This window comes from Streptomyces sp. NPDC015532 (assembly GCF_043078065.1).
In the GTDB taxonomy this organism is placed as follows: domain Bacteria; phylum Actinomycetota; class Actinomycetes; order Streptomycetales; family Streptomycetaceae; genus Streptomyces.
In genome coordinates this window covers 610639-721446 of record NZ_JBIBSY010000002.1, presented here as the reverse complement: position 1 = coordinate 721446, position 110808 = coordinate 610639, and the positions used below count along the sequence as shown (strand labels likewise).

The window sequence follows — 110808 nt, the reverse complement described above, 5'->3', positions numbered from 1 at the left end:
GTCGAACACGCCCCCACCGGAGAGAACGATCGTCCCCGTGGGCTTCAGTGCGCGACGGAACCCGGCCAGCGTGTGGTTCCCCACCAGGTCGAAGACGACGTCGTACCGCCGTCCCTTGCGGGTGAAGTCCTCCTGGGCGTAGTCGATGAGGTGATCCGCGCCCAGTGACCGGACCAGTTCGCCGTTCCTCGCACTGCACACGCCCGTCACTTCCGCGCCGAACGCCTTGGCGATCTGCACCGCGAAGGTGCCCACACCGCCGGACGCGCCATTGATCAGTACCTCCTGCCCTGGCCGCACCTGCGCCAGGTCCCGCAGGCCCATCAGCGCGGTGTTCCCCGCCAGCGGCAACGCGGCCGCCTGCTCGAACGACAGGGCGGCCGGTTTCGGCTCCACCACGTTGTCCGATGCGCACACGAACTCGGCGAACGCGCTCTCGGTCTCGCCGAACACCTCGTCGCCGGGACGGAACCGGGTCACGGCTCTGCCCACCGCTTTCACCCGGCCCGCGAAGTCCGTACCCCTGATCCTCGTCTTCGGACCGCTCACCCCGAGCGCCAGGCGCGCCAGGTACGGGTCACCCCGCATGAGGTGCCAGTCGCGGGCGTTGACCGAGGCCGCGTGGACGCGAACCAGTACCTCCCCGTCGGCGACGGCCGGCGTGTCGACGTCTCTGAGCTCCAAGACGTCGGGTGAGCCGTACCGGTCCTGGGCGATCGCCTTCATCGGGCCTCCGTGGCGCACGAGTTCGGTGCGGGATGGAACGGCTGACCGGATGTTCAGCGCCACTCACGATGGTAGGCAAGCGACCGCGGCGCCGGTACCGGGGCGAATCCCTAGGTGACGCGCGGAGGCCGGCGGCGCGTCACGTCGGTGCCGCGCCGCCGCGCACGGCGGGCCGGCCGGGCCCCACCCCTGAACGAGCGTCCGGCAGACGCTGCGGGCCCGGCGCGTCCCGGCCCTGAGCCGGGCCGGACGAGCCGGACCGCTGTCGCGAGCCGCGGTTTCCCGGGTGTACGGGTCAGCCGCCCTGGCCGGCGCTTCCGATCGGGCCGACCTGCACCGGGGCGCCGGAGCCGTCCGTGGAGGGCAGGGTGGGGCCGCCCGGCCGGACGAGGGTGACCGTCTTCGTCTCGTTCGGCGGGGTCACCAGCAGGCCGGTGACGCGGACGCCGGAGCCGCCCGACTCGTTGAGCGGGCAGGTGATGCCGAAGGCTGTCGACTGCCCGCTCTTGAGGACGGTCCGCCCGCCCGGGCACGGCCCCGGTGCCGCCCGGAGGTCGTGCCGGGGGAGCGCGACCACGGCACGTACGGACGTCCGGTCCGGGACCTCGGAGGGAAACCGGTGATCCCCGCCGAGGTTCCGAACGCTCCTACTCCTGCTCCGACAGGACCGGGGGCAGCGGTTCCCGGGCTGTGTGCCAGGCAGGGGGAAGAGCGGCGACTCCCGTGCGAGCGGCGATCACCCCGCCCGCGATGGCGCAGGTGGTGTCGATGTCACCGCGCCCGGCGACCGTGAACCACAGGCCCTCGTGCAGGTCGTCGAGGTGTCCGGCCGCGCACCACAGGGCGTAGGGCACGGTGTCGGGCCCGGACATCCTGTAGCCGGAGCCCAGGACCTCCGCGGCGTGCCGAACCGAGGTGCGTTCCGGCATCCGGGCCGCGATCCGCACCCCCGACCGGACGTCGCTGTCGGGGAGTCGTGCGGCGACTGCCTGGAGGAAGTCCGGTCGTGCCGGAGCGATTCCGCCCCGGCTGCGCGTTGCCAGCGCCGCGGCGAGAGCGACCGCCACCGCCGCGGTCACCGCCTCCGGATGGTGGTGCGAGACCGCGCCCTGGCGGGCGGCCTCCTCGGCGGCCGTGTCGAGGTCGGCGGCGTGCCAGGCGCCGAGCGGGGCGGCGCGCATGGCCGCGCCGTTGCCCCAGGAACCCAGGCCGCCGAACTGTCCGGCGACCACCTCCTGCCAGGGTTCGCCCGCCCCTATCCTGCGGAGCACGTCGTGCATCGAGGCTCCGTAACCGCGGTGCGTGTCCTCGGTGTAGGCGGCCGCGAAGCGCAGAGCGAGGCGGTGCTGGTCGATGGTGCCGCCGCCCTCGGCGAGTTCGCGGACGAGGACGAGGGCCTGGGCCGTGTCGTCACTCCACCGCCACAGCGGCTCCGGGGGCAGCGTCCGGGCTTCGAGGGCCGCGGGACCGTTCCGCCGCAGGATGCCGAACCAACGGTCACCGAAGGCGTCACCGAAGGCAAGGCCGTTCAGCGAGTCCATCGCGGCGGCAGGCACGTTGATCATCGGAGCAGTATCACAGCGCCCCGGCACTCCGGCACGCCGTTTTCGGCCCGCACGCGCTTCTGGTTCGGGCATGGTGCCGGGCGAGCACGGCTACCACCGTGGCAGGGACCGCCGCCTGACCGGGGACCCGGAGCCCGCTGAACATCCGCCGGGCCGGGGTCGTTCCTCTTTCTCCTCAGTCAACTGCGAACCCTCCGGTGGCGGGGGCCGTGCAGACGGTCACATAGGTCTCCTCGCCCGCCGCCAGACCCGCTTCGCAAGTACGCCAACACCTCCGACGGGCGCGGTCACTCCGCTCTGTGGACCTTCACCTCGAACGGCGCCGGCTTCAACAACCCCGTCAAGGTCTGGCACTCGGGCACCGGTTCCTGGACCTGGGACCGGACCAAAACCACCTGATCCCCGACGCGAACACCTGACACAACACGCCCGGAACACTGAGCCCCGGGTGGCGGAACACACCGCCACCCGGGGCTCTCCGCGACACCGCTCCCTCGGGAGCGGTGCGGAGGGACCAGGTGGAGGCTGACGCCGTGGCGGACCTGCGGACGTGTCCGGCTGCGCGTCGGCGCGGCGTGTGGCGATCGGCGCAGCGACACCACCCGGGCGGGCGACGGTGCCGTACGAGCGGTTGCGCAGTTCCTACGGTCGACTCCGAAGTCAACGGACCAACGCGAAGGAACGATCTGTGAACCGCACAGTTGCCAGGGCCGCCGCGCTGCTCGCCTCCGCCCTCGTCGCCCTGCCCTGCACCGCCGCAGCCGCGGCCGACAAGGGCGACGGCCCCCTGATCGTGATCACCAACGTGTACCAGCGCGCGGACGGCGACATCTTCAACGTCGGCCACGACAACGTCGTCGGCTCCGGGAACGGGAACGGGGTCCAGACGCCGGGGGTCGGTGCCCCGGGAGCGAACGCGGCCGCGGTGCGCATCATGACCGGAGTCCGCCTGCCGTTCGCCGGGGTGCAGCTCGCCTCGCAGGAGGGCAGCGGCGAATACCCCCGCTCCATCTACCCGAACTACAGCGTCATCGTTCCGATCGACGGCCCCTCCACCGCCGTGTACCGGTCGGAGGGCGGCGCCGGGCAGGTCCGTGTCACGGCGACCGTCGACGCGGACGGCAGGGCCAGGCCGAACTGCGCCGCCGAGGGCAACCTGGACTGCCGTGTCGACTACGACACGCAGGGCCAGTACCTCGTCATCGACGGCCGCTGACACGGGAGGCCGGCGGCGGGGCCGTGTTCTTTACAACACGGTGTACTCCGTGGGCGGCTACCTCCCGCTGCTCGCCTCCGGTGTGTCCGCCGACGCCCTGACCGGCACGTTCGCGGACGAGATGTGGCGCCGCGTGTACGGGCCGGCCGGTATGGCGGGTGCCCGGATCGCGGACGACCCCCGGGGACTGGTCACCGACTTCATGCGCGGCTACGCACCCGACCTCACCGGCGCCGGCCGGCCGCTCGCCTACGGGCCGGTCGGCAGCTACGCCCCGGCCGGCGGCACTCTCGCCTCACTCGACGACATGGCCGCCTACGTCCGCACGCACCTGCGACGGGGTGTCTCCGTGGACGGCCGCCGTGTGGTGTCGGCCAAGAACCTCACCGTGTGCTGGAAGCCGCACATCCCGGTCCCGCTCTCGCCGGAGTTCGACCCGGACGTCACCGCGTCCGGATACGGGATGGGGTGGATCCACAACCGGTTCCGTGACGGTACCTCGCTGATCTGGCACAACGGCGGAATCGACGGCTTCACCTCGTACATCGGGTTCCTGCCCGAACCTCACCCGCGACCTGAACCTCCACCTCGGCCCCCGGACCATGCCGCTCGGCGTCCTGCCCGACGGCAGCCATGTGGTGACCGGCGGACTGCTCGTCGAGAACAAGGTCCTCCTCACGAGGGACGTCGACGACACTCCCCGCATCGAAGTGGTCGGCTTCGAGACGGTCCGCCGTACCGTCGGGGTGGAGAGTCCCCGCACATGACAGAACCGCCCGTGAGGGCATCCCGTCAGTGGTGACCGGTGTCGATGACGCAGAAACGGTTGCCGTCGGGATCGGCGAGCACCACGAAGTCGGCGTCGTCCGGATAGAGATCCCAGTCGACGCGCCGCGCGCCCAGGGACACCAGGCGCTCGACCTCCGCGGCCTGGTCGGCGGCGTCCCCGGCGTACAGATCCAGGTGGATGCGCGGACGCTCCTGCACCGGCGTCTCGCTGAGGCCCAGTGACAGCTGGACTCCGGCGGCCCCGTCGGCCGGTACGAGTACGACCCAGTCGTCCTCCAACGCGTCGCGGGGGACGTAGTCCAGAGCCTCCGTCCAGAACGCGGCCGCGCACGGCACATCCGAGACACCCACGACGACGGAACCGACTTTCAGCATGCGCCGATTCTGCCGGACAAAGGGCGTCGGACGTCCTCGTCCCCGGGATGCCGTCCGGCGCCCGGGTCGGCCGTCCGCGCAGGGGCGCCTTGGGGACCTCCGAGTGGAATCAGCCGTGTGATCATGCCCGTATGACAGCCGGCCGCATCATCTTCCTCAATGGAACGTCCAGTTCAGGAAAGTCGAGCGTCGCCCGCGAGTTGCTCGACGTGCTCGACGACGGTGTCTTCTTCCACCTGGCGGTGGACAGCTTCAACGCGATGCGTACCAAGCGAGCCCTCGAAACGGAGGAACTCGAAAGCGCGCTGCGGCGGACCAGGATGGGCTTCCACCGCTCGATCGCGGCGATGGCCGAGGTCGGCAACGACATCATCGTGGACCATGTGCTCAGCGAGCCATGGCGGTTGCTCGACTGCCTGTCGGTTCTCCGTGCCGAGGACGTGCTGTTCGTAGGCGTCCACTGTCCGTTGGACGAACTCGTACGCCGGGAACAGGCGCGCGGAGACCGCCCGTCGGGCCTGGCCGCGCACCAGTACGACCTCGTCCACCGTCACGGCGACTACGACCTGGAGTGCGACACCAGCACGTCGAGCGCGCGCGAATGCGCTGAGAAGATCAGGGACTTCCTTCCGCTTCGCCCCCGCCCGACCGCCTTCGCCCGCCTCCGCGATCGCTGCACCCCGTGACCTGAGCGAGGCGCGAACGTGACCTCGACTCGGCAGTGTGGTGATCATGCACACGTTACGGCGGGACGGTCGCCCCTTCGGGGAGCCGAGCGGGGAAGCGGGCCTTTTGATCCGCGGGCGCGGAGTCGTCGTGGTCCTCCTGCTCGTGCTGGGCGTCATGAGCGCCGGCCTCTCAGGGTGTTCCTCAGATGGGGGAGCCGACGTGACACTGGTGGCTCCCCCGGTCTTCTACGTCTCCCGGGATCGGCAACGAGGCGAATCCGACCTGCGGGTCCAGGAACGAACCGGCGGAGCGGCGGTCAAACTGAGGATCACCTTCGACGCCGGCGATCTGAAGGACGTCGTCACCGTCAAGCGGGCGCTGGACGCGTGCGTCGTCCACCTGCCCGTCTACCACTGCGACACGCAGGTGGGTCCGACAGACGCAGAGGGCATCCAGGCCTTCCACCTGAGCCCCGCGAAAGGCGCGAAAGCGGGCGACTCCGGGGTGCTGCGCTACCGCGTGACCGCACCCGGCCGGCCGCCTGTCACCGGTCACTCCCTGATCGTCGTCGGCAGACCGGAGCTCCGGGTCGCCCTGCACCCCGATCCGGGCCCCGTGGAACCCGGTGAGAGCCTCGCGGTCCGTCTGACCGTCCGCAATGCCGGTGACGTGCCCGCCCGCGGAGTGGCGCTGCGCATGGAAGGGCAGGACGGCGTCACGCTCACCGACCGGCACCGCAACTGCCGCTATCGAGGCGACACTTCGGCGTGGTGCCGGCTCCTCGCCGACGACGTGACGATTGCGCCCGGTCGGTCGTACGACGTGGACGCCCCCGAACACCTGCGAACCGAGCGGGACGCCACCTATCCGACCGTGAACTTCACCGTTGCCGCCATCGGTACCGACTACGTGCCCCCGGCCGAGGTCGCATCGGGGTACCGGCCGGGCAGCGGGTCTCCGCTGCGTTTCGCCCCCGCGTCCGGGACCGACCCCGCCGCGACAGGTACGGCCGACGACGGCCGCGAGGTGCTCCAGGTGAGCGTGCGCAACCGGAGCGACCTCGCGGCGACCGCCGACACGGCCCGTGGCCCCGTCGGCAGCCTGGCCACGGTACGGATCGGTGTGCGGAACGACGGCCCCGGTGCGCTGCCGGCCACGGCGAAGGTCGTCTTCACGGTCCCGGAGGGCACCACCGTCATGGCGTCGCCGTACAGCTTCGAGCGCGACGAGGAGGTGATCGACCAGGACTGCCGGGCCGTCGCCGCCCATGACGCACCGCTGGCCGAGGCATCCGAGAAGCAGCCGAGTGCCCGACGGTATGTGTGCACCGCTCGCGTCGGGGCGGTGGGGGCCACGACGACCTTCCCCTTCACCCTCCGCATCGACAAGGACGGCGCCGGCCGCGGCGGCCACGTCACGGTCTCGGACGGCGACCCGGGTCGACCCAGCCGTGACACCGAGCCGGCCGATGACACCGCGGACGCCGCCGTGTCGGTATGGCCGGGCCCGGCCTGGGCCACTCCCGGCTTCTACATCGGCACCGCTGTCGTCGTCCCGCTGCTCGCCCTCGCCATGGCCTTGTACGTGCGGCGCCGGAGGTCTTCCCGGTGAGCCCTGAGGGGGGTACGACCGCCGCTCGTCCCGCGCCGCGGTCCGAGCGACGCCCCGACAGACAACGCGCCGTCCCTGCATAGAGTTCGGGCATGCCTTCTTCCCTGCACCTGCAAGAGATCACCCCCGACAACCTTGAGGCCGCCATCGGCCTGAGGGTCCGCCCCGACCAGGAACACGCGGTGGCACCCGTCGTGAAGTCGCTCGCCGAGGCGTACGTTCACCCCGGCATCGCCTGGCCCCGGCTCATCCGCGACGGCGACGAGGCCGTCGGGTTCCTCATGGCCTTCTTCGACATCGACTGGACCGGCGACGGTACCGACCTCCGCTCCGGACTCTGGCGCCTCAACATCGCGGCCGGACGGCAGGGCCGGGGCTACGGACGCTTCGCCGTACAGTCCGTGGCCGCCGAGATCCGGCGCCGGGGAGGCACGCGTCTGACCACCACCTGGCACCCCGGCCCGGACGGCCCCGGAGAGTTCTACCGGACGCTCGGATTCCGGCCCACGGGGGAGACCAGCGGCGACCAGACGGTGGGCACGTTGGAGCTGGACCCGGAATAGCCGGCGGGTGTCCCGGGTTCTGACGATCATGACGACGAACGCACCCCGGCCCGACGTAGTGCGCTACACCGCTTTCTCCAGCACCCCCGACGGCGGAAATCCCGCCGGCGTCGTTCTGGACGCCACCGCCCTCGACGACAGCGACATGCTGGCCATCGCCGCCGAACTCGGGTACTCGGAGTCCGCGTTCCTGACCCCGTCCCCGGAGAGACTCGGAGGCCAGGAGGGACGTACGTACGCCGTCCGCTACTTCAGCCCCAAGGCGGAGGTACCGTTCTGCGGGCATGCCACCGTCGCGGCGGCCCTGGCGCTGGCGGAGCGCATCGGTCCCGGGGAGCTGGTGTTCTCGACGCGCGCCGGCGTCGTGCCGGTGGAGGTGGCCCAGGAGGGCGGGACGATCCGGGCCACGCTCACCAGCGTGGAGCCGCGCATCGAGGAGATCGCCGGCGCCGACCTCACGGAGGCGCTCGCCGCGCTCGACTGGCCGGCCGCCGACCTCGACCCGGCCTTCCCGCCCCGCATCGCGTTCGCCGGTGCCCGCCACCTCGTCCTCGCGGCGGCGACACGCGCTCGCCTCGCGGACCTCGCGTACGACTTCGCGCGCCTCGAAACCCTCATGCACCGCCTGGACCTGACCACGATCCAGCTGGTCTGGCGAGAGGCAGCCACCGTCTTCCACGTCCGCGATCCCTTCCCCGTCGGCGGTGTCGTCGAGGACCCCGCGACCGGTGCCGCGGCCGCCGCGTTCGGTGCGTACGCCCGTGAGTTCGGCCTGGTCCCCGAGGACGCCGTCCTCACCCTGCACCAGGGCGAGGACCTGGGCCGCCCGGGCCGGCTCACCGTGACGCTGCGACCGGGCGACCCCCGCGTCCGCGTCAGCGGCACAGGAACCCGCATCCACTAGCGGCTCCGAGCCGTCCGGCAGTCGTCCGGCTGCACACACGGCTGCGACCGTCAGCCGGACACGTCCCGGCCGGCGGTTGCGGGAGCCCCGGTGTCAGTGCCCGCCGTTACCGTTCGGTCGTACGCGATCTTCGGGGAAGGGCGGCTCGATGGGCGCCAGTGGGTGGGACTACGTCGCTGGGTACGACGGGGACGTCGAGGTGGCTCTGGAGGCCTTGCGGGCCAGGGTGTTTCAGGAGGAGTACGGCGACGGATCGAGCTACCGAAGCATCGAGGACCTGTACGAGGACGAGGAGTTCATGGGGACGGAGGGCACCCATACGATCCTCGACATCGACAGGGTCGTCGCCCCAGATGCCCCGCCGGTTCCGTCCCGTCCCTCTGACTACGGCACCCTCCGCCCACTGGCGGCGAGCCGGGTGGCTCACCACTTCGCTACCGGACGTCCCACGGTCGAGCAGTACGAGAAACTCGTCGCCGCTGCTGCTGAGGCGACGAGCCACGAGCCACGAGGAGCATGCGCGGAGTCTGCTGGGTGAGCGCCGGATGGGGTGGACCGGCTATTACGTCGTCCTCTACTCCGATGAAAGACCCACTCAGCTGGGCATCTTCGGCTCCTCGGGCGACTAGGACTCACCCGGTCGATCACCTGTCCCCATCGTGTTCGGATCGTCCTGTGCTACGCACCACGGTCGCCCGGAGCGTGGAGGTGCGGCCGGGACGGACCCGGCCGCCTGAGGTGGCAGCCGGGTCCATGGCGGCGCGGGGCCGTTCCCGGAACCGCGCGCGGCCTGCGTGACGTGGAGGCGGGGTGCTGGGGCTCGGGGGCCTCAGTGGGCGAGGGCGGCTTCGCTTGATGCCTGGGCGCGCGGGTCGGAGGGGAGGGCGCGAAGGATGTCCTCGACGCTCTGCTTGGCGTCGCCGAAGAGCATGCCGCTGTTCTCGCGGAAGAACAGCGGGTTCTGCACCCCCGCGTAGCCGGAAGCCATGGAGCGCTTGAAGACGACGACCTGCTCCGCCTCCCATACCCGCAGGACCGGCATGCCCGCGATCGGGCTCGTGGGGTCCTCCTCCGCGGCCGGGTTGACGGTGTCGTTGGCGCCGATGACCAGGACGACGGACGTGTCGGCGAGGTCGTCGTTGATCTCGTCCATCTCCAGGACGATGTCGTACGGCACCTTGGCCTCGGCGAGCAGCACGTTCATGTGTCCGGGCAGACGGCCGGCCACGGGGTGGACGCCGAAGCGGACCTCCACGCCGCGCTCGCGCAGCTGACGCGTGAGCTCGGCGACCGGGTGCTGCGCCTGGGCCACGGCCATGCCGTAGCCGGGGGTGATGACGACCGACCGGGCCTGGGTCAGAAGCTCGGCCACCTCACGGGCGTGGATCTCACGGTGCTCGCCCTGTTCCTCGTCCCCGCCGGCGGGAGCCTCGATGCCGAAGCCGCCCGCGATGACCGAGATGAAGGACCGGTTCATCGCCTTGCACATGATGTACGACAGGTAGGCACCCGAGGATCCGACGAGCGCGCCCGTGACGATCAGCAGGTTGTTGTCGAGCAGGAACCCCGCCGCCGCCGCGGCCCAGCCGGAGTAGCTGTTGAGCATCGAGACGACGACGGGCATGTCGCCGCCGCCGATCGAGGCCACCAGATGCCAGCCGAGCGCGAGCGCGAGCACGGTCACGGCGATCATCAGACCGAGGCCGGGGCTGATCGTGAACCAGACCGTCAGCGCCACGAACGCCACCAGCGCCGCGACGTTGAGCGCGTTCTTGCCCGGCAGGACCAGCGGACGGGACTTGGCGCGCCCCGACAGCTTGAGGAAGGCGACGATCGAGCCGGTGAAGGTGACCGCGCCGATGAAGATGCCGATGAACACCTCGGCGTGGTGGATCCCCAGCAGATCGGCCGTGACGTGCCTCTGCGCGGCGCCGTGCGCCTCGACCTCCAGGTAGCTGTTCCACCCGACCAGCACCGCGGCGAGGCCGACGAAGCTGTGCAGCACGGCGATGAGTTCGGGCATCTCGGTCATCTCGACCCGCCGCGCCCGCCAGATGCCGATCGCGGCGCCGAGCACCATCGCGACGACGATCAGCGTGACCGCGCCCGCGGTGATGCTCTGTGCCGCGAGCACGACGGTGGCGACCAGGGCGAGGGCCATGCCGGCGATGCCGTACACGACGCCGGCACGGGAGGTGCGGTGCTGGGACAGTCCCGCCAGGCTGAGGATGAACAGCAGGGCGGCGACCAGGTCCGCAGCGTGGGACGCTGTAGTGGTAGTCATGGCGGCTCAGCCCTTCGAGAACATGGACAGCATGCGGCGGGTGACGGCGAAGCCGCCGAAGATGTTGACACTCGTCAGCAGGATCGCCACGAACGAGAGCGTCGTGACGACCGCGCTCTCGTGCCCGATCTGGAGCAGCGCTCCGATCACCACGATCCCGGAGATCGCGTTGGTGACGGACATCAGCGGCGTGTGCAACGCGTGGTGCACCTTGCCGATCACGTAGTAGCCGATCACCACCGCCAGGGTGAAGACCGTGAAGTTCGCGGCCAGTTGAGCGGGGGCGAAGGCGACGAGGGCGAACATCGCCAGCATGCCCGCGCCGAGCAGGGCGAAGCGGACCGCCGGGGTGAGCCGCGGCTCCTTCGGCTGTGCGGCAGCCGCCACGGGGGCGGGCTGAGGAGCGGCCGGGGCCGAGACGGCCACGGGCGGCGGCGGCCAGGTGATCTCACCCTCGCGCACCACGGTCACCGCCCGCTGGACCACGTCGTCGAAGTCGATGACCAGCCGGCCGTCCTTGCCGGGCGTCAGCAGCTTGATCAGGTTCACCAGGTTGGTGCCGAACAACTGCGAGGCCTGGGTGGGCAGCCGGGACGCCAGATCGGTGTAGCCGATGATCGTCACGTCGTTGTCGGTGACCACGGTGCGGCCGGCGACGGTTCCCGCCACGTTGCCGCCCTGGGAGGCGGCCATGTCGACGATGACGCTGCCGGGCTTCATCGCCGCCACGTCCTCCGCCGTGAGCAGGCGCGGGGCGGGGCGGCCCGGGATCAGCGCGGTCGTGACGACGATGTCCACGTCCTTCGCCTGCCCGTGGTACAGCTCGGCGGCGGCCCGGTCGTAGTCGGCGGAGGTCGCCTTGGCGTAGCCGTCGGTGCTCGCCTCCTGCGCCACGTTCACCGCGAGGTACTCGCCGCCCAACGACTTCACCTGGTCGGCCACTTCGGGCCGTGGATCGGTCGCCCGGACGATCGCGCCGAGACTGGAGGCGGCACCGATGGCGGCCAGACCGGCCACACCGGCCCCGGCGATCAGCACCTTCGCCGGCGGGACCTTGCCCGCGGCCGTCACCTGGCCGGTGAAGAAGCGCCCGAACACGTGCGCCGCCTCGATCACGGCCCGGTAGCCGGCGATGTTGGCCATGGAACTGAGCACGTCCATGGACTGCGCCCGCGAGATCCGCGGTACCGCGTCCAGGGCCAGCACGGTGATGGGCCGGTTCGCGAGTTCCGCGAGCAGGTCCGCCCGCTGGGCCGGACTGATCAGGCCGATCAGGGTCGAGCCGTCGGGCACGCGCGTGATCTCGCCCGTCGACGGGGCGTTGACCTTGAGCACGATGTCCGTCTGCCAGGCGTCGCCGATCCGTGCGCCCGCGTCACCGTAGGCGTCGTCCGTGAAACCCGACGCCGTGCCGGCGTCCGACTCGACGACGACCTCGTAGCCCAGTCCCACCAACTGGCGCACTGTGGCGGGCGTCGCCGCGACACGGGTCTCCCCGGACGTGGACTCGGCCACTACTCCGATGCGCTGAGGCGGGTGATGGGCCGATTCTTCTGCGGGCATGGTGATGTCTCCCTCAGGGGGCGCAGATGTGCAGGCACGAATGGGTGATCAGGGGGAGTCCACGCCCCTTGGACGCAGGAACTTACATGGTGGAGCAGGCTGTTCGGCACAGCGCGCAGCCGTGACTTGTTTCACGCGAGGTCTGTTGCCGACAACACGGGTTGGACACCGTGGTACAGCGTTCCGGACATGTTCCCCACCGTTTCGATGGCTCAGGAGTGGGCATGGCCCGCCCCCTGAGCCCGCTCCCGCTCCCGTTTTCGGCCGCCCCGGTGCGGGCGGCGGAACTCCCGGCACGCGGGCCGGACACGGCCGGACTCCGCCGCATACGGTGTCCGGCAATTGCCGGACACATCAGGACTCCTGGTTCCGCTCCGCAGTCGCGTGTGCGTGAGAGGGGAGGGGCGCCGCGGGCAGGCGTAGTTCGAACAGCGCGCCTCCGGACGGCGCCTCGCCCGCGGTGAGCGTGCCCCCGTGGCGGTGCGCCACGTCGCGGGCGATGGCCAGGCCCAGCCCGGCACCGCCGTCGTCGCGGGCGCGGGCGTCGTCCAGTCGTACGAACCGCTCGAAGATTCGCTCACGTTCGGCGGCCGGCACACCGTTGCCGTCGTCCGCCACGGTGAGCACGATCCGGTCGCCCCGCCTCTCCATCCGCACGACGACCTCGTCGTGCGCGTGCCGCTGGGCGTTGTCCAGAAGGTTGCCGATCACGCGGGCCAACTGACCACGCGAGCCCCTCACGTGAAGTTCCTCGTCGGCATGGACGGACACCGGCGTGCGGTCGGCCGGACGGCGTCCCGCCTCCTCGCGGACCAGTTCACCGAGTCCGACCCGTCCCTGCCCCGGCCGCTCCCCGGCGTCGAGCCGGGCGAGGAGCAGCAGATCGGCCGCGAGGTGCTGCAACCGCTCGGTGTCCTTGACCGCGCCGGGCACATCCAGCAACTGCGGGTGCGCGGAGCCGACTTCGAGCTGGGTGCGCAGCGAGGCGATGGGGCTGCGCAGTTCGTGGGAGGCGTCGGCGACGAAGCGCCGCTGCCGGTCGACGGCGGCCTCCAGCGCGGTCAGCGTCTCGTTGGTGGTGCGGGCCAGCCGGGCCACCTCGTCGTGCGAGGGGGGTTCGGGTACGCGTCGGGACAGGTCCTCGGAGGCGGTGATCGCCGCCATCTCCCGCCGGATGCCCTCCACGGGAGCGAGGGCCCGCCGTGTCACCAGCCAGGTCACGCCGCCGACGACGAGCAGGATCAGCGGGAGTCCCGCCAGCATCGCCACCGCGGCGGTGCGGACGGCGCTCTCGCGGGCCGACAACGAGGCGCCCGCGTGGACCAGCACCGTGCGGCCGCCGAGATCCGTGGCCTTGATGGTGGCGAACCGGTACGGGGCACCGCGCCCGTCGACCACCGCGTGCCCGGAACTCTCCTGGACGGTGTCCCCGATGGCGCCGATGGCCGGGTCGTTCGCCTGGGGCGTCGGGTCCCCGACGGCACCGTGGTCGTCCGAGCCGTGGCCGCCCGACCCACTGTCGTCGGATCCGCTGTCGTCGGAGCCGTGGCCGCCCGATCCGCTGTCGTCCGCGCCGTCGCCGCCGCGGTCCCTGTCCCGGCCGCGGCCGCCGCCATGGTCGTCGGCCGCTTCGGTGCCGAGCTGCGTGGCGGGGGCCGGGGTGGGCGTCGGGGTCGCGGACGGGGACGAAGTCGGGGAGGCAGTGGCGGGGGAGGTGGCGGCCCGCGTCACGCGAACGGCCGTGACGCCGGTGCCGCTGATGCTCTCCAGCCCGTCGCCGACGGCCAGCAGGTGCCCGTTCTCGTCCGTCACCTGCACGGGGATTCCTTCCCGCGCGCCCTCGGGCAGCCGCAGCCGGGCGTCACCTCCGCGCCAGGTGGCGACCCCGAGGGCGATCCTGCGGGCCGTGTCGTTCGCCTCGCTCTGCGCCTGCTCGGTGAGGTTCATGCGCAGGGACATCACCACCGCGATCCCGGCGGCCACCAGCGCGACCGCCACCACGGCCGTGGCCCACAGGACCATCGTCGCCTTCACGGAACCGAACAGCCGCCGCTTCACGAGGCCGCCATCCGGTAGCCGGCGCCGCGCACGGTCTGGATCGCGTCGGTGCCGAGTTTGCGTCGCAGCGTGCTGACGTACACCTCGACGATGTTCGGGTCTCCGTCGTAGGCGAAGTCCCAGACGTGCTCCAGGATCTCGGGCTTGCCGACCACCTGCCCGGCCCGTGTCGCGAGCTGTTCCAGCACGGCGAACTCCTTCGCGGTGAGCGTCACTTCCGTCTCGTCCCGGCACACGCGGCGGGTGGCGGTGTCGACGACGAGCCCCCCGACGCGCAGGACGGGCGAGGCGCCGGCCGTGCCGCTGCGGCGCAGCAGCGCCTTCACCCGCGCCACCAGCACGACGTACGAGAACGGTTTCGTGAGGTAGTCGTCGGCGCCGGTGTCCAGGCCCTCGGCCTCGTCGTACTCGCCGTCCTTGGCCGTGAGCATCAGGATCGGCATGTTGTGGCCCGCCGCGCGCAGGGCCGCGCAGACGCGATAGCCGTTGAGGCCCGGCAGCATGATGTCGAGCAGCACCAGGTCGTGAACGCCTTCCGAGGCCAGGTGGAGTCCTTCGATCCCGTCATGGACGACGTCCACGGCGAAGCCCTCGGCCCGCAGGCCCCTGGCCAGCGAGACCGCGAGCCGCTTCTCGTCCTCCACGATCAACAGGCGCATGTGCCCAGCCTCCCAAAAGGAACCTGAAGGGATCTTCAGGTGGCTTCAGGTGCCCTTCAGCTTTCCCCAGGCACATTGGCGACATCCAACAGGCGTGACACAGATACGACACAGACACAGGCCGGGCAGTTCTCCGGCCGGGGAGGTTCGACATGAAGCGCACCGCTTCCATCGCCACCGTCTTCGTGGCCGCCGTGCTCATCGGCGGCGGTGGGTACTCGGCGCTCGCGACGGGGGGCACCGACCGGCACGGTGGCGGTCCCGAGGACCGGCCGTCCGCCACGGCGTCGCCGACCTCCCTGACGACCGCCCAGGCGGCAGCCGCCGCGCGGAAGGCGTACCCGGGCACCGTCGTCAAGGTCGAACTCGACACCGACCACCCGGGTTTCTGGGAGGTGTACATCGTCGGCGCCGACCACGTCCGCCGCGAAGTACGCGTCGACAGCCGCACGGGCGCCGTCACCCTGGACCGGCGCGGCGGCGACGACCGCCCGGGCGACGACCACGGCGTGCACCCCGGCGGAGACGACGGCCGTAGCCATGACGCGGGGGACGGCCGCGGTCGCGGAACCCGCGCACAGGACGACGCTCCCGGTGACGACCACGATGGCGCCACGGCCCGCGGCGACGACCACGGTGTCCACGTCGGCGGCGACGACCACCTGAACGCGGGGGACGATCACGCCGGTGACGACGGGGGACATGGCCGCGACCGGCACCGCGGCGGTCACGGCGGCCGCGGCGGCGAAGACCACTGACGCACCGTCGCACGGGACGGTCGGCGCGGGACGGACTGCGTGCGCGCGACGCGTCCGGCCCGCCCCGTTTCCTGGGTGACGGAACCGGCGGAGGCCCACGGGCCCCGCCCGACAGCAAGCGGCCCCGCACGGCGCGGACCCCTCCAGATTGGGGAGTGGGTGGGTGCCCAGGACAGACGGCCGCTGGGGTCCCGGTGGCACGGCGCCGCGGCGCGGCGGCGAGCTGAGGCGGCCGTCGGCTCGCCCCCAACGTCCTTGGTACGCCACCGGTGTGGACCTCCGGATCGACGTGAGGAGTCCGGCTCCGACGCACTATCGTGTACGACATGTCCGCCCCTGAGCTGATCCGTATCGTTTCCCGCGACTCGCCCATGGCCCTGGCCCAGGTGGAGCGCGTCCGCGCCGAGCTCGGCGTGCTTCATCCCGAACTCCGCACCGTGGTGATCCCGGTCAAGACCACCGGCGACAAATGGATGGGAGATCTCTCCCAGGTCGAGGGCAAGGGGGCGTTCACCAAGGAGGTCGACGCCGCGCTCGTCGCGGGGGAGGCGGACCTTGCGGTGCACTGCGTCAAGGACGTGCCCGCGGACAGGCCGCTGCCCGCCGGGACGACCTTCGCGGCCTTCCTCAAGCGTGACGACATCCGTGATGCCCTCGTCCATCCCGGCGGCCTGCTCCTCGACGAGCTTCCCGCGGGGACCCGGATCGGAACGTCCTCGGTGCGCAGGGTCGCTCAACTCGCCGCCTCCCACCCGCATCTGGAATGCGTGCCGTTTCGCGGCAACGCCAACCGCCGCTTGGAGAAGCTCGCCGCGGGCGAGGTCGACGCCCTGCTGCTGGCCGCCTCCGGACTGGAACGCATCGGCCGGCCGGACGTGATCACCGAGGTCCTGTCGACCGAGACGATGTGCCCGCCGATCGGGGCGGGCGTCCTGGCGCTTCAGTGCCGTGAGGCGGACACCTCCACCATCGGCATCGTCAGCGGGCTGAACGATCCCGGCACGTATCGGGAGACGACGGCGGAGAGGATGTTCCTGCACGTCCTCCAAGGCCACTGCAACAGCCCGATCGCCGGATACGCGAAGGCGTCCCGGGGTGATCTGTCCTTGCGGGCCTGCGTGTTCAGCCCCGACGGGAAGACCGTCCTGAACGCCCACGAATGGGCCGGACGACTCACCCCGTCGGACCTCGGTGCCTCCGTCGCGCTGGCTCTGCTGCGACAGGGCGCCCGCGAACTGATCGACAACATCGCCCACTGACGCCGGCCCCGGGCGGCGAGCGTGGCCGGCTCGGGGGACGCCCGGGACGGGACGGCGGAGCGCGACGGCGGTGCGACCACCCTTGTGGGGGAGTCGCACCGCTCGAACGCGCGGGTCAGCTGGTGAAGGTGAACCAGTTGATGTTGGTGAAGTCGGAACTGCTGCCCGAGAAGACCAGATACACGTCGTGGACTCCGGTGGCGGAGGCGACGATGTTCGCGGGAACGGTCTGCCAGCTCTGCCAGCCGCCGTTGTTGGCGAAGTTGATCTCGGCGATCTTCGTGCCGCCGGTGCTGTCGAGCCGTACCTGGACGGCACCGCTGACACCGGCGGCGGCGCCGGACGCGAGCCGGGCCTTGAACTGGTTCGGGGAGGCCGAACCGAAGTCGACGGAGGAGAACTTGAGCCAGTCGCCGTTGGCGATGTAGCCCACGTCGCTGCCGCCGCCGGTGTCCGAGCAGCTCTCGGTGGTGGTCCCGCTCTGTGCCGAGTAGGACTCGGCCTGGATGGTGCTGTAGGCGCTGACGTTGCCCGAGCCGCCCCCTGAACCTCCGCCGGAGCCCCCGGCGCCCAGGGTGATGCTCCACGAGGTGGGCGCCCCGTCCTGGATGTGCCCGTCGACGGGGGCCGAGCCGGTGGGGCCGACGTCGTCGTAGGGGAAGGCGTAGCCGATGCTGGCGTACTTGTGGACCAGCCGTGCGTAGTGGTTGGTGATCGAGTCCGTGTAGTACTGCGAGGGTGTCACGCCGTCGGGGTTGTTGTTCCCGCCCGGGACCAGCAGGGAGCTGCGGTTGAGCGCGGCGGCGAGCCGGGCGGCGATCGCCCCGCGGGCGTCCCCGCCGGAGTTGTAGAGGGGACCGGACGCACAGCCGAAGATGTCGACGGCGCTCGGCTTGGTGAACGGCACGCCATTGGTGTTGAGGCCGGAGAAGACGATGGCGTTGCCGGAGACGGTGCCGGTGTAGGAACCGATGCCGCCCTGGCCGTTGATGGTCAGCGGGGTGGAGGCGTAGTGGCTCCAGACCCGGTTCAGGTAGTCGTTCCAGTAGCCGCCGAAGTCCACCGGCGAGTGCGCGGGAGCCATGACGCGCAGCACCCCGCCGGAGGAGTCGGTGACCACCAGCCTGTCCCAGGGGGCTCCGTCGGAGGCGTGCTGTGCCTGCAGACCGGAGGCGATGGAGGTGAGGGCCCCCGCGGGCAGCGGAGTGACCGACTGGGTTCCGCCGCTGCCGGTGCTGGCCATGGAGATCGGCAGCGCGACCATGTCGACGTAGGAGATGTTGGCGTAGAGGTTCGCGCTGTTGAAGGTGAACTCGCAGAACGTCCAGTTGGTGGCCCAGTTGGGGTCGGAGCTCACCAGGGCGGGCTGCACCACTCCGGGCGGGGAACCCGGGTTGGCGAAGAACTGGAGTTTCTGCCCGACCGAGAACCAGACGCGGCCGCCGATGATGTAGTCGGTGAGCGTGACGGTCCTGGCGGCCGAACCGGAGGCACCCAGCGCGATGGAGTAGTCGGCCACGGGGGTCACCGGGGACGACGGGTTGGGCACCCGGTTCAGGGCGCCGCTCGCCGAGACGAAGACCGGCCAGCCGCTGCTGTCGGTGCCGGATATGTAGGCGTAGACGGTGTCGTGGCCGGAGGTGTTCGCCAGTTTCAGGGGGAGCGAGACTCCGGCCGCCGCCGCAGTGGACGTCAACGGCGAGACCGGGGAGAACGGGCTGAGTGCGGCCGTTCCGGTGATGGCACCGGCCGCGGTCAGGAAGGAACGTCGGGAAACCACAGGGGCCCTCCCGGAGAGGGTGATGAACCGTCAGCAACGCGACGGTTGGGGGGAGTTGTTACGTGTGGGGTTCTGTGCGGGGGTGACGTTATTGGACTGGACCAGTGCAGTCAAGGTTGCGGAACCATTACGTCCAAGTAACGGCATTCGCGTCCTACCAGGACCCTCGGCGCCTGAAGTCCACGCGGTCCGGGGCCGTGAGCGGCGACCGATGTGCCGGCTTCGGTCGAGGCCGCCGGACGGGCCCGTTCGCCGCACGTCGTGTGCCGGGGCGCCTGCGGTGCACTCGCCCTGCGGCATCGCGCCCGCCAAGCGGCGTCAGATCTCCTGCGCTTCGGGCAGAAGCCGAGTGCCGGCCGGTGCCGGAGTCCTCTCACCGCGGCCGGTCAGCAGGAGCACGCATGCGACGGCCAGGCCCGACAGGCCGGCGCTGACGAGCTGCACCCGGTAGTCGAGGACGGCCACCATGCCCGTGCCCAGGAGCAGGGCGAGTCCCGTAGGCGCGTATACGAAGGTGTTGGCCGTCGCCGCGACCCTGCCGAGCAATGCGGACGGGGTGTACTTCTGGACGGCTGTCAGCGCGGCGATGACGGGGCAGGGCAAGCCCAGGCCGATCAGCAGACTGCCGCCGAGCGTGACGGGCAGCCAGGGAGTGGCCCGCGCCAGCACGCCGAGGGCGAAGAGCGCGAGTCCGGCCGCCGAGAAGGCGCGCTCGGGTATCCGGCGCATCAGGGCACCGGCCGCCAGCCCGCCGACGACCGAGCCGAGTCCCTGGAGCGAGGTGAGCACGCCCGCGAAGGCCGGGGACCGGTGGAGCCCGGCGTCGAGCATCGCGTACGTGGCCGTGCTGCTGACGCCGGCCAGCACCATGGTCGTCGCGCTGGTCATGACCAGCGAACGCAGTGCCGGGTGCCGCCGCAGGTAGCGGGCGCCTTCGGCGGTCCCGGCGGTCCACACCCGCCTCGCGCGGGGTGCGGGCAAGGCTTCCCGCACCCGGATCAGCCGGAAGGCGGCCGCGGCAAGGACGAAGCTTACCGCGTCCAGCACAGCCACGGTCGGACCGCCGAACGCGGTGAACAGGCTCGCGCCGGCCAGCGGAGCGAGCAGCTTCATGCCTTCGAGAGCGGTGAGCACCAGGCCGTTGAAGTCGCCGCGCAGGTCGTCCGGCACGGCGGCCGCCACCAGGGCGGTCTCGGCCGCGTCCGTGAGCACCATGCCCACGCCGACCAGGGTCAGCACGGCGAACAGCAGCCAGACCTGTTCCTGTGAACGCACGAAGAGCGGCGCGGTCATGACGGCCGCCAGGACCAGGTTGGTCCCGACCAGAAGCGGACGGCGGCGCACCCGGTCCGCCAGGGTGCCGATCACGGGTCCCGCGAAGGTCGGCAGCCACATGCAGAAGCCGACGAGCGCGGCCAGGCTGCTGGAACCGGTGAGCGTCTTGACCCAGATTCCGGCGGCCAGTGCCATGGCCGAGTCGCCGAAACCGGAGACGATCACTCCGCCCAGGTAGAGACGCGCGTTGCGGTCCCGGAAGACCTTCAACGTGTTCCAGCCCATGCCCTCACCCTTCAGTGCACCCGGCCGCACAACATACCCCCAATCATTTGCTTGGCGGTACTGTCCGGCCGGTGCCGGGCATGCGCTTTACTGGCTCGCGTGACCGACACCGATCCCGTGCTGCGCGCGCTCGCCCACCCCTTGCGGCTGCGGATGCTCAGCCTCATGTGGCCGGGGCCGATGTCGGCCGCCGAGCTCGCCCGCGAGTTGGACATCTCTCACGCGCTGGCCAGCCAGCACCTGCGGCGCCTGGACGCGGTGGGCCTGGTCGAGCTGGCGGAGGAACGCACCCGCCGCGGCGGCAGGGAGCGCCGCTACCGCACCGTCCAGGGCACGCCGCTCTCCGACCAGCACGAGGGAACCCCGATGCTGGCCGAGACCATGGCGCACACCCTTCGGGAACGCGCCAGGCGGCGTGAGGAGGGAAGTGAGGGCGTGACGGTGGACGCCGAGCTGTGGGTGGATCCCCGGACCTGGCAGAACGTCCGGCAGCGACTCATGGAGCTCGCCGACGAGCTCCATGCGGCGGCCCGGCCGCCGCACACGCCGGGCACCGTCCCGCTGGGCGTGAGCGTGATGGCCTTCCCGCTGCGGGACGGGACGCAACCGGACGGATGAACCGCCCGGACGGCGCCGGCGGCCGCCGCGGCCGACGTGATGACTGACCACGTCCGGCGAGGGAAGCCGGGACGGTCGACAAGGAGCGCCCCGACGTGGAACCCGTCGCCGTGGGGCGCCCGTACTCGTCCTGCTTCAGGCCTGCTTCGGCCGTCCCGGCGGGTGATGCCGGGTCAGCAGCCGCTGTCCTTGGGGGTGAAGTCCATACGCGCGTGCTCGTCCGTGCCGACGGCCGCGTCGTAGGTCGCTCTGCTGACCTGGTACCAGACGTCGTCCTTGTGGGTGTCGCCGCCGACGTCGTCCAGGCTCACACACCACTGTTCCCGCCGGACGACACGCGTGTAGGTCTCGGTTCCGCTGCGGACCTGCTTGCAGCTCTTGGCGTGCTCGGTCGAATACCAGGTGCGGGTACGCCGCTTGCTGCCCGAGCCCGTGCTTGTCGTGTGTTTCACCCGCCGGGTCGCCGTGGTGCACTTCTTCGTCATGCGCGGACGCTCGGCACGGGTGGTCCGGGCCGCGCGGTGGCGGATCTCGTCACGGAGGCCGAAGACGCTAGCGTCGGCCGGCGTGGCCGTGTCCGGCTGGGGTTCGTCGGCGGCGTTCCCGCTGTCCTGGCCGACCCCGGCCGAGTAGTCCGACCCCTCGTCGTGAGCGTCACCCGCGTTGCCGCACGCACCGAGCCCGGCTATCAGAACAGCCGTCACCGCGGCCGTGGCAAGTCGCTTGAACATGTTTTCCTTCGTGATCGACGGGCCGCAGCGTAACGGATCACCGGTCGGAGCCGAACGGGAGGGATCAAGAGCGGGCTCGGGAGGGGCATCCGCTTCTGCCCGGCGTACGAGAACACCCGCAGCCATCGCGTGTGCGCCGGTGTGCGCTCCGGCGGGCAGAGGGTCGTGCGGATGGCTCTCAACCCTTACCAGCAGGGGCCGTTCATCTTCCGACTCGCCTGTTGGAGTGCCGCTTCTCAAGCCGGTCCACTGGCCGGTCGATGTCAACGCCGGAAGATCAAGATCGAGAAGGGTTGGACAGAGTGACATCAGTTGGGACGCGACGGTCGTTGGACCCCCTCGCTGTCGCCGTCGGCGAACTGCGGGCCGGGCGCCCGGTCATCGTGGTCGACGACGAGGACCGGGAGAACGAGGGTGACCTGGTCATGGCGGCCCAGTTCGCCACCGCGGAGACCATGGGCTTCTTCGTCCGTTTCACCAGCGGGCTGATCTGTGTCCCGATGACGGACGAGACCGCCGACCGGCTCCGGTTGCCGCTCATGGTGGAGCCCGCCCCGGGCACGGATCCGATCGGCACGACCGCCTACACCGTCTCCGCGGACGCGGCGGCCACCGGGTCGGGAATCTCGGCCGCCGACCGGGCGGCGACGGCGCGCACGCTGGCCGACGCCTCGACCGTGCCCGGACAACTGGTCCGCCCCGGGCACATGTTCCCGCTACGGGCCCGCCCCGGCGGCGTCGCCGAACGGCGCGGCCACACCGAGGCCACCGTGGACCTGCTGCGCCTGGCCGGGCTGGCACCGGTCGGTGTGCTCAGCGAGGTCTGCGAGGACGACGGCTCCCTCGCCCGGTTCGACCGGCTGCGTGCTTTCGCCGACCAGCACCGGCTGGCGCTCGTGTCCATCGAGCAGCTCTCCCAGCATCTGCGTGACACCGATCCCGCCCCGGCCGCGGTGTGAACGGCGTGCTGAGAGCGACGGTCTTCGATCTCGACGACACCCTGATCGACACCGGCGACGCCTGGGAACGCGTCTGCGCCGAATTCACCGCCCGCCACGGTCACCGCTGGGAGCCGCGGGACGGCATCGCACTGCACGGCAACGGCCACTGGGCTTCCTACGTCGCCGGACTGTGCGGCGGCCCGGTGGACACCGCCGAGGTCGTCGAGGCATGCACGGACGTGATGGCCGACGCCTGCGCGGCCGGCCGCATCCAGGCCCTGCCCGGAGCCGTGGAGCTGTTCCGCGAGGCCGGCCGGCACGGTCCCGTCGGGGTGGCCACCGCCAGCCCGCGCCGCTTCGTCCTGGCCGCACTCGAACACCTCGGCCTCGCCGGGGACGTGAGCGCCGTGGTGTGCGGCGAGGACGTCACCCGGGCCAAACCCGCCCCCGACCCCTACCTGCGCGCGGCGGCCGCCCTCGGGGTCCCGCCGTCGTGCTGTCTGGCCGTCGAGGACTCCCCGAACGGCATCCGCTCCGCGACCGCCGCCGGTATGCCCGTCCTCGCCGTTCCGCGCGACCGCATGGAACTCCCCGCGGACATCGCCCACTTGCCCCTGGCCCAGGCCCCCGACGCGGTACACGCTCTGCCGCTGCTCACCCGACTGCTCGCCCGCCGGCCCGAACCGGCCGTTCAGGGGGGATCAGTCGGCACGGCCGGGTGAATCCGCCGCGGGCAACGGCGCCGTCGCCCGACCGTGAGCCGGCTCCGGCCTCACGGGCGCACAGGCGGTGCGGACCGACGGGGACGCGGCGGACGAACTCGGCGGTGTCCTCGTCGTGGACGGGTGGCAGGACTCAGTCGCCTCCGCCGAAGTCCCCGCTGTCCGGGCCGTGGTGGTGGGCGTCCGGTCCCCTGGGCAGGTCGGGATCGAGGTCGTACGAGGGTGACGTGCGGCCGATGGCGCGGGCCGTGACCCGGGGCCGCGCGACGGCCGTGCCGTCCGGCGGGCGTCGGCGGGACGGGCCCGACGCGCTGATGGACACCCGGAACCTTGTGTCCGAACTCTGGTCGGCCAGTGCGCGGGTGACGGCGGTGCGGCAGCGGCGGGTGAACCGGGGCCAGGGACGGGCCATCTTCTGGGGCCAGATCGCCGCGACGGCGGCCAGCACGGCCCACAGCGGTATCCATGCCATGGTCCACCAGCCAGGGTCCCGATCGGGCAGCCCGGGGACGTCGCAGCGCATGATCATCGCATGCATGGACATGCCGAACGCCGTGACGAAGGCCGCGGTCAGGGCGGGGAAGCGGGAGGAGCCGAACCTGCTGCGCAGGGGTGCGCGACGGGTCCGGAGAACCGTCCGGAAACGCTGGAAACGCGGGTCGGTGAGCAGGACGTACACCGTGGCCCCCTTGTGGAGGTGCGCGAGTCTCATGAGTGCGGCGAGGACCGGATCCTTCTGATCGCGGAACCGCGTGTGCGGCACGGTGATCCGGCCGCCGCTGTCGATCTCGGCGTCCCCGGCCAGGATCAGCAGGCTCGTGGCCACCTCCGCGGCGTACGTCTCCTGCTGGGCCGGCGCGCCCTCCCACGAGGCTCCGAGCCACCACGCGGCCAGGATCGGGTCCAGATCCGCTGCCCGGACGCCTCGCAGGAACCTCCGCTCGTCCCGCGTACGTCGCCACCATGCCGCGTACAGTCCGGCGTCGACCGCGCCGAAAGCGAGCAGCCAGCCGGTGGCGATCCACGTCGTCGTGCCGGTCATGACGGGGCCCCCGCCGTCCCGCTCGTCGGACGTGACACCTGACGATCCCCCCTCGCGGTCCACCGCTCCACTGCGAGCGACCGTCAACAGCCCTCCACGGAAGGGTACTTGGAGGAAGCCTTCCAGTCGGTCGGCCGATTCCGGGAGCCGCCGACGCGGGCCCGGAGAACGCCGCGGAGGCGGGGGACGCCTCCGCGGCTGTCAGGCTTGTCAGCCCGGTATGAGCCCCGGCATGAGCCCGGCAGGGCTCAGCGGCCGGCCAGTGCCTTCAGGGTGGCCTCGGCCGTCCCTGTGCTGGACTGGGGGTTCTGGCCGGTGATCAGCTTGCCGTCCACGACGACCTTGTTGCTCCACGGCGCCCCGGTCTCGACCGTGGCACCACGCTCGCGCAGCACGCTCTCCAGGTAGAAGGGAGTGTTGTCACCGAGACCTCCCTGGCGTTCCTCCTCGTCGGCGAAGGAGGTGAGGGTGCGGCCCGCGAACGTGAAGCCGCCGTCCGGCGTGGTGGCGCTGAGCAGGGCGGCGACGCCGTGGCACAGCGCGGCGACGATCGTGCCCTGGGCGTCGGCCTCGTTGAGGAGCCGGCCGAGACCGGTGTCGTGGGCGAGGTCCGCCATCGGCGCGTGACCGCCGGGAATGTAGAGCGCGTCGTAGTCGCCCAGGCGTACGTCCGCCAGGTTCAGCGGGCTGGAGAGCTGGTCGGCGATGCTGTCGAGGTAGGCGCGGAACTCCTCGGCGTCGGTCTCGGACACACCGCCGCGGGAGTCGAGGCTGAGGGCATCGACCGTCGGGCGGACAGCCCCGGGAGTGGCGATGTCCACCCGCGCCCCGGCGGCGCTCAGCACCTTGTGCGAGGCGGCTACCTCTTCGGCCCAGAAGCCGGTCGGATGGGTGGATCCGTCGGCCAGGACCAAGCTGTCGGCGGCTGAGACGATCATGAGGATCTTCGACATCGGAATACCTGCTCTTATCTGTGGACGACTCTGGAAGGCGGTGCCTGGGTCCTGCGGACTGCGGAACCGTGCTCAGGACAACCCCAGGATTCATCACGGAAATGCCCTGCCGCCCGCGCCGCGCCATAAGAAGAGTTATGGAGCGGGGGTGGCCCGTTTCCCGCGGATGTGCGTGAGGCGTCGCACGACCGGTGGCCGCGCCCCTGCCGCCAGATCCATCACTAGGATTGGACCGACTGGAACCCTTCATAAGCTCAGTGATGGACGGAGGTGCCCATGCCCGGCCTGGACCTGCTGGCGACGTTCCTCGAGATCTACCGCACCGGTTCGCTGTCCGCGGCGGCCGAGCGGCTGGGCGTGAGTCAGCCGGCGGTCACCGGACAGCTCGCTCGTCTCGAGGAACAACTGGGCGAGCCGCTGTTCGTGCGGTCGAGCAAGGGAGCCCGGCCGACGCCCCGGGCGGTGGCGCTGGCCGCCCGTGTCGGTCTGCATGTCGACGGGCTGCGTACCGCTCTGGCCCCTTCGGGCGAGGAGAGCATGCTGGAGGGCACGATTCACCTCGGCGGAGCGGCCGAGGTGATGTCTCTCCAGGTGCTTCCCGCCCTGGCGCCGCTCTCGGCCCGCGGACTGCGGATCCGGGTGACCTTGGGCCTGGCCGGGGAACTGCTGGCGGCGCTGACGGCGGCACGGCTCGACCTGGTGGTCTCCGCGGTTCGCCCCCGGCAGGAGGGGCTGGCGGTGGCACCGCTGGTGGACGAGGAGTTCCTCCTGGTGGGGCCGCCCGCGCTGGCGCACGCCGTGGACCCGGAGCGGCTGGCGGCGGACCCGGTCGCCGCGCTGTCCCCCATGCCCCTGGTGGCCTACGCGGCCGACCTTCCGATCATCCGGCGGTACTGGCGCAGCGAGTTCGGGCGCCGGCCCCCCAATCAGGTCGCCGTCGTCGTCCCGGACCTGCGCGCCGTGCTGGCCGCGGTGGTGTCCGGCATGGGCATCTCGGTGCTGCCCCGCTACCTCGCCGCTCCGGCGCTGGCCGCGGGCCAGGTGGTGCAGATGCACCGGCCGGAGGTCGAGCCGTTGAACACCCTGTACCTGGCCTCCCGGCGTGACCTGCCGGCGAGCCCCGCCCTCGCGGCCGTGTGGGACCACCTGGCCCGGGCGGCACAGGAATGGAAGGGCCTCTGATCCCTCACCGCCCGGTGGCCGGCCTGACCGCCCGGACCGCCGAGGTCCCGCCGTCCGGGTTCGGACCCGGCCCGACTGCGGGCCCGGCGCTCTGTGAAGACCCTGTCCCGTGGCGCGCGGGACAGGGTCTCATCCGGAGGTCCGCTCAGTCCGACCGGAGGTTCTCCAACGTCGAGCGGGTGTCGGTCTTCACCCACCGTGAGACCTCGGAGATCTCGGGCGGGGTGGTCGTCTCGTAGGAGGACGAATAGGTGCTCCAGCTCATCTGGTAGGTCATCCAGCCGTCGCGCACCGCGAGGGTCACCGCCCGGCTGCCGCTGGTTCCCGAGCCGGACGTGGTGTCCTCGGTCACGAGATACGCCTCGTCACCGAAACCGGACACCTCCTCGACCTCGTAGTCCTCGTACCGCTGGTCGTATTCGGACCACACGGCCGTGAACTCGGCAGCCGGGTCGGTCGTCTTGTGCAGATCCATCTCCACCGAGAGGTACGCGTCGGCGTAGGAGGAACTGGAGGACGTCTTCAGGGAGATGCTGCAGTAGCTCTGATCGATCGCCTTGTGCTTCAGCGCGTTGTGCGTGGGGAGGTTGTCCTCCTGGGTGTATTCGGTCCTCAAGGCGGTGTAGTCGACCGCGGAACAGAGATTGGCCTTGGTCCGGTAGCCCGCGAGATCGGGGTTGTCGCCCACCCGGCCGAGAACGAGGATTCCCCCGGCCCACAGCACGGAGGCGGCCACCGCACCGACCGCCGCCCACAGCACCGCGCGCCCCGCGGTGCCCTTGCCGCCGGACGGTGGGGGAAAGCCGACCGGTTGCCCGTACGCGTACTGCTGGGCCGGAGGGTAGCCGGGAGGGGCCCCGTAGGTGCTCGTCGGCGCCGGGCCCGGGTTCGGGCCCGGCGCGGGCTCGGGTCTTGGATGGGGTAACGGCGGGGGCTGCACCTGCGGTTGGGGTGCGGGTGCGGGCTGCGGGGTGGAGCCGGGTTGAGGTGACGTCTGCGCCTGGGGCTGCGCCGGGACATCCTCGGGCTGATCCTGCATCCTGTGCTCCTTGGTCGTGGGGACTGCGGTCGGACGGCGGAACGGACGGCTGGGTTCGACGGCGACCGGTGCGGCGTCGACGGGTGGCGCGGTCGTAGGGACACCATGAACCGCGGGGCGGAAGCCGACGAGATGATCGGCCGTCGTGAGCGGACGTCGGGTCGGGGCGGTGGAGCCGGGATGCCGGGGCGCGAGGGAATCAACAGGCAGATTCTAAAGGCCGGTTCGACAGAAGTGGGCTTGCCGTATCGGCCGTTGCCGGTCGCCGTTACCCGGTTGCCGTTGCCGTTGCCGTTGCCGTTGCCGTTGCCGTTGCCGTTGCCGTTGCCGTTGCCGTTGCCGTTGCCGTTGCTCGGTCGCCGGTCGCCGGTCGCCGGTCGCCGGTCGCCTCGGAACGGCGTGCCGCGCGCGGACTTGACGGGAAGCGGCCGGATCGCCGTGCGAGAACCCCGTGTGCACAGGGGTGTTGATGATCGGCACGACGGTTCGCCCGCGGTCCCACCGGGCCGGGCCACCTCGACTCGGGTGGCGTGCCTGCGGCGAAGGGCCCCGCAGACATGCTGCGGGGCCCTTCGCGGATGTGGGGCAGAAACCGTCAGACGGTCTTCTTGATCTTCGTGACCTGTGCCTCGACGACACTGGTCGACACCTCGGGGGCCTTCTCGTCCAGGATGTTCATCGCGTAGAAGACGGCCAGGGTCGAACCACTCCGTACGACCAGGTAGGTCATCGGGATCTTGGTTCCGTCGATGTCGCTGGTCATCGTGTACGACACCGCCTCGTCACCGACGGCGGGGGCCTTCACGGGCTTGACCCCGGTGTAGTGGTAGTCGGTGTGCTCGTAGGAGCTGCACGACCCGCTCTGGGTGCGCAGGTCCGCGACCACCTTCTTGGCGTCCGCCTCCTTCTGCGCGAGCAGACCGACGCGCAGCACCGTGGCGTCCGTCGCCGTCAGGCTCGTCACCGAGCGGGACACACGGGCCGTCGCGTCGGGCTCGGTGCCCAGCAGGAACATGTCCGCCAGGGCCTGGCACTTGGCGGGATTCGCGGGCACGCTCACCTCCGGGATCTCGTCGTCGGGAGTGTCGCCGACGCGGTATCCCTTGAGGTCCGCCTTGGTGATCACGGCCTTCTTCAACTGCGCCTCGGTGAGGGGCTTCAGCCCCTCCTTGACGGCGGGCTTCGCCGCCGCGGACGGCTTCTTCGAGCTGCCGCTGTCGCTCTTGCCGCCGGTGTCCTGCCCGCCGCACGCGGCCGTCGCGGCGAGTGCCGCCGTCACTCCGATACCCACCAGGACGCGCCCCGGAACTGACTTCACGTTCGTTCCCACCTCATGTCTTCATGGGCGCGTCCACGACAAGGGTCGCGCCGAGCCGCATTCAAGCCCACAACCAGCGGACTTTGCCAGCCCGTTAGAGTCGCTTGGCGTAACGATCAGAGATCGGCGACATGGTTGTACGCCACGACAGTGGTACTCGCCACGCTGAGGCCCGCGTTGTCCCGAAACCGAGAGCCGGCGGCACAGCGCGTCACCTCGTGCGTCGGCCCATGACGCCCACCGCGCCGCGCCGACCCGATCCGCCAGACCGTCCGCAACTCCCTTAAGGATTCCCGGACATCGCCGCTGCCGTCGTGCTCTTGGTGGCACCGCGCGCCGGTCGAGTCGGAAGGATCGACATAGAAACCGGGACATCCCGCTCGGCGCACCACGGGGTATCAGTTTCCGCCAATCCTTCCGGTACGGCTCCGGGTATGTGAAGCTGCTGCACCGAATGGACCATGAACCGGTCGGGGTACGCCCGTACGAGCCGGTGATGCCAGAGAGGACGGCTCCATGTCGACTGCGAATCGTCGGTACAGCCTGACGTGGACCGACCCGGACGGTGCGCCGCAGGCTTCGGCCGGTCGCTACGACAAGCGTTCCGCCACGCGACGCCGACGTGCGCTGGAGGCGGTCGGCTGCACCCGTGTCGAGGTCGTCGTGGTCGCGCCAGGAGAGCTTCGCGAGCCGGCACTCTGACTCCCAGGGAGTCCGGCCACAGAGCCGACCGGTGGTTCGGCACCGCGAAGCCGGCTGGTTGTTCGGCTCCGCGGTGCCGCCGGCCGGCCGCCCGGTGGTCAGGAGCTCCTGGCGAACTCGTAGGTGAGGAAGGCCAGGCCGTCACCGATGGTCCTGGCTTCCACCAGACGCAGGGGCTTGGTGCCGCGGACCTCGCCGAAGAACCGTTCGCCGGCCCCGAGCACGACCGGAAAGACGACCATCCGTACCTCGTCGACGAGGTCGTGCTCGATCAGCGTACGACCGAGCCGATAGCTGGCCGGGATGACGATCTCTCCCTCCACCTCCCGCTTCAGCTTCGCGACCTCCGTCACCACGTCGCCCTTCAGAACCGTCGAGTTGTCCCAGTCGGCTTCTTCGAGCGTCGAGGACACGACGTACTTGGGCATGCTGTTCAACCGGTCCGCCAGCTCGCCGCTCCGGGGCCGCCACCGCTCCCCGAAGAACGTGTAGCTCTTGCGGCCCAGCAGCCACGCCTCGGCGCCCAGCGCCTCCTCAAGCGCGATCTTGCTCCACTCGGCGAGATCCGCACCCCCGAACCGGGTGAACCAGCCGCCCAGCTCGAAGCCCTCCGCACCGTCGGGGTCCTGGACCACTCCGTCGAGCGAGACGTTCTGCGGCCCGCTCATCACGATCTTTCCCATGTCCGATCCCTCCTCGCGCCGACGTCGTCGTCGGCCACGTAGGTACAGGCGCCGGCCGGGTGGAGAACCGGGCGGTCGGGCGGCGCCCAGTTCTCCGTCCGGCCGGCGCCTGTACAGGATGGAGGCGCGGCAGGGCGCGGAACGAAGGAGACGGTGACGATGGCGGCAGCCGAACTGATCGAAAGGGCGCGGGCCGGGGACGGTGACGCGTTCAGGGAGCTGACCGAGCCGTACCTGCGAGAGTTGCAGGTGCACTGCTATCGCATGCTCGGATCCTTCGAGGACGCCGAGGACGCCCTTCAGAACACGCTGCTGGCCGCCTGGCAGAGCCTCGGGGGATTCGAGGGACGCGCCTCGCTGCGTACGTGGCTCTACCGGATCGCCACCCATCGGTGTCTCGACGCGCGCCGCGCGGCCGCCCGGCGCCCGGCCAAGGAGTGGGATGTGCCAGGGGTCGAACCGCCCGAACCGACCCGGCTCGGCGAGATCGTATGGCTTCAGCCGTTTCCCGGCGCCCTTCTGGAGGACGCGGCCGAGGCGCCGCTCGGCCCGGAGGCCCGCTACGAGCGGGCCGAATCCGTCTCGCTGGCCTTCGTGACCGCCTTGCAGCTCCTGCCGCCCCGCCAGCTCGCCGTCCTCGTCCTGCGTGATGTCCTGGGGTTCAAGGCGAGCGAAGTGGCCGACATGCTGGATTCGACCGTCGGCTCGGTCAACAGCGCCCTCAAACGCGCACGCTCCGGCCTGCGACGCAGCCGGCCGCCGGCCGTCGGACACCAGTCGCCTCCCGCGGCCGGCTCACCCGCCGAGGACGCGATCGTCGGGAGGTTCGTCCGCGCGTGGGAGTCCGCCGATGTCGACGCGCTGGTGGCCCTCCTGACCGACGACGTCTTCATGTCGATGCCCCCGATGCCCTTCGAATACCAGGGCCGGGACGTCGTGGCCCGCTTCTGCGCCGGCCTGTTCGACGCCGGCCGCAGGTTCGACCTCGTTCCGTCGCGGGCCAACGCCCAGCCGGCCTTCGGGGCCTACCTGCGCACCCCCGGCGGCATCAGCCACGGGGTCGGCCTCTACGTCCTCACGCTCGCCGGCGATCGGGTCTGCGCCATGACCCGATTCGACAACAGCGTGCTCCCGTGGTTCGGGCTGCCCCGCTCCCTCCCGAGCCGCTGACCCGAGCCCCCGGAGGGCGAGACGGACGGGTTCGCGGGCCCGTCGGAACGCGCTGCGTGTGGTGGCAGGTGCGGTAGGCGCCTCCATACGGTGGGGTAGGTGCCGGAGTCCTCCGGAGAGGGGCGCGCGGAGCCGTCGCGGCCGTGGGCGGATAGCCGAAGGTGGGCAGCTCGACGGCGCGAGGCTGTTCGTGCCCAAAGACGGGAGCCGACGGCGAGACGCTGTTGTGGCCCAGCAGGCCCCTGAGAGCGGCGATCGTGACGGCCACGGTGCCCGCGAGAACCGCGGGAGACAGCAGACAGTCCTTGGCGCCCGAGCTAGCGGGCTTCGACGCGGCGAGGCCACGGCCGACGAGCAAGCGGCGTCGAGTATCCGTACCGCGTCGGCTGCCAGAGCGCCGATCGCCTGTGCCTGCGCACCAGACGCCCAGTCGGCGAGTCCCGCCGCCCGACGCCGCCCTGGGCCGTTGGCGCATCTGCCCTTCGCTGCTGCTGATGTCGCCGTGAAGTGAAATCCCTTGTGGGTGTTGCGGCCTGCTGTGAAAGGCTTGGCCAGTGCCGTATGACCTTGCTCCCTTCGACCTCTCGTGGCCGGAGGTCGACCCTCGCCTGCACCCTTTCGACGGTCTGTCGGCCCCCGTGGTCGTCGCGGCTCTCGGGCCTGCCCATGAGGTGCCTGTCCGACCGCCGGGGTCCGCTGCGGATCGGGCCGTGATCAGCTGGTCTCACGATGAGGGCAGAGCCTGGACGGAGGCGATGACCCGTGCCCTCGTCGAACGCTTCGGGCGGTGGGTTCTCGGCTGGCGCTGGGCACACGATGAGGGAGAGATCGGCGGTGGTCCTGTGGGCAGTTGGTGCTGTCCAAGGGACTCCATCACCTCACCGGACGAGACCCTGGCAAAAGTCGCGACGGCGCTGTGCGAGTGGCGTGCCTGGCTGGAGGATCTGGCGGAGCGGTTCGATCGGTTCCGACTCGATGCTGTCCCCGCCGAGGAGCGGCAGCACCAGTGGGAGCGCGCTGCTGTTCATCTGGTCACGCATGTCGTGGACCGCACCGGCGCGGGGGATGCGTGGTACGGGCACTGCGAGCAGGTGCTCACCTGGTTCCTCGCGCGCTGGGGCGTGGAGGAAGCCACGGCGGAATCGCTGGTCGAGGAAGCGATCGGCGGTCGGTTCGAGAGCTGGACCGGGCCCGAGCCCGATGTCGTGGACGACATGGCACGGCGCCTCTCACTGTCGCTCACGGAAGCTGACGGTCTCTGAGATCATGGCGGATCATCTGCGGACATGGCTGATTGTTCGTGAGGCGGTGCCTTGGGACGAGGTCCGGGCTACGGCGGCCTACCGCCCCTTCACTCCCGCACGCGATGGAGCCGTCCATGACATCCGTTCGTTCGACCAGGCTCGCAGTCCCGATCGCGCCGCCGCTCTGCTCGCAGCGCTCCGCCAGGCCCGGGCGGACGCTGCCCATGGCTCGGCACTGACGTTCGACCTGCTCACCGGATGGCAGCGACAGGTGCTCGACTCGCGGAACGTGGAGTTTCGGAGCCGGCCAGCGTTCGCGAAGGCAGGCCGAGAGCGGTATGGCATCGCACCGGACACCCGCGACCGCTTCGACGCCTGCCTGTCGCAAAGCGATCAGGGCGGACTTCCCCTCGCCGCCCGTGCCGCGCGTGCCTACCTCGATATCTGCTTCTTCCATCCGTTCGACGACGGCAACGGCAGGTCGGCATTCCTGGCCCTCACCTTCCTCTTGGCCCGCGCCGGGATCGTGCTCGACCAGGTCGGCCCAGTCCGCCGACTCAAGCGCCGCGCCGACGACCCCTGTGACGCCCTCGCACTTGCAGACCTCGTGGCTGTGCTGATCGACACCAGCCAACGCAGAGGTGCCCCAGGACGTCCACCCCACCTGCCACCGTTTCCGTAGCCACGGATCCCACTGCGATGATCTTGGCGCGGCTGGAGTGATCACGGCGTCACCAGGTTGTCATCGACGCCGACAGTCGGCTCGTCGTTGTCGTCGGACGCCCCGTTGCCGGGCAACCGCAACGACTGCCTTCGGCGGCGGCGAGCGAGCCCGCGGCACCCACCGCGGGCTCGCTCGCTACTCACCCGTCTGGTGCTCCGAACGACCCACGGCCGGAGGCTCGTTGTAGGTGATCACGACCGGCGCGTTGGCCTGCGCCCGTGCGCGGTCCGACGCCGCCGCGATCTCCTCGTAGGTCCATTCCCTGTACAGGCGCTCCCCGTGGGCATCGGTGATGTCGATGACCAGGCCGGTCCACTCCTCGGCGGGCTGTTCGGGGACGAGTCCAAGTGCGTACGTGGCGTCCTGGAGGAGGGATTCGGTGACACGTATGCCGGTGAGTCTTTCGGTCAGAGCGAGGACCGCCGCCTTCCCGTCGACGTCCGGCGCGCTCTCGTCGTGCTCTCCCTCAGGGGTCAGGGGGAAGCCGACCTCCCGCAGCAGGGGGACCAGTTCATCGGGGGTGCTGCCGTCGCGCGACGAGGGGCCCTCGAACGTCGTACGGAGTTCGCCGTCCTCGAACCAGTGGAAGAAGTGCATGGGCTTGCCGCCGTTGGTCGAGTGCGACACGACCCGGCCGCCCTTCGACAGCGTCTCCGCACACGCGCCCGCGAGCCCCAGGCCACCGTCGAAGCCCAGGACGAGTGTCCAGTCCCCGTTCTCGCCCAGGGTGCTGAAGGCGCCCGCGACGTAGGACTCGTCCCAGTAGTCGTCCACCTCGGCGCGGTGGGCGTCGTCCGCCTCGATCAGCCCGGCCGTTCCCTGCCCGGTGCCGCGCGGTTCCGCCTCCATCGCGCGCAGAACCTCGCGTGGGTTCCGCCCCCGTATCAGTGTCAGGGTGTATCCGCTCTCCATCGCGTAGCGGAAGAGCCGCGAGGTGCGGATCCAGTCGTAGTCCTGCGCGGTCACCAAGTTCATGGAGCGCAGTGTGCCCGAAGCCTCTGACAATGCCCGGCGCACGCACTCAGTCCAAGGTGATCCGGGCGGTGATCGGGAGATGGTCGCTGCCGGTGGCGGGCAGGGTGCGAAGGTGACTGACGGTCGCCGAGCGCGCCATGATCTGGTCGATCCGGGCCACGGGGAAGGCGGCGGGGAAACTGAAGGCGAATCCCCGGGCCGACACGTTCATCTGTGAGGACAGCGGGGTCAGCCCGCGGTCGCCGACCGTGCTGTTGAGGTCGCCGAGGAGTATCACCGTGCGCAGTTTCTCGGCGGTGACGGCCTTGCCCAGCAGGCCGGCGCTCTCGTCGCGCCGGGCGGAGGCGAGACCGGTTGCGCGGACACGCACCGAGGGCAGGTGCGCGACATAGACCGCGATCTCGCGGTGTCGGATGTGGACCACGCCCCGGAGCCCGCGGCTCCAGGTCTCGGTGATCTCAGGGGGTTTGATGGGCAGCTTCTGGACGTCGGTGAGCGGGTGTTTCGACCAGAGTCCGACGGTGCCCACCACCGCGTGGTACGGATAGCGCGGGGCGAGCGTCCTTTCGTAGACCGGCAGTGCCGCGGGCAGCAACTCCTCCAGGGCGATGAGGTCGGGCTCGGCATCGGCCAGGGAGCGGGCTGTGCCCGCCGGGTCGGTGTTCTCGTCGCTCGCGTTGTGCTGCACGACGACCAGGTCGTGCGCGCCGGGTGGTGCCCCGGGCAGCAGCAACCCGCCGAACAGGTACGTCCAGGCCGCCGCCGGCAGCAGGAGGGCCACGAGCGCGAGTGCGGAGCGGCGCAACAGCGCCAGGCCGAGCAGCAGCATGATCACCAGGCCGGACCAGGGCAGGAACGATTCCAGCAGACTGCCCAGGTGCCCGGGGGTGTTCGGGACCAGCCGATGGAACGTCAGCAGCACCGCCGTCACCACCGCCAGCGCGGCGAGTACCGGCCCCCGTGTCCAGGACGACCGATCGCGGGGTGTCGCCGTCTTCGGCGCCGCACCGGGGTCCCGCTCATCCAGGCCTTCCACCGCACGCCCCTTGTTGTTGCTCTTGGTCCTGCCCTCCAGGACGAGCGACCCGGTGCGCCAGTTCTGCTCGTCACACGTGTGACGGCACACATCCGCGAGGCGTTCCGCCTACTTCGGCTGAGTCACGATCTGGATCAGGTTGCCGCAGGTGTCGTCGAAGACGGCGGTGGTGACAGGGCCCATCGCCAGGGGCTCCTGGGTGAAGTGAACGCCGAGGGCGATCAGGCGCTCGTACTCCGCCTCCACGTCGTTGACGGCGAACTGGGCGAGCGGGATGCCGTCCTTGACGAGCGCGTCGCGGTAGGGCTTGACGGCCGGGTGGCCGGCGGGCTCCAGGAGGAGTTCGGTGCCTCCGGGCTCATCGGGCGAGACGACGGTCAGCCACCGGGCCTCCTCGCCGCAGGGGATGTCGTGCTTCTTCACGAATCCGAGGATCTCGGTGTAGAAATGGTCGGCCTTGGCCTGGTCGTCGACGAAGACGCTGGTCAGATGGATCTTCATGGAGTGCTCTTCTCTGGTCCGGAAGGGTCGGGTGTGGGCGGGTCTGGCGTGGGCCATCGCTCGGCTATCTGCCGCAGCGGGGCTGTGTTCAGGTCGTGGAACTTGTAGCGGCCCTGCCGTCTGGTCTCGACGAGCCCGGCGGCCTCCAGCAGGGCCAGGTGCTGGGAGACCGCCTGACGCGAGATGCCGAGCCGGTGCTTCATGGTCAGTCGCGAGCAGATCTCGAACAGTGTCTGTCCGGACTTCTCCGTGAGCTCGTCGAGGATGATGCGGCGGCTGGGGTCGGCCAGAGCTTTGAAGAGGTCGTCGGCCACGACCACAGGATAGGCAAGTATTCACTTGCCTATCAAGTCCTGCGATCTGGACTCGTTCGCGGGCGTGGTGCGCACCCGGCGGCCCTCCATGTCGGATCGACCGTTTCCGTGCAGGTGCCTAGATAATCGTCAATTACAAGTTGACGACCCCCTATCGTCAACTTAGGATTGACGCATGAGTCCACTCGACATCAGCCTCGCCGACCTGATCGCCCGACTCGACGAGGAACTTCCCGAAGCCGACGAACTGGCCCGCATCAGCGAGGCGCGACTTCGCGCCCAGACGCTGTCCGACCTCGGTGACCAGCTCATCGACCACTACGTCAGCAAGGCCAAGCGGACCGGCGCGTCGTGGACCCAGATCGGCGACGCCATCGGGGTCTCCAAGCAGGCCGCCCAGCAGCGCCACGCGCCGGCACCGTTCGAGCGGTTCACCAACCTGAACCGGCACAGCATCGTGCTGGCGCAGGAAGCCGCCCGGACGTACAAGCACGACTTCATCGGCACCGGACACCTCCTGCTCGGCCTCCTCGGCGAACCGCAGGGCACGGCGTACGCGTTGCTGCTGGCCAAAGCCGAGTCGGAGCAGCGCGTCCGCGACGTGATCGAGGAAGCGCTGCCACCGGCCGGGGAGAAAGCGCTGCGGGGTCACATCGCGTTCCGCCCGGAGAGCAAGGAGGCCATCGAGCAGGCACGCCAGGCGTCGGTGGACCTCGGCCACGACTGGGTCGGCACCGAACACATGCTGCTGGGTCTGATCCGTGCCGAGGAAAGCACGGCGGCGCAGGTCCTGCGAGGTCTCGGCTTCACGCCGGACGAACTGCGCGAGACGGTCAGGACCGAGGTCGCCGAACAACTCGCCGCGCGCGACTAGGAGTAGCGGCGCTCAGGCCGTTCTGAGGTGTGCACGGGTCGGCCGGGTCCGCCGGGTCGTTGGCCGCTCCCTGCTCCCTGCTCCCTGCTCCCTGCTCCCCGTTCGCCGCTCGTTGACGGTTGATGGTCGATCTCCGTGCCCGGGTGCCGTGCGGCCGCATCCCGTGCCGGCCGGCTGACCGCCGCGAGCCGTCTCCGCGTCCCGGGTCGGCATCCCAGGCACAGGGTGTTTGCGCTGCTCAACAGGGGTGGGATCGTTCCATCGTTGCAGGGTGGCGGCAGGTGTTGTGGTGGGTCCCGGGCGTCCTGGAAGCTCTGGGTGTCGCACCGGCCGAGGCGGAACGACCGCACCGGCGGTTGTACGGCAACGGCACCCACCCTTCGTCTGCGTACCGGGACACCTCTGTGTCCGGGGGCGGCGTTCGGCATCCCGCGGCGGCTGACAGCACACGGCCGTCGCGGAGCGAGGACACGGGCCGGCTTCCCGTCCGATCGGGCAGCGGGGCCGACCTGTCCTCGCCCCGGCCGCTGACGCGGGTGGCGACAGCCGGCCGGCGCATCCAGCCGGAGGGCCGGAAGCGACCCAGGGCAACCACACGCGGACCAGCCGCAGAAGAGGGAAGACACACATGAACAGCAGCACCCGCACCCACCGTCGTTCGGGCCGCCGCGCGGCCGTCGCAGCGGGCATCGTCCTGGCGGTCGGACTCGGTCTGTCGACGCAGATGTCGGCGCAGGCGGCCGTCCACACCCCGGCGAAGGTGGCCGTCCACACTCCGGCGAAGGTGGCCGCCGCCGCGCCGAAGCCGGTCAGCGGAACGACCGGTCAGGCGGTGACCCGGGTCGCCGACTTCTACGGCGCGTACATCGACGCGAAGGGCGACTACGAGGACCCGGACGGCACGCTGGCCACGGCGCTCCGCAAGCACTACCTGACCGCCGACTTCGCCGAACGGCTGGCGGCCTGGGAGGAGCAGAACGGTGTCGACGGCGTCCTGCGCGCACAGAACGTCCCGGCGCAGTGGAGGGTGACCGACAACGGCGCCGTGGGCATGGGCCACGAGGTCATCGTCACCCTGACCTACGGCAGCGGGGACACGACGCAGAAGACCAAGCTCTTCGTGCTCCTGGAGCGGTACGACCACATCGCCGACATCGGCACCACGACCAACCGCTGACGGCGGAACCGCTCCGCCCTGCGTGCCGGCCGGGGACCGGGGCACGCGGACCGGACTGCCGGCGCCGGTGGCGTACGCCGGCCGCCTGCCCGGTCCGTTCCCGGCCGGTCGTTCCAGCCTGGTCCGCTCCCGGTCGGTCCGCTCCCGTCCGTACCGTCCCTTGTCCGGGGCGGGGCGGGGCGGGGCGGGGCGGACCGGCGCCGTCACCTGACGTCGACGAAGTCGCCCGTCGCCGTGGCCGGGCCCGCGGTGGACGTGCCGGTGAAGAGGAAACGGAAGTAGCCGTCCGCTTTGGCCGTCGTGGTGGTCTTCAGCGTTCCCTTGCCGCCACTGGTGACGGTCTTCAGGGTGGGTAGGTGGTGCTGTTCTTCTGTCGTCGTTGGTGTCCTGCGCCTCGGCGAGCACCTTCCAGGTGCCGGCGAGGCCGTTGTCGTCGAAGTCCCGCTTGGCGTCCACCCCGAAGCTCACCGTGCAGGTGGAGGTGGTGCGGTCGGTGGGCGACACCGTGCACGTGCCCGCCGGCGGGTAGGTCGGCAGTCTGCCGTCGGCGTCATCGGTGTTGGGGCCGTGCCACAGGTAGGCCCAGGAAGCGACGACACCGTCCGGGTCCGTCGCTGTCCACGCGATCGTGACGGTCTTCTTGGTGGCCAGGCCGAGCACGACGTCCTTGCCACCGTTGACGACGACGTTCGAGAACGTCGTGTCGCTGGGCGCGGCCCCGTCCGCCGCCTGGGCGGCTGCCGGGATCACGGACGCGGAAAGGGTGGTGGCGAGGAACGCGGCGGCGGTGGCCGGGCGTACGCGCATGAAATCCCACTCGGGATCGGGGGGCTCGCCGCTTTCCTCACGGCGAACCAAGGCGATGGGTGACGCTGCCTGGACAGCCAGGGGCCGGTCGCGGTTGCCCTGGCGTTCGGCGCGGCTCTCGTCTTCCGTAACGCCTTCGGTGAACTTGGCCGGCGGTGTCGGCGGCAGCGCCTGGCATCGCGGCTCGTACGGGTCCTTCGGGCCGGTGGGCCTCAGGAGGGCGCGGCTCCGCTGGTGACGGTGGTCCAGCGGCCGCCTGACACCGAGCACACCGTCAGACCCCGGTTACGCGTGTCGCCGTACTCGTCGAAGGCGACCCGGCCGGTGACGCCGTCGAAGTCGAGCCGGGACACGGCCTGTCGCATCTTCGCGCGGGCGTCGCGGGGGAGCGTGCCGCCGTTGGCCGTCACGAGGGCCTTCACGGCCTCGACGATGCTCCAGGTCGCGTCATAGGCGTACGGCCCGTACCAGTTGGCGTCGTCCGTGTACCCGGCCGCGCGGTACCGGGCGAGGAAGTCCGCCCCGCCCGGCAGTTCCTCGGCGGGCACGCCGATGTTGACGGCGAGGTCGCCGTCGGCCTTCGGGCCGGACGTGAGAAACGCCTCGGTGAACATGCCGTCGCCGCCCATCAGGGGGATGCGGACCCCAGCCTGCTTGAGCTCCTTGGAGAGCGGTCCCGCGGTGTCGTAGTAGCCGCCGAAGTACACGGCGTCGGCGCCCGAGGCCCGGACGCTCGCGGCGAGATCGGAGAAATCGGTCTGGCCGTCATCGACCTGCTCCGCGCCGACCACGGTTCCGCCGAGCTTCTTGAACTCGGCCGTGAAACCGGCGGTGAGACCGGTGCCGTAGAGGCTCCGGTCGTCGATGACGTACACCTTGCTCTTCCCGCCCTCTGTGTGGAGGTAGCGGGCGGCGAACGGGCCCTGGTCCACGTCCGTGGCCACCGTGCGGAAGTACGTGTCGTGCGGACGGGACTTGGTGCCCGCCGCCCAGTCGGGGCCCAGCGTCGTCTCGGGAGCGGTGTTGCCCGGTGAGATGTTGACCAGGTCCGCCTGCGCCAGGGGTGGCACCAGGGTCCGGGCCACGCTGGAGTTCAACGGCCCGACGACGCCCAGCGTCTTCGCGTCGGAGACGAAACTCGCGGCGTTCTCCTGGCCCTTGGCGGGGTCGGCGGCGTCGTCCAGGGACTTGATCTGGAACGTGACGCCGGGGATGACGTTCTTCTTGTTGGCGGTCTTGACCGCGAGGTCGGCGGAGTTCCGGATGCCGAGCCCCATCGAGGACATACCGCCGGTGAGCGGTGCGTCCACCCCGATCACCACCGTCACGGCGGAAGCCGCGGCGGCGCCGTCGGCCGCTCCGCCACCGCCGGGTGTCTTGTCCTTACCCGAGAGGGTCCAGGTCAGGGCGGAGCCGGCCGCGAGCGTGGCCAGTGCCGCGCCCAGGACCACGGAACGCCGGGTGAGGGCGCGCGCCCGTACCGGCTTCGGCTCGCCCGTCTTCATCTCGGCCGTCGTCCCGGGCAGGACCACGTCCTCGGCCGGGGACGTGGGTACGGAAACCGACGGCGGGTCGGCCGGCCGGTCCGGGGCGGGAGGCTGGTCCCGAACGGGATCCCGGTCCGGGACGGGCGGTTGGTCCGGGTCAGCGTCATGGTCCGGGACGGAATCCTGGTCCGGGACGGAGTCCTGGTCCGGCACAGGATTCCGGTTCGGGACGGGGCGCTCGTCCGGAACCGGGTCAGGGGCCGGGTCAGGAGCCGGGGCCGGGACCGGGTGATGATCCTGAACGGGATCCTGGTCCGCTGTACGGGGGTCGGCCGGGGTCGCCCCGGAATCCAGGACCGTGGGCTCATGCGGCGTACCCGGTGTTGCGGCCTTGGGGGGCTTGCGGGGCTTGGGCGGCACGGAAGGTGGTGCGTGCTCCGTCGCGGCGTCCGGGACGGGATCGCGCTCGGGCGCGGGCTCCGGCCCCGGTTCCGCGGCCGTGTCGCCCAGGGCCGGGAAGGAGCGCAGCACCGACGCCAGCATCCCGGCGGCCTCGGAGGCGCCCAGCCGCTGTTCCGGATCTTTCGTGAGCAGCGCGTCCAGGACGGGCGCGAGCGGCCCGGCGTGGACCGGCGGCCGGTGCGGGCGGGTGAAGACGGCCACGGCCAGGGCGTGCAGACCTTCCGCCTCGAACGGCGGCTGCCCCTCGACGGCGTGGTACAGGGTGGCGCCGAGCGCCCACAGGTCGTTGGCGGGAGTCGGACGCTTGCCCTCCAGCTGCTCCGGCGCCATGTACTGCGGCGTACCGATGACGATCCCGCTGTGGCTCAGCTTGGTCGTGGCGTCCGCGAGGTGCGCGATGCCGAAGTCGGTGAGGACGACCCGGTCCTTGGTCAGAAGCACGTTGTCCGGCTTGATGTCGCGGTGGACGATCCGCCCCCCGTGCGCCTCGGCGAGCGCGTCGAGCATGGCGGCGCCGATCTGGGCCACCCGCCGCACGGGCAGCCGGCCCTGCCCGCGGATGGCGGCGGCCAGGGACTGACCGCGGATGAACTCCATGACGATCACGGGGGCGCCGTGGTGCTCCACGACGTCATGGATCGTGATGATTCCCGGGTGGCTGAGAGTGACCGCCGCACGGGCCTCGGCGGCGAAACGCCCGAGCAGCGTCGCGCGGTCGGCGTCCTCCATCCCCGGCGGGAAGAGGATCTCCTTGACGGCGACCTCCCGTCCGAAGAGCTGCTGGTCCACGCCACGCCAGACCCGGCCCATACCGCCTTGGCCGATGCGTTCGACCAGTTGGTAGCGGCCGGCGATGAGTTCGGGGTTCTGCTCGGTCACGCGCACACTCTAGGTCCTGCTGTGCCGTTCGCGTGAAGGAAAAGTGGCTTGATCGTGTTCCTGGGACGAGGCGGGATGAGGGTGGGGTCGGGCGGCACCGCGGGTGCTGGGGCCGCGCGGGCATCCCGGTTCAGGGGCCCGGAGTGTGGCGACCCGTCAGCGCCTCGGGGGAGGTCGCCTTCGCCGACGCGACCGAGGGCGGTGAGGTGTCCGGCCGGCGTGTGGCCGGTGGCCGGGGCGTGCTGTTCGAGAACGGTGACGGCGTTCTCGGTCCGCACGTCGAACACCTCGTCGTACGCGGCTCCGGCGCAGGGGCCGGCCGGCCCGGAACGTACCGGTGGAGCGGGCTCCCTCGCGAAGCGATGACCTGCGCCACACCCGATGGTCCTTCCGGTGCGGTCCCCGGCATGTGAAGCTGCTGGATCGTATGAACCGTGAACCGGCCGGGGCGCGCCCCTGCGAGCCGGTGATGCCAGAGAGGAATGGCTGCATGTCGACTGCGAAGCGCCGGTACAGCCTGACGTGGACCGACCCGGACGGGGCGTCGCAGGCTTCCGCGGGCCGTTACGACAAGCGTTCCGCCACGCGGCGTCGGCGTGCGCTGGAGGCGGTCGGCTGCACCCGTGTCGAGGTCGTCGTGGTCGAGCCCGGAGAGCTCCCCGAACCGGCACTCTGAGAGCCCCGGACATCGCGCCGCTGTCACGCCGGGTACGTCTCCGGCCCGCTCAGGCGGCGGTGCCGGGGCTGAGGTAGTGCACCGTCGTCCGCGCGGCGTGCGGCGCGAGCAGTGCTCGCAGCTCGTCGGCCGCCGTCTTGAGGAGCTGTCCGTCGCGGGTGGCGTGCAGGGTTTCGAGGATGAAGGCCACGTGGCTGGAGTCGGGCGTGACGCGGGTGCGGTGGGCGTCGCGGTGGTTCCAGTGCCGGGTGAGTACGTCGGTGGTGTCGGCGTAGACGACTTCCCCGGGGCGGGGGTTCTCGACGGCCTCGGGTTCGCCGAGCGGGGTGAAGGATTCGCTGCCGTCGGCGTAGCGGATCTCGACGTCGCCGGTGACGCGGTCGAGGTCGAAGGCGCCGGCGGGCAGGCCGTGGCGCACGGAGACGGCGTTGTAGGAGTCGACGGCCGCGTTGATGCGCGGGAGGGTGCCCTTCTTGGCGAGACGGCGGCCGAGGGCGTCGACGCTGGGCCGGGTGCGGCGAGGGTTGGTGCCGAAGGACCGGTACGCGGTGTGCCATGCCTCGATGCGCGGATCGGTCTCGTCGGCCGGCTGCCAGGTGGCGTCGGCGAGCTGCCGCTCCAGGTCCTGAAGGGTGGTGGCGGTGGCGGGCCAGGGTTCGTCGCCGCGCAGGCCGGTGGCGGTCACGACGGCGATGAGCGTGTCGGGGAAGGCGTCGGCGACGGAGGCGTTGATACGGAAGGTGGTCATCCGGGGGTCCGTTCCGGGTGGAGGTGCATCGGGCGAAGGTGCATGAGGAGCGCGGTCAGGGTTTCCAGGGGCCGACGCGGTCCAGACGGCGCAGCTGCTGCGCCGCGGTGGGCCCGTCCAGGCCGGTGCCGCGTTCGGTGAGCCGGCGCGCGGTGTCGGTGCGCTGCTCGACGGGTTTGTGGTCGTCGTACTTGAACTTCGCGCGCACCGCGGTGACGTCCAGGCGCAGACCGCGGATGCCGGTCAGCATCCGGCCGTACGGGGGCCGGTCGGGCTCGATGGCGGCGTGGTCGCCCTCGGGCTGGAAGTGGGCCATCTGGCGGCGGAGGAGTTCGGCCTTGGCCTCGGGTTCGTCGACGACCGTCGCCCGGCAGGTGAACTGGACGGCCGCGTAGTAGCTGGTGGGGACGCCGTCGGTGGGCGGGACGTCGGGGGTGGCGCGCCAGGGCCCGGGGATGAAGGCGTAGTCGCCGGTGACGGTGAACGTGACGTCGGGGCCGGCCTCGATCGCCTTCCAGACGGGGTTGGGGCGGGCGAGGTGGATGAGCAGATCACCGTCATCGACGGTGAAATGGGTGGGGACGACGACGGGTGCCTGTCCGGGCAGGCCGTTGACGCTGAGGATGCCGAAGTCGTGGCCGTCGGCGATCCAGGCCCGCCATTCGGCGTCGTCGAGGGCGGCGTCCCAGGGCTGGATGAACATGCGGGGCCCCTTCCGGGCGCGTACGGGGTCAGGTGACGGCGAGGAGGCTGACGGCCACGGCGGCGGTGCCCAGGCCGATCAGCTGCCCGCGGTGGATCCGCTCGGCGAGCATCCCGCGGGCGAGCAGGACGGTGCCGGCCGGGTACAGGGCGGTGATCACGGCGACGACGGCGAGGTCGCCGCTCCGGGCCGCGAGCAGGAACAGCAGATTCGCCACCGAGTCCAGCACGCCGGCCGCCGCCGACATCGCGTACGCGGGCTTCTCCGATCCCAGGCGGCGGTACATCAGCCCCGCCGCGGCCAGGGTGACGGCGGAGGAGACCGCACGGCCGACGATCAGGGGTCCGACACCGCTGTCCGCGGGCGCCTGGTGCAGGAAGATCAGCTGGAGCGCGATGGCGGCGCCGGCGCCCAAGGCCAGCAGCAGCGCCGTACGCGACGGGCGCGCGGTTCCGGATCCGCCCCCGGCGCTGACCAGGACCACCGCCGCCAGTGCCAGCGGCAGGCCGATCAGCCCGGCCGGGCCCAGGAGCTCACCCTGCGCCAGACCGACACCCACCGGCAGCATGGCCGAGATCAGAGCGGTGAGGGGCGAGAGGACGTTCATCGGGCCGATCGCGAGCGTGCGGTAGAGCAGGGCGAACGCGGCGGCCGAGGCGACACCGGACGCCGCGCCCCAGGCGAGGGTCGCCGGGGCGAAGGAGGCGCCGAGGAAGGGCCACAGCAGCAGCTCGACGGTGAGCGAGGCCGGAGCGGCGATCATCACCGTGCGCAGGACATGGGCCTTGCGGGCGCCGAGACCGCCGAGGAAGTCGGCGCATCCGTAGGCCAGGGAGCTGCCCAGGGCCAGCAGCAGAGTGATCACGGGTACATCCCTTACTATCAATGGAACGACTACACCGTACAACGCACCGACCGGAGCTGGTCAACCGAACGACTGCGTCGGGCGGTGCGGTGAACGCTGCCAGGAGGGGAGACCGATGGCCGAGACCGAGGCGGCACTGCGGACGCTCGCGCACAACGTCAGGGCCGCCCGCACCCGCGCCGGACTGTCCCTGGACGAACTCGGCCGCCGCGCCAAGGTCAGCAAGGGTGCCCTGGTCGGCCTGGAGAAGGCCCAGGGCAACCCGAACTTCGCCACCCTGGTCCGCCTCGCCGACACCCTGGGCATCTCGGTGTCCGCGCTGATGGAGGGACCTGCCGAAGGCCGCGTCCGGGTGGTGACCGCCGATGCCGTCATGCCCCTGTGGGCCGGGGAGAAGGGAAGTGAGGCGCGGCTGATGCTGACCACCTCGGGACCGGCCCCGGTCGAGGTCTGGCGCTGGAGGCTGGAACCGGGCGAGGAGTACCCCAGCCATCCGCATCAGGCGGGCGTCGTGGAGACCGTCAGCGTCACCGCCGGAGAGATGGTGCTCGTCGTCGACGGCACCGAGTACGCCCTGGAGACCGGGCAGACCGCCACCTTCGAGGGCGACGCCCCGCACACCTACCGCGGCTCAGGCCATCAGACCTGCCACCTGATCATGACCGTTCACATCCCGCCCGGTCCCGCCGCCACGGCCTGACCGGCGTTCCGCACGCCCGACAGCGAGTGTGCCGGGGCGGTGGCCAGACGCGGTGCCGGGGCGCCGGAGTGGGCACCCCCACTCACCCAGGGGGCGCGCCGCTCAGCACGGGCCCATCCGGCCAGGAATGCGCAACGCGTCGGGCAGGCAGCGGCCGGGTATCAGGCGCTGCGCCGCGGCTTGCGCGCCGCCGTCTTCTTGGCCGCGTTCTTGGCGGGCTGCTTCTTCGCCGTCCTCGCCGTCGTCGTCTTCTTCGCCGCGGTCTTCTTGGCCGCCGTCTTCTTCTTCGGCAGGTCGTGGACGGTGGCGTCGTCGCCCCGGGACTTGCGGGCCTTGGCCACGGACTCCTTGAGCGCGGCCATGAGATCGACGATCTGCCCCGGCTCCTGCTCGGGCTCCTCGGCCGAGGGCGGCTCGCGGTGCTCTCGTTTGGCTTCGATGAGCCGTTCCACCGCCTCGGTGTACCGGTCGGTGAACTCCTCGCCTTCCAGGTCGTCCCGGGTCAGCCCGTCGATGAGCTGCTCCGCCTGGGCGATCTCCGCGTCGGTGAGTTCGATCTCGTCCGGTCTCAGTTCGGCGGGGCTGCGGATCTCGTCGGACCAGCGCATGGCGTGCAGGACGATGACGTCGTCGCGGACCCGGAGAAGGCCGAGGCGCTCGCGGCCGCTCCAGGCGTACTTCGCCACGGCCACCTTCGAGGAACGCTCCAGGGCCTTCCGCAGGAGGGTGTAGGGCTTGGCGGCCACCTTGCCGTCGGGCTGGAGGTAGTAGCCGTCGCCGATCTGGATCGGGTCGATGGAGTCCAGCGGCACGAACGCCTCGATCTCGATGGCTTTCGCCGTGGGCAGCGGTATCTCCCGCAGTTCCTCGTCGAGCACCGGGATGATCGTGTCCTTGCCCCACTGGTAGCCCTTGCCGATCTCGGACTGCGCGACCTCGCGGCCCTCGATCTCGCAGATCTTGCGGCTCCGGACCCGGCCCATGTCCTCCAGGTGCACCTGGTGGAAGTGGATGCTGTGGTCCTCCCGGGCGCTGACCACGTGGATGGGCACGGTGACCAGGCCGAACGAGATGGCGCCGGACCAGACGGTTCGGGGCATGGAAGACCTCCGCGACAGGAGCCGAGGACTTCAGCCTAGGAGCAGTCGCAGGCCGAGGCGCGGCGAAGCTCGCAGGTCGCGGCGCGGCGAGCCCCGCGGACAGCGGAACCGGGGACCTCGGACGAGCAGGTCCCCGGGCCCGGCCGCCGGTCCGGTGAGGCGCGGCATCCCGCTGACTCGGCGGCCGGGGTGGCCCGGGGAGGTCAGAGGCCGCCGGTGTTGAGCAGGCGGTTGGGGGTGTCGGAGCGCACGCCCCGCACGACACCGCGGGTGGCCGTGTGGTCGAGCCAGACGTGAACCTCCTGCGCGGTGGCGTGGGGGTGTGCCGACAGATACAGCGCGATCACGCCGGTCGCGTGCGGCGCGGCCCAGGACGTCGCGCCGTCGTTCTCCGTGGTCGTACCGCCGCCGGCGAGGGCGGCGGTCACCTTCTGGCCGGGGGCGTACAGGTCCACGCACCGTCCGTAGCCCGATCCGTAGGAACCGCTGTCGGTCCAGGCGCGGTCGTTCGAGGTGGAGGCGGCCACGACGATGGTGCCGGGGACTCCGGCGGGGGAGTGCTTGCAGGCGTCGTCATGGTAGTTGCCGGCCGACACCACCGTCGGGATCCCCGCGTCGACCATCTTCTTCACGGCGGACTCCAGGGCCGTCGACCGGTGGCCGAGGTTGAGCGACATGTTCACCACCGCGGGCTTCTGCGCGTGCGCGGTGACCCACTTGACCGACTTCACCAGGGCCGCCTCCGCCGCCGCCGGGGAGCCGCCGCCGTCGCTCTCGCACACGATGCCCTGGACCCGTACGAGCTCCGCCTTGGGGGCCACCCCGTACTTCGCCCCGCCGATGACGCCCGCGACGAACGTGCCGTGGCCGGTGCCCGCCTCGCTGAAGCAGTCACCGGAGTCCTTCGGGCCCACGAAGTCGGCGCCGAGGCGGGCGCGCCCGCCGAACTCCTTGTGGGCGATGTCCATTCCGGTGTCGATCACGTAGACGTGGACGCCCTTGCCCGTGGCGGTAGTGGTGAACTTCCCGTTGAGCGGCCGCGACCGCTGGTCGAGAATGTCGAGGTTCCACGGCACCTGCCGAGTCGTGGCCCTCGCCGCGGTCCCGGACGACATCCCCACGGTGGCGTGGGGCGTCGGCGCCCAGCCGGAGGACGCCTTGTTCTCGAAGGGCGTCACGTCCGTGCCCTTCTTGTGGGAGGAGGGCGCCCCGCCTGCCGCCGTGCCGGCTTCCCCGCCGCAGGCGGAGGCCCCGAGCACCGTTGCCATGGCCGCCACCAGGAGACCGGCCTTCGTCACGTTCCGCGTCACAACTTCCCCCATGTTCCCGCCCCGTACACAGTCAGCGCACAAGACGACCACAGCGGGCCGGCGGTTCCGGCGGAGCGTGCGAGGGGTCCGTCCCCGTGCTCGCGGCCGGTCCTGGAGCGCACGGCCTTCCAGGTGGTGACGTGACGCCTACCAGTAGGTGCGCGTGACCTTGTCGGGCAGTCGGCCCTGCCGCTCCGCCTCCCGGAGGATCGCCGCTGCGACGGCCAGGAACGCACGGTGGAGTCCCGGGTCCGGATCGGGGTTCTCCACGTTCCCGACGTTCTTGTCGAGGACCATCGTGCCGAGGAGTGTTCCCTCCGGTGTACAGGCACGGGCGACCGAGGCGTCCGGATCGACCAGGATGTTCCCGGTGGCGCCCTCGATGGTCTCCCACGCGTAGACGGATCCCGCCTCGACAGCAAGGATCTTCCTGCACGCCAGTGATGCTGTCACGGCAATGTCCACCAGTTCGCTCGTGCCAGGGCCTTGATCACCTGAACCCTATGCCCTCCGCCGCTGCCGCTGCCGCCTCCTCCTCCGCCGCCGTCGGACCGGGCCGCTCCTTCTCGCACGCCTCGGCCCACTGCGGCCGATCCGGCTACACGGTCGAGCCGTCCGACGTACGTGCCGACGCCCTTGGCGATTCGTCAGGCCCGCGCCCGCCAGGGGGTTCCGAGGGAAGGAGTTCGCCCACGAGTGCCGCGACCTGTTCGACCTCGATGAGGAAGCCGTCGTGGCCGTAGGGGGATTCGATCAGCCGGAGACCGTCTGATGCGGAGATGCCGTCCGCCAGCTCCGCCTGCTGGGCCGGTGGGTAGAGGCGGTCGGAGTCGACTCCGGCCACGAGGGTGCGGGCGGTCACCCGTCGCAGAGCCGCGCGCACGCCACCGCGGCCCCGGCCGATGTCGTGACTGTTCATGGCCTCGGACAGCACGACGTAGCTGCCCGCGTCGAAGCGGCTCACCAGCTTGGCCGCGTGATGGCCGAGGTAGGACTCGACCTGGTACCGGCCGCCGTTCCAGGGGTCCTCCGCGCCCTGGGGCGTACGTCCGAAGCGGACATGGAGTTCCCGCTCGCTGCGGTAGGTGACATGGGCGATCCGTCGAGCCAGGCCCAGACCTGTGTGGGGGCCGTGGCCGGTGTCGTGGTAGTCGCCTCCGCGCCAGTTCTGGTCGGAGCGGATGGCCTGCAACTGGATGTCGGCCCAGGCGATCTGCTCGGCGCTCGCCGAGGCGCTCGTGGCGAGCAGCAGGAGCGCGCCGGTTCGTTCGGGATACGACACGCCCCATTCCAGGGCCCGCATCCCGCCCATCGAACCGCCGACCACCAGAGCCCAGCGGTCGATGCCGAGCATGTCGGCCAGGCCGGCCTCGGCCGCCACCTGGTCACGCTGCGTCACAAAGGGAAAGCCGCCGCCCCAGCGGCGTCCGTCCGGTGTGAGCGACGAGGGTCCGGTACTGCCCTGGCAGCCTCCGAGGGCGTTCGGAGCCACGACGAACCAGCGGTCCGGGTCCAGGGCCCGTCCCGGTCCGACGAGCCCGTCCCACCAGCCGGGGGTGGGGTGCCCGGGGCCGGCCGGTCCGACGACGTGACTGTCCCCGGTGAGAGCGTGCAGGACAAGCACCGCATTGGAGGCGTCCGGCGCGAGCCGTCCCCATGTCTCGAACGCCAGCCGCACACCCGGCAGTTCGGCGCCCGCCTCCAGCGGGAGAGGCTTGTCGCGGCGGTACCACCGGCGACGCCCCGGCGGGTCCCCCTCCCGCCAGGCACCGGTGGCCGGCGGGAGGGGCTCCTGATGGGGCGTCAGTACGGTGTTCAGGAGGCGCCCTTGGCCGCGCGGAAGCCTGCCTCCAGGTCCGCCTTGAGGTCGGCGAGGTTCTCGATGCCGACCGACAGACGCACCAGACCCGGTGAGGTGCCGGTCGCGGCGAGCTGTTCGTCGTCCAGCTGACTGTGGGTGGTGGACGCCGGGTGGATGATCAGGCTGCGTACGTCGCCGATGTTGGCGAGGTGGCTGAACAGCTCGACCGCGTCCACGAATCGCTTGCCCGCCTCCACCCCGTCCCGCAGCTCGAAGGAGACCACGGCACCGGCACCGCGCGGCAAGTACCTCTGGCCCGCCTCGTACCACTTGCTGGACGGGAGTCCCGGGTAGTGGACCGCGGCCACCTCGTCGCGCTGCTCCAGCCATTCGGCGAGTGCCTGGGCGTTCGCCGAGTGCCGCTCGATGCGCAGGCTCAGCGTCTCCACGCCCTGAAGGAGCAGGAACGAGGAGTGCGGGGAGAGCGCGGGGCCGAGGTCGCGCAGCAGTTGAACCCGCAGCTTGACCGCGAAGGCGCCGGGGCCGAGGGCCGGCCAGTACCGCAGCCCGTGGTAGCTCGGGTCCGGCTCGGTGAAGTCCGGGAACCGCTCGGCGTGCGCGCCGAAGTCGAAGGTGCCGCCGTCGACGACCACGCCCGCGATGGTCGTGCCGTGCCCGCCCAGGAACTTGGTGGCCGAGTGCACGACGATGTCCGCACCGTGCTCAAGGGGCCGCAGCAGATACGGAGTCGGGACGGTGTTGTCCACGATCAGCGGCACGCCCTCGGCGTGGGCGACGTCCGCGACCGCCCGCACGTCCAGCACGTTGCCGCGCGGGTTGCCCAGCGTCTCCGCGAACAGCGCCTTGGTGTTCGGCCGGATCGCCGCCCGCCATGCCTCGGGGTCGTCGGGGTCGTCGACGAACGACACGTCGATACCGAACTTGGGGAGCGTGTGCCGGAAGAGGTTGTACGTACCTCCGTACAGGGACGTACTGGAGACGATGTGGTCGCCCGAGCTCGCGAGCGTCAGGATGGCCAGCGTCTCCGCCGCCTGTCCGGAGGCGAGTGCGACGGCCGCAACGCCGCCCTCCAGCGCGGCGATCCGCTGCTCGAAGACATCCTGGGTGGGGTTGTGGATGCGCGTGTAGATGTTGCCCGGTTCGGCCAGCGAGAACAGGTCGGCCGCGTGCTGGGTGTCCCGGAACACGAACGACGTCGTCTGATAGATCGGTGTCGCCCGGGCGCCGGTCGTCGGGTCGGGTGCGGCCCCCGCGTGGATCTGCTTGGTCTCGAAGGACCACGCCGAGGTGTCGGGCCCCGCGGGCGCCTCTTCCGGGGTGTGGCCGGCGGTGACGGAGTCGATGGGCTGGCTCATGGTGCTGCTCCCTGTACGGAGGGTGAGAGAGGGAAGGCGTGAGGAACCACGACGCCGCGGACCGCAGCCGGTACGGCAGCGGCGGGCAGCGTTATGCGGTGAAGGAGATGCTGGTCAGAAGGCCGGGCGGGACGTCAGCTCGCGGCCGGACAACCGGTGGTGGTGACACGCACGTAATCGACGTGGCGGCGGGTCACAAGCACGGTCATGAGCCCAGGTAACCACATGGCGGCGTCACGAACCAGCCATACGCGGTGTCCCGGGGGTGTCTCTTCCGTCGGAGGACACCTTTGACGGACCCTTCTGGAGGAGTGCCGGTCCGGCGACGGGACCGCCGTCCTCAGGTACGCGGCCCGGCGGGAACGGGTTGCGCGCTTCTCATTCCGCCCGTCCCGGGGACGGGGTACGGGCCCGGGGCGCGCCGTCGGGCGGCGCGGAATCATTCCGTCGCTCCAACCCGCCGCGAACAGTCGCTCCAACCCGCCCCGAACAAACGGGGAAACCCTCCGTGTCCGCCATGCAAGACCTGCCCCGATTTTCTTGACCACCGCTGTGAACGTCTGCTGAACTCCCGTCCCATGAACCCGCGCGTGGACCTGACCCGGCGGCGCCACATCGATCTGGCGCTCGTCGCCAGCACGTTTTGTTGTCGCTGACCCGGCAGGTAGTCCCCGGCAGCGATCGGTCCGCACGGACCGCGCACGTCGGCCGGACGCGGTGTCAAACCGCCCGTGCAGCACGGCTGTCGAGCGGGATCGTCGCATCCGGCTGCTGAGCTCCGCTCGCACGTTCCGACCTCACACCTCTCCTTCCCTGCCGCGGGCGGAAGCGTTCCCGGCGCGGGGCGCGCAGGGGTGTGAAGGCCGTACGAGCGGGCAGCGGCGGTCGTCGAGGAACGGGCGAGCCGTCAACAGGCTTCAGGTCGGTAAGGCGGCCCGCCGTCGGATTCGGCGAGCCGGCATCAGCGTGCCCGTGGCCTGACCTGCCCGACCGCGTTTCCTTCGTGACCGTCGGCCGCCTGTCCCCGCGTCCTGACCCCAGGTGCCCGCCCGACTCCGGCCGGACGGACCGCGGGCGTGGTCTGCCATCGCGTCACCCATCCGCCAGCACACGGTGGTACGCCCACCTCCTCCGACAAGGACCTCCTCATGCCCGTGTCCATCCGTAAACTCACCGGCCGCGTCGGCGCGGTGGCCGGGGGCGCCGACCTCACGGCGCCACCGGACGAGCCCACGCTCAGGTCTCCCGTGCCCCCGCCGCAACGCGTCTGTGACGCCTCGCGGTACACCCCGGAACGGGCGGCGGCGGCATGAGCGAGATCCGCATCCCGGCGCCGGCCGTCCTCAGGGGCCCGGACGCCGCGACGAAGAACGCGCGGGAACGCGAGGTGTTCCTTCCGCGGGGCGCGCGTCGCGGAACGCCGCTCGGCGCACTCCGGCAGCGGCTGCGCTGGCCGCTGGGCATCTACACGACCCCGGTCGTGATCCTCCTCGCCTGGGAGGCGCTCGCCAGGGCCGGGGTGCTGACCAAGACCTACGCTCCGGCCCCGACCTCGATCGTGAAGTCCGCCGTCGATCTGTGGCAGCAGGGAGTGCTCGGGCCGGACCTGGCCATCTCGCTGCAGCGGGCCGGCATCGGCCTCGCGATCGGCCTGACGGCGGGCATCGTCACCGGGGTCCTCGGCGGACTGCTGCGCAGCGGTGAGTATCTGTTCAACGGCGTCGTGCAGGTGCTCAACACGATCCCCCTCCTCGCCGTGCTGCCGCTGATGATCGTGTGGTTCGGCATCGACGAGCTCACGAAGGTCCTGCTGATCTCCTTCGGCGCCGGCGTCCCGATGTATCTCAACCTGTTCGCCGCGATCCGCGGTGTCGACCAGCGGCTGATCGAGATGACACGCACGACCGGAGCGGGCACCTGGCGCCTGGTGACGCGGGTGCTGGTGCCCGGATCCCTGCCGGGCTTCCTGGTCGGCCTCCGCTTCTCCCTCGCCTACAGCGTCCTGGGCCTCGTCGCCGCGGAAACGGTCAACGCGGACACGGGACTCGGCTTCCTCATCACCCAGGGACAGACCTATCTCCAGACCAACCAGGTCTTCGTGGGGCTGGTGATCTACTCGCTCCTCGGTCTGCTGGCCGACCAGTTCGTCCGGGCTCTCGAGAGGGTGCTGCTGCGGTGGCGCCCCAGTTATGAGGCGTCATGAGCAGCACAGTCGCGACCGATCTCCGCCGCCAGACCGGTGTCGTCGTCGAGCGCGTCGTCCGGCGGTTCGGTGACCGGGCGGTGCTCGACCAGCTCGATCTCACCATCGCCGACGAGGAGTTGGTGATCCTGCTCGGTCCCTCGGGCTGCGGCAAGAGCACACTCCTGCGTCTGCTCGCCGGACTGGACCGGCCCGACGGAGGACGCGTCGAGGTCCCGGCGAAGCGGGCGATCGTCTTCCAGGCCGACCGGCTGCTGCCCTGGCAACGGGTCCTTCGCAACGTCACCCTCGGCCTCCACGGCCCCGACGCGGACCGGCGGGCCCGCGACGTCCTCGCCGAGGTCGGACTCTCCGGCCGCGAGAAGGCATGGCCCAAGGAGCTCTCCGGCGGCGAGGCGCAGCGGGTGTCGCTGGCCCGAGCGCTGGTCTCGGAGCCCGAACTCGTCCTGCTCGACGAGCCGTTCGCGGCCCTCGACGCCATCACGCGGCTGCGCATGCACGACCTCGTACGCGCACTGCGGACGAAGCACCAGGCGGCGATGCTGCTCGTCACCCACGACATCGACGAGGCGATCGCCCTGGGCGACCGCATCCTCGTCATGAGCGACGGCCGCATCGGCACCTCGCACCAGGTCCATCTCTCCGCCGCGGACCGCGAAGCGAGTGTCGCGCGCGAGGAACTCCGCGCCCGGCTCCTGGAAGACCTCGGCCTCGCCGGGCAGCACTGATGTCCCCGAACACACCCTCACCCCGCACAGAAAGCACAGGACAACCCATGCGCAGGACAACCAGCAGACTCATCGCCGCCGCAGGTCCCCTCGCCCTGGCGAGCACGCTCGTCGCCTGCGGATCGTCCTCGGACACCGCCGCGCCGCTGAGCAACGCCGGCAACGCGAGCAGCGCCAAGCACCCTGAGTGGAGCAAGTACACCTTCACCATCGGAGACAACGGCGGTGACGGCAGCCAGGCCCTGGCGAAACTGACCGGCGTCTTCGACAACGCCCCCTACAAGGTGAAGTTCGCCCGCTTCACCTACGGGCCACCCCTCGTGCAAGCCGCGGCCTCGGGGGACATAGACCTGGGCAGCGTCGGTGACGTGCCGCCGATCACCGGTGCCGCGAAGGAGTACGGCTTCAAGATCGTCGCCGTGAACCGGTCGCTCACACCCGACCAGGCCGTGGAGAACATCATCGTGCCGAAGGGCTCGAAGCTGCGGACGGCCGCCGACCTCAAGGGCAAGCGGATCGCCGTACCGCAGGGCAGTTCCGCCCACGGCCTGGCCCTGAACGCGCTGAAGAGCGTCGGCCTCGGCCCCAAGGACGCGAAACTGGTGTTCCTCGACCCGGCGGCCGCGGCCACGGCGTTCAACACCGGGAAGGTGGACGCCTGGTCGATCTGGAACCCGCAGTCGGCGATCGCGGTCAAGAACGGCGCGCGGATCCTGGTCAAGGGCCTCCCGCCGATCGACCAGACGAGCAGCTACTACGTCGCGAGCGACACGTCGCTGAAGGACAAGACCAAGCGCGCGGCCCTCACGGACGTCCTGAAGCGGCTCTCCCGGGAGTACGCCTGGGCCATCAAGCACCCTGATCAGTACGCGAAGGCGCTCTCGCAGGAACAGGGCATCCCGCTGGCCGACGCCAAGGCGTCCCTGGCCGCCTACTCGAACCGTGTGACCCCGGTGGAGAAGGCGGACATCGAGCTGGAGCAGAAGCTCGCGGACGCCTTCCTCGAAGCAGGCCAGATCACCAAGAAGGTCGACCTCGCGTCGATCACCGACAACCTCCTGCCCGCCGGGTACGACAGCTCCAAGCTCACCTTGCGCTGAGCCCCGCCCTCCACCTCGACACCCGAAGGGGACAACCCGTGACCCAGACTCAGCGCCGGCTCCACCTCAACGCCTTCCTCATGGAGGCGGGCCACCACGAGGCGGCGTGGCGGCTCCCGCACAGCAACCCCCGGGCGGACTTCGACCTGCGGCACTGGATCGAGCTGGCGCAGCTCGCCGAGAGCGCCAAGTTCGACTCGCTGTTCCTCGCGGACGGTCCGGCCCTCATGGGGACCGGCGAATTCCGTCCGCCGGGCCAGCTGGAACCACTGACACTGCTGACCGCCCTGTCCCAGGCGACCAGCCGGATCGGCCTCATCGCGACCGTCTCGTCGACGTACAACGAGCCCTACAACCTCGCCCGCCGGCTCGCCTCCGTCGACCACGTCAGCGGTGGCCGCGCCGGCTGGAACATCGTCACCTCGGCGGGGGCGGACGAGGCCGCCAACTTCGGCCTCGACAACCGCCCCGGCCACGCCGAGCGCTACGCCCGCGCCGACGAGTTCCTGAAGGTCACCAAAGCCCTCTGGGACAGCTGGGAGGCCGACGCCGTCGTCGCGGACAAGGCCGGAGGACGCTACGCCGACCCCGAACGGCTGCACCGGCTCGGCCACCGGGGAACGCACTTCAAGGTGGCCGGACCGCTCAACGTCCAGCGCCCTCCGCAGGGTTACCCCCTGCTCGTCCAGGCCGGCTCCTCCGAGGACGGAAAGGAGTTCGCGGCCCGCCACGCCGAGGCCATCTTCACCGCGCACACGACCTACGAGCGTGCGGCCGCCTTCTACGCCGACATCAAGGCACGGACCAGGGCCGTAGGGCGCGACCCGGACGGCGTGATCGTCCTGCCGGGTATCGTCCCCTACATCGGGTCGACCGAGGCGGAAGCCCGGGCGATCGCCCGGGAGTTCGACGAACTGCGCGTCCCGGAGTACGGGCTGCGCCAGCTGGCAGCCGTGTTCGAGACCGAGCCGTCGGCCTTCGAACTCGACGCGCCCCTGCCGGACTTCATCCTCGCCAGACCGAAGCTGGAGGGCACACAGAGCCGTTCCGACCTGATCATCGACCTCGCGGTCCGTGAGAAGCTCACGGTCCGTCAGGTCATCTCCCGGCTCGGCGGTGGACGCGGCCACTTCGAGTTCATCGGCACGCCCGAGCAGGTCGCGGACACGATCATCGCCTGGTTCGAGGGAGGGGCCGCGGACGGATTCAACATCATGGCGCCCGCCCTGCCCTCGGGTCTCGCGGCGTTCGCCGAGCACGTCCTGCCGATCCTGCGCGGCAAGGGCCTGTTCCGCGAGGAGTACGAAGGCACGACCCTGCGCGAGCACTACGGCCTCCCGGTCCCGCCGAACCAGTTCCGGGCCTGACCGGCCGACGGCGAAGCGGACTCCGGGACGTTCACCGGCCCGCCGGATCTCCGGGTCGCCCAGCGCGCCCCGGAGATCCGGATGCTGAGCGAACGGTGCGGCACGCGACCGGTCCTTCGGGCCCACCGAGAGGCTCCGGCCGCCGACCGGCCGTACGTCTTCCCGGTGGGTGAGCCCGGCACGTGACCGAGGGCGACGCCGGACAGGCGCCGGTGGCACGGGTGCCGGTCGGGGTCGCAGTGGTCATCGGGGGTCATCCGGCCGCAGCAGGGGCGGGTGCAGGGCGGTGGCCGGCCCGGCGCGATAGAGCGCGGCGGGTTTGCCACGGCCGCCGGTCAGCCGCGCGCCCCCGGGGACCGCCTCCACGAAGCCGGGGGTGGCGAGCACCTTGCGGCGGAAGTTGGGACGGTCGAGACCCGTGTCCCAGACGGTCTCGTACACGGCCTGCAACTCGCCGAGGGTGAACTCGGGCGGACAGAAGGCGGTGGCCAGACAGGTGTACTCCAGCCTGGCCCGGACCCGTTCACGGGCGTCGGCGAGGATGCGGTCGTGGTCGAAGGCGAGCGCGGCGGCTCCGGCCTCGGCGAGCGGCACCCAGCGGGCCAGGGCGGCGTCCCCGCCCGCCGCGGGTTCGGGCAGATCGGGGATGAGCGCGGCGAAGGCCACGGAGACCACCCGCATCCGGGGGTCGCGGTCCGGGTCGCTGTACGTGCGCACCTGCTCCAGATGGAGGCTGTCGACCACGGGCTCCGGCAGGCCGGTCTCCTCGGCGAGTTCGCGGCGGGCGGCCTCCTCGGCCGACTCCCGGGGCAGCAGGAATCCACCGGGCAGCGCCCAGGCCCCGGCGTACGGCTCCTGGCCGCGCCGGATCAGCAGCACGTGCAGGGCGGACGCGCGTACGGTGAGCACGGCGAGGTCGACGGTCACCGCGAACGGCTCGAACGCCGACGGGTCGTACGGGGCGGTGGTCACCGGTGCTCCGGGAGCGGGTCGGCGAAGTGCCAGCCCTCGGCCAGCAGGTCGTCCACCGCCGCCACGGCGGTGCGCAGCCGCTCCTCGGGGCTGCCGGTGACCAGCACGAACCGGCGGCCGGTGCGCTCCAGTTCCTCCCGGAACCGGCCGGTCATCCACGGGCGCAGGTGGGGCTCGTCGCGCAGGCCGTCGTCCTCGAAGGGCACGCCCTCGTGGTCGGTGAGCAGATACAGATGGCGCGGGGTGCGGGCGGCGACCGCCCGCACCTCGGGGCTGGGCGAGCCGAGGTAGCGCTCGTGCCAGATCGAGGTGGCGAAGGAGTCGGTGTCGCAGAAGAGCACCGGCGAGCCGCGGCGGGCCGCCCGCTGTTCGTCGGCGTCCTGGCGGCGGGCGATGACGGGAAACTCCTCGGAGGCGAACGCCACTTCGGCCCAGTCGGCTCCGGGGTCGGTGGCCCGCAGAGCGGCGAGCTTCTCCTCGCTGTACGCGCGCCCGTACTCGGGCACCCAGCCGGTGTCGGTCCAGACGCCGCCGCGCGCGCGGTAGTGGGCCGCCAGTGCCAGGGAGAGGGTGGTGGTGCCGGTGGACTCGGCGCCGAGGACGACCACGCGCCGGGCGAGGGCGGCGCGCACGCCCGGGCCGAGGAACGTCCAGCAGCCCACCGGATCCTTGCGCACGGCCGTGCCGGAGACGGGGTACGTGGTGCGGTCCAGGTCCACGCCGACCTCGGCCGCACCGAACCGGCGGGCCAGTTCGGTCCCGTAGGACTCGGAGGTGAACACGGCGTCCACCGGCTCCGGGACGGCCGCACGGAAGACCGTCATGTGGGCGTCCCACACCGCGGGGTCGTGCAGGTCGACCGCGTGGTCGTCGACGGCGCCGACGACCACGGCCCCCGGATGGGCCTCGCGCATCCACGCCACCCGGTCGGCGAGCGGCACCGATTCCACGGAGGCCGCGCAGACCAGAACGGTCAGCCGGTCGCACCGCGCCAGGGCGGTGCGGACGAGGTGGTGGTGGCCCGCGTGCGGCGGATAGAACTTGCCGAGCACCAGGCCGTGCCGGAACGGGCGGGCGGCGGTGCTCACGCGGTCACCGCCGTCGTGGGCCGGGGGGCCGTGGCCGCGAGGGTGCGCCGCCAGCCGAGGAGGCCGGCCACGCACAGGGCGAGGAAGCCGACGTACAGCAGGGAGGTCAGGTAGAGGCCCTTGTAGGCGTACAGCGGGATGTAGACCAGGTCGGCGGCGATCCACAGCCACCAGGACTCCAGCAGCTTGCGGCACTGACCGTAGGTGGCCGCCAGGGAGAGGGCGGTGGTGAGCGCGTCCCAGAAGGGGACGGTGGAGTCGGTGGCCCGGTCGAGCAGCAGCGTGAGGGCGCCGGTGCCCAGCACTCCGGCGGCGGCGATCCAGGTCCATTCGGCACCCGTTGTGCGGCGCACCGGCAGCGCGTCGGCGGGTCCGCCGCCGCGGGCCCAGGTCCACCAGCCGTAGGCGGCCAGCGCGATGAAGACGACCTGGAGACCGGCGTCGGCGTACAGACCGGCCTGGAGGAAGAGCACGATGAAGAAGACGTTGTTGGCCATGCCCACGGGCCAGTTGGCGATGTGCTGGCGGGCCACCAGCCAGACGCAGACGGCGCCGGTGGCGAAGCCGAGCGCTTCGGTCCAGCTGAGGTTCCAGTTCACGGGACGACTCCTTAATGGTCGTCATGACTATAAATAATGGGGCGGGTGGAGGGCAAGGGATTAGCCCGCGACGCCTGAGGCGCCGGGGGCCTTTGGGGGGAATCGGGCGGACCCGCGTCGGGCGGTCCGGGGCTCGGGGCGGTGCTGATCGCGAACGCGTCGCGCCGGCTCCCGCGGTCGGCTCGCCCCGTCCTTGGGGTGGGGTTGTCAGTGGCGGCTGGCAGCATGTCCCCATGACGCGCGAGGATCTTGACACACTGTTCGCCGACCCCGCGGCCTTGCTCGCCGCCGAGCCCGAGGCCCTTCGGGACCTGCCCGGCACGGGCGGGGGAGCGGGCCGCGAAGCCTACGCCCAGGCCGTCGCGATCCTCGACCGAGCCGAGGTGCCGCGGGCCGAGTTCGCCTCGTGGCTGCACTTCGGCGCGAAGATACTGGGCCACGACGCCTACGCCGACCTGGTCGCCGAGGCCGAGCCGGGTATGCCGTGGCGAACCGTCTGGGCCTGGTGGCGCCCGGTCGGTGCCTACCGGGCCAAGCCGAACTTGAGCGGGGACGCCGACGTGGAGGTCCACGAGGCGCCGGACGGCCGTCTCCTGCTGAAGGTGTGGTCGCTGTGGACCCGGGAGCACTGGCTCGATCCGGCCACCGGCCGGCGGGTCGCCGCCCCCGCCGACGGCGAATTCGGCGAACGGCCGTACGACGCCCCCGTCGAGGGCCCCGTCCTCTTCGACCCGGACGACGACCACGGCCTCTATCAGCCCGAGGCCTGGGAGGAGCCCGCACCCCTCGGAGACGACCGCGTCATGTTCTTCGACCCGCGTGGTGTGGTGGTCCTGGAGCGCAATGGCGTGGCGGCCGTCGGGCCGACGGGTTCCGAGGCGGTCTCCCGGGGCGAGGGCGATCCCTGGTTCGCGGGGCCGGCGGCAGCCGAAGCCCCGCTGGATGCCGCCCGCTTGGAGGAGGCGTTCGGTCCGGACGGGTTGGTGCTGCTGACGCGGGACCAACTGCCCGCCGCGCTGAAGCACGCGCCCACACGGGAGTTGGCCGTCACGGCGGGGCTGCCGACGTGGTTCGCCGCGGGAGTCGCCACCTTCACCCTGGCCTGGAAGGACGGGAAGGCGCACGGGCTGGAGCCCGACGAGAACGGTCTGCTGCACCTGGGCACCTTCGAGCTGGCGTATGCCGACACCGGCCGGGTGCTCGTCCACCCCGAAACGGGCGCGGTGTCGATGGTGCGCAACGGCCGGGGCCCGTTCCCCCTCGCCCGGGACACCGAGACCTTCGTAAGACTGCTGGAGGCCGTGTACCGCTTCATGGGTGCCTGCTGGAACCCCTACCCGGGCGAGTGCGGCACGCGGGACTTCCTGGGCGAGGCCGCCGCCCTCGAACCCCTCTGGGTGAACAAGGAAGCGCCCGCGCGGGAGGTCTGGGAGCACCTGTTCGCCGCGATCGTCGAGCTCAGCCCGTGGGGCTACTGACCGAGTGGGCGGGCCGGCTCGGTCGTCGTGCGGGGAGCGGGATCCGCGGTTATCGCCGATCCTGTGGAGGAGACGCCGGCCCGAGGGGATCGTCATGTCCGATGCAGCCTCGCGCGCGGAGCGGCGGGTCGCGCTGGTCCGGGACGACGTGCCCGGACGTCTGGCGCTGGCGCAGGAGTTCTACACACACTCCTCCGAGCCCCTTCGCCGGTACGGTCACGCCGAGCTGAGCTTCCTGCGCTGGTCCGCGGCGCGCGGAGTGCTCGCGCCGCGCTCCGCCGCCCGTCCTGGCAGCGCCTGGTGGCGTTCCGTGAACGAGGGGCTCCTCAGGGACAAGGTGGAGGCGGGCCTCCTGTGCGCCGGTGCCCCGGGGCAGGCGAGTTCCAGAAGCGTCGAGAGCTGGGTGGACTGCCTTCGGGCCCCGTCGCCCGCCGCCTGGTACCGCGCCCACAACGCCAGCATCGTCGCCGGATATCTGCGCCATGAGGACCTGGCCGTGCCGGAGTCGCAGGTGGAGCGGTTCATGATGAACGTGGCCCTGCTGCGCGTGCTCTTCACCCACGCCATGCTGGCACGGCCGCGCCTCATGCTCGGGCGGTTGGGGCCGCTCGGGCCACGGCTGGTGGACCCCCGCTACCGCACCGTGAAGTGGTTTCTCGACCTCGGCCGGTCCTTCCCGTCGGTGTACCCCGTCACCCTGCCCACCGTGGACACGATCCTCGACGAGCACGCCGTCGCCCGGATGCTCGACTACGGCGTCATCGCTCCCCGGCTGTCGGCGCTGTACGCGTTCTCGGCCGCCGCGCTCGAAGAACCCCGGCTGATGACCTTCCTGGACGCGGGCGTGCCGGCCTACGTCTGGACCGCGGCGGAGCGCCCGCTCTGGTACGTCGGCAACACGGGCGCTCACCTGCGGTTCATCGCCCGTGTGACAGGCGCACACCTGACCTGGCCTCCGTCACCGGCCGTCCGTCGCCGGAGTTCACGGCACGCCTGACGGAACGCCCGGAGCCGTGCCCGGCACTGTGGTGTGGCCTGCCGGATCGGCAAAGCCGGGCTGACATCCCACGGCATGATCACGAGTCGCGTCGTGGCGATCAGGCTCCGGGGCGGGGGGTGTCCGGCGTCTTGCCTGCTTCCGTCCGCTCCTTGACACGCACGACCTCTCGGACGGTCGCCACCAGAAAACCTGCCGCGAGCAGTCCGACCGCCACAGAACCCTGTCGAATCCCGTCGGCGTCGGATCCGTCCAGACGGTGCGCGTGCCGGACCTCCGTGGGGTGAGACGGGTTGTAGACGACGGGCACGTGGCCGCCGGGCTTCGCGTCGCTTCCCGAGCCGTCTCCGACATCGATATGCGCTCGCACCGTGCTGGACGGTGTGCTGAAGCGCACGGCCAAGGAGTTCGCCCGGCCTTCCTCCGACCGGTCGGCGATGGCGACTACGGTCGCTTCGGTCCTGTGCCCGTGCTCCCGGAGGTTCCGCACCATTTGGTCCTCCTGGCCGGCTTTCCATCCCATGAATCCGGACACGGCGCCGAACATCAGGAAACCCACTGCGGTCGATCGGGCTCTGGCCCAGCGGGGGTCCCGCAGCGGCGATGGCACACCAAGCCTGGAGACCAGGCCCGTCGCGAGGCGGCCCGGCGGAGGAATGCGGCCGGCCCAACGACGAGCCCAGCCCCACCGGCGTAACAGCACGCTCGCGACAGCGCCCGCTGCGGACAGCGCCACCGCGCCGCCGAAAACCTGGTTCCAGGTCAGCTCGAACGGATCGAACGCGAGCCACACCACGAAGGCCGCGACGCCTGCCGGCGAGGCCCATCCCTTGAAAAAGCGGTACTTCCCCCGGCTGTCGCTCGGTACGGACCCGTGCTCACTCATCTGCGCCTCCTCGCCCCGTTACGAGCCAGGACGCACCGGTCGCCGCTGCGGTTGTAGGGCCAGCCGGGTCTCTGTCCGAGGCTCCGCGTACGCGCATCGCGGTCTGGCACGCTGGTGGGGTGCAGCCCATCCCCGTCACGCCCGAGGCGCCGGTCGCCGTGCGCAACCCGCTCCTCACCCAGCGATGGCTCGACCTCACCTTCATCCACTGGGCCGCCGATCCCGAGGCCGTCGCGCCGCTGCTGCCGCGGGGACTGGTTCCCGACCTGCGTGACGGAGTCACCTACGTCGGCCTGGTCGCGTTCCGGATGGACGCAGTGGGGTGGCTCGGCTTCCCCGGGGTGCCGTATCTCGGCTCCTTCCCGGAGACCAACGTGCGCCTCTACTCGGTCGACGAGCACGGACGCCGCGGCGTCGTCTTCAGGTCCATGGACGCCTCGCGGCTCGTCCCGGTGCTCATCGGACGCCTCGGCTTCCGGCTCCCGTACCTCTGGTCCCGCATGCGGGTACGGACCGACGGCGACATCGTCACGTACAAGAGTTCCCGGCGCCGGCCCGGCACCTCCCGCGCGTACAGCCGGATCGCCGTGAGAGTCGGCCGGCCCATCGCCGAGCCCACTGAGCTGGAGCACTTCCTCACGGCCCGATGGGGGATGCACAACGCCTTCTCCCGCGGAACGGGCTACGTCGCCAACGAGCACCCGCGCTGGCCGCTCCACCACGCGGAGCTGGTCTCCTGCGAGGAGAACCTCCTCGCGGCCGCCGGAATCCCGGCACCCGGCGGTCCACCGGTCAGCGTCCTGTACTCGCCCGGTGTCCCGGTACGCCTCGGCAGACCCACCGCCCGCCCGCCCCGCCGACCGGTTCCCGTCCCGCCCTCCGCGCAGCCGGGTCCGCGGACCGCCCGGTGAAGCCGGGTTCCCTCCGCGCGACCCGGCCGAGGCACGGTCCGGTTCCGTTCCGGACGCGGCGAGCGCCTCACCGCGTCCGGAACGGCCTCGGTGAGCGGCCTACTTGCTCAACGCGAAGCGCATCAGGGCGCTTTCGTCACCCTGCTTGATCTTTCCCGTCACGTTGATCACTTCGAGCTTCCAGGCGCCGTCGACCCGCACGGCCTTGGCCACGGCGCAGCCGTTGTCCTGGGTGAGCATGCTGGGCCAGATGTCCGCGACCTGCTGGGTGCTGCCGCCGGTCGCGTCGTAGACCTTGAAGCTGACGTTGCGTGCCTTCTGGAAGGAGCTTCCCTTCTTGAAGGCGGCGGCGACGAACACGATGGACGTGATGTGCGCGGGGATGCGTGCGAACTCCACCGAGACGGTCTCGTCGTCGCCGTCGCCGTGCCCGGTCTGGTTGTCGCCGCTGTGTATCAGGGAGCCGTTGCCCATGGGGTCGAGTGAGTCGAGGCCGGCCAGGCGTACGGGCTCCGCGCCGTGCATGGCGACGGCGATCAGGTCCAGGTCGGTGCCGCTCTTGCGGCGGAGCATTCCCACGACTCCTCCGCTGCTGCCTGCCGTGGCGTCCCACGAAGCCCCGATGGACAGGTGAGTCACTCCGTCCAGGTCGGCGGGTCCGTCTTCCTTGGTGAGCGTGATCATGGGTGGGCCATCCTCCGGTGAAAAGGGACTACACCTCGCAGAGTCTGCCTGGCCCTCGATCGGTTCCCCGCTTCGGGTCCCGAGTTCCGTCGCGCCGGAGTCCCGGGCCCAACGCCTGTGGTGCGGCGCCCGCTGTGTCCCGGCCTGCCCAACAAGCCCCGGAAACAGGGCCGTTCAGCCCACTGGTCACGGACCTTCGGCATCCGGCACCGCCCGGCGTCCGGGACGAGAGTGAGCGATGTCAGACGACGAACCGACTGCCCCGAAGGGAATCATCACCATGGCCGTGCACGAGCAGCCTCGCCGGAGCTCCGGCTTCCACCTGCCGACGCTCCGCGGGAACCGGACCACCTCCGCGTCCGGGCCGGCCGTGTCGGCTGTCACCGGGACGAGCACCGCGGGGGCCTTCGCCCTCGCCTCCCTGCGTCTGCTCACCGGGTTCGTCTTCCTGTGGGCCTTCCTCGACAAGACCTTCGGCTTCGGCTACGCCACCCCGTCCGGCAAGGGGTGGGCCGACGGCGGATCGCCGACCAGAGGCTTCCTCGGCTCCGTCGCGGCGGGACCGATGCGGTCCGCCTTCCACTCCTGGGCAGGGGCCACCTGGGCCGACTGGCTGTTCATGCTCGGCCTGCTCGGTATCGGCCTCGCTCTGCTCACGGGCGTCGCGCTGCGGATCGCCGCCGTCGCGGGCACCGCGATGATGACGCTGATGTGGGTCGCCGAATGGCCCCCCGCCAGGCACCTCGCGGACGGCTCGCCGAGCATGTCCGCCAACCCGTTCGTCGACTACCACGTCATCTACGCCGTCACCCTGATCGCGCTGGCCGCCGTCGCAGCCGGTGACGCCCTCGGCCTGGGCAGGCTCTGGGCGAAGCTGCCGATCGTCCGCGACCACGGCTGGCTGCGTTGATCCTCGCGGCACGGTGGGCTTCGGGAGTCCGATCCGAAGCCCACCGCGCCGATACGTGTTCCCCGCCGGTCATTCCGCAGGTTCGTCGGACCGGGTCAGGTTGGCCCCGGTGGCCGGGTCGAAGACGTGCATGTGGGCGGTGTCCACCCAGAGTTCGGCTCGGCCGCCCTCGCGCACCCGCGTGGCGGCGTTCAGACGGGCGACGATCTGGTGCCCGCCCGCGCCGGTGTCGGTGATCCCCGAGTCGGCAGCCAGCTCGGCGAGTTCGGAGGTGGCGGTGGGCTGCCACTCGTCCTCGGTGAAGTAGGCGTAGACATCGGATCCCAGGGATTCGACCACATCGATGTCCACACTGAACGTCGTACCCGATCCGGCGTTGCCCTGGTCCACCAGCCCGGAGTCCTCGAAGGCCTCCGGGCGCAGTCCCACGATCAGGTCCCTGGGGGCGTCGTGCCGTTCGAGGGTGCGGCGGAACCGGTCGCTGAGTTCGAGGTCGCCCACCGACGTGCGCAGGCGGCCTCCCTCCGCGGTGGCGTGCAGGAAGTTCATGGCGGGCGAACCGATGAACCCGGCGACGAAGAGGTTCTTCGGCTGCTCGTAGAGGTGCTGCGGGGTACCGATCTGCTGCACCAGTCCGCCGCGCATCACCACCACCCGGTCGCCCAGTGTCATGGCTTCGGTCTGGTCGTGGGTGACGTAGACCGTGGTGCTGCCCAGGCGTTGCTGGAGGCGGGAGATCTGGGTGCGCATCTGGACGCGGAGCTTCGCGTCCAGGTTGGAGAGCGGCTCGTCCATCAGGAACGCCTTCGGGTCGCGCACGATGGCGCGCCCCATCGCCACCCGTTGGCGCTGACCGCCGGAGAGGTTGGCGGGCTTGCGGTCCAGATGCTCCGTCAGGTCGAGGATGCGGGCGGCCTCTTCGACCTTCTCTCGGATGGTCGCCTTGTCCACCTTGGCCAGCCGGAGGGCGAACCCCATGTTGTCGCGCACGCTCATGTGCGGGTACAGGGCGTAGCTCTGGAAGACCATGGCGATGTCGCGGTCCTTCGGCGTCCTGTCGTTGACGACCTGTCCGTCGATCAGGAGGTTGCCCTCGGTGATGTCCTCCAGCCCGGCGATCATGTTGAGGGTGGTGGACTTACCGCAGCCGGAGGGACCGACGAGAATGACGAACTCGCCGTCCCCGACAGTGAGGTTGACGTCCTTCACCGCCACCGCACCATCGGGGTAGCGCTTGGTGATGCCTTCGAGAACGATCTCTGCCACGGTCGGTCCTTCTTGTCCTGACGATCGGCTGCCGCCGGTCAGCCCTTGACGGCTCCGGAGGTGAGCCCGGCCACGATGCGCCGCTGGAAGAGCAGCACGAAGACGATGATGGGGATGGTGATCACCACGGCGGCGGCGGCGATCGAACCGGTGGGCTGGGCGAACTGACTGCTCCCGGTGAAGAAGGCGATGGCCGCGGGCACGGTCCGGGCCGCCGAGGTCGAGGTCAGCGAGATCGCGAAGAGGAAGTCGTTCCAGCAGAAGATGAACACCAGGATCGCGGTGGTGAACACGCCCGGCGCCGCGAGCGGAGCGATCACCAGCCGGAACGCCTGCGCTGGGGTCGCCCCGTCGACCTTGGCCGCCTTCTCCAGGTCCCAGGGAATCTCCCGGAAGAACGCCGACAGGGTGTAGATGGCGAGCGGCAGGGAGAAGGTCATGTACGGGATGATCAAACCCGTCCAGGTGTCGAAGATGCCGATGATCCGCTCGATGTTGAACAGCGGCGAGACCAGTGAGATGGGCGGGAACATGGCGATCAGCAGTGACATGCCGATCAGCAGGCTCTTGCCGGGGAAGCGGAGCCGGGCGACGGCGTAGGCGGCCATGGTGCCCAGCACCACCGCGATCACCGTGGAGATCAGGGCGATGCCGATGGAGTTGATCAGCGCGCGGGTGAACTCGGAGGTCTGGAAGATCCCGCGGTAGTTCGCCCAGGTCCACTTGGTCGGGATGAAGCTGCCGTCGGTGAGGGTGCTGGGGTCCTTGAAGGACAGAGAGATGATCCAGCAGACCGGGAACAGGGCATAGACGATCACGATGATGTTGACCAGGGCCCACCCCGACATCCGTCGTCGTCCGGCGGCGGACATCAGCGTCCCCCTTCCTGAGAGCCGGGGGCGGCTGCCCCGAACAGTTTGATGAAGGCGAAGGCGATCAACGCCACGCACAGGAAGATGAGGACGGAGATGGCCGAGCCGATGCCGAGGTTGAGCGCGGTGAAGAGGTTGTCGTAGCCCAGGATGGACACCGAGCCGGTGTTGTGGGCGCCGGACGTGAGGATGTAGATGTTGTCGAAGATCCGGAAGGCGTCCAGAGTCCGGAAGAGCAGGGCGACCAGGATGGCCGGCTTCATCAGGGGGATGGTCACCAGGAAGAAGCGCTGCCAGGCTCCGGCGCCGTCGACCTGGGCCGCGCGCAGCGTCTCCTCCGGCACCAGGGCGAGGCCGGCGAGCAGCAGCAGGGCCATGAAGGGCGTGGTCTTCCACACCTCGGCCAGGATGATCAGGCCGATGGCGGGCCACTGTTCGGTGAGGGGAGCGTCACCGGAGGGCAGGAGATCGGCCAGGTAGCCGGTCTCCGGGGTCCAGGCGTACTGCCAGGAGTAGGCGGCGACCACGGTGACGATGCCGTACGGGATCAGGATCGCGGTGCGAACCGTCCCGCGGCCGAAGATGGTGCGGTGCATCACCAGCGCCAGCGCGAATCCGAGGACGAGTTCCACGATCACGGAGACCACGGTGATGAACACCGTCACCCACAGAGCCTGCCACCAGAACTCCGAGGACAGCACGGCGCCGTAGTTGCTGAGGCCGACGAACTCCGCCTGCTGCGGGAAGCGCAGGTCATAGCGCTGGAGCGAGAGGTAGATCGCGTAGACGATCGGGTAGGCGGTGACGGCGAGCATGACGATCACGGCAGGTGCGCACAGCATCCAGCCCAACCGGCGCTCCTGCCGGGCCCCTTCGGACAGGGCGCGGCCGTCCTTGGGTCCCGTCGCGTCCTTGGGTGCGGTCGGAGCCGACGAGGTCACGGGATCAGCCCCTTCGAGTTGAGGGCGTCCTCGATCTGGTCACCGATCTTCTGCACGTCCGGTCTCGGCTCGATCCCGTTCGGCGGTGACAGGGTGTGCGAGATCGCGATGGACACGTTCTGGTAGGCAGGGGTCTTGGGCCGGATGCTGGCGTTCTCCAGGGCCGCGAGAACGGTGGAGGCGAAGGGGTAGTTCTTGACCAGGGCCGGGTCCGAGTAGAGCGGGCGCAGCGTGGGCGGGAGCCCGCCGTCGAGCGCCGCGGTCAACTGGTTCTGCCGGTTCCGCAGACACAGCGCCGCCTCGAAGGCGAACGCGGAGTGGCGGGAGTAGGCACCGATGGCCAGGTCGATGCCACCGATGGTCGGCTTGGCCGGCCGGCCCTTCTCGACCCCCGGGTAGGGCGCCCACCGGAACTGCTTGAAGAGCTTGGGGTTGTTGGCCTTCATCGAGGGATACACGAAGGGGTAGTTGATCTCGAAGGCCGCGCTGCCGGACTCCATGGCCAGCCGGTTCTGGTCCTCCATCTGATTGGACAGGGACGGGTCGGCCGCCGCCGAGGTGGCCAGGGTCCTCATGATCGAGGCCGCGCGTACGGCGGGTGGGCCCAGCCTGGGAGCCGTGGCGGTCGCGTTCAGGATGGAGCCGCCGGCGCTCTCCACCAGCGTGTTGAACCAGACCGTGAGTCCTTCGTACTGCGCGCCCTGGATCTCCACGTAGTGCGGCTTGCCCTGCTTCGCCAGACGGCCGGCCATCAGGATCATCTCGGCCCACGTCTCCGGCGGCGTGGGGACCAGATCCTTGCGATACCAGAGCAGTTGGGTGTTCGTGTTGTACGGGACGGCGTACAGCCGGCCCTTCCAGGTGGCCGTCCGCAGCGGGACCTCCAGGGTGTCCCGGGTGGCCGCGGCGCGGTTGTCCCCGGTCCACGGCAGGATCCACTTGGCTTCCGCGAACTCGGCGGGCCAGGTGACGTCCAGCCCGATGATGTCGACCGTGTCGTCCTTGGCGGCGAGCCGGCGCACCAGTTGCTGGCGCTGCCCGTCCGCGGTACGGGGCAGTTTGTTGTAGCTGATCTTGTAGCGCCCACCGGACTGCTTGGTGCAGGCGCTCGCCGCACTGGCCAGCGCACCCGAATCATCGGGGAAGTTGTACCAGTTGAGCGTCACCGGCCCGCCGCCTCCGCTCCCGCAGCCGGCGAGCGGAACCGCCGACAGACACAGGGCGAGCAGAATCCGCGGGAGGCCACGGATGCCGGACGACAGCGCCACGCCCACACTCCTTCCGGACCAGTACGAGAAATCCGGACAAGCAGAGGAAGACCGGATGCGCGACACGCTAGGCCCGCAACGGGCGTCACCCGTCACGCCTCACCGACGGGTCATCCGATCGGCCGCGGAGAAGCCCCTCCGGAGCGGGCGTTCACCCGCCCTAGGCGTAGCCGTCCACCCTGGCGGCGGCCGGAGCGAGGCTGGGCCAGGGTCGCCCCGCCCTGTCGGAGGCGGCGGACCGGAGGAGGTCGAGAACAGTGCACCCGGGGTAGCCCCGGAAGGTCGCGTAAGAGGCGCGGTAGTAGCAGCTCCAGTAGCTGACGACCTGCCGCTGCGTACGTGCGAAGAAGGCCGGGTTGTCCACGATGAACTGCCCATAGGCGAGGTGAGCGAGGGTGCCGGGCACGGCGAGATCACGAAGCCCCGCGCGGATGACGTCCAGGATCTCCACGACGTACTCGCCGACCAGCCGCACGACGAACGGGACGACCCAGGGGTCCGTGGAGCCGATGACCTTCTGAAGGTGGCGCTGCCTGACCATCCCGTCGTGGTGTCTTGAGTACAGACAGTTCAGGAGTTGTCGTTGGCGCGACGAGAGCGAGGCCACCGCGCCGGCTGACGGCTCGTCGTTGTAGAGGCGTTCAGGGATCGAAACCTGCCGGCCCTCGACAACGACGGAGAACGAGCCGAGCGGCCGGTGCCGAGAGGCAGGCATGATCGCCAGAACCGCCTCGGCGTCGCTTTTGAGCGCGACGGGGAACGCGGTGATCAACGGATCGCTGCTGTCGGAGAGCGGCTGCACGAGCCGACCCTAGCCGGAGGCCGTGCCCCGGCGGGCCGGCATTGATCGAGCCCCTGGGTTCACCTCTCCTGGACCCGTCGTCATCCAGCCCGGCCGCCGGTACCGGGCCGTCGGTACGTCACCGACGGCACCGGAGTCCCGCCGGCGATGGGGCCGGAACGGTCTGCCCTGTACAGCGGCCCCACGTCGGTGCAATGTGATTGACTTTGCGGTTCAGTGGAACATACGTTCGCTGTCATGGCTGATGACGAACCCACACGTGCGGCACGGCTGCTGGACGCCCAGGCCAAGGCTGAGCGGCTCTTCGCCGAGATCGAGGCGCGCGGCCTCATCGCGGCCGGCGAGGGGGAGCGGGCGGTCAGCGACCGAGTGCGCGATCTCGCGAACGAACTCTTCGGCACCACCCGCCACTGGCACAAGCGGATCGTGCGCTCCGGCCCGAACACCCTGGCGCCGTACCGGGACAACCCGCCGGACCGCGTCATCGCCGCGGACGACATCGTCTTCGCCGACTTCGGGCCGATCTTCGAGGAGTACGAGGCCGACTTCGGCCGCACCTTAGTGCTCGGCGACGATCCGCTCAAGCACCGGCTGCGGGAGGACCTGCCCAAGATCTTCGCCGCCGGCAGACGCCACTTCGCCGAGCACGACGACATCACCGGGAAGCAGTTGTACGCGGAAGTGGAGCGGCTGGCCGCCGAGGCCGGGTGGGAGCCGGGCGGCTGGCACGCCGGACACCTGGTCGGGGAGTTCCCGCACGAACTGATCGACGGCGCCGACACGGAGTCGTACATCACCGCCGCCAACGACACCCCGCTGCGCCGCACCGACAAGGCCGGCCGCACCTGCCACTGGATCCTGGAGATCCATCTCGTCGACCGGGAGCACCGGTTCGGCGGGTTCTACGAAGAACTCCTCACCCTCTGACATCGAAACGGCTCGCGGCGCGGCCGCTTCGGTATCCCTGCGCGATGCACGGGGACCGCGGCGGGCACGGCCTGCCCGAAGCCGTACGCCGACGCACCGGAACTCTGGGGGCGAGCATGTTCACGCGATGGCGGGTGGTTACGTCGCATGGCGAGCCGGCCGCCTTGGTTAGCATCCAGCCATGGCACCTGACACCAGCCCCTACGGACGTGAGCGAACAGCCCAGAGCGCCCCCGCGGCCGGGACAGGATCGATCTTCGACGTCGTCGTCGACCGCAGGAACAGCAACTCCATGAAGTGGGCCCGTGCCCAGGAGTTCCTGACACCCGACGAGGCCGAGGCCGACCCGCTGCCGATGTGGGTCGCGGACACCGACTTCAAGGCACCCCAGGCGGTGCTCGACGCGCTCCACGAGGCTGTGGACCACGGCGTCTTCGGATATCCGGGCGGTGCGACCGACAGCTACCTCGACGCCGTGACCGGCTGGCAGGCCAAGCGGTTCGGCTGGGAGGTCCCCCGGGAGTGGGTGATGCAGACCGCCGGAGTCATCACCACGCTCAAGACGATCGTGCAGGCGTTCTCCTCACCGGGCGACTCGGTCCTCATCCAGCCCCCCGTCTACGTGCATTTCCACGAGGACGTCCTGCTGAACGGCCGTCACCTCGCGTTCGCGCCGCTGCTGCGGACCGACGACGGCTACCGGTTCGACGCCCGGGTGTTCGAGGCCGCCATCCGTCCCGACACCAAGCTGTTCATCCTCAGCCATCCGCACAACCCGACCGGGAACGTGTGGACGGAGGACGAACTGCGGACCATGGGCGAGATCTGCGCCCGGCATGACGTCCTGGTCGTCTCCGACGAGGTCCACCAGGACCTCATCATCAACCCGGACCGCAGGCACCTTCCGTTCGCCGCGCTCGGCGAGGAGTTCGCACGCAACAGCATCACCTGCACGTCTCCCGGCAAGACGTTCAACCTTCCCGGCCTCCAGAGCGCCAACGTCCTCGTGCCGGATCCCAGGCTGCGAGCAGAGCTGGAGCGCCAGTACGACCGCAATGTGTTCCCGCTGGTCAACGTGCTGGGCATGGTCGCGGCCGAGGCGGCGTACGCGCACGGTGAGCCGTGGCTGGAGGAGTTGCTCACCTACCTGCGCGGCAACCACGCGCACTTCGCCCAGGCGGTCAACTCCGCGACCTCCAAGGTGCGGGTCCTGCCGGCCGACTCGCTGTATCTGGCGTGGATGGACTGCCGGGGACTGGGGATGGACGCCGAGTCGCTGGACAGGTTCATGCTCACCAGGGCGCGGCTGTGGCTGGACAAGGGGCAGAAGTTCGGGGCCGAGGGCCACGGCTACATGCGGGTGAACCTGGGCTGCCCCCGCTCCACGGTCGACGAGGCCGTGGACCGGCTGCTCACGGCCGTCGAGAAGCTGTGAACACGGTGCGCGAGCACGGCGGGTGCTCCACCCCGGGTGGGGAAGGCCTGCCGGTCGTTCGCGGCCGTCAGAGTCCGTAGCTCTTGCCGATCACGTCGCGTTGGATCTCGCTGGTCCCTCCGTAGACGGTGGAGACGACGGCCGCTCGCAGGTGGCGTTCCATGTCGTACTCGGTGGCGTAGCCGTAGCCGCCCATCATCTGCATGCCTTCGAGGGCGGCTCGTTTGGCGGTCTCGGTGGCCTTGAGCTTGGCCATGGACGCCTCGCGGGGGAAGAGGCGGTCCGGTTGTGCGTCGCAGTCGGCGGCCACCTCCCGGACCAGCAGCCGTGTGCACTCGATCTCTGTGGCGAGGTCGGCGATCCGGTGCCGCAGTGCCTGGAACGAGCCGACGGGGCGGCCGAACTGTTCGCGCTCGCGGACGTAGGCGACGGCGTCGTCGAAGGCGCGGCGGGCCAGGCCGAGCATGTTGGCGGCCAGGAAGAGCCGTTCGTGGTTCAGTCCGGCCATCAGCTGCCGCCAGCCGTTGTCGACCTCGCCGACGACGGCGTCCGCGGGCAGCCGCACGCCGCTGAGGAAGACGTCGTTGACCTCGCGGCCGCCCATGGTCTCGATGCCCCGTATCTGCATCCCGGGGGTGCCGGCCGGGACGTGGAACATGGTCAGCCCGGCGTGCTTGGCCTCGCCGGTGCGCGCCACGAGCAGGATGCTGTCGGCCACATGGGCGTTGGAGATCCAGGTCTTCTGGCCGTCGATCAGCCAGTCGCCGTCCGGTCCCTGCCGCGCGCGGCAGCTGAGGGCGCCCACGTCGGAGCCCGCCGCCGGTTCCGACATGGCGATGGCGAGGACGGCGCCCCGCGCGGCGCCGGCGAGGACTTCGGCCTTCTGCTGCTCGGTGCCGAACCGCTCGTACGCCTTGGCGGTGATCACGGTGGTGATGAAGCCGCCCGCGGGGACCATTCCGTAGGACGTCTCCTCCAGGAAGAGGCAGGCGTCGGCGAGTCCGCCGCCTGCTCCTCCGTACTCCTCGGGCAGGCACACGCCGAGCCAGCCGAGGGCGGCGAGTCTGCTGTAGATGTCGGCGTTGTGCGGGTCACGGCCGTTCCCGGTGAGCGCGTCGCGCTGTTCCCGTGTGCCGCATTCGCGTTTGGCGAAGTCGCGGACGGCGGCGACGAAGTCGGCCTGCTCCGGGGTGAGTCGGGTGCCCATGGGGTCCTCCGGATTCCGGGTGGATGACAAGGAAATGCCGCATGTCTCAAGGTGCGTACGACCCGCTACCGGGGTAGGTGTCCTGATACGGACGCATTTGTCTCTCGTGGAGCGTCTCTTCACGGGGCCGGAGGTGATGGCGGCGGGCTTTCGGGGGCCGTGGATGAGTCGAAGATACAAAAACTATTGACTTGTTTCACGGGGCACGTCAATACTCCGGACACAACGGAGAAAGGGAGGTGTCATGGCTGCTCTGCCGCACCTGCCGGCCCAGCCCGAAACCGTACAGTCCAAGGGAGTTGAGGCACCCTCCGCGGTGAGGGCGCCGCGTCGGGGCGGGATGGCCTGGCGCTACTTCGGGGACGCCCGCGCCACCCTCATGGCACCCCAGCTGCTCCTGCTCCAGGTCGCGCACCCCGTCGTCGGGGCCGGTGTCGAGGACCACAGCACCTTCCGCGCCGAACCCTGGCCCCGGTTGAAGCGCACCCTGTTCTCGCTGAGCACCGTGATCTACGGAGGGCAGCGCGCGGCCACCGAGGAGGCACGGCGCCTGATCCGCGTCCACGCCGGCATGAAAGGCACCGACTCCGCGGGCCGCCGCTACCGCGCACTCGACCCGGAGGCCTATCACTGGGTGCACGCGACCCTCGTCAAAGGACCGGTCGACGCGCAGAGCCTGTTCGGCAAGGGCATGACCGCACAGGAGACGGAGGCGTACTACCGCGAGATGCGGGACGTCGGACGGGTCTGGGGCCTCAAGGACCACCATCTGCCGCCGGACTGGGCGGCGTTCAACGCCTACTACGACGACATGGTCGACAACCGGCTGGAGTTCAACCAGTCCGTCCGCGACGTCCTCGACGAACTCGCCCACCCCGCCAAGCCGTTCCGCCTGCTCCCGGGCCCGCTCTGGCGGCCGTTCGCCCGGATCGCCGCCCACTACGCGCTGCTGGTCACCGTCGGCACCCTGCCACCGCGCCTGCGCGACCGGCTCCACCTCACCTGGAGCCCACGGCAGCAGCGCGCACTGCGGCGCTTCGCCCGCGTCGTGCGGTTCCTGATGCTGCTCGTCCCGCCCCCGCTCCGTATCACCGGCACGCTGGCCATCGCCTACTGGGCCACCCACGGGCCCGGCACCGATCCCGCCACACGGCGCCCGTTGGGGGCGAGGTGACATGAGGCCCACCACCGAGCCCACCCCCCTCGCCCCGGGGCAGGCCGGCGCCCGCCAGAGGTCACTCGCCCACGCCCGCCGACTCCACCGCCCGGCGGCGCAGGGAGAGGCCGGCCGGAGCGACCGCCGAGATCACCGCGAGCACCGCGCAGGCACCCAGGACCGCCGCGAGCGTCGCCCACGGGATCTCGATGGACGTCGTAACCGAGAGCAGGCCCAGCGCACTCCACATGCTCACCAGATTGATCCCGGTGACCAGCGCTCCCAGTAGTCCGCCGACCGCGACCACCGTCAGGGCCTCGGCGGCCACCAGCCGCAGCACCTGCCGGCTGGTGGCACCGGCCAGCCGCAGCACAGCCAGCTCGCGGGCCCGGTCCGAGGTCGCCATGACCATCGTGTTGGCCAGCGAGATGCCGGTGTAGAGGAGAGCGATGCCGAGGACCAGGAAGATGCCCATCCGCGTCGTCCGGTCGGTCTCGGGGTACGCCGCCCGCACCCAGGCGTCCCTGGTGAGGACGTGCCCGCCCGAGGCCCGCACCGCCTGACGCAGACCGGCGGCCACGGTGGCCGGGTCGGCACCGTCCGCGAGGCGTACGTCGGCCCGGTCGACGGGCGCTTCGGGGGCGTTACGCGGGGTGACGTAGACCCCGTTGTCGCCGGTGCCGATGGTCATGACCGCGGCGATCTTCAGGGTCTTCCTCGTGCCGTCTCCGAGCCACACGTCCACCCGCTCGCCCACGGTGTGCTGCTCCCACTCCTCGTTGACGATGATCGAGTCGTCGTCCAGGTCGCTCACCTTCCCCGCGGCGAGCGGGAGACGCGCCGTCGCCGCGAGGGGTTCCGGCTCGACGGCCCTGGCCTCGGACCTGATGAGGGCCACGTCGTCCTCCAGGACGTACACGGCGCTCGACGAGCTCGCCGAGACCTCGGCACCGGACACGGCCCGAAGCCGCTTCACCGTCGCCTCGTCGAAACCGGCGTCGCCCGCCGGAGTGACGACGAAGTCGGCGGCCGTCCGCTCGCGCACCTCGGTGGCCTTCGCCTCGGCGAGGGTCGCGGTGGCGCCCAGCAGCGAGCCCGCCAGCGCCACCGTGACCAGCACGGGCGCCGCGACAGCGGCGGTGCGGCGTACCCCAGCGGCGGCGTTCTCCCGCACCAGCATCCCCCCGGCGCCCGGCAGTCGGGCCGGAAGCCAGGCGATCAGTCTGGTCAGTGGCCGCACGAGCACCGGTGCGAGCAGCGCGACCGCGGTGATCAGCAGCATGGGCCGGCTGACATAGGTCTTGCGCCGCAGCAGGTCGCTCGGGTCCGTCACCAGAGCCAGGGCCAGCGTCACCGCGGCTGTGATCAGCAAGGCCGCTCCGAACAGCCGGCGGCCCGCCGTCATCGCCCGGGTGTCCACCGACGCCTCGCGCAGCGCCTCGGCGGGTCCGGTACGCCCAGCCCGCCAGGACGCCGCCAGCACGCCGCACAGGGCCACGAACAGGCCCGCCCAGAACGCCAGATGGCAGGGCCAGGTGTAGTCGCCGAGCGTGAACCAGCGGGGCGCGAGACCCTCGTCGACCGCCCACTCGGCGAGCCCCGGAGCTCCGTAGGAACCGAGCACGCAGCCGGCGGCCGAGGCGAGCACGCCCACCACGAGCGCCTCGGCGACGACCATGCGGCGGATCTGTCCCGGGGTCGCCCCGGCGGTGCGCAGCAGTCCGAACTCGCGGCGCCGCTGGGCCACCGCGAACGCGAAGGTCGAGGCCACCACGAACACCGACACGAACGCGGCGACGCCGCCGGCCGTGCCGAACATGGCGTTCATCGCGGTGAGTGCCTCGCTGTCCCGGTCGGGGTCGGCATCGGCGTACCGGCGCGCGTCCCCGGTCAGCACCTGGACGCCCTCGGTGCCGCGCAGGGCCTCACGGACGGCCGCCGCATCGGCGTCGACCACGAGCTGGAGACTGCGCGGCGACAGTTCGGCGGCCCGGGCGTCGGTGGAGAACACGGCGTTCTCGAAGCCCGGCCCGGCCACGGTGCCGACGACGCGCAGGGTGCCGCCATCGGTCCGCACCCGGGTACCCGGACGGGCCCAGTCACCGCTGACGACGACCTCGTCAGCGGCCGCGGGCGCACGTCCCGAGTCGAGCCTGTACGGCGCGAAGGCCGCGGTGGACCAGGGGTGGCCCACCAGATCGGCGGGCCCGCCCTCGGCCCGCACGGCGAACGAGCGGTCCACGACGACGGCCCCGAGGTGCCGCAGTTTCGCGACCGCGGCGTCCGGCACCGCACGCGGCTGAGCGAGTTTCCGGGCACGGCCGCCGATCGAGGCGGGCACCGTGAGGGTGTCCTGGCCCTTGACCACCACCGGCGCGGCGGCGAACCGCTCCGGCCGTCGGTCAGGCGCCTCCAGAGAGGACGCCAGGGCCAGCCCCATCGCGGCGATCAGTGCCACGCCCAGCGAGAGGGCGACGAAACTGCCGGCGAAGGTGACCCAGCGGGTGCGCAGGGTGCGCAGCGTGGTGCTCAGCACGGTGCCACCTCGAGCTCGGTCATGCGTGCCGCGATGTCCTCGGCGGAGGCGCCGATCAGCTCGCCGTTGACCCGGCCGTCGACAAGGAAGACGACGCGGTCGGCGTAGGAGGCGGCGACGGGGTCGTGGGTGACCATGATGACCGTCTGACCGTCCCGGTCGACCAGGCCGCGCAGCAGGGTCAGCACCTCGCGGCCGGTCTGCGAGTCCAGCGCGCCGGTCGGCTCGTCGCCGAACAGCACTTCGGGCCGGGTGATCAGGGCGCGCGCCAGGGCGACCCGCTGCTGCTGTCCGCCGGACATCTCCGACGGCCGGTGCCGCGCCCGGTCGCCGAGCCCGACCTGCTGGAGCGCCTCGCGCACCTGTGCCTTCCCCGGGCGGCGGCCGGCCAGTCGCAGCGGCAGGACCACGTTCTGCTCGGCGGTCAGCGAGGGCAGCAGGTTGAACGCCTGGAACACGAAGCCGATGCGCTCGCGGCGCAGCAGGGTCAGTCTGGTCTCGCTCAGCCCGGTCAGCTCCGTGTCGCCCATGGTGACCGAGCCCGACGTGGGCCGGTCCAGGCCCGCGGCGCACTGCAGCAGGGTCGACTTGCCGGACCCGGACGGGCCCATCACGGCGGCGAACGTCCCCCTCGGAAAGGCGAGCGACACCTGGTCGAGGGCGGTCACGTACGTGCCGCCCGTGCTGTACCGCCTGGTCACGGAGCGCAACCGGATCGCCTCGTTGGTCATGTGTCCCCCACCAGTGCCTTCCGCTCGGCTCGTTGATGCCTCCACGAAACCCCGGAAGGCCCTCGTGACGCAGTACGGCCAGAGCGAGACCCGGGGTAGGGCCAGGCCTACCCCCGATACGGACACTGGGCCGATGGAACCGGCCGATGGGACCACCTACGGTCATGCACATGCACCCTCGAAACGTGTGGCAGGCCATGTCCCGGCCGGACTTCCTGCTGTCGGCCTGGCCCTGGCGTTCCGCCGCGTATCTGCTCACCGGTGTGATGACCGGCGCCGCAGCACTGGTGGGCATCGTGACCGTGGCCACGGTCTGCGGTGCGCTCGGCCTCGTCCTGGTGGGGCTGCCGCTGCTCGTCCTGCTCGCTCTCAGCGGGATCCCGGTGGCCGCGGTGGAGCGGTGCAGGCTGCGCCTGGTCGGCCTCGACCCGGTGCCCGGTCGGCATCGGGTGCCGGCCGCGCCGGGACTGCGGGCCTGGCTGACCACCCGGCTGCGCGAACAGGCGACCTGGCGGGAGCTGGGTTACGCGCTGTTGTTCGCCGTGCTGCTGTGGCCGGTCGATGCCCTGGTGTTCACGGTCGCCCTGCTCGTCCCGCTGTCCATGGTCGCCACCCCGCTGGTGATGGCCACGGTCGGCGACGGACACGAGGCGAAGGTGCTCAAACAGTGGACGGTCACCACCTGGCCGACCGCGTTCCGCGTCGCCGTGCTCGGCCTGCTCCTGATGGCCCTGTGCGCCTACGTGCTCGGCGTCACGGCGGGCGCCCGCGCCGAGCTGGCCCGGCTGCTGATCGCCTCCCGTGAGGGCGAGCTCGGCGCCGAGGTTGTCGAACTGGCCCGTTCCCGCGTCCGGTTGGTCGAGGCATTCGAGGCCGAGCGGCGCCGTATCGAGCGCGATCTGCACGACGGCGCGCAGGAGCGCCTTGTGGCCCTGGCGATGACCCTCGGGCTGGCCCGCCTCGATGCCCCGCCAGGCCCGCTCGCCGATCAGCTCGGCAAGGCCCACGAGGAGGCGGGGAAGGCGCTCGCGGAGCTGCGCGAGCTCATCCACGGCATCCACCCCAAGGTCCTCACGGACTACGGCCTGCACGCTGCGGTCGCCGACGCCGCCGACCGCTGCGTGGTCCCCGTCGACGTAGACCTCCACCTGCCGGGCCGACCGGCCCAGGCGGTCGAGTCCGCGGCGTATTTCGTGGTCTGCGAGGCGCTGGCCAACGTCGCCAGACACAGCGGGGCCGACCGCGCGCAGGTGAGCGGCGGTCATCGCGACGGACGCCTGTTCCTTGAGGTGCGCGACGACGGCCGCGGCGGCGCGGACGCCTCGGCGGGCAGCGGCCTCACCGGTCTCGCGGACCGGGTGTCCGTCCTGGATGGCAGACTTGCCCTCACCAGTCCGCCGGGTGGACCGACTCTGTTGCGTGTGGAGTTTCCTTGCCAGTTGACCAAGCCGGCCGATCACTTCGCGTAGTGCTGGCCGAAGACAGCGTGCTGCTGCGGGAAGGCCTCGTCGGCCTGCTCGGCCGCTGCGGTCACACGGTGGTGGCGGCCGTCGGGGACGCGCGGGCGCTGGTCGCCGCGGTCGAAGAGAACCCGCCCGACATCGTGGTGACGGACGTCCGCATGCCGCCCGGTTTCCAGGACGAGGGGCTGCACGCGGCCGTGCGGCTGCGCGCGAAGCGCCCGACGCTGCCGGTCCTGGTCCTCAGCCAGTACGTGCAACGGACGTACGCCGCGGAGCTCCTGGACTCCGGAGACGGATCGGGTGTCGGCTATCTGCTCAAGGACCGTGTCGGCCAGGTCGAGGAATTCGTGGAAGCGTTGCACAAGGTGGCCGACGGCGGGACGGTGATCGACCCCGAGGTGGTGCGCCAGTTGCTGCGCCACCGCCGCGATCCGCTGGAGCGGCTCACCCCGCGCGAACGCGAGGTGCTGGCACTGGTCGCCGAAGGCAGGTCCAACGGCGCGATCGCCAAAGAGCTGGTGGTTTCCGAAGCGGCGATCGGCAAGCACATCGGCAACATCCTCACCAAACTGGACCTGCCGCCGACGGCCAAGACCCACCGCAGAGTCCTGGCCGTCCTCACTTACCTACGCGCCTGACGGTGACGGGGCGCACCGGACGGGCCGCAGCGGGCGTACAGGCCGACCTGTTCTCGAGGGGGTCGGCCCGTCGGCCGCGGTCGGCGGTGCGCTGGACGTCGCCTATTCGTCGTCCGGGGCTGTTCTGGGGCTGGTGTGGAGGACTTCGCGGGCCTGTTCGGCGGCGCGGGTGATGCTTTCGCTGATGAAGTCGAGGAAGCGGGCGACGTTCTCCAGGCGGACGGCGGCGGGGGTGTCGCGGCCGAGGACGGCGACACCCTGACGCGCGGTCTTGACGACCTCGTCGTTCGCCCGGGCGCTGGCGACCGTCGCCTGGTAGAAGAGCTCGTTGTCGACGACGTAGCGGTCGCGGCGGCCCTCGTCGCGTTCCCGGCGGACGAGGCTCTGGCTCTCCAGGAACGTGATGGCCTTGGAGATGGACGCCGGGCTGACCTGGAGGTGCTGGGCGAGTTCCGACGCGGTGAGGCTGCCGGCGTCGGAGGTGAACAGGCTGGTCAGCACCCGGGCCGGGATCTTGGGCATGCCCGAACCCATGAGGACGGTGGTGAACGTCTCCTCGTACTCGGCCACGGCCTCGGCGTCACGGCCGTGCGGCTGGGGGGCCGCGGCGGGCCCGCGGGAGGTGGCGGTCCTGCGCCGGTGGGCGCGGCGTTCGGTGGCGCGGTGGGCCAGATTGGCGCGGTAGGCGGTGGGACCGCCGTTGCGCATCACCTCACGGGTGACCGTCGAGGTGGGACGGCCCAGGCTCCGGGCGATCTCGGCGTAGGGGAGGCTGTCGGCCAGCCCCAGCGCGATCTGCTGGCGTTCCTGCTGGGTGAGTCTGCCTCCCGGCATCGTGGTCTCCTCGGTGATCCCTCGCGGCGGTCCCTGTACGCCTGCACTATAGCGTTCACGACTCGCCCATTGCAATGATCGGTACGGTCGACGTTGCGTTCTCTTCGCTACTGTTGCAACACTTTCGAGGTCTCCACCTGCATAGATGCCCATTTTATGCAACGAATATGTTGCCTGACGCGGGAAGGCAACGTAGCGTTTCCAATGTCAGAAACGATTCGTGAGCAGGGGAGAAGACCCGTGAAGAAGAACAGAACCCACTCGACCGGCTCGACGTGGACCGGCATGGTCCCCGTCGACGACACGGCCCTGGCCGTCACCGACACCGGTGGCCCCGGCATCCCCGTCGTCTACCTCAACGGTCAGTTCGCCACCCAGGGCTACTGGCGGCGGACCATCGCCGAACTGGGGCCCGGATGGCGCCACATCACCTACGACGAACGGGCCCGCGGCAAGTCGAAGCGCTCGGCGGACTACTCCTTCGAGGCGGCCGTCCGGGACGTCGACGCCGTCCTCGCGGCCAGGGGCGTGGACCGCGCGCTGGTGGCGGGCTGGTCCTACGGGGCGTTCGTCGGAGCTCACTGGGCCCACCGCAACCCCTCACGCGCCGTGGGCGCGGTCCTGGTCGAAGGGGCACAGCCCTACGACTGGCTGGACGAGGCCATGGAGCAGCGGATCCGGAAACTGTTCCGGCGGATGGGCTGGTTCCTGCCGCTGCTGCGCCCGACGGGCCTGACTCCGCGGATGAACGCTCGGCAGATGGCGGACACCAACATCGAACTCGGCCGGCTCGCCCGCGAGCGCGAACTGGCGCCCGTGCTGGACGACATCACCGTTCCGGTGCGTTACGTGGTCGCCTCGGGCGCGTCCCTGGGGAGCAAGGGTGATGAGCAGGAGCGGATCCGCGCGGCCCTCGACGCGGTGACCGCCCGCAACCCGCACATCCGGATCAGCGCGAAGGTCGCCAGCAATCATGACGCGATCATGAAGAAGGACTTCGCGGCCATCGCCGAGGCCGTGCGCGAGGTCGCCGCCCTCGACGGCGGCGGGAGCTGAAGGCGCGGCGAGCGGGACGGAGCCCGCCCCGCTCGCCGCGCACCCGCCGGCTGTAGCGTTCACCCTCCTTCATTGCAATAAATCGAGTGAGGCTTGTTGCGTTAGAGGTAAAGCCATTGCAACGATTTCATACCTCTCACCTGCAAGTATTAAGAGAGACCGCAATAAATGAGTTGCTGCATTGGTGAACGCAACGTAGCGTTTCCAATGTAAGAAACAATGATGAGAACGACGGCGGGGCGGGGCCTCGTGGGTCGGGCGGACAAACAAAGGGGTGGGGACCATGGAAACAGCACAGAGCCGGCGGCAGGTCGCAGCCCCGGCCGCTCCCGGCGCCTTCACCGCGTTCGCCCGCTTCGTGCTCTGCGGCGGGGGAGTGGGGCTCGCCTCCAGCTTCGCCGTGGCGGCCCTCGCCGCCTGGATTCCCTGGGGCCTGGCCAACGCACTGATCACGGCGGCCTCCACGCTCCTGGCCACCGAACTGCACGCCCGCTTCACCTTCGGCGCGGGCGGGCACGCGACCTGGCGCCAGCATGCGCAGTCGGCCGGATCCGCCGCGGCCACCTACGCGGTGACCTGCGTGGCGATGTTCGTCCTGCATCAACTGGTGGCAACGCCCGGCGCGATGCTCGCGCAGGCCGTCTACCTGTCCGCCTCCGCGCTCGCCGGTGTCGCACGGTTCGTGGCGCTGCGTCTGGTCGTCTTCGCGCGAGGCCACGCACAGGATGCGGCCTCCGTGGACCGCGACCTCGCGTCGGACACGGCCTCCGTTCGCCTTGAGTCCGGGTCGGACGCGGTCTTCGTTCACTGCGACTCGGCGTCGGACGCGGTCTCCGTTCGCCGCGACCTCACGCCGGACACGGTCTTCGTCCACCGCGACTCGGGGTCGGAGCCGGCATCCGTTCCCCGGGGAGCCGCATCGGACGCGGCCGTCGTCCGCGCCCCCCGCCCCGTGGCCGCGACCGCGACCGCGACCGCGGCCCGCGTCACGGCACCGGCGGGTCAGGCGGCGCTCTGCCGGGCCGCCTGACCCGCCGGTGCCGTGCGGGCCGCCGGCCGGAGTGTCACATCCGCGGGTCGGGCTTCAGCAGGGCGAACTCGGCGCCGAACGGGTCCGCGAGCCAGGCGATGCGGCCGACATCCGGGACGTCCGCCGCCGGCATCAGGACGGACCCGCCGTTCGCCGTGGCCGCCGCGGCCGTGGCGTCGGCGTCCTCCGCGTGGAAGTAGGGCACCCAGCGGGGCCGTTCGCCCTCGCCTCCGCCCATCGGCGCCACCCCGCCGAAGGAGGCGTCCTGCTGGTCGCCGTCCTTGGTGCTCAGTACCCGGTACGTCATGCCGGGTGCCTGCATGTCCTGGCTGCGCCAGCCGAACAGCCCCTCGTAGAAGGCGATGCCGGCGAGCGGGTCGGGGACGTGCAGCTCTGCCCAGAGCAGCGTGTTCGGGGCGGAGGTGATCTCCAGTCCGGCGGTCTTGCCGGGCTGCCAGAGCGCGAACTCGGCGCCCTGCGGGTCGGTGGCCTGTGCCAGATGGCCCTCGCCCATGACATCCATGGGCTCCATCCGGACGGTGCCGCCGCCGGCCGTCACGGCGGAGACGGTGGCCTGGATGTCATCGGCCTTGAAGTGGATCATCCAGGCGGACTTCGCCCCGTCCTGGGTGAGCGGCCCGAGCGCGGCGACGGTCTTCCCGTCGATCTGGAAGAACCCGTAACCGCCCGCGTCCGGTCCTGCGGAGACGAACTGCCAGCCGAGGACGGCGCCGTAGAACGCGGCGGCCGCCTCGGTGTCGGGGCTGCCGAGGTCGAGCCAGTTGGGCGATCCGATGCTGAAGTCTGTGCCGAGCATGAGGAGTCCTCCGGGGACGTCGGTCGATCGGGCGGGGGCAACGATGCCGACCCGGCCCACCCCGGGCCACCCGTAACCACCGGCGGCCCCCCGGGCTTCACCCGTACGGAGCAACCCGCGCCCCGTTACGGCGCCGCAAGCGCGCCAGGCGCCCGATGGTTGTTCCTGCCCGCGGCGGCCGGGATGAGCGATACCACCCAGCGATCGCGGCCGGTGGCCCTGTCGGGTCGCCGTGCCGGTCACGCGGCCGAGTGCGAGAACTGAGCCATGGGCACGGATCGTGCCACCGTCCCGGAGTCATAGCGTTCACCTTTGTTCATTGCAACCCACCTCCTGGGAGAGTGTTGCGTTAAGTCTGAAGTCGTTGCAACAAATTTCGTGCTCCTGTCTGCGGATATGAGAATCTGACGCAACAGACGTGTTGCCGAATCCGTGAATGCAACGTAGCGTTTCTGTCATCGGAAAACCGCGGGCCGACCAGGGCACGCGACGCCGGAGAAGGAGAGCACCATGCAGAAGTTCGACACCCCCGCCCCCGTCTCCGCGATCATCGACATCCCCGCGGGACGCATCCAGTTCATCGCCGCCGACCGCGCCGACACCACCGTCGAGGTCCTGCCCGCCAACCGTGCCAAGAGCCGCGACGTGAAGGCGGCCGGACAGGTCCGGATCGACTACGCCGACGGCGTCCTGCGCGTCGAGGCCCCTGAGGCGAAGAACCGGCTGCTGGGCCCGTCGGGGTCCGTCGAGGTGACCGTGCAGCTTCCGGCCGGCTCCCGCGTCGAGGCCAAGGCGGCCGCCGCCGAGTTCCGCGGTGTCGGACGGCTCGGCGAGGTCACCTTCGAGGGCGGCCACCGCTCGGTCAAGCTCGACGAGGCCGACAGCGTCCGCCTGACCGGCCTCGACGCCGACATCACCGTCGGCCGGCTCCACGGCCCCGCCGAGATCAGCACCCAGAAGGGCGACGTGAACATCACCGAGGCCGCCCGGGGAGCGCTCACGCTGAGCACCCAGATGGGGGACATCACCGTCGGCGCCGCCCCCGGCGTCTCCGCGTCCCTGGACGCCGGCACCACCTACGGCCGGGTCAGCAACACGCTCAGGAACGCCGACGCGACTCCCGGCCTGGCCATCCACGCGACCACCGCCCACGGCGACATCACCGCCCGCAGCCTCTGACCGCCGCCCCGACGAAGGTGTCACCGCGGCCCCGCCCGCACACCCGTCCCACCCCGGGGCGGCGCACCCCGGCACCACTGCCGGAGTACGCCGCCCCGCCGGATATTCCGTTGCACCCCAGCCACCGACACACCCACACTGTGCCGGTGCTGATTCGACGCGAAGCGCCCACCGACGTCCCCGCCGTACGCGCCCTCACCTCGGCCGCGTTCGCCAAACAGGGGACGGCGACCCCCGTCGAGACCACCCTGCTGGACGAACTGCGCGACTGCGACGGCTGGTTGCCACACCTGTCGCTCGTGGCGGTGAACGAGCGGGACGAGGCCATCGGGCACGTGATCTGCACCCGCGCCCACGTCGACGCCGCCCCGGTCCTGGGACTCGGCCCGCTCAGCGTGCACCCCGACCACCAGCGCCGAGGCGTCGGCCTCGCGCTCGTCCACACCGTGCTCGGCGCGGCGGACGCGCTCGGGGAACCGCTGGTCGCACTGCTCGGCAGCCCCGCCTACTACGGCCGCTACGGCTTCCGCGTCAGCACGCGGTACGGCATCACCCCACCGGACCCCGGCTACGGCGAGCACTTCCAGATACGCACCCTCTCGGCGTACGAGCCGGCCCTGCGCGGCAGCTTCACCTACGCCGCTCCCTTCAACGACCTCTGACCCGTCGTCCGGCCCCGCCCACCGACTCGGTCATCACCCCGACCCGCCTGATCCTCCGGGAAACGGCCTGTGCGACCCCGTACGGCACCCCGCCGGGCGGACCGCCGCCGAGAACCGCGGCGAAGCGCCGCGCCGGGGTCAGTCGCACAGGGCCGCCACCACCAGGCTGTCGAAGACCAGGGTGCCGTTCTGGGAGGCGGTCACCCGGATCGCCATGTCCTCGGCCGCGTCCTGCTGGGGCAGCGGCGTCGCGGCGATGTGACACGCGAGGTCCAGTTCCACGGGGCGGTGGAAGGCGCTGCGCACCTCGACGGGCAGAACACGGTACGGGGCGCACACCGCCTGCGCGGCCTGGCGGGCGGCCTCAAGGAGCAGCATGGCGGGGACGTGGTCCATGGGATGGTCGAAGAGCGCGGGGTGGCTGGGGTCGACCCGCAACTGCCAGGTGTGACCGCCCCGTCCGGAGCGCGCGGCCGGGACGCCGAGCACCACGTCCCGTACGTCGAGGCGCCCCACGACGGGCGGCGGCAGTGCCTCGGGCAGCGGCGGCAGACCCGTCGGCGGACCGAGACGGTCCCCGCGCAGCCCGGCGTACGCGGCGGGCGACAGGACGTCGAGGCTGATGCGGCCGGCACCGACGAACGCGTCGTCGTCGCGGAGCAGTTCGGCCTCCACGGTCATGACGGTCGCGGCGCCCGCCCCCGCCCCCGCCCCCGTGTCCGGGTCGGGGGAGCGGGCCACCTCCAGCCGGATCTCGGCCGGGACGACCTCGATGTCCAGTTCGCCGACGACCCACTGGTGGCCGCGGGGAATCCCGTAGTAGGTCTGGCCGACCAGCAGGGACGCCTGTCTCAGCGACTCGGCCGCCAGCAGGGGGTCGTACCAGGCGCCGGCGATCGGCGCGTAGAAGGCGTGGCCCCGGGGCCACTGGGTGCCCAGGAAGAAGGTGTCGGCGCCCGTCCGCTGCCAGTCGGTGATCAGTACGTCGGCGATGGCGCTGCGGTCGACGAGGTGACGGGGCGCGGTGCGCAGGTAGGAGAGCTCGCCCTGACCGGGACCGTGGTCCGGTGCCAGGAACGCGCGCGAGGGTTCGGTCGAAGACACGCGGGTCTGCCCTTCTCGTGGCCGGCGGTGGGGCGGGCGTCGGCGGCCCGGCTCAGGCGACCAGTTCGGCGAAGCGCCCGGCGTGGAAGACCAGCGGACCCTCGCCGTCGGTGACGGCGCCCTCGACGGCGTCGGCGATGACCAGTTCGTGGTCACCGGCCTGGTGGATGGTGGTGATCCGGCAGTCCAGCCAGCCCAGACCGTCCGCGGCTATGGGGTGCCCGGCACGGGTGGAGTCCCACTCGCCGCCGCCGAAGCGGTCGGCGCCCTTGGCGGCGAAGGTCCGGCACAACTGCGCGTGCTGCCCGCCCAGGATGGTCACGGCGAAGCTTCCCGCCTTCCGGATCGCGGGCTACGTGGTCGACGTGGACGCCGCGCACAGGGCGATGAGCGGCGGGTCGAGGGAGACGGAGGTGAAGGAATTGACGGCCATGCCCACGGGGCCCGCCTCCGTCCGAGCGGTGATCAGGACGACCCCGGTGGTGAACCGGCCCAGGATGTCGCGAAAGGAACGCTGCTCCAGCATGTGATCTCCATAGGTTGTCTGGTGGCCGGGCGGGGCCGGCGCGGGGACGGAACGTGCCGCCCCCGTGCCGTGTGATTGTCCCCGCACCGTGTGACTGTCCCCGCGCCGGGTGATCCGCCCCGCGCCGTGGGCGATGGTCAGCGGCAGGCGCGGCTCGCGATGGCCCAGTCCACCGCTTCCTGCGGACGGGACGCGGAGCCGGTGATCTGCGGGGACACATAACGGGCCAGCAGTTCCAGGCTGCGGTTGGTCTTCTCGTACGAGGTCCAGTCGGCCACGTAGACGAGGAGCTTGCCGAAGCCGCCGGTGGCCTCCTGCATGCGCCGGATGCCCTGCACGACGCCCTCGACCGAGCCGACGAGCGCGCCGCCGGCCTCGACGCGGGCCTCCAGCGCCCTCTCGCGCGGGGTGTCCGGGCTGATGACCTCACGGCCGGCCGCCTTGCCGAAGTACTCGAAGAGCCAGCGGTCATACCCCTCACGGACATCGGCGAACGCGGCCATGACGGACGTCGTGCCCAGGGGCCGTCCTGACCTCAAGTGACGTTCGAACCGCCGGAGTTACAGCACTATGATCCGCATGGCGGCGCCTCGCGGTTCACGTCCTCCTCCGCGGGGGTCCGTTTTTGTTCTCCGTCCTGAAGGCCGCAGCATCCGCGGAAGGATCCGATGCACAGCGATCAGCCCAGCCCGGCCGTGGTCCTGCCGGTCATTCTCATCGGTTTGATCGTCGCGGTGACGCTGGCGGTGTACGGCGCCAGTTCACTGGCCCGGAACGGCATCCGGCGCACGGACCTGGGTGTGCGGCTGCGTGCAGGCGCCGCCCTCGCCGGGGCGGCAGCGGCCCTGATGTACGTCTGGGGCGCGGTCCACCTGGTCCGGGACGAGACGATGACGAACCAGGCGTGCCGGGACGCGATGCCCGCGGCGCAGGCGGCACACCTCTCCGGCGTCGACGTCTCCCTGCTGCCGGTGCACGTGAACTGCTATGTCACCGAGGGCGGTTCGTACGCGGCCGCCGTCCCCGGGTACGTCAACCCCGCCCTGCTGGGGCTGGCGCTGATCGCCGTGGCCCTCGGAGTCTTCGCGGCGCTCGAATCAGAGCGGCGGGCCAGGGACAACTTCAGGAACCAGCAGGCAAGTTGAACATCGCGGTGTTCTGATCGACGGAGGGAAACGCATGACGGTGCACGCTGCGGCGGTTCAGCAGGACCGACAGCCCGCTTCGGGGCCGCGTCGGGAACGCGGCACCATGGTGCGGGTCCTTGTCCACGCGGTGATCGCGCTCGCCTCCTGTGTCATGGGAGTGGCCGGCACCATCATCTACCAGAAGGCCACCGCCGCTGACACATCCGCTGTCGACGCACAGGCCGCCGAGCTCGCCGAGGACCTGCGCGGAGACCTGAACGCGGGCTTCTACTCGGGCGGTCGGGCCTACGGGGGGCAGTTCACCGAGGGCACGCTGGTGGCCCAGGCCGAGGCGCGCGGCGGTGTACTGCTGAGCCTCGGCAGGGCCCAGGGGCAGCCGGACCCCAACCTCCGCACCGCGACAGTGATGTTGGGGCTGGTGCCACCCGCCGGAGGGACCGTCGCCGCGGACGCCTATCCGGTCCGCTGCTACCGCTTCACGTTTGCTCTCGGCCCCCACAGCGTGGACCGGTCCGCCATGACGTGCCCGGCCTCGCGGACCGACGGCGAGCCCGGCAGCCTGACGGCACAGATGGGCGCGCTCCTTGCGCGGCGGCCCACCGGCCCGTACGCCTACCGGCCGATGACGACTCACGGGTACACGCAGACGACGCAGGGCGCCCTGGACTTCCTCAAGGACAAACGCCTGGTCACCACCAAGGACACGGTCGACGTGGTCTCCGAAAGGAGCGAGAACGATGACGTCCACCTCCTGGCCCTTCGTATCAACGGTGTCTGCCACTTCCTGCGCATGGACTCCTCGTCCGCCGCGTCACGCTTCATACCGCTGTGGGCCGTTCCGGCCGACCGGCAGAAGGCCTGCGACGTGAGCCAGGACGTGGCCGTCACCTTGTACGGCATCGACCCGGCGAAGGCGGGATGAAACAGCCGCCGATAGTCTTCGTCACCATGATGCGCGCTTGGATCCTGCCCATGGTGCTGGTGCTCTGCGGCTCAGTCGTCGCGACCGGGCTCATCCTCAAGGGGGACCCCGGTACAGCCGCGGCACTCCTGGCGGCGTTCCTGGTGCTCGCGGGCGTGAACTCGCCCCTGATCTTCCCCGCGTCGATCGGCGCACTGGAGGCACAGCGCCGCAGCATGGCCGACGGCCGGCCGGTCGTCTTCTGGCGTCCGGGCTGCACGTACTGCATGCGACTGCGCATCCGGCTGGGCCGCGGCGCCCGCCGGCTGCACTGGGTCAACATCTGGCAGGACCCGGAGGCCGCCGCGGTGGTCCGGGCCGCCAACGACGGCAATGAGACCGTGCCGACCGTCGTCGTGGCGGGCCGGCCACACACCAACCCCGACCCCCGATGGGTACGCGAACAGCTCCCTCCCTCCGCGTGATCGGACGCCTTCGACCTCACCCGCACGCCCTCGGCGAGGACCCTTATGGTTGCCGCGTGGAGACGATCGACGGATTTTCCGGTGCCATCCTGGTCACTCGCGGCGGAGCGACCGTCGTGCGGACTTCCGCCGGCATGTCGGACGCCGAGGCCGGGGCACCGTGCACGACGGACACCCGCTTCCAGATCGCTTCGGTGAGCAAGCAGTTCACCGCCGCCTCGGTGATGCTCCTGGCTGAGCGAGGAGAGGTCGCTCTCAACGATCCCGTCACCCGCTGGTTCCCCCACTGCCCCCACCCCTGGCGGCAGCTGACCCTGCATCAACTCTTGTCCCACACATCGGGCCTGGGCCACTGGCGGGACCTCCCCGGCTTCGACATCGACCATCCCGGCGACACCCCCACCTTCCTCGACCGTTTCTCGAAGGTGCCGCTTCGCGGCACACCGGGCCGCACCTGGCACTACAGCTCACCGGGGTATCTCCTCGCGGCGCGGATCATCGAACGTGTCACCCGGCAGCGGTACGCCGACTTCGTCACGGAGCACGTCCTGCGCCCCCTTGCCATGACGGCCACCCGCGTCGGTGAGGCTCCGCCCGAGACGGCCGCCCGCGGCTACCGGGAGAACCGACGCGTCGACGTCCCGGAGTTCGCCGCCATGCCGGGGACCGGGGACCTCTGGTCGACCGTCGGCGACCTGGCTCACTACACGGCCGCCTTCGACGCCGGACACCTGCTCACCGCCCGTTCGCGGGAGGCGATGGTGGCTCCGCACGCGTCCATGGCAGGCGCATGGGGCACCGACGGTCCCGCGGTCGCCGACAGCTACGGGTACGGCTACGCACTCGGCACCCTGGCCGGGCACACCGCGCGCTTCCACATCGGTGACAACCCCGGATACCGGTCCTTCCTCGGCCGGCTCCCCGACCTCGACGTGACCGTCGTGATCCTGTGCAACAACGAGGAATCCGACCTCGACGACCTCCTGCGACAGCTCCTGCCGGCGATCACCGACAGCTGATGCCGAGCCTCCCAGCCTCCGGGCCTCGGGCCGCCGCGCCGTCGCCGCGAGCCTGACTGCCCGCCGTGGCCGATCAGATCCCGCCGTGCTCCGGCGTGCGGTCCGCGGGCCCGGCGATCCGCCCGAGCCCACTCTCGGCCTCCTCGACCATCCAACGCTGACCGATCCGGGGGCCGATCTCCAACGCGGCGCGTAGTGCTCGCCCGCCGGTGACAGGTCGCCGCGGTGTTCCGCGCACAGTGTTGTCCGGCGGCATCAGCGCAGCGTGATCTGCTCGCCGATCGACCGCTCGCGGGCCGCCGCGACGACCAGGGCCGTGGCCGCGGCGTCCTGCACCGCCGTGCCGACCGACTTGTAGAGGGTGATCTGGTCCGGCGACGTGCGCCCCGGTTTGCTGCCGGCGATGAGTTCACCCAGCTCGGCGTGCACGTGATCGGCGGTGATGAGGCCGTCGCGGATCGGCGCGAGCAGGTCGTTGCTGCCCGCGGGGAGCGGGGCGAGCGAGGCCTGGCGCGATTCGACGCACACCAGCGCCTCGGCCACCGTGGCGTCGTCGACCTCGCGGCCCGCCGGGTTGAATCCGACGGACGTGATGTGCACGCCGGGCGTCAGCCAGGGGCGGCGGATCACGGGTTCGACGGCGTGCGTCGTCGCGGCGGCGATGTCCGCGCCGTCGAGCGCCTCGGCGTAGCCGGCCACGGCCCGGACCTCGGCCTCCAGCACGGCGGAGAGTTCCTCGGCCAGGGCGGCGGCCTTCGCAGGGTCCCGGCCGGCCACGCGGATCTGCCGGATCGGGCGGACCCGGCAGATCGCGCGGGCGTGGGACCGGGCCTGCACGCCGGTGCCCAGCACGGCCAGCACCGTCGCGTCCTCGCGGGCCAGCAGCCGCGCCGACAGCGCGGAGCAGGCACCGGTTCGGGCCGCGGTGATCGCCGTACCGTCCAACAGGGCGGTGGGCTCGCCGGTGTCAGGATCGAACGCCACGATCAGCGCTTGATGTGTCGGCAGCTGTACCCCGTCGTTGTGCGGGAAGAGGGACACCAGCTTGGTCATGAGCACCCCGGCCGAGGGCAGGAAGCCCGGCATGGCCGCCAGGAATCCATCGCGTTCGGGCACCAGGGCGGCGACGCGGTCGGGCACCGAGGCGCGGCCCGCGCTGAAGTCCGCCATCGCCGCGGCCAGGTCATCGATCAGCGCGTCCACGTCGAGCAGGGACTCGACCTGCGAGCGGCCCAGAACAAGCATGCGCTTCAGCCTCCTGACGCCGGTCATCGGGCCGACGACCGCACCGCCCAAGCGTCGGCCTCAGCCCCTCCGCCGCTCCGCAACGACACGCATGGGTGGCCGACCTCAGGTTGGCTTGCGCCACACGGAGATGTGCTTCGCGGAGTCCTGGATGAACGGCGCCCCGTCCCAGTTCGACACGCGACGTTCCAGCTCGAGCCCAGCGATCCGTGCCATCAGGTCGAGCTCCGCCGGCCAGGCGTAGCGGTGCCGGGAGTTGCCGCGGCGGTAGTGGCCGTCGTCGCCGTCGCGGGTGAAGTGGTGCGAGACGAGAATCTGCTCGACGAGGTCGAAGGTGTCGAAGCCGAGGTGCTGCTCAGAGACGTCGAAAGGCACCGCGACCTGGCCGGGCGGCAGGAACCGCAGCGGTGGCACGCCCAGCTCGATGACGAATCGGCCGCCGGGCTTCAGATGACGTGCGGCGTTGCGGAAGCACTCGACCTGCTCGTCCTGCGTGAGCAGGTTCGTGATGGTGTTGTAGACGAGATAGACCAGGGTGAACTCGCCGGGAACGACGGTGGTGGCCATGTCCCCGATGACTACCGGGAGCGTGTCCTCGTCGACCTTGCGCCGCAGCACCGCTGCCATGTGCTCGGACAGTTCGATGCCCACCACCGGCACGCCGCGTTCCCGCAGTGGGACGCCCACTCGCCCGGTTCCGATGGCGAACTCCAGCGCCCGGCCGTCTCCGGCGAGCTCGGCGAGGAAGGCCAGAGTCGGTCCGAGAACGGCGGCCGAGGACATCTCGGTCTCCCCGGCGTCGTAGCGGTCGGCGGTCGCACGGCTCCACAGCTCACTGCTCGTCACGGGCGGCCACTTTGCCGGGTACCGAGGGGCGCTGTCGACGCATTTACCCTCCACCGGCTCCGATCACGCGGTTGGGGGCGGGCCGGGTACAGACCCGGACCGCGGTCGGTCAACAGGCTTACGGGGTCAGGGCCTGCCTGGAAGTGATACTTCCTCGTCGGCGCGCACCGGCTCCGGAGGGGTTCCGTCGCCGAACGGATGACCACCCAGCTCCTGTCTGTGATGCGGCCTGAGCCACCCCGACAGATCAGGGCCCAGCGGCACGATGCCCATCGGGTTAATGCCGGCTTGGACTTGGTAGTAATGGCGCTTGATATGGTCAAAATCGACGGTATCGCCGAAACCGGGTGTCTGGAACAGATCCCGACTGTAAGCCCACAGCGTCGGCATCTCTGACAGTTTCCGCAGATTGCATTTGAAGTGGCCGTGATAGACGGCGTCGAAGCGCACGAGTGTGGTGAAGAGTCGGATATCTGCTTCCGTGATGGTGTCCCCGACCAGATACCGTTGACGTTCCAGTCGGGGCGTCAGTTGGTCCAAGCGGCGGAACACTCCTGCGCAGGCGGCCTGATACTCCTCTTGGTTGGTGGCAAAGCCTGCGCGGTAGACGCCGTTGTTGACGTCCTCGTAGACGCCGGCCATGACCTCATCGATCTCATCGCGGTGGGCATGCGGGTACAGATCAGGTGCGCCCGGCCGGTGCAGGGCTGTCCACTCGGTCGCGAGATCGAGCGTGATCTGCTGGTAGTCATTGGTCACAAGCTTCCCGCTGGGCACATCCACGACCGCCGGTACGCTCACCCCGCCCGAGTAGCCGGGCTCACGCTTTGCGTAGGCTTCACCCAGAAAATGGATCTTGAGAACAGGGTCAAGACCCTTCGCGTTCAGGGTGAACCGCCAGCTCCGGTCGTCCTGGATCGGGTCGGCGATCGCCAAGGAGAGGGCGTCCTCCAAGCCGAGCAGACGCCTGGAGATCACCGCCCGGCTTGCCCATGGACAGGCGCGGCTGGCAACCAGCCGGTAGCGGTGTGCCTCAACGGGCCAGCCGTCCCGGCCGTCCGCGGTGATCCGGTCCGTGAAGTGACTTTTCGACCTTTTGAAGGGTTTCTTGCCGTACTCGGCGTTGCCAGGTGTCCCGCCGTCGCTGCCACTCATGGGACGTACCTTTCCGTCTTGCAACTGCATGGCCGAAGTGTCCCCAGTCTTCTACCGACAGCACTGACGAGCCACTCCACGCTCACAGAGGACAGCCTCTTGACCAGGCACTGTGCAGGCTGGACTAGCGCTGAGTCTGAACGGCATCTGGGCGGTCCGGCGCCGCCAGGCCGAGCGCGGGCGTGACATCACGCGTCCTTGATGAACGGCACGTCCGGCTTTCAAGACCGTGTGCGGCTTGACTCACCCAAGGTGTCGAGCGCGCCCACGGCCGCACGGACATGGGCCGGGCCGCGATGCGACCGTTCTCCCGCGCACCACCACGACAGTTGCCCGTCCGCATCCCTCGGATGCATGCCCAGGCCATGCTCCCTACACAGAGGCCACGCCTGCCACAGACGCTCGGTGACGGTCTCCTGTGCGGCATCAGCAACGATCGCCAGCGCAGAGGCAAGGTTGTCCGGAGAGTCCGGGTACAGGCAATTGCCGTGCCACTCGCCATTGGCCAGAGCGACGTAGACGCCTTCCGGCTCCTCCGCATCGTTGGGTGGAAGGGCCAGCAGTTGCAGGGGTTCCTGCTGGGGAAGTGTCACCGCCAGGTCCCGGTTCAGAAGGGCGAGAGCCCGGTCCCACATGGGGTACTCGCCTGGCGAGACGCGACGGGGCTCGGGAGGGTCGAAAAGAGCGCGCATGAGCACCATCCTCTGCCACACCACGGACGACAGTCCCCATCGCCCCCACCACGGCGCTAAGCGGGGTCGGCGGACCCCGCCAGGACCGCGTGCGGCGGCTGACCTCGGCGGCTGACACCAACAAGCGCGATCAGCAGCGGTCAACGCCGGATCGCGATGGATGATCAGTCGAAGCACAGAGCCGATGGGCCGACGGCAACGATCCCTCGCGATTGACCTGATAAGGATGAGGCCAGACCTCCAAGCCGTTCCACCGACCGCGCGTACACTGCCGCTCGCAGTGCGAGGAGCAAACATGGAGGACGACGGCATGGCGGACGTGGCCAGGTTCCCTGGGCGAGCAGGGCGCATCGTCGTGCTCGCCTTGGCGTCTTGCGGTTGGGTGGCCGCCCCGATCTCCACACTCGTAGAGGTGCCCCACATCATTTGGCCCGGAGCGGTCCTGTTTCTCGTGGCCGGCGCACTTCTTGCCCGGGAGTGGGGACGGGTCTGGCATCGAGAGGCCCCCTACGACGTGCAGCGGCGGGTCCCGGAGCTTCCGAACTAGTGGCTCTGCTCGCATCGTTGGCCGGATAGCGGGACTCTGCGGGTTTTTCGATCATGACATCGCCGCGGAGAAAATCCGCGAGGGTTCTCGTGGGTCGTGCCAGTGTGAGGGCGTGGCAAAGATCGAGATGGCAGATGTGTTTGCGGCCGGACGTCGCCGTAGGCGTGGGACTCTCTATGCATATCGAGTGCGCGGTCTCGGCCGCAACGCGGTAGTTCTGTGGGTCGGTGGCGAGGGCGACGAACCTGATCGGGTGGTGGCGTTGCCCGAAGCTGATCGCTGTCCGGTGCCGGTGTTCACGACCGTTCGGCAGGCACGCGTGTATGCGAGCCGTCGGGGGCGCAGGCTGGCCACTCCTGAGGCCGACATTCTGGAGCTCACCCGTGTTCAGCATTGGCTGGAGGACCCAGTGCGCCGGCGCGTCCCCTCGGGTGCGGTGCTGGAGGCATGGAACTTCTTCGAGGATCTGGCCCGAGGACTCAGCGAGGTCCATCGGCTGCCCGAGCAAAGCGCCGTGCATAACAGCGCCTACGAGAAGCTGTTCGGAGACGAGTACGCCGCATGGACTCCCGCGGAGAAACGGGCGGTACTGGAACTGCTCAGGGCCGGGATCGAGCTGTGGAACTCCTGCCCGGTGATCGTCAAGCCCTGCTCGAGCATCGTCTTCGACAGTGGACGATTGCCGAGGTCGACAAGCTCATCGAAAGCCGGTTTCGCGAACACGACGTCCTCCGCCGGGACCGCCTGAATCGGCGGGGGATATCCGCGAGCACGTCGATCCGGGAAGCGCGCCGCTCCAGACAGGGTTGCCCCCGAACGCCCCGTGTCCCGGATGGTTCAGGCAGTCCCGGACCGCATACCCCCTGGGAAGCCCTTGGCCAACGTCTGCGCCCGCGCCGGCGAGGACACGGCCCGGGACTGCGCCGCCCCGAAAGTCAGGGCGCCGTCCCGCTAGATGACCAGCTCGCGTTCATGCGGGCTGCCGCACCTCTCATCAAGGGCCCTCTTCGAGGCGGCGTGCAAGGCGGAGTAGATCTCCCAGGCGCAGCACCGGTCCGTCGAATCCTGGGAGGGGGACATGGAGCGGCTGCGTCCAGTGGTCGGGGATTGCGTCCAGCCCGTAGTACGCCCCTGCGAGGCCCCCGGTCACCGCGGCGACGGTGTCCGTGTCCCCGCCGAGGTCGATCGCCGCGCGTATGGCGTCTTCGAAGCTGGTGGTGGAGCGCAGGGCCCAGACGGCGGAGCCCAGGCAGGGCCAGACGGCACCGTTGAACTCGGTTGCCTGATCGGGGTGCCAGTCGGGCGCGAGGACGGTGGCGTAGCGGCCGCGGTGGTCGGGGTGAACCTGATCCAGGATGTCCGGGAGCGCGGTGACGGGGTCGGTGTCCTCGAACGTGACGCGGATGAGTTCGTGGAAGATCGCGGTGCCTTCCCAGGCCGCGCGGTCGCCGTGGGTCAGGGCAGCGATCCGGCGGGCCGCGTCCATGGTGGCTTCCTGGCCGGCGGCCGCGAAGTGGACTGCGGAGGTGGATGCCCGCATCAAGGAGCCGTTTCCCGCTGCTCGTTGGTTGACCTGGAAGTGGATTGCGGCGGCGAGGTCCCAGGGCATGCCGTTGGTCAGGACATCTTCGGTCTGCAGGCCGATGTCCTTGGGCTCTGCTGCCGCCCACCGCTGGAAGCGGGCGAAGATGTCCGGCAGATCCAGTCCGCCCTGCTCCAGGAGGGACTCCGCGACCAGGATGGCCATCTGCGTGTCGTCGGTGGCCTCGCCGGGGTCCCAGCCGCCGCCTCCGCACATTTCGCCACCGGCACCAGGCGCGGGAAATCGCGCGGAGAATGCTCCCTGGGGACCGAACTCGAAGGGACCGCCCAGTGCGTCACCCGCGGCTGCGCCGACGACCGCGCCGGCGGCCCGCTGAATCCGCTTCATTCGCGCAGGTTACCCGTGCCGCTCCGACGGCCGCCCTGTTCCTTCGTCGGCTTTCCGAACCATCGGCCGGCGTACACCAACGACATCACGCAGACTCCCGCCCTCGTCGACGGCATCCCGCCGGCGACGGAGCCGTTCCCGCCTATCGCGGCCCCGACGGTTCGGCCGGTCGATGCGGCAGAGCCTTGGCATTCTTGGCGGCGGCTGCCGCGACGGTTGCCAGGTCTTCGCCCGAGAAGCCCACGCGGCTCAGCACCGCCAGAGATTTGTTCGTCGCCAGCGTGCACAACGCCAGCTCTGCCGCCTCCTGCTCGCCGGCCCCCGCCGCCAGCAGCGCCTGCTCCAGCCTCGCCCGCAAACCGTCGATCATGGCGCGGACCATCGCCCGGCCCTCCGCGTCGAGGGCCGGGAACTGCGTTGCCGACACCGTGAGCAGGCAGCCGTCCGGGACCGTCGGGTCGGCGATGCGGTTCAGGGCGACCTGCAGGAAGGCGGCCACAACGGCGCTCGGGCTCGGGTGAGGGCCGGACAGTGCCTGCTCGTACAGCGGGTGGTAGGTCTGCGCGTACCGTTGGAGGCTTTTGCGGAAGAGGGCGCTCTTGTCGCCGAAGGCGCCGTAGAGCGAGCCCCGGCCCAGGCCCGTGCCCTCCGTCAGACGATCGATCGAGGCCTCCGAATAACCCCAGCGCCAGAAGACGTGCATCGCACGTCGGAGCGCCTCGTCCACGTCGAATTGCTTGCGGCCTGCCATGGTCCGTCAGTCTACACATCTTGTACCGATCGTTCAAAGATGTGTAGGGTCGCCAACATGACAAGCCTGAGTTCGCTGCGGCTGCCTGACGGATTCCTTGACGTCTTCACCAGCCGGTTCGTGGAGGTGAACGGACTGCGGCTGCACGCGGTCACCGGTGGGGACGGCCCCGCGCTGCTGCTGATCGGCGGGTGGCCCCAGACCTGGTACGCCTGGCGGGAGGTGATGCCCGCGCTCGCCCGACGGCACACCGTCGTCGCCGTCGACTCGCGCGGGGCCGGGCTCTCCTACAAGCCCGACGACGGGTACGACGCCGGCACGCTGGCCGCCGATCTGGTCGCGTTGATGGCCGCGCTCGGGCACGACCGGTTCGACGTGGTCGGCCACGACATCGGTACGTGGACCGGATACGCCCTCGCCGCCGATCACCCCGAGCGGGTGGGCCGGCTCGCCATCCTCGAAGCAGTGATCCCCGGTCTCACACCGTCCCCGCCGTTCTTCGGCCCGGCCGCGGTCAACCTGAAGCTCTGGCAGTTCGGCTTCAACCGGCTCACCGACCTCAACGAGGAACTGGTCCGGGGACGGGAGCGACTCTTCTTCGGCTGGCAGTTCACCACCAAGGCAGCTACTCCGGACGCGATCCCCGCGTACGCCGTCGACGTCTACGTCGACGCGATCGCCGCCGACCCTCGCGCGCTGCGGGCGAGCTTCGCGTACTACCGCGCGCTGGACGAGACGATCGCGCAGAACGAGCAGCGCAGCAAGACCCGGCTGACGCTGCCGGTGCTCGCCGTCGGCGGCGCGCTGTGGAGCGGCGCGAATGTCGCCCAGACGATGCGGCTGGCGGCCGACGACGTCACGGAGGTCGTCCTCGACGACTGCGGCCACTACCCCGCCGAGGAGCAGCCGGCGCGGTTTGCCGAGATCCTGGAGGACTTCCTCACGGCCAACCGGTAGCAGGCACGCCACACGGCTGACCTTCGCGAACGACAGGCGGAGCTTCACCAACTCCGCTACGTCGCCGAGCAGGCCTTCGCCCTCCTCCACCAGGTCAAACGCCTCGCCACCCGATAGGAACGACGCCTCGAACTCCAGGACGCCTTCGTCTCCCTGGCATGCAGCCTCATCTGCTGGCGACACCTCAAGAAGGCCCGCCCCTACTCCTGTTGCGAACTCGTGGGGCGGAAAAGCTGTCGCGGTGTCCTTGATCATCCTGATACGACATGGGGATGGCTACTGAAGCGCTGGATCCCACAGACCGTCTGCTTGCCGAGCGTGCTTGTGAACGCCTCATCGTCGAGTTCGTGCACAAGCTCGATCTCGGTAACCCGAGCGACGTGGCCGATCTGTTTACGGATACCGGCTTTTGGGAGTGGGTGGAAGGCGACCGCCGGATTCAGGGCCGTGATGCGCTTCGGTCGTATTTCGCTGGCCGGCCTGCGGACCGGCTCTCTCGCCGGATATGCACGAACATCCTGGTCACCGTCACATCCGAGGTGACAGCCACCGCGACCACATACTTCACGACCTACCGCGTTGACGGACACACAGGTGGTTTCGTTCCGCCGCGGGCCCCGACGCAGGTCGGCCACTACGAGGACTCGTTCTGCAAGGTCGAAGGCCGTTGGCTCCTCAGCTCTCGGTCCTTGTGTCTCGCCTTCGCAGGACCGACTGAGCGGCTCGAAGCAGCAGCCGAGAACTGAGCGACGCGAGCGTGTGCGGACTCGGTCAGAAGGTGATTCCCGCAGTTACCTCGAGACGACTTCCGCACTGAGATGCAAAGCCAGCCGCCCGCAGCGCCATGGCTCACCGGCTGACCGAGGCCACGGGCCAACATCCTTGGACGGGCTGGTCGTTCTGCGATGGCGTTGAGGTGTTCGCTCTGCCCCAGCGGTTGACTCGGGCATTGGCCAACGCCGGCTCCGCCGAACTGGAAGAACTTGCGGGTCGCTGGACCACGAGGCTCTGGTCTGACGAAGGAAAAGCAGGTGCCGACTCATGGGCCGTGCGGGCAGCATGCCTGCATGTCTACCGAATTCAGCGGGATGATCGAGTGTCGGCCAGGTGCCCGCCTCTGGGGCCCGGACGACGAGGACTCCGGGTGGCACGCCGCCATCGACCTCTTTCTACTCAACGACCGCAACACCTACGACGCCCTCGCCTGCCTCTTCGGCATCCGGAACTACGTCGACTTCCGCCCTCTGGCCGAAGACCGCGGCTTTCCGAGCGACGCGTCCGAGGAGCTCCAGACCGAGTACGCCGCGTACGGCGGATCTCGTGACACCTACGGCACGACATGGATCACGTGGGCCGAGCTCGCCTCGGCCGACTGGCAGGAAACAGACGGCTCCGGCACGCGAAGCCGGGAATCGGTCGCCGGAGACAAAACCCACTGGGGGCCGGTCTGGAGCGTGATGCGGACACTCGGCGGACTCCATGGCGCCGACCATGTGCGACTCGTTCTCTGGTTCCACTGACCCCGCCTCCACGGCGAAGCGCCGCTTGCCCGACTGGAGACAGACGTGACCGAACGCGACGTCATACTCAACGAACTTGCCCAGGGGCTCCGCCCGATGTCACAGGGCATCGCATGGTTCGACGCACTCGGCCCGGAGGAGCAGTCCGAGGCGCTGCTGTTTCTGCGCCACCACTGTGTCCAGGCACGCACCGTCGCCGAGGACGGACCGGAGGCCATCCGTCGGGCGGGGCTGCGCTCCACGCATACGCCAGCAGTGCTGATCACACGTGGTCGGATCGACGAACAACTGGGGAAGATCGCCTCTCTGACTCCCCTCGACGAACGCCGAAAGGCGTTCCGGCTCCTGGTGGCGGTGCTCGGGATCGCCGACGGGCGACGCCGTGAACGCTCCTGTTCGAACGGGTGTGGTCACTGGTGGCACAGGCTTTCCGCCGCGCCCTGATCCCTCCGTCGGCATCAGGGCCCGGCTGGGCTCCCTCTTCAGGGGCGTACGTAGCCCGACGGACCGGCAGCGGCATGGAGTCACCAGCACTCCAGACCGGGCAGCGCGGCTTGAGTCCTCGGCGGTCGGACGTCGGGTTCGGTTCGAGCAGGCGATCACGCGGTCATGGAGGTGGCCGTCGGCGCAGCAGTCACCGAGGTCGCGGCGCGTTGCGGGGGTCTCGCGGAACGACGCGACGTCTCGGATGCCGGGCGACTATGACCCGAACTTGGTCCATTGCCCTTCGGAGACCACCTCGACGGAGCCGTCGACGACCTTGATGGCCGTCTGTTCGTCGATGGCGTAGGCCGGGACGCCGATGTCGGCGGCCCACCGCTCCGCGTCGGCCAGGGTGTTCTGCGGGAAGGCGTCCAGATGCGGGAAGATCGAGAAGTCGACGACTCCCAGGGTGCGGTCGTCCGGTGCGGACGGCCACTCGACGAAGTACGCCCCGATCCGGGGCGTCATCACCATGCTTCCGGCGCTCACTCCCACCCAGACCGTGTCGGGCAGCGAAGGCAGCAGATCGGCCAGCCCGGACTCCCGCATCCAGTGGCACAGATAGGTCGCGTCGCCGCCGTCGACCAGGAGCACGTCGGCCTCCCGGATCCAGGGGACGTATCGCTCGGCGCCGATGGTGGGCAGTGCGGTGAGCTCAAGGACACCGAGCGACGCCCAGCCCAGGCCGGACAAGTGCTGCCACCTGGGCTCGGCGGCTACGAAGCCCCGCACGGATGCCGGACCGCACATCGGGTGACCCCACTGTGCTGTCGGGACGCAGAGGGCGTGGCACTCGGCGATCGGCTTGCCGAGAAGCTGCACGAGCGCCGAGTGGATGCTTGGGTTCGTGACGCCGCCTGACGTGAGCAAGAGCTTCAAGGTGCCTCCAAAATCGCGCGCGGAAGGTGGATATACCTGAAGACCCGGGACCTTGCTGGAACTCATCGCCGTTCGGGCAACCTCTTCAGAGGTCCCTCAGATCTCTCAGGTGGCCGGGCTCGACTGCTCCACCTGACAAGACAGTCAGTCACGACGTCAGGCGCAGCCGGCACCACGGAGAAATCCCGCCCGGATCCCGGGCCCCGGCTGTCGTGGGCGAGGCTGTCGCCGATGTATCGGGCATCCAGGTTTGTCCGAGCGTGGCGACCATGGCCTCTTGAATGCGGGGCACGGACGTCATGGACCGGCCCGATGTCAGTACCAGGTGGCATGCTCTGCCGCCATGAACAAGCAGCAGTTCTGGGAGCTCATCGAGGCAGCCCGCCATCAGGCGTCCGACCCGAACGACGGCGAAGATGTCGCCCGCCGGGCAACCTCACAGCTGGCCACGCACCCGCCCGAGGAGATCGTCGCCGCTGAGCAGGTGCTGTGGGGCCTGATGGCAGAGTCCTACACGAACCCTCTGTGGGCCGCTGCCTACATGATCAACGGTGGATGCTCCGACGACGGCTTCGACTACTTCCGTGGCTGGTTGATCGCGCAGGGACGCGAGGCCTTCGAGCGCACCGTCGCTGACCCCGATGCCCTGGCAGAACTGCCCATCGTGCGGGCGTCAGCGGTCGACGGACTCGATCTCGCATGCGAGGAGACGCTGAGCATCGTCTGGAACGCGCACCTCGCTGCGACCGGTGAACAACTTCCTCACGACGCGTTCACCATCCGATACCCGGAGCTGGACCCCGCCTGGAACGTCGCTTTCGACGACCACAGCGAGATGACACGAAGACTGCCCCGCTTGGCAGCTCTCTATCCGGAGTGAACCGAAGCTCGCCTTCACACGGCGAGGTCGAACAGCGGAGGGGGAGACTCCATCAGCTGAGCGTGTCCGTGGGTTCGGCGAAAACCGTGGGGCGGGTCGCGAGGCGGCGGGCTTCGGCCGTGACCTCGGCATCGACCTGGGCCACGGTTCTGTCGCCGCATTCGAGGATGTCGTACTCGTCGTCGAGTTCGGCCAGCCGCTCAGTCAGGGGCAGTTCATGTCCGTAGCGCTGATGAAGCCGGAAGGTGAACTCCCGAGGCGTGAAGGCGCCGGCGAGCATGCGGCGTGCGAGGGCTCGGGCGGCGGCTTCCTGGCCGGCCTCGCCGGCGACCGGACAGAAGGTGAGGCCGAGTTCGGCGAGTGCTATGGGAAGCAAGTCGTGGACGTCGTAGTCCGCCTCGGCGCGCGTGCACGCGGCGAGGATGCGAAGGCCGGCGGTGTCGAGTCCGGCGACGAGCGCATCACAGGCGGCGTCGACGACCTCGCTCGCGCGGATTTCCCCCACGCTCCAGAGGACGGCATGGTCCTGTAGAGCGATTGCTGCCGCTTCGGTCGACGTCACCCGTCCATGATTCCCTTCAGAGTGCTCCCGGTCGAGCAGCCGCGTCGGCGACCATGTCACCATCACCGGGCGCACCTACCCGGTCACCGGGACCGCGATCAGCGCGGCCACCCCGGTGTATCCCTGGAGCGACTGGGCCCAAGGACCCGGGCCGTCCGACAAGGGCGGCAGGATCTGGCTGACCGCCGCAGACGCTCGCGCGGCAGCCGGAGACACTCCCAATGTCTACCTGATCCATCTGAAACTGACCGACCCCACCGCGCCCCTCCGATGGCTCGACGGCGTGTTCACCCCCGACCACCAGGACGACCCCTGGGTCACCACGCGCACCTGGCGGGACGTCGTCGAGACGGACGCGAACATGATCAAGCAAACTCAGCCCGCCCTGGTCATCGGCGGCTGGCTGCTCGCCGTGGCCGCCATCGTCACCCTCGCCGCGTTCGCCACCGCACGCGCCACACGCGACAACCGCCGTGCCGGACTGCTCAAGGCCGTCGGCGCCTGCCCCGGCACCGTCACCGCCGTACTGCTGGCGCAGTACCTGACGCTGACCGTCCTGGCCACCGCGCTGGGACTGACCGCCGGGACTCTGGCCGCCCCTCACCTGGTCGATCCCAGCGCCGCGCTGCTCGACACCGTCAGCCCTCCGGACTCCGGCACCGTCTTCGCAGCGGTCTTCCTCGCCGTCCTGGTCGCGCTGACCGGTGCGCTCGGCCCCGCCGTGCGCACCGTCCGCACCAGCACGGTCCACGCCCTGGCCGACCCGGCGTACTTGCTCACGCACCACCCGCGTCTGAACGTGATGACGGCGTATCTGCCCACGTCGCTGCCGCTCGGCATCCGGCTGCTCGCCCGCCGGCCCGGCCGCGCCGTCCTGGCCTCCGCCGGAACGGCCGCCACCACCGTCATGGTCACCGCGATGCTCACCTTCCACGCCGATCTCGACACGGTCCACGCCTCCGATCGGTTCGGCCCCGGAGCGATGCGGACCGACCAGACCGGCCAGGTACTGCTTGCCGTCACCGTCGCGCTGGTGGCACTGTCCACGCTCAACACCGTGCTCCTCGGCTGGAGCACAGCGGTGCAGGCCCGGCGCGCCCTGTCCATCGCCCGTACCCTCGGTGCCACCCCCGGCCAGGTCGTCGCGGCACTCTGTGTCGCACAGCTCCTGCCCGCCGTGCCCGGAGTGGCGGCGGGTATGCCGGTCGGGCTCGGCCTGTACTGGCTCTTCGGCACGCAGGTCACACCCCCGGGGCCGTGGCTGCTCACCACCGCGCTCGCCATCCTGCTGGCCGTCGCGATGGTGACCGCGCTCCCCGCATGGGCCCACACCCGCAAGCCCGCGGGGCCGGTCCTCAACGCCGAAACCGCATGACGAGTTTCTTCACAGGGGCTCTACGGCTCTGCGCGAGAAGCTCGTAGGGCCCCGGGTTCGGAGGGCGTCGGCGCGGAACTGGGCGGGCCGTCAGGGGCTGTTGGCGAGCGAGCCATCGAATGGACGGCCGTGCGGCATCAAGCTGGTCGTGTGGTCGCGTGGCCTTGTGGACGCAGGGGTGAAGCGGTCGGACGGCGTCGATCACGACGTTGCGCGTGTGGCCAGCGCGGTTCGGGCCAGGCCGCGCAGCCAGGCATGGGCGGGGTCGGTGTCGTAGCGCTGATGCCACGACAGGTACACCGGTGCCGACGGCAGTTCGAGCGGCAGGGGGAGGACGGCCAGACCGAGGTCGGCGACCGCTGACCGCGTGGTGGCCTCGGGGACGCTGACCAGGAGGTCGGAGCCGCGCGCGAACTCCAGCGCGGCCGCTTCCGTGGGCGCGGTCGCCACCACGCGGCGGGTGAGGTTGAGCTGGGCGAGGGCGTCGTCGAGTGCGTTGCTGAGGTTCCCCCGTCGCGAGACGGTGACGTGCTCGGCGGCGGCGTACCTCTCTGCGGTGACGGTCCTGGCGCGGGTGAGGGGGTGCCCTTGCCTCACGACGATGACGAGGCGGGTCTCGCCCACGTTCTCGGCACGGATGTCCGGTGCGCTCGGACGGTTGGCGTTCGCCTCCAGGTCGACCTCGCCGCGCCGCAACTCGGGGGTGTCGATGCTCGACTCCGCGACGAAGCGCAACCGCACGCCTGGCGCCTGTCCGCGCACGGCCGCGAGCAGGGTGGGGCCGCTCAGGGCGACCAGGGAATCGTGCCAGCGGAGGGTGAACGTGCGCTCCAACGTGGCCAGATCGAGTTCACGGCTCGGTGCCAGTACCCCCTGGACCTGCTGCAGCAGCTCGTGCACCTGCTCCCGGACGGCGATCGCGTACGGCGTCGGCGTCATCGTGCGCCCCGTGCGCACCAGGATCTGATCCCCGGTCGTGCTCCGGATCCGGCCCAGACTCCGGCTCATCGCGGGGGCGGTGACATGCAGGCGGGCGGCCGCCCCGGTCACACTCCCCTCCTCCAGCAGCGCGTCGAGCGCGGTGAGCAGGTTCAAATCCAATTGCATGCGAGTAATCCTAGCCGTGCTTTACATGCATTTGAAGTTAATCCATGGGCTGGATACCTTCGAGACGAGAGCGCAAGACGGAACGCACAGCCCAGCCGGACCAGCCTCAAACACCCCTCCTCGCACGGGAGTACCACCATGTCCGAAACGCTTCAGACCACTGACCTCGCCGCCTCCGACGCCGACCTGCTCGGCCAGACCGCCATCGCCGTCCGCGCGGCCGGTTCCGCGCTGCGCGAGCGCTTCGGCGAGGTCGTCCGCTACCAGACCCGCGACGAGCTGATGCACGCGCTCGCCGCCAACGACGACACGGCCCTCGACATCCTGCGCCCCCAGCTCACGCGCCTGCGCCCGGACGCCGGCTGGGTGGAGGACGAGCTGGACGGCGGGGCGCTGCCGTCCGGCGAATGGTGGGTCGTGGATCCGGCCGAAGGCAACGTCAACCACCTGCACGCCCTGCCCGAGTGGGCGGTGACCGCCACCCTCGTGCGCGAGAACCGGCCGGTGCTCACCGTGGTCCACCTGCCGTTGACCGGCGAGACCTACACCGCGCTCACCGGTGCGGGCGCCCACCTCGACGGCCGGCCGCTGCGCGTCTCCCACACCGCGGACCTCGCTCTGGGCATCGTTGCCACCAGCCAGGCCCGCCCGGACGAGGACGAGAAGGTCGTACGGCGTGTCGGCTCCTCGATCACCGCCATGCTCCTCGACGCACTCGTCGTCCGCACCGCCGTACCCGCGACCCTGCACCTGGCGAACGTGGCCGCCGGCCGGATCGACGCCTTCTGGCAGTATTCCGGCGCCCGCGCGGACCTGCTGCCCGGGGCGCTGCTCGTCACCGAGGCCGGTGGGCGGATCTCCGACGCCGAGGGCCGCCCCTGGACCCCGCAGAGCGAGAGCTTCCTCGCCGCCGCGCCCGGCATCCACGCCGAGGCCGTCGCCACGCTCTCGCGCTGACCCCACACCACAACCTGTACGCACGGAAGGGACCAGATCACCATGACCACGATCGCAGTTCTCGGAAACGGCCGCGTCGGCGGCAACCTGGCCACAGCCCTCACCCGGGCAGGGCATGAGGTGACCGTGGCGGACCGCGCTCCGGGCGCCGCCGCCGACGCCGCCCGGACAGCCCGGATCGTCATCAACGCCACCCCGGGCGCCGGCTCCCTGGAACGGCTCGCCGCCCTGCGCGAGGAACTGCGCGGCAAGATCCTCGTCGACGTCGCCAACGCCACCGTCGACGGTCCCGACGGACTGCCCGCCGACCTGGTCTACCCCGGCTCCAGCCTCGCCGAGCAACTCCAGGAAGCGCTCCCCGAAACGCGCGTCGTCAAGACGCTCAACACCATGCTCTTCCCGGTGATGACCGCGCCGGCCACGCTCACCCAGGCGCCCGATGTCTTCCTCTCCGGCGAGGACCCGCAGGCCAAGCAGACCGTCCGCGAACTGCTCATCGACCTCGGCTGGCGCAAGGAGTGGATCACCGACCTCGGCGGGATCCAGACCGCCCGCGCCACGGAGGCCGCGATCCTGTTCGTACCGCACGTGATCCGCTCCAGCGGATTCACACCCTTCGCGATCTCGATCGCCCGCTGATCCGCACCCAACTCGCCCGCCCCAACCCTCAGGTGGAGACCCGCGCGAGGTGCATTGGATCTCAGTGACTCCGGGCGTCTGGACCAGCGCCCAGCACGAATGTTCCAACGTCCTGCGCGCGCCGACTGAACGAAGTCACGCCTGACGGTCTCGCCGGGGCTGATGGCCCAGCGAACCGATTCCGCCCACATCCGTTGGCGATATTGAGGAGCGGACCCCCCGGCGTCACGGGGCCCTGTGCTGGAGCAAGGCTGCCTGCGCCAGGGCCGCAGCCGTCCGTGCCCTGCCGAAGCGGAAGAGCATGGTGAGCAGCAGCCGGTACCGGGAGGTCGGATGCCAGGAAGGGGACTCGTGGCTCCGCCCGGTATCGGGCCGGTCCGGGCTGGTGGCGCCCCGCGTGCGTGCCACGCCCAGCAGCACTCCCGCCAGCGTTTCGGGGGACGCGGGTAGCAGGGTGTACCTGGTGTGCTCCCAGGCATCGGGGGCTTGGGCGTCCTTCGGTCCGGGGCGCAGCCTCTCCGCCGGAACAGGAACCCGGCAGTGCACCACGGCGGCGACACTCATCGCCGCCGTGTCGCCCAGCAGCCCCAGCAGCCCCAGCACCGTGAGTCCGTCCCGGCCGCCTTTCAGGCCGAACTCCTCGGTGATGCCCCTGTCCGCGGCCCGTTGGAAGGCGTTGGAGCCGGCCTCGACGACGTCGCCCGGCTCCATGCCCTCCTCGAACGAGCAACTCCAGGTGAGGGGGTAGTACTTCACGAGGTGGCTGCGCCGGTTCACCAGGATCATGTTGTCCGCGGTCTCGATGACCCCGTGCACCGTGGCGATGTTGGGCACGGGAGCAGCACCGCCGCTGAGCAGTGAGGACAGGAACGAGGTGCGCCCTCGGGAGTCGCCGTGCAGGGCCAGGAAGCCGGCCTGCGCTCCTTGCACCTGGCCCCAGTCGGTCTGTGCCACCTCGATCTCGGCCTGTCCTCGGGCTCCGGTTCGCAGGCGGTGTACCGCCACCTTGGGGTCACTGCGCTCGCCTGCATGCCGCCTGCGCCATTCGGCCTTCCCGCGCGCCGTGAGCGGGTCCTCGGACCAGCGGACCGTTCCGTTGTGCCGGACGGTGACCGACGGTGGCCGGCCCAGGTCGCAGGTGAGCAGGGAGTCGCACAGGTCGACCGCCCCGTCGATGACGGTCTTCGCACTTCGCATGCCGACTGGACCCGCTGCGGCGTGGGTGAAGGGCGTGCTCAAAAGGGTCGGGGGAAGGAACTCCGGCTTGTCGTAGCTGTCCATTCCGCTTGAGCCTCCCGCCGGTTCATGGGGTGCCGTGTTGTGTCCAGGAGCCTCGTCTGCCCGCCTTCATCAACGTGTTGACGATATGCGACCGCTGGCGGCCGCCCCTGAGCAGCCGCTCGGCCGCCAGTCCGAAGGCCAGGGCGGGTGCGGCGAACCCGAAGGTGTCTGCCGCGCCGATGGCCAGCCCGGCTCCTGCCAGCCCGGCTTCGACAGCGGCCCAGCCGAGGTGCCCGGATCCGTGCGCGGAGGCTGGGAGCTTCTTCCTGACAGCCCGTAGCAATGCGGCGAGTGCGTCGTCGGCCGCCGCCGCGTCCGCGGCCCGCAGCGCCGTCTGATACTCGTTGCGCCGGCGGGTCACGGCGTCGTCCAGGAGGATCTTCCCCATGTCCTGCCAGCTCAGTGCTCCGACCGCTGCCAGGTGATGCGAGGCCAGGCCGTGGTCGTCGGGCGCTGTCGATACGGGGTCCGATCGCTCGAACAGAGCGTCCGTGGGACTCCCGAGGTACAGCCCTACGTCGGCCGCTTCGGGCAAGGACCGCGGGGATGCCCCGTCGGTGCCGAGCGTACGCTGCACCGCCGCGTTCCACGCCTGGGTCGCGGTGTTCCAGATCGCGGTCCTGTGCGGTGGGTTCGTCGCGTCGAGGTGGGCGGCGAGCAGAGCTCGGCGGTGACGCTCCGACTCTCCCAGGTGGCCCTCCAGGTAGGCGAGCGTGCGTTCCACCGGGGCGTAGTCGTGGCCGGGGAGGCCCGGCAGCTCCGCTACTTCCTTGAGTACGTCGCTGTAGGAGATGGGGCGGGCCATCGTGCTGGTGCCCAGTGGCACCCCGGCTTCGCGGGAGAAGTGGTGCAGCGTCCATGCCACGGCCTGGAGCCTTTGCCGTAACGGGCTGCCTTCCTCGTACAGCGTTCCCAGGGCGGTGCCTCGGGCGAACAGAGGCCCCGGATTGGCGTCCCCTCGTTCCAAGACCGCTTCTGACAGGCGGACCAGGGGCTCAGCGGAGTCGAACGACGAGGAGAGCCAGCCGGGCTCCAGGGCGCGCCGCAACCCGGCGGTGACCAGTGTGAACGGGTCGCTCCCGGATGGGGCGCCAGTCGTGCAGCGCAGGAACTCGGGGCAGCCGCGCACGAAGGATCTGAAGTCATCGGTCTCGAACAGCGTCTGCACCACAGGGCTGTCGATGAGCTGGACGTCGCTCAGCACCACCGTGTGTCCCAGCAGAGCCTGGATCTTCAGCATGACGGACAGCGAAGGATCCTGCGGTTCCCACTCGGACAACCGCAGATGCTCACCGTCAAGCCAGTAGGCGTAGATCTCCATGACGTCCCTTTCCAGCTGTACAGGTGAGCTGCTTGCCGGAGTTGATGACATGTCACTACGTGGCTGCGGTCAAGCCGCTACGGTTCCCGCTCTCGTGTTCTCCGGCCACCGGACGACCGTCGACGCCTTAGGGAGGAGCGAACATCGGCTGTCGGCCGAAGGCCGCGAGGACGCACCAACCGCCTACGTCATCGACTCCCAGAGCATCAAGATCTCCACCCACCGTCCCCGCCAACGGGCAGGGTATCGACGCGGGGGCAGGAAGATCGTGGGCCGTAAACAGAGCATCGCCATCGACACCGTCGGGCTCCTCCTTGGAGTCCTGGACACAGCCGCGAGCCGGCAGGACTTCATCGCGGGCCAAGGTGCTGGAGCTCCTCCACAGGGGCGCCGTCGGCGTCGCCGTCGTAGACGTAGATCTTGTCGCCGTTCGGATCGAAGCAGACCTTGGCCTTATCGAGCGAGCCCACGCAGCCGCCAACGATGTTCGGTTCCGGCAGACGCGTCCGGCCGCCCCCCCGGGGGGGGGGGCGGGCGGCCGCGGGGGGCCGGCCCC

The 110808-nt window shown here is 70.6% G+C and carries 108 protein-coding genes and 6 pseudogenes (1 of these 114 only partly in view); 56 read left to right on the top strand and 58 right to left on the bottom strand.

Translation table 11 applies throughout. The features are described 5' to 3' along the window. The 3 genes and pseudogenes from ACF07B_RS09870 to ACF07B_RS09860 all read right to left on the bottom strand — a co-directional run. Positions 1–726, bottom strand: the 5' portion of a protein-coding gene (locus ACF07B_RS09870; RefSeq protein WP_392178488.1) for an NAD(P)-dependent alcohol dehydrogenase. It extends 249 nt beyond the left edge of the window; only the first 726 of its 975 coding nucleotides appear in the window; its start codon is at positions 724–726; its stop codon lies off the left edge, out of view. A 295-nt stretch (positions 727–1021) separates the two neighbouring features. Then, a pseudogene (locus tag ACF07B_RS09865) lies at positions 1022–1249 on the bottom strand (DUF4232 domain-containing protein); the annotation flags it as partial. 124 nt (positions 1250–1373) lie between these two features. Next, positions 1374–2291 carry an ADP-ribosylglycohydrolase family protein gene (locus tag ACF07B_RS09860; protein WP_392178487.1) on the bottom strand — a complete coding sequence of 306 codons (918 nt, stop codon included), beginning with the start codon at positions 2289–2291 and terminating at the stop codon, positions 1374–1376. A 688-nt stretch (positions 2292–2979) separates the two neighbouring features. Between ACF07B_RS09860 and ACF07B_RS09855 the strand changes: the two genes are divergently transcribed. The 3 genes and pseudogenes from ACF07B_RS09855 (at position 2980) to ACF07B_RS09845 (ending at position 4274) form a co-directional block, all read left to right on the top strand. Then, complete coding sequence (locus tag ACF07B_RS09855) at positions 2980–3507, top strand: hypothetical protein (protein ID WP_392178486.1); 528 nt, start codon at positions 2980–2982, stop codon at positions 3505–3507. Further along, positions 3458–4057: pseudogene (locus ACF07B_RS09850) on the top strand (serine hydrolase); the annotation flags it as partial. The gene ACF07B_RS09855 and the pseudogene ACF07B_RS09850, both read left to right, overlap by 50 nt. A gap of 52 nt (positions 4058–4109) precedes the next feature. Further along, a complete protein-coding gene (locus ACF07B_RS09845; RefSeq protein WP_392178769.1) occupies positions 4110–4274 on the top strand; it encodes a hypothetical protein in 165 nt (54 codons plus the stop codon). A 25-nt stretch (positions 4275–4299) separates the two neighbouring features. Here the strand turns inward: ACF07B_RS09845 and ACF07B_RS09840 are convergent, their stop codons facing one another. Beyond that, complete coding sequence (locus tag ACF07B_RS09840) at positions 4300–4671, bottom strand: VOC family protein (RefSeq protein ID WP_392178485.1); 372 nt, start codon at positions 4669–4671, stop codon at positions 4300–4302. A gap of 131 nt (positions 4672–4802) precedes the next feature. Between ACF07B_RS09840 and ACF07B_RS09835 the strand changes: the two genes are divergently transcribed. The 5 genes from ACF07B_RS09835 to ACF07B_RS09815 all read left to right on the top strand — a co-directional run bounded on the left by ACF07B_RS09835 (position 4803) and on the right by ACF07B_RS09815 (position 8956). Beyond that, positions 4803–5357 (top strand): chloramphenicol phosphotransferase CPT family protein, encoded by a 555-nt coding sequence (locus tag ACF07B_RS09835; protein WP_392178484.1) that lies wholly within the window; start codon positions 4803–4805, stop codon positions 5355–5357. Between the two features lie 202 nt (positions 5358–5559). Further along, positions 5560–6951 carry a hypothetical protein gene (locus ACF07B_RS09830; protein WP_392178483.1) on the top strand — a complete coding sequence of 464 codons (1392 nt, stop codon included), beginning with the start codon at positions 5560–5562 and terminating at the stop codon, positions 6949–6951. Between the two features lie 92 nt (positions 6952–7043). After that, positions 7044–7514 carry a GNAT family N-acetyltransferase gene (locus tag ACF07B_RS09825; protein WP_392178482.1) on the top strand — a complete coding sequence of 157 codons (471 nt, stop codon included), beginning with the start codon at positions 7044–7046 and terminating at the stop codon, positions 7512–7514. A 28-nt stretch (positions 7515–7542) separates the two neighbouring features. Next, the gene (locus ACF07B_RS09820; RefSeq protein ID WP_392178481.1) at positions 7543–8418 is read left to right on the top strand and encodes a PhzF family phenazine biosynthesis protein; all 876 of its coding nucleotides are present in this window, start codon (positions 7543–7545) and stop codon (positions 8416–8418) included. Between the two features lie 148 nt (positions 8419–8566). Next, positions 8567–8956: a hypothetical protein gene (locus ACF07B_RS09815; protein WP_392178480.1), complete on the top strand. Its 390-nt coding sequence runs from the start codon at positions 8567–8569 to the stop codon at positions 8954–8956. A 291-nt stretch (positions 8957–9247) separates the two neighbouring features. On the opposite strand, the gene pntB is transcribed toward ACF07B_RS09815, so the two are convergent. The 4 genes from pntB to ACF07B_RS09795 all read right to left on the bottom strand — a co-directional run bounded on the left by pntB (position 9248) and on the right by ACF07B_RS09795 (position 14982). After that, positions 9248–10702, bottom strand: a complete 1455-nt coding sequence (gene pntB / locus ACF07B_RS09810; RefSeq protein WP_392178479.1) for a Re/Si-specific NAD(P)(+) transhydrogenase subunit beta — start codon at positions 10700–10702, stop codon at positions 9248–9250. 6 nt (positions 10703–10708) lie between these two features. Continuing rightward, positions 10709–12265, bottom strand: a complete 1557-nt coding sequence (locus ACF07B_RS09805) for a Re/Si-specific NAD(P)(+) transhydrogenase subunit alpha (RefSeq protein ID WP_392178478.1) — start codon at positions 12263–12265, stop codon at positions 10709–10711. 354 nt (positions 12266–12619) lie between these two features. After that, complete coding sequence (locus tag ACF07B_RS09800) at positions 12620–14287, bottom strand: ATP-binding protein (protein WP_392178754.1); 1668 nt, start codon at positions 14285–14287, stop codon at positions 12620–12622. Between the two features lie 32 nt (positions 14288–14319). Then, positions 14320–14982 (bottom strand): response regulator transcription factor, encoded by a 663-nt coding sequence (locus ACF07B_RS09795; protein ID WP_387295607.1) that lies wholly within the window; start codon positions 14980–14982, stop codon positions 14320–14322. A 152-nt stretch (positions 14983–15134) separates the two neighbouring features. Here ACF07B_RS09795 and ACF07B_RS09790 point away from each other — a divergent pair, with 152 nt between their 5' ends. Both ACF07B_RS09790 and hemC read left to right on the top strand, forming a co-directional pair. Then, positions 15135–15740 (top strand): PepSY domain-containing protein, encoded by a 606-nt coding sequence (locus ACF07B_RS09790; protein WP_392178477.1) that lies wholly within the window; start codon positions 15135–15137, stop codon positions 15738–15740. A gap of 326 nt (positions 15741–16066) precedes the next feature. After that, positions 16067–16999 (top strand): hydroxymethylbilane synthase, encoded by a 933-nt coding sequence (gene hemC, locus ACF07B_RS09785; protein ID WP_392178476.1) that lies wholly within the window; start codon positions 16067–16069, stop codon positions 16997–16999. Positions 17000–17114: 115 nt separating this feature from the next. Here hemC and ACF07B_RS09780 read toward each other — a convergent pair whose 3' ends face one another. Continuing rightward, entirely contained in the window at positions 17115–18779 is a 1665-nt protein-coding gene (locus tag ACF07B_RS09780) for a beta-1,3-glucanase family protein (protein ID WP_392178475.1), read from the bottom strand. Between the two features lie 318 nt (positions 18780–19097). Beyond that, on the bottom strand, positions 19098–20339 hold the full coding sequence (locus tag ACF07B_RS09775) for an MFS transporter (protein WP_392178474.1): 1242 nt from the start codon (positions 20337–20339) through the stop codon (positions 19098–19100). 99 nt (positions 20340–20438) lie between these two features. On the opposite strand from ACF07B_RS09775, the gene ACF07B_RS09770 reads away from it, so the two are divergent. Continuing rightward, positions 20439–20957 carry an ArsR/SmtB family transcription factor gene (locus ACF07B_RS09770; protein WP_384238801.1) on the top strand — a complete coding sequence of 173 codons (519 nt, stop codon included), beginning with the start codon at positions 20439–20441 and terminating at the stop codon, positions 20955–20957. Between the two features lie 173 nt (positions 20958–21130). Here ACF07B_RS09770 and ACF07B_RS09765 read toward each other — a convergent pair whose 3' ends face one another. Beyond that, on the bottom strand, positions 21131–21688 hold the full coding sequence (locus tag ACF07B_RS09765) for a hypothetical protein (RefSeq protein ID WP_392178473.1): 558 nt from the start codon (positions 21686–21688) through the stop codon (positions 21131–21133). A 329-nt stretch (positions 21689–22017) separates the two neighbouring features. On the opposite strand from ACF07B_RS09765, the gene ribB reads away from it, so the two are divergent. Together ribB and ACF07B_RS09755 are read left to right on the top strand one after the other, a co-directional pair. Continuing rightward, entirely contained in the window at positions 22018–22647 is a 630-nt protein-coding gene (ribB, locus tag ACF07B_RS09760; protein WP_392178472.1) for a 3,4-dihydroxy-2-butanone-4-phosphate synthase, read from the top strand. 5 nt (positions 22648–22652) lie between these two features. After that, positions 22653–23351 (top strand): HAD family hydrolase, encoded by a 699-nt coding sequence (locus ACF07B_RS09755; RefSeq protein WP_392178471.1) that lies wholly within the window; start codon positions 22653–22655, stop codon positions 23349–23351. A gap of 133 nt (positions 23352–23484) precedes the next feature. On the opposite strand, the gene ACF07B_RS09750 is transcribed toward ACF07B_RS09755, so the two are convergent. After that, positions 23485–24393: a hypothetical protein gene (locus tag ACF07B_RS09750; protein ID WP_392178470.1), complete on the bottom strand. Its 909-nt coding sequence runs from the start codon at positions 24391–24393 to the stop codon at positions 23485–23487. A gap of 248 nt (positions 24394–24641) precedes the next feature. Then, positions 24642–25346: a type 1 glutamine amidotransferase domain-containing protein gene (locus ACF07B_RS09745; protein WP_392178469.1), complete on the bottom strand. Its 705-nt coding sequence runs from the start codon at positions 25344–25346 to the stop codon at positions 24642–24644. Positions 25347–25622: 276 nt separating this feature from the next. On the opposite strand from ACF07B_RS09745, the gene ACF07B_RS09740 reads away from it, so the two are divergent. After that, on the top strand, positions 25623–26528 hold the full coding sequence (locus ACF07B_RS09740) for a LysR family transcriptional regulator (protein WP_392178468.1): 906 nt from the start codon (positions 25623–25625) through the stop codon (positions 26526–26528). 145 nt (positions 26529–26673) lie between these two features. Here the strand turns inward: ACF07B_RS09740 and ACF07B_RS09735 are convergent, their stop codons facing one another. Both ACF07B_RS09735 and ACF07B_RS09730 read right to left on the bottom strand, forming a co-directional pair. After that, complete coding sequence (locus ACF07B_RS09735) at positions 26674–27567, bottom strand: hypothetical protein (RefSeq protein WP_392178467.1); 894 nt, start codon at positions 27565–27567, stop codon at positions 26674–26676. Between the two features lie 595 nt (positions 27568–28162). Beyond that, positions 28163–28885 carry a hypothetical protein gene (locus ACF07B_RS09730; RefSeq protein ID WP_369479909.1) on the bottom strand — a complete coding sequence of 241 codons (723 nt, stop codon included), beginning with the start codon at positions 28883–28885 and terminating at the stop codon, positions 28163–28165. A 516-nt stretch (positions 28886–29401) separates the two neighbouring features. On the opposite strand from ACF07B_RS09730, the gene ACF07B_RS09725 reads away from it, so the two are divergent. Continuing rightward, entirely contained in the window at positions 29402–29587 is a 186-nt protein-coding gene (locus ACF07B_RS09725) for a hypothetical protein (protein ID WP_369479908.1), read from the top strand. A gap of 98 nt (positions 29588–29685) precedes the next feature. On the opposite strand, the gene ACF07B_RS09720 is transcribed toward ACF07B_RS09725, so the two are convergent. Further along, positions 29686–30270 carry a dihydrofolate reductase family protein gene (locus ACF07B_RS09720; protein WP_392178466.1) on the bottom strand — a complete coding sequence of 195 codons (585 nt, stop codon included), beginning with the start codon at positions 30268–30270 and terminating at the stop codon, positions 29686–29688. Between the two features lie 159 nt (positions 30271–30429). Here ACF07B_RS09720 and ACF07B_RS09715 point away from each other — a divergent pair, with 159 nt between their 5' ends. The 4 genes and pseudogenes from ACF07B_RS09715 to ACF07B_RS09700 all read left to right on the top strand — a co-directional run. After that, positions 30430–31440, top strand: coding sequence for a sigma-70 family RNA polymerase sigma factor (locus tag ACF07B_RS09715; RefSeq protein WP_392178465.1), 1011 nt, complete (start codon positions 30430–30432; stop codon positions 31438–31440). A gap of 755 nt (positions 31441–32195) precedes the next feature. Next, positions 32196–32702, top strand: a complete 507-nt coding sequence (locus ACF07B_RS09710) for a hypothetical protein (RefSeq protein ID WP_392178464.1) — start codon at positions 32196–32198, stop codon at positions 32700–32702. A gap of 4 nt (positions 32703–32706) precedes the next feature. Next, positions 32707–33366 (top strand): Fic family protein, encoded by a 660-nt coding sequence (locus ACF07B_RS09705; protein WP_392178463.1) that lies wholly within the window; start codon positions 32707–32709, stop codon positions 33364–33366. A 41-nt stretch (positions 33367–33407) separates the two neighbouring features. Next, positions 33408–33495, top strand: a pseudogene (locus ACF07B_RS09700) (IS5/IS1182 family transposase); the annotation flags it as partial. A 48-nt stretch (positions 33496–33543) separates the two neighbouring features. Here ACF07B_RS09700 and ACF07B_RS09695 read toward each other — a convergent pair. The 4 genes from ACF07B_RS09695 to ACF07B_RS09680 form a co-directional block, all read right to left on the bottom strand. Further along, positions 33544–34383 (bottom strand): DUF6461 domain-containing protein, encoded by an 840-nt coding sequence (locus tag ACF07B_RS09695; RefSeq protein WP_392178462.1) that lies wholly within the window; start codon positions 34381–34383, stop codon positions 33544–33546. Positions 34384–34429: 46 nt separating this feature from the next. After that, a complete protein-coding gene (locus ACF07B_RS09690) occupies positions 34430–35410 on the bottom strand; it encodes an endonuclease/exonuclease/phosphatase family protein (RefSeq protein ID WP_392178753.1) in 981 nt (326 codons plus the stop codon). A gap of 117 nt (positions 35411–35527) precedes the next feature. Next, complete coding sequence (locus ACF07B_RS09685) at positions 35528–35920, bottom strand: VOC family protein (RefSeq protein ID WP_369479903.1); 393 nt, start codon at positions 35918–35920, stop codon at positions 35528–35530. Next, positions 35917–36234 carry an ArsR/SmtB family transcription factor gene (locus ACF07B_RS09680; RefSeq protein ID WP_392178461.1) on the bottom strand — a complete coding sequence of 106 codons (318 nt, stop codon included), beginning with the start codon at positions 36232–36234 and terminating at the stop codon, positions 35917–35919. Before ACF07B_RS09680 ends, ACF07B_RS09685 begins: the two co-directional genes overlap by 4 nt. A gap of 175 nt (positions 36235–36409) precedes the next feature. On the opposite strand from ACF07B_RS09680, the gene ACF07B_RS09675 reads away from it, so the two are divergent. Next, positions 36410–37108: a Clp protease N-terminal domain-containing protein gene (locus ACF07B_RS09675; RefSeq protein ID WP_392178460.1), complete on the top strand. Its 699-nt coding sequence runs from the start codon at positions 36410–36412 to the stop codon at positions 37106–37108. A 628-nt stretch (positions 37109–37736) separates the two neighbouring features. After that, positions 37737–38285: a hypothetical protein gene (locus ACF07B_RS09670; RefSeq protein WP_392178459.1), complete on the top strand. Its 549-nt coding sequence runs from the start codon at positions 37737–37739 to the stop codon at positions 38283–38285. A gap of 1019 nt (positions 38286–39304) precedes the next feature. On the opposite strand, the gene ACF07B_RS09665 is transcribed toward ACF07B_RS09670, so the two are convergent. Beyond that, positions 39305–41920, bottom strand: a complete 2616-nt coding sequence (locus tag ACF07B_RS09665; protein WP_392178458.1) for an ABC transporter substrate-binding protein — start codon at positions 41918–41920, stop codon at positions 39305–39307. A gap of 143 nt (positions 41921–42063) precedes the next feature. On the opposite strand from ACF07B_RS09665, the gene ACF07B_RS09660 reads away from it, so the two are divergent. Then, entirely contained in the window at positions 42064–42333 is a 270-nt protein-coding gene (locus tag ACF07B_RS09660) for a hypothetical protein (RefSeq protein ID WP_392178457.1), read from the top strand. A gap of 77 nt (positions 42334–42410) precedes the next feature. Next, a complete protein-coding gene (locus ACF07B_RS09655) occupies positions 42411–42596 on the top strand; it encodes a hypothetical protein (RefSeq protein ID WP_326783281.1) in 186 nt (61 codons plus the stop codon). A 49-nt stretch (positions 42597–42645) separates the two neighbouring features. Here the strand turns inward: ACF07B_RS09655 and ACF07B_RS09650 are convergent, their stop codons facing one another. The 3 genes from ACF07B_RS09650 to ACF07B_RS09640 are packed head-to-tail and all read right to left on the bottom strand — an operon-like array spanning position 42646 to position 44912. Beyond that, positions 42646–43344 (bottom strand): B3/4 domain-containing protein, encoded by a 699-nt coding sequence (locus tag ACF07B_RS09650; protein ID WP_392178456.1) that lies wholly within the window; start codon positions 43342–43344, stop codon positions 42646–42648. 55 nt (positions 43345–43399) lie between these two features. Next, positions 43400–44047: an FMN-binding negative transcriptional regulator gene (locus ACF07B_RS09645; protein ID WP_392178455.1), complete on the bottom strand. Its 648-nt coding sequence runs from the start codon at positions 44045–44047 to the stop codon at positions 43400–43402. A gap of 28 nt (positions 44048–44075) precedes the next feature. Beyond that, entirely contained in the window at positions 44076–44912 is an 837-nt protein-coding gene (locus tag ACF07B_RS09640) for an EamA family transporter (protein WP_392178454.1), read from the bottom strand. 115 nt (positions 44913–45027) lie between these two features. On the opposite strand from ACF07B_RS09640, the gene ACF07B_RS09635 reads away from it, so the two are divergent. Then, complete coding sequence (locus ACF07B_RS09635; RefSeq protein WP_392178453.1) at positions 45028–45612, top strand: helix-turn-helix domain-containing protein; 585 nt, start codon at positions 45028–45030, stop codon at positions 45610–45612. 161 nt (positions 45613–45773) lie between these two features. On the opposite strand, the gene ACF07B_RS09630 is transcribed toward ACF07B_RS09635, so the two are convergent. The 5 genes from ACF07B_RS09630 to ACF07B_RS09610 form a co-directional block, all read right to left on the bottom strand. Further along, a complete protein-coding gene (locus ACF07B_RS09630; protein WP_369479892.1) occupies positions 45774–46712 on the bottom strand; it encodes a Ku protein in 939 nt (312 codons plus the stop codon). A gap of 203 nt (positions 46713–46915) precedes the next feature. Next, on the bottom strand, positions 46916–48034 hold the full coding sequence (locus tag ACF07B_RS09625) for a S8 family peptidase (RefSeq protein ID WP_392178452.1): 1119 nt from the start codon (positions 48032–48034) through the stop codon (positions 46916–46918). A gap of 135 nt (positions 48035–48169) precedes the next feature. After that, entirely contained in the window at positions 48170–48475 is a 306-nt protein-coding gene (locus ACF07B_RS09620; RefSeq protein ID WP_384234151.1) for a hypothetical protein, read from the bottom strand. 145 nt (positions 48476–48620) lie between these two features. Then, on the bottom strand, positions 48621–49841 hold the full coding sequence (locus ACF07B_RS09615; RefSeq protein WP_392178752.1) for a homoserine O-acetyltransferase: 1221 nt from the start codon (positions 49839–49841) through the stop codon (positions 48621–48623). Continuing rightward, positions 49838–51199: a bifunctional o-acetylhomoserine/o-acetylserine sulfhydrylase gene (locus tag ACF07B_RS09610; protein WP_392178451.1), complete on the bottom strand. Its 1362-nt coding sequence runs from the start codon at positions 51197–51199 to the stop codon at positions 49838–49840. The genes ACF07B_RS09615 and ACF07B_RS09610 overlap by 4 nt, the downstream gene beginning before the upstream one ends. A gap of 1148 nt (positions 51200–52347) precedes the next feature. Between ACF07B_RS09610 and ACF07B_RS09605 the strand changes: the two genes are divergently transcribed. The 5 genes from ACF07B_RS09605 to ACF07B_RS09585 are packed head-to-tail and all read left to right on the top strand — an operon-like array spanning position 52348 to position 56597. Continuing rightward, entirely contained in the window at positions 52348–52512 is a 165-nt protein-coding gene (locus tag ACF07B_RS09605) for a hypothetical protein (RefSeq protein ID WP_392178450.1), read from the top strand. Next, on the top strand, positions 52509–53402 hold the full coding sequence (locus ACF07B_RS09600; protein WP_384234147.1) for an ABC transporter permease: 894 nt from the start codon (positions 52509–52511) through the stop codon (positions 53400–53402). Before ACF07B_RS09605 ends, ACF07B_RS09600 begins: the two co-directional genes overlap by 4 nt. After that, positions 53399–54130, top strand: coding sequence for an ABC transporter ATP-binding protein (locus tag ACF07B_RS09595; RefSeq protein ID WP_392178449.1), 732 nt, complete (start codon positions 53399–53401; stop codon positions 54128–54130). The genes ACF07B_RS09600 and ACF07B_RS09595 overlap by 4 nt, the downstream gene beginning before the upstream one ends. A 47-nt stretch (positions 54131–54177) precedes the next feature. After that, positions 54178–55230, top strand: coding sequence for an aliphatic sulfonate ABC transporter substrate-binding protein (locus ACF07B_RS09590; protein ID WP_392178448.1), 1053 nt, complete (start codon positions 54178–54180; stop codon positions 55228–55230). A 38-nt stretch (positions 55231–55268) separates the two neighbouring features. Further along, a complete protein-coding gene (locus tag ACF07B_RS09585) occupies positions 55269–56597 on the top strand; it encodes an LLM class flavin-dependent oxidoreductase (protein WP_392178447.1) in 1329 nt (442 codons plus the stop codon). A gap of 243 nt (positions 56598–56840) precedes the next feature. Here ACF07B_RS09585 and ACF07B_RS09580 read toward each other — a convergent pair whose 3' ends face one another. From ACF07B_RS09580 to pnuC, 3 genes are read right to left on the bottom strand one after another with little or no spacing between them, the layout of a single operon-like run. After that, positions 56841–57569, bottom strand: coding sequence for an NUDIX domain-containing protein (locus tag ACF07B_RS09580; protein ID WP_392178446.1), 729 nt, complete (start codon positions 57567–57569; stop codon positions 56841–56843). Beyond that, on the bottom strand, positions 57566–58657 hold the full coding sequence (locus ACF07B_RS09575; RefSeq protein ID WP_392178445.1) for an AAA family ATPase: 1092 nt from the start codon (positions 58655–58657) through the stop codon (positions 57566–57568). Before ACF07B_RS09575 ends, ACF07B_RS09580 begins: the two co-directional genes overlap by 4 nt. Beyond that, positions 58654–59256 carry a nicotinamide riboside transporter PnuC gene (pnuC, locus tag ACF07B_RS09570; RefSeq protein ID WP_392178444.1) on the bottom strand — a complete coding sequence of 201 codons (603 nt, stop codon included), beginning with the start codon at positions 59254–59256 and terminating at the stop codon, positions 58654–58656. The genes ACF07B_RS09575 and pnuC overlap by 4 nt, the downstream gene beginning before the upstream one ends. A gap of 233 nt (positions 59257–59489) precedes the next feature. On the opposite strand from pnuC, the gene ACF07B_RS09565 reads away from it, so the two are divergent. Both ACF07B_RS09565 and ACF07B_RS09560 read left to right on the top strand, forming a co-directional pair. Then, entirely contained in the window at positions 59490–60734 is a 1245-nt protein-coding gene (locus tag ACF07B_RS09565; protein ID WP_392178443.1) for an SUKH-4 family immunity protein, read from the top strand. Between the two features lie 94 nt (positions 60735–60828). Further along, entirely contained in the window at positions 60829–61731 is a 903-nt protein-coding gene (locus ACF07B_RS09560) for a hypothetical protein (protein WP_392178442.1), read from the top strand. 100 nt (positions 61732–61831) lie between these two features. Here ACF07B_RS09560 and ACF07B_RS09555 read toward each other — a convergent pair whose 3' ends face one another. Then, positions 61832–62617: a DUF3592 domain-containing protein gene (locus tag ACF07B_RS09555; RefSeq protein WP_392178441.1), complete on the bottom strand. Its 786-nt coding sequence runs from the start codon at positions 62615–62617 to the stop codon at positions 61832–61834. A 119-nt stretch (positions 62618–62736) separates the two neighbouring features. Between ACF07B_RS09555 and ACF07B_RS09550 the strand changes: the two genes are divergently transcribed. Further along, complete coding sequence (locus ACF07B_RS09550) at positions 62737–63528, top strand: YqjF family protein (protein WP_392178440.1); 792 nt, start codon at positions 62737–62739, stop codon at positions 63526–63528. Between the two features lie 99 nt (positions 63529–63627). Here the strand turns inward: ACF07B_RS09550 and ACF07B_RS09545 are convergent, their stop codons facing one another. Then, positions 63628–64212 (bottom strand): TerD family protein, encoded by a 585-nt coding sequence (locus tag ACF07B_RS09545; protein WP_369479877.1) that lies wholly within the window; start codon positions 64210–64212, stop codon positions 63628–63630. A gap of 280 nt (positions 64213–64492) precedes the next feature. Here ACF07B_RS09545 and ACF07B_RS09540 point away from each other — a divergent pair, with 280 nt between their 5' ends. Then, positions 64493–65122 carry a hypothetical protein gene (locus tag ACF07B_RS09540; protein ID WP_392178751.1) on the top strand — a complete coding sequence of 210 codons (630 nt, stop codon included), beginning with the start codon at positions 64493–64495 and terminating at the stop codon, positions 65120–65122. A 69-nt stretch (positions 65123–65191) separates the two neighbouring features. Here the strand turns inward: ACF07B_RS09540 and ACF07B_RS09535 are convergent, their stop codons facing one another. The 5 genes from ACF07B_RS09535 to ACF07B_RS09515 all read right to left on the bottom strand — a co-directional run bounded on the left by ACF07B_RS09535 (position 65192) and on the right by ACF07B_RS09515 (position 70271). Beyond that, entirely contained in the window at positions 65192–66388 is a 1197-nt protein-coding gene (locus ACF07B_RS09535; RefSeq protein ID WP_392178439.1) for an ABC transporter ATP-binding protein, read from the bottom strand. 38 nt (positions 66389–66426) lie between these two features. Further along, positions 66427–67260, bottom strand: a complete 834-nt coding sequence (locus tag ACF07B_RS09530; RefSeq protein ID WP_384238673.1) for a carbohydrate ABC transporter permease — start codon at positions 67258–67260, stop codon at positions 66427–66429. Next, a complete protein-coding gene (locus ACF07B_RS09525) occupies positions 67260–68102 on the bottom strand; it encodes a carbohydrate ABC transporter permease (RefSeq protein ID WP_392178750.1) in 843 nt (280 codons plus the stop codon). Before ACF07B_RS09525 ends, ACF07B_RS09530 begins: the two co-directional genes overlap by 1 nt. Before the next feature lie 95 nt (positions 68103–68197). Continuing rightward, a complete protein-coding gene (locus ACF07B_RS09520; protein ID WP_392178438.1) occupies positions 68198–69469 on the bottom strand; it encodes an ABC transporter substrate-binding protein in 1272 nt (423 codons plus the stop codon). 160 nt (positions 69470–69629) lie between these two features. Beyond that, a complete protein-coding gene (locus tag ACF07B_RS09515) occupies positions 69630–70271 on the bottom strand; it encodes a hypothetical protein (protein ID WP_392178437.1) in 642 nt (213 codons plus the stop codon). A 237-nt stretch (positions 70272–70508) separates the two neighbouring features. Here ACF07B_RS09515 and ACF07B_RS09510 point away from each other — a divergent pair, with 237 nt between their 5' ends. After that, positions 70509–71198: a M24 family metallopeptidase gene (locus ACF07B_RS09510; protein WP_392178436.1), complete on the top strand. Its 690-nt coding sequence runs from the start codon at positions 70509–70511 to the stop codon at positions 71196–71198. 181 nt (positions 71199–71379) lie between these two features. Then, the gene (locus ACF07B_RS09505) at positions 71380–72633 is read left to right on the top strand and encodes a MalY/PatB family protein (protein WP_392178435.1); all 1254 of its coding nucleotides are present in this window, start codon (positions 71380–71382) and stop codon (positions 72631–72633) included. A 67-nt stretch (positions 72634–72700) separates the two neighbouring features. On the opposite strand, the gene ACF07B_RS09500 is transcribed toward ACF07B_RS09505, so the two are convergent. Continuing rightward, positions 72701–73840 carry an acyl-CoA dehydrogenase family protein gene (locus ACF07B_RS09500; RefSeq protein ID WP_392178434.1) on the bottom strand — a complete coding sequence of 380 codons (1140 nt, stop codon included), beginning with the start codon at positions 73838–73840 and terminating at the stop codon, positions 72701–72703. A gap of 244 nt (positions 73841–74084) precedes the next feature. Here ACF07B_RS09500 and ACF07B_RS09495 point away from each other — a divergent pair, with 244 nt between their 5' ends. After that, positions 74085–75014: an oxygenase MpaB family protein gene (locus tag ACF07B_RS09495; protein ID WP_392178433.1), complete on the top strand. Its 930-nt coding sequence runs from the start codon at positions 74085–74087 to the stop codon at positions 75012–75014. A 61-nt stretch (positions 75015–75075) separates the two neighbouring features. On the opposite strand, the gene ACF07B_RS09490 is transcribed toward ACF07B_RS09495, so the two are convergent. Both ACF07B_RS09490 and ACF07B_RS09485 read right to left on the bottom strand, forming a co-directional pair. Continuing rightward, the gene (locus ACF07B_RS09490) at positions 75076–77532 is read right to left on the bottom strand and encodes an FtsX-like permease family protein (protein ID WP_392178432.1); all 2457 of its coding nucleotides are present in this window, start codon (positions 77530–77532) and stop codon (positions 75076–75078) included. Further along, a complete protein-coding gene (locus ACF07B_RS09485; RefSeq protein WP_392178431.1) occupies positions 77526–78263 on the bottom strand; it encodes an ABC transporter ATP-binding protein in 738 nt (245 codons plus the stop codon). The genes ACF07B_RS09490 and ACF07B_RS09485 overlap by 7 nt, the downstream gene beginning before the upstream one ends. Positions 78264–78460: 197 nt before the next feature. Between ACF07B_RS09485 and ACF07B_RS09480 the strand changes: the two genes are divergently transcribed. Both ACF07B_RS09480 and ACF07B_RS09475 read left to right on the top strand, forming a co-directional pair. Then, the gene (locus ACF07B_RS09480) at positions 78461–79732 is read left to right on the top strand and encodes a sensor histidine kinase (RefSeq protein WP_392178749.1); all 1272 of its coding nucleotides are present in this window, start codon (positions 78461–78463) and stop codon (positions 79730–79732) included. Beyond that, complete coding sequence (locus ACF07B_RS09475; RefSeq protein ID WP_392178430.1) at positions 79732–80364, top strand: response regulator; 633 nt, start codon at positions 79732–79734, stop codon at positions 80362–80364. The genes ACF07B_RS09480 and ACF07B_RS09475 overlap by 1 nt, the downstream gene beginning before the upstream one ends. 102 nt (positions 80365–80466) lie before the next feature. Here the strand turns inward: ACF07B_RS09475 and ACF07B_RS09470 are convergent, their stop codons facing one another. Further along, entirely contained in the window at positions 80467–81198 is a 732-nt protein-coding gene (locus tag ACF07B_RS09470) for a helix-turn-helix domain-containing protein (protein WP_392178429.1), read from the bottom strand. Between the two features lie 240 nt (positions 81199–81438). Between ACF07B_RS09470 and ACF07B_RS09465 the strand changes: the two genes are divergently transcribed. Both ACF07B_RS09465 and ACF07B_RS09460 read left to right on the top strand, forming a co-directional pair. Next, the gene (locus tag ACF07B_RS09465; protein ID WP_392178428.1) at positions 81439–82254 is read left to right on the top strand and encodes an alpha/beta fold hydrolase; all 816 of its coding nucleotides are present in this window, start codon (positions 81439–81441) and stop codon (positions 82252–82254) included. Between the two features lie 283 nt (positions 82255–82537). Beyond that, positions 82538–82990 (top strand): annotated as a pseudogene (locus tag ACF07B_RS09460) (GtrA family protein); the annotation flags it as partial. Between the two features lie 328 nt (positions 82991–83318). Here the strand turns inward: ACF07B_RS09460 and ACF07B_RS09455 are convergent. Beyond that, entirely contained in the window at positions 83319–84101 is a 783-nt protein-coding gene (locus ACF07B_RS09455) for a VOC family protein (protein WP_392178427.1), read from the bottom strand. 510 nt (positions 84102–84611) lie between these two features. Between ACF07B_RS09455 and ACF07B_RS09450 the strand changes: the two genes are divergently transcribed. Beyond that, the gene (locus ACF07B_RS09450) at positions 84612–85280 is read left to right on the top strand and encodes a DUF4097 family beta strand repeat-containing protein (protein WP_392178426.1); all 669 of its coding nucleotides are present in this window, start codon (positions 84612–84614) and stop codon (positions 85278–85280) included. Between the two features lie 146 nt (positions 85281–85426). After that, positions 85427–85942, top strand: coding sequence for a GNAT family N-acetyltransferase (locus ACF07B_RS09445; RefSeq protein ID WP_392178425.1), 516 nt, complete (start codon positions 85427–85429; stop codon positions 85940–85942). Between the two features lie 138 nt (positions 85943–86080). Here the strand turns inward: ACF07B_RS09445 and ACF07B_RS09440 are convergent, their stop codons facing one another. From ACF07B_RS09440 to ACF07B_RS09430, 3 genes and pseudogenes are all read right to left on the bottom strand, one after another. Beyond that, a complete protein-coding gene (locus ACF07B_RS09440) occupies positions 86081–87046 on the bottom strand; it encodes a ScbA/BarX family gamma-butyrolactone biosynthesis protein (RefSeq protein WP_392178424.1) in 966 nt (321 codons plus the stop codon). A 52-nt stretch (positions 87047–87098) separates the two neighbouring features. Next, a pseudogene (locus ACF07B_RS09435) lies at positions 87099–87572 on the bottom strand (flavin reductase family protein). A 137-nt stretch (positions 87573–87709) separates the two neighbouring features. Further along, positions 87710–88075: a hypothetical protein gene (locus ACF07B_RS09430; protein ID WP_392178423.1), complete on the bottom strand. Its 366-nt coding sequence runs from the start codon at positions 88073–88075 to the stop codon at positions 87710–87712. Positions 88076–88240: 165 nt separating this feature from the next. Here ACF07B_RS09430 and ACF07B_RS09425 point away from each other — a divergent pair, with 165 nt between their 5' ends. From ACF07B_RS09425 to ACF07B_RS09410, 4 genes are read left to right on the top strand one after another with little or no spacing between them, the layout of a single operon-like run. Continuing rightward, positions 88241–88717, top strand: coding sequence for a hypothetical protein (locus ACF07B_RS09425; protein ID WP_392178422.1), 477 nt, complete (start codon positions 88241–88243; stop codon positions 88715–88717). A 34-nt stretch (positions 88718–88751) separates the two neighbouring features. Continuing rightward, positions 88752–89642: a hypothetical protein gene (locus tag ACF07B_RS09420; protein WP_392178421.1), complete on the top strand. Its 891-nt coding sequence runs from the start codon at positions 88752–88754 to the stop codon at positions 89640–89642. A gap of 26 nt (positions 89643–89668) precedes the next feature. Next, entirely contained in the window at positions 89669–90106 is a 438-nt protein-coding gene (locus ACF07B_RS09415) for a glutaredoxin domain-containing protein (protein ID WP_392178420.1), read from the top strand. Positions 90107–90162: 56 nt separating this feature from the next. Next, positions 90163–91125 (top strand): serine hydrolase domain-containing protein, encoded by a 963-nt coding sequence (locus ACF07B_RS09410; protein WP_392178419.1) that lies wholly within the window; start codon positions 90163–90165, stop codon positions 91123–91125. A gap of 255 nt (positions 91126–91380) precedes the next feature. On the opposite strand, the gene ACF07B_RS09405 is transcribed toward ACF07B_RS09410, so the two are convergent. The 4 genes from ACF07B_RS09405 to ACF07B_RS09390 form a co-directional block, all read right to left on the bottom strand. Then, positions 91381–92370, bottom strand: a complete 990-nt coding sequence (locus ACF07B_RS09405; protein ID WP_392178418.1) for an ornithine cyclodeaminase family protein — start codon at positions 92368–92370, stop codon at positions 91381–91383. Between the two features lie 105 nt (positions 92371–92475). Continuing rightward, complete coding sequence (locus ACF07B_RS09400) at positions 92476–93216, bottom strand: class I SAM-dependent DNA methyltransferase (protein WP_392178417.1); 741 nt, start codon at positions 93214–93216, stop codon at positions 92476–92478. A 126-nt stretch (positions 93217–93342) separates the two neighbouring features. After that, a complete protein-coding gene (locus tag ACF07B_RS09395; protein ID WP_392178416.1) occupies positions 93343–94371 on the bottom strand; it encodes a glutathione S-transferase family protein in 1029 nt (342 codons plus the stop codon). 221 nt (positions 94372–94592) lie between these two features. Beyond that, on the bottom strand, positions 94593–95063 hold the full coding sequence (locus tag ACF07B_RS09390; protein ID WP_392178415.1) for a hypothetical protein: 471 nt from the start codon (positions 95061–95063) through the stop codon (positions 94593–94595). A 659-nt stretch (positions 95064–95722) separates the two neighbouring features. On the opposite strand from ACF07B_RS09390, the gene ACF07B_RS09385 reads away from it, so the two are divergent. Continuing rightward, on the top strand, positions 95723–96358 hold the full coding sequence (locus tag ACF07B_RS09385; RefSeq protein ID WP_392178414.1) for a hypothetical protein: 636 nt from the start codon (positions 95723–95725) through the stop codon (positions 96356–96358). A 246-nt stretch (positions 96359–96604) separates the two neighbouring features. On the opposite strand, the gene ACF07B_RS09380 is transcribed toward ACF07B_RS09385, so the two are convergent. Together ACF07B_RS09380 and ACF07B_RS09375 are read right to left on the bottom strand one after the other, a co-directional pair. Further along, positions 96605–97540: an ADP-ribosylglycohydrolase family protein gene (locus tag ACF07B_RS09380; protein WP_392178413.1), complete on the bottom strand. Its 936-nt coding sequence runs from the start codon at positions 97538–97540 to the stop codon at positions 96605–96607. A gap of 142 nt (positions 97541–97682) precedes the next feature. Continuing rightward, positions 97683–98291, bottom strand: a complete 609-nt coding sequence (locus ACF07B_RS09375) for a TetR/AcrR family transcriptional regulator (RefSeq protein ID WP_392178412.1) — start codon at positions 98289–98291, stop codon at positions 97683–97685. Between the two features lie 57 nt (positions 98292–98348). Between ACF07B_RS09375 and ACF07B_RS09370 the strand changes: the two genes are divergently transcribed. From ACF07B_RS09370 to ACF07B_RS09355, 4 genes are all read left to right on the top strand, one after another. Continuing rightward, positions 98349–99248, top strand: a complete 900-nt coding sequence (locus tag ACF07B_RS09370) for an alpha/beta fold hydrolase (protein ID WP_392178411.1) — start codon at positions 98349–98351, stop codon at positions 99246–99248. Between the two features lie 272 nt (positions 99249–99520). Further along, on the top strand, positions 99521–99994 hold the full coding sequence (locus ACF07B_RS09365) for a nuclear transport factor 2 family protein (RefSeq protein WP_392178410.1): 474 nt from the start codon (positions 99521–99523) through the stop codon (positions 99992–99994). Between the two features lie 321 nt (positions 99995–100315). Further along, positions 100316–100768 (top strand): hypothetical protein, encoded by a 453-nt coding sequence (locus ACF07B_RS09360; protein WP_392178409.1) that lies wholly within the window; start codon positions 100316–100318, stop codon positions 100766–100768. Positions 100769–100813: 45 nt separating this feature from the next. Beyond that, positions 100814–101212: a DUF5958 family protein gene (locus ACF07B_RS09355; RefSeq protein ID WP_392178408.1), complete on the top strand. Its 399-nt coding sequence runs from the start codon at positions 100814–100816 to the stop codon at positions 101210–101212. A 255-nt stretch (positions 101213–101467) separates the two neighbouring features. Here ACF07B_RS09355 and ACF07B_RS09350 read toward each other — a convergent pair whose 3' ends face one another. Beyond that, positions 101468–102130 (bottom strand): Type 1 glutamine amidotransferase-like domain-containing protein, encoded by a 663-nt coding sequence (locus ACF07B_RS09350; protein WP_392178407.1) that lies wholly within the window; start codon positions 102128–102130, stop codon positions 101468–101470. Between the two features lie 343 nt (positions 102131–102473). On the opposite strand from ACF07B_RS09350, the gene ACF07B_RS09345 reads away from it, so the two are divergent. Next, on the top strand, positions 102474–103010 hold the full coding sequence (locus ACF07B_RS09345) for a DUF4240 domain-containing protein (protein WP_392178406.1): 537 nt from the start codon (positions 102474–102476) through the stop codon (positions 103008–103010). Between the two features lie 52 nt (positions 103011–103062). On the opposite strand, the gene ACF07B_RS09340 is transcribed toward ACF07B_RS09345, so the two are convergent. Next, positions 103063–103572, bottom strand: coding sequence for a hypothetical protein (locus ACF07B_RS09340; protein WP_392178405.1), 510 nt, complete (start codon positions 103570–103572; stop codon positions 103063–103065). Between the two features lie 115 nt (positions 103573–103687). On the opposite strand from ACF07B_RS09340, the gene ACF07B_RS09335 reads away from it, so the two are divergent. Then, positions 103688–104947: an FtsX-like permease family protein gene (locus ACF07B_RS09335; RefSeq protein ID WP_392178404.1), complete on the top strand. Its 1260-nt coding sequence runs from the start codon at positions 103688–103690 to the stop codon at positions 104945–104947. Positions 104948–105148: 201 nt separating this feature from the next. Here ACF07B_RS09335 and ACF07B_RS09330 read toward each other — a convergent pair whose 3' ends face one another. Next, entirely contained in the window at positions 105149–106054 is a 906-nt protein-coding gene (locus tag ACF07B_RS09330; RefSeq protein ID WP_392178403.1) for a LysR family transcriptional regulator, read from the bottom strand. Between the two features lie 138 nt (positions 106055–106192). Between ACF07B_RS09330 and ACF07B_RS09325 the strand changes: the two genes are divergently transcribed. Together ACF07B_RS09325 and ACF07B_RS09320 are read left to right on the top strand one after the other, a co-directional pair. Further along, positions 106193–107011 (top strand): inositol monophosphatase family protein, encoded by an 819-nt coding sequence (locus ACF07B_RS09325; RefSeq protein WP_392178402.1) that lies wholly within the window; start codon positions 106193–106195, stop codon positions 107009–107011. A gap of 42 nt (positions 107012–107053) precedes the next feature. Further along, positions 107054–107650, top strand: a complete 597-nt coding sequence (locus tag ACF07B_RS09320; RefSeq protein WP_392178401.1) for an NADPH-dependent F420 reductase — start codon at positions 107054–107056, stop codon at positions 107648–107650. A gap of 225 nt (positions 107651–107875) precedes the next feature. On the opposite strand, the gene ACF07B_RS09315 is transcribed toward ACF07B_RS09320, so the two are convergent. Further along, complete coding sequence (locus tag ACF07B_RS09315) at positions 107876–108847, bottom strand: hypothetical protein (RefSeq protein ID WP_392178400.1); 972 nt, start codon at positions 108845–108847, stop codon at positions 107876–107878. 106 nt (positions 108848–108953) lie between these two features. After that, the gene (locus ACF07B_RS09310) at positions 108954–110252 is read right to left on the bottom strand and encodes a hypothetical protein (RefSeq protein WP_392178399.1); all 1299 of its coding nucleotides are present in this window, start codon (positions 110250–110252) and stop codon (positions 108954–108956) included. Between ACF07B_RS09310 and ACF07B_RS09305 the strand changes: the two are divergent. Further along, positions 110251–110589: pseudogene (locus ACF07B_RS09305) on the top strand (transposase); the annotation flags it as partial. The gene ACF07B_RS09310 and the pseudogene ACF07B_RS09305 sit on opposite strands and share 2 nt — an antisense overlap. Between the last annotated feature and the right edge of the window lie 219 nt (positions 110590–110808).

What these genes read in the sequence shown, in the direction of transcription:
- ACF07B_RS09800 (WP_392178754.1), bottom strand. Translation starts at nt 14,287, where the DNA reads ATGGTCCTGTGGGCCACGGCCGTGGTGGCGGTCGCGCTGGTGGCCGCC.
- ACF07B_RS09505 (WP_392178435.1), top strand. Translation starts at nt 71,380, where the DNA reads ATGGCACCTGACACCAGCCCCTACGGACGTGAGCGAACAGCCCAGAGC.
- ACF07B_RS09740 (WP_392178468.1), top strand. Translation starts at nt 25,623, where the DNA reads ATGCCCGGCCTGGACCTGCTGGCGACGTTCCTCGAGATCTACCGCACC.
- ACF07B_RS09775 (WP_392178474.1), bottom strand. Translation starts at nt 20,339, where the DNA reads ATGGGCTGGAACACGTTGAAGGTCTTCCGGGACCGCAACGCGCGTCTC.
- ACF07B_RS09610 (WP_392178451.1), bottom strand. Translation starts at nt 51,199, where the DNA reads ATGAGCCAGCCCATCGACTCCGTCACCGCCGGCCACACCCCGGAAGAG.
- ACF07B_RS09365 (WP_392178410.1), top strand. Translation starts at nt 99,521, where the DNA reads ATGGCTACTGAAGCGCTGGATCCCACAGACCGTCTGCTTGCCGAGCGT.
- ACF07B_RS09605 (WP_392178450.1), top strand. Translation starts at nt 52,348, where the DNA reads ATGCCCGTGTCCATCCGTAAACTCACCGGCCGCGTCGGCGCGGTGGCC.
- ACF07B_RS09395 (WP_392178416.1), bottom strand. Translation starts at nt 94,371, where the DNA reads ATGAGTGGCAGCGACGGCGGGACACCTGGCAACGCCGAGTACGGCAAG.
- ACF07B_RS09510 (WP_392178436.1), top strand. Translation starts at nt 70,509, where the DNA reads ATGGCTGATGACGAACCCACACGTGCGGCACGGCTGCTGGACGCCCAG.
- ACF07B_RS09595 (WP_392178449.1), top strand. Translation starts at nt 53,399, where the DNA reads ATGAGCAGCACAGTCGCGACCGATCTCCGCCGCCAGACCGGTGTCGTC.
- ACF07B_RS09805 (WP_392178478.1), bottom strand. Translation starts at nt 12,265, where the DNA reads ATGCCCGCAGAAGAATCGGCCCATCACCCGCCTCAGCGCATCGGAGTA.
- ACF07B_RS09330 (WP_392178403.1), bottom strand. Translation starts at nt 106,054, where the DNA reads ATGCAATTGGATTTGAACCTGCTCACCGCGCTCGACGCGCTGCTGGAG.
- ACF07B_RS09650 (WP_392178456.1), bottom strand. Translation starts at nt 43,344, where the DNA reads ATGACCACCTTCCGTATCAACGCCTCCGTCGCCGACGCCTTCCCCGAC.
- ACF07B_RS09590 (WP_392178448.1), top strand. Translation starts at nt 54,178, where the DNA reads ATGCGCAGGACAACCAGCAGACTCATCGCCGCCGCAGGTCCCCTCGCC.
- ACF07B_RS09825 (WP_392178482.1), top strand. Translation starts at nt 7,044, where the DNA reads ATGCCTTCTTCCCTGCACCTGCAAGAGATCACCCCCGACAACCTTGAG.
- ACF07B_RS09325 (WP_392178402.1), top strand. Translation starts at nt 106,193, where the DNA reads ATGTCCGAAACGCTTCAGACCACTGACCTCGCCGCCTCCGACGCCGAC.
- ACF07B_RS09765 (WP_392178473.1), bottom strand. Translation starts at nt 21,688, where the DNA reads ATGTTCAAGCGACTTGCCACGGCCGCGGTGACGGCTGTTCTGATAGCC.
- ACF07B_RS09725 (WP_369479908.1), top strand. Translation starts at nt 29,402, where the DNA reads ATGTCGACTGCGAATCGTCGGTACAGCCTGACGTGGACCGACCCGGAC.
- ACF07B_RS09705 (WP_392178463.1), top strand. Translation starts at nt 32,707, where the DNA reads ATGGCGGATCATCTGCGGACATGGCTGATTGTTCGTGAGGCGGTGCCT.
- ACF07B_RS09735 (WP_392178467.1), bottom strand. Translation starts at nt 27,567, where the DNA reads ATGCAGGATCAGCCCGAGGATGTCCCGGCGCAGCCCCAGGCGCAGACG.
- ACF07B_RS09720 (WP_392178466.1), bottom strand. Translation starts at nt 30,270, where the DNA reads ATGGGAAAGATCGTGATGAGCGGGCCGCAGAACGTCTCGCTCGACGGA.
- ACF07B_RS09420 (WP_392178421.1), top strand. Translation starts at nt 88,752, where the DNA reads ATGACGGTGCACGCTGCGGCGGTTCAGCAGGACCGACAGCCCGCTTCG.
- ACF07B_RS09715 (WP_392178465.1), top strand. Translation starts at nt 30,430, where the DNA reads ATGGCGGCAGCCGAACTGATCGAAAGGGCGCGGGCCGGGGACGGTGAC.
- ACF07B_RS09375 (WP_392178412.1), bottom strand. Translation starts at nt 98,291, where the DNA reads ATGGCAGGCCGCAAGCAATTCGACGTGGACGAGGCGCTCCGACGTGCG.
- ACF07B_RS09345 (WP_392178406.1), top strand. Translation starts at nt 102,474, where the DNA reads ATGAACAAGCAGCAGTTCTGGGAGCTCATCGAGGCAGCCCGCCATCAG.
- ACF07B_RS09625 (WP_392178452.1), bottom strand. Translation starts at nt 48,034, where the DNA reads ATGGGGGAAGTTGTGACGCGGAACGTGACGAAGGCCGGTCTCCTGGTG.
- ACF07B_RS09450 (WP_392178426.1), top strand. Translation starts at nt 84,612, where the DNA reads ATGCAGAAGTTCGACACCCCCGCCCCCGTCTCCGCGATCATCGACATC.
- ACF07B_RS09685 (WP_369479903.1), bottom strand. Translation starts at nt 35,920, where the DNA reads ATGAAGATCCATCTGACCAGCGTCTTCGTCGACGACCAGGCCAAGGCC.
- ACF07B_RS09750 (WP_392178470.1), bottom strand. Translation starts at nt 24,393, where the DNA reads ATGACCGGCACGACGACGTGGATCGCCACCGGCTGGCTGCTCGCTTTC.
- ACF07B_RS09405 (WP_392178418.1), bottom strand. Translation starts at nt 92,370, where the DNA reads ATGCTTGTTCTGGGCCGCTCGCAGGTCGAGTCCCTGCTCGACGTGGAC.
- ACF07B_RS09835 (WP_392178484.1), top strand. Translation starts at nt 4,803, where the DNA reads ATGACAGCCGGCCGCATCATCTTCCTCAATGGAACGTCCAGTTCAGGA.
- ACF07B_RS09555 (WP_392178441.1), bottom strand. Translation starts at nt 62,617, where the DNA reads ATGAGTGAGCACGGGTCCGTACCGAGCGACAGCCGGGGGAAGTACCGC.
- ACF07B_RS09360 (WP_392178409.1), top strand. Translation starts at nt 100,316, where the DNA reads ATGTCTACCGAATTCAGCGGGATGATCGAGTGTCGGCCAGGTGCCCGC.
- ACF07B_RS09600 (WP_384234147.1), top strand. Translation starts at nt 52,509, where the DNA reads ATGAGCGAGATCCGCATCCCGGCGCCGGCCGTCCTCAGGGGCCCGGAC.
- ACF07B_RS09795 (WP_387295607.1), bottom strand. Translation starts at nt 14,982, where the DNA reads ATGCGCCTGTTGATCGTGGAGGACGAGAAGCGGCTCGCGGTCTCGCTG.
- ACF07B_RS09415 (WP_392178420.1), top strand. Translation starts at nt 89,669, where the DNA reads ATGATGCGCGCTTGGATCCTGCCCATGGTGCTGGTGCTCTGCGGCTCA.
- ACF07B_RS09675 (WP_392178460.1), top strand. Translation starts at nt 36,410, where the DNA reads ATGAGTCCACTCGACATCAGCCTCGCCGACCTGATCGCCCGACTCGAC.
- ACF07B_RS09470 (WP_392178429.1), bottom strand. Translation starts at nt 81,198, where the DNA reads ATGCCGGGAGGCAGACTCACCCAGCAGGAACGCCAGCAGATCGCGCTG.
- ACF07B_RS09495 (WP_392178433.1), top strand. Translation starts at nt 74,085, where the DNA reads ATGGCTGCTCTGCCGCACCTGCCGGCCCAGCCCGAAACCGTACAGTCC.
- ACF07B_RS09860 (WP_392178487.1), bottom strand. Translation starts at nt 2,291, where the DNA reads ATGATCAACGTGCCTGCCGCCGCGATGGACTCGCTGAACGGCCTTGCC.
- ACF07B_RS09485 (WP_392178431.1), bottom strand. Translation starts at nt 78,263, where the DNA reads ATGACCAACGAGGCGATCCGGTTGCGCTCCGTGACCAGGCGGTACAGC.
- hemC (WP_392178476.1), top strand. Translation starts at nt 16,067, where the DNA reads ATGTCCGCCCCTGAGCTGATCCGTATCGTTTCCCGCGACTCGCCCATG.
- ACF07B_RS09425 (WP_392178422.1), top strand. Translation starts at nt 88,241, where the DNA reads ATGCACAGCGATCAGCCCAGCCCGGCCGTGGTCCTGCCGGTCATTCTC.
- ACF07B_RS09630 (WP_369479892.1), bottom strand. Translation starts at nt 46,712, where the DNA reads ATGCCCCGAACCGTCTGGTCCGGCGCCATCTCGTTCGGCCTGGTCACC.
- ACF07B_RS09790 (WP_392178477.1), top strand. Translation starts at nt 15,135, where the DNA reads ATGAAGCGCACCGCTTCCATCGCCACCGTCTTCGTGGCCGCCGTGCTC.
- ACF07B_RS09315 (WP_392178400.1), bottom strand. Translation starts at nt 108,847, where the DNA reads ATGCGAAGTGCGAAGACCGTCATCGACGGGGCGGTCGACCTGTGCGAC.
- ACF07B_RS09695 (WP_392178462.1), bottom strand. Translation starts at nt 34,383, where the DNA reads ATGAACTTGGTGACCGCGCAGGACTACGACTGGATCCGCACCTCGCGG.
- ACF07B_RS09530 (WP_384238673.1), bottom strand. Translation starts at nt 67,260, where the DNA reads ATGTCCGCCGCCGGACGACGACGGATGTCGGGGTGGGCCCTGGTCAAC.
- ACF07B_RS09390 (WP_392178415.1), bottom strand. Translation starts at nt 95,063, where the DNA reads ATGCGCGCTCTTTTCGACCCTCCCGAGCCCCGTCGCGTCTCGCCAGGC.
- ACF07B_RS09670 (WP_392178459.1), top strand. Translation starts at nt 37,737, where the DNA reads ATGAACAGCAGCACCCGCACCCACCGTCGTTCGGGCCGCCGCGCGGCC.
- ACF07B_RS09525 (WP_392178750.1), bottom strand. Translation starts at nt 68,102, where the DNA reads ATGCTGTGCGCACCTGCCGTGATCGTCATGCTCGCCGTCACCGCCTAC.
- pntB (WP_392178479.1), bottom strand. Translation starts at nt 10,702, where the DNA reads ATGACTACCACTACAGCGTCCCACGCTGCGGACCTGGTCGCCGCCCTG.
- ACF07B_RS09745 (WP_392178469.1), bottom strand. Translation starts at nt 25,346, where the DNA reads ATGTCGAAGATCCTCATGATCGTCTCAGCCGCCGACAGCTTGGTCCTG.
- ACF07B_RS09820 (WP_392178481.1), top strand. Translation starts at nt 7,543, where the DNA reads ATGACGACGAACGCACCCCGGCCCGACGTAGTGCGCTACACCGCTTTC.
- ACF07B_RS09320 (WP_392178401.1), top strand. Translation starts at nt 107,054, where the DNA reads ATGACCACGATCGCAGTTCTCGGAAACGGCCGCGTCGGCGGCAACCTG.
- ACF07B_RS09815 (WP_392178480.1), top strand. Translation starts at nt 8,567, where the DNA reads ATGGGCGCCAGTGGGTGGGACTACGTCGCTGGGTACGACGGGGACGTC.
- ACF07B_RS09645 (WP_392178455.1), bottom strand. Translation starts at nt 44,047, where the DNA reads ATGTTCATCCAGCCCTGGGACGCCGCCCTCGACGACGCCGAATGGCGG.
- ACF07B_RS09500 (WP_392178434.1), bottom strand. Translation starts at nt 73,840, where the DNA reads ATGGGCACCCGACTCACCCCGGAGCAGGCCGACTTCGTCGCCGCCGTC.
- ACF07B_RS09565 (WP_392178443.1), top strand. Translation starts at nt 59,490, where the DNA reads ATGACGCGCGAGGATCTTGACACACTGTTCGCCGACCCCGCGGCCTTG.
- ACF07B_RS09560 (WP_392178442.1), top strand. Translation starts at nt 60,829, where the DNA reads ATGTCCGATGCAGCCTCGCGCGCGGAGCGGCGGGTCGCGCTGGTCCGG.
- ACF07B_RS09540 (WP_392178751.1), top strand. Translation starts at nt 64,493, where the DNA reads ATGGCCGTGCACGAGCAGCCTCGCCGGAGCTCCGGCTTCCACCTGCCG.
- ACF07B_RS09370 (WP_392178411.1), top strand. Translation starts at nt 98,349, where the DNA reads ATGACAAGCCTGAGTTCGCTGCGGCTGCCTGACGGATTCCTTGACGTC.
- ACF07B_RS09430 (WP_392178423.1), bottom strand. Translation starts at nt 88,075, where the DNA reads ATGGCCGCGTTCGCCGATGTCCGTGAGGGGTATGACCGCTGGCTCTTC.
- ACF07B_RS09545 (WP_369479877.1), bottom strand. Translation starts at nt 64,212, where the DNA reads ATGATCACGCTCACCAAGGAAGACGGACCCGCCGACCTGGACGGAGTG.
- ACF07B_RS09635 (WP_392178453.1), top strand. Translation starts at nt 45,028, where the DNA reads ATGGCCGAGACCGAGGCGGCACTGCGGACGCTCGCGCACAACGTCAGG.
- ACF07B_RS09455 (WP_392178427.1), bottom strand. Translation starts at nt 84,101, where the DNA reads ATGCTCGGCACAGACTTCAGCATCGGATCGCCCAACTGGCTCGACCTC.
- ACF07B_RS09380 (WP_392178413.1), bottom strand. Translation starts at nt 97,540, where the DNA reads ATGAAGCGGATTCAGCGGGCCGCCGGCGCGGTCGTCGGCGCAGCCGCG.
- ACF07B_RS09710 (WP_392178464.1), top strand. Translation starts at nt 32,196, where the DNA reads ATGACCCGTGCCCTCGTCGAACGCTTCGGGCGGTGGGTTCTCGGCTGG.
- ACF07B_RS09840 (WP_392178485.1), bottom strand. Translation starts at nt 4,671, where the DNA reads ATGCTGAAAGTCGGTTCCGTCGTCGTGGGTGTCTCGGATGTGCCGTGC.
- ACF07B_RS09310 (WP_392178399.1), bottom strand. Translation starts at nt 110,252, where the DNA reads ATGGAGATCTACGCCTACTGGCTTGACGGTGAGCATCTGCGGTTGTCC.
- ACF07B_RS09655 (WP_326783281.1), top strand. Translation starts at nt 42,411, where the DNA reads ATGTCGACTGCGAAGCGCCGGTACAGCCTGACGTGGACCGACCCGGAC.
- ACF07B_RS09845 (WP_392178769.1), top strand. Translation starts at nt 4,110, where the DNA reads ATGCCGCTCGGCGTCCTGCCCGACGGCAGCCATGTGGTGACCGGCGGA.
- ACF07B_RS09480 (WP_392178749.1), top strand. Translation starts at nt 78,461, where the DNA reads ATGTCCCGGCCGGACTTCCTGCTGTCGGCCTGGCCCTGGCGTTCCGCC.